Source organism: Lysinibacillus sp. GW821-FHT14F06, assembly GCF_058803665.1.
Map to the genome: position 1 here is coordinate 1 of NZ_JBXAPF010000021.1, position 90,052 is coordinate 90,052.

The 90,052-nt window shown below is 35.9% G+C and carries 78 protein-coding genes, 5 pseudogenes, 2 riboswitches and 1 other annotated feature; of the genes and pseudogenes, 47 read left to right on the forward strand and 36 right to left on the reverse strand.

Annotation, left to right across the window (positions count from 1 at the left end; all coding sequences use genetic code 11):
• Positions 1-98: 98 nt before the first annotated feature.
• The 3 genes from AC1RNS_RS17390 to AC1RNS_RS17400 form a co-directional block, all read right to left on the reverse strand.
• Complete coding sequence (locus AC1RNS_RS17390; protein WP_492994453.1) at positions 99-440, reverse strand: ATPase; 342 nt, start codon at positions 438-440, stop codon at positions 99-101.
• A 663-nt stretch (positions 441-1,103) separates the two neighbouring features.
• Positions 1,104-1,301: a hypothetical protein gene (locus AC1RNS_RS17395; RefSeq protein WP_492994454.1), complete on the reverse strand. Its 198-nt coding sequence runs from the start codon at positions 1,299-1,301 to the stop codon at positions 1,104-1,106.
• Positions 1,302-2,012: 711 nt separating this feature from the next.
• Positions 2,013-2,168, reverse strand: coding sequence for a hypothetical protein (locus tag AC1RNS_RS17400; protein ID WP_492994456.1), 156 nt, complete (start codon positions 2,166-2,168; stop codon positions 2,013-2,015).
• A 1,091-nt stretch (positions 2,169-3,259) separates the two neighbouring features.
• Between AC1RNS_RS17400 and acnA the strand changes: the two genes are divergently transcribed.
• Both acnA and AC1RNS_RS17410 read left to right on the forward strand, forming a co-directional pair.
• The gene (acnA, locus tag AC1RNS_RS17405) at positions 3,260-5,965 is read left to right on the forward strand and encodes an aconitate hydratase AcnA (protein WP_492994458.1); all 2,706 of its coding nucleotides are present in this window, start codon (positions 3,260-3,262) and stop codon (positions 5,963-5,965) included.
• A 193-nt stretch (positions 5,966-6,158) separates the two neighbouring features.
• On the forward strand, positions 6,159-7,694 hold the full coding sequence (locus AC1RNS_RS17410; RefSeq protein WP_492994460.1) for a DUF6612 family protein: 1,536 nt from the start codon (positions 6,159-6,161) through the stop codon (positions 7,692-7,694).
• A gap of 193 nt (positions 7,695-7,887) precedes the next feature.
• On the opposite strand, the gene AC1RNS_RS17415 is transcribed toward AC1RNS_RS17410, so the two are convergent.
• From AC1RNS_RS17415 to AC1RNS_RS17425, 3 genes are all read right to left on the reverse strand, one after another.
• On the reverse strand, positions 7,888-8,796 hold the full coding sequence (locus AC1RNS_RS17415; RefSeq protein WP_492994462.1) for a TIGR03943 family putative permease subunit: 909 nt from the start codon (positions 8,794-8,796) through the stop codon (positions 7,888-7,890).
• A 10-nt stretch (positions 8,797-8,806) separates the two neighbouring features.
• Positions 8,807-9,808, reverse strand: coding sequence for a permease (locus AC1RNS_RS17420; protein WP_492994464.1), 1,002 nt, complete (start codon positions 9,806-9,808; stop codon positions 8,807-8,809).
• A 159-nt stretch (positions 9,809-9,967) separates the two neighbouring features.
• Positions 9,968-10,552 carry a DJ-1/PfpI family protein gene (locus tag AC1RNS_RS17425; RefSeq protein WP_492994466.1) on the reverse strand — a complete coding sequence of 195 codons (585 nt, stop codon included), beginning with the start codon at positions 10,550-10,552 and terminating at the stop codon, positions 9,968-9,970.
• Positions 10,553-10,693: 141 nt separating this feature from the next.
• On the opposite strand from AC1RNS_RS17425, the gene AC1RNS_RS17430 reads away from it, so the two are divergent.
• From AC1RNS_RS17430 to ileS, 7 genes are all read left to right on the forward strand, one after another.
• Positions 10,694-11,140, forward strand: coding sequence for an Lrp/AsnC family transcriptional regulator (locus AC1RNS_RS17430; RefSeq protein WP_492994468.1), 447 nt, complete (start codon positions 10,694-10,696; stop codon positions 11,138-11,140).
• A 355-nt stretch (positions 11,141-11,495) separates the two neighbouring features.
• Positions 11,496-11,984 carry a sigma-70 family RNA polymerase sigma factor gene (locus AC1RNS_RS17435; protein ID WP_492994573.1) on the forward strand — a complete coding sequence of 163 codons (489 nt, stop codon included), beginning with the start codon at positions 11,496-11,498 and terminating at the stop codon, positions 11,982-11,984.
• On the forward strand, positions 11,977-12,936 hold the full coding sequence (locus AC1RNS_RS17440; protein ID WP_492994470.1) for a DUF3221 domain-containing protein: 960 nt from the start codon (positions 11,977-11,979) through the stop codon (positions 12,934-12,936). The genes AC1RNS_RS17435 and AC1RNS_RS17440 overlap by 8 nt, the downstream gene beginning before the upstream one ends.
• 231 nt (positions 12,937-13,167) lie before the next feature.
• Positions 13,168-13,752, forward strand: a complete 585-nt coding sequence (locus tag AC1RNS_RS17445) for a hypothetical protein (RefSeq protein WP_492994472.1) — start codon at positions 13,168-13,170, stop codon at positions 13,750-13,752.
• Positions 13,745-14,146 carry a hypothetical protein gene (locus AC1RNS_RS17450; protein ID WP_492994474.1) on the forward strand — a complete coding sequence of 134 codons (402 nt, stop codon included), beginning with the start codon at positions 13,745-13,747 and terminating at the stop codon, positions 14,144-14,146. The genes AC1RNS_RS17445 and AC1RNS_RS17450 overlap by 8 nt, the downstream gene beginning before the upstream one ends.
• A 9-nt stretch (positions 14,147-14,155) precedes the next feature.
• The gene (locus AC1RNS_RS17455) at positions 14,156-14,989 is read left to right on the forward strand and encodes a DUF2785 domain-containing protein (RefSeq protein WP_492994476.1); all 834 of its coding nucleotides are present in this window, start codon (positions 14,156-14,158) and stop codon (positions 14,987-14,989) included.
• A 61-nt stretch (positions 14,990-15,050) separates the two neighbouring features.
• Positions 15,051-15,291: a binding site (T-box leader), on the forward strand.
• A gap of 58 nt (positions 15,292-15,349) precedes the next feature.
• Positions 15,350-18,442 carry an isoleucine--tRNA ligase gene (gene ileS / locus AC1RNS_RS17460; RefSeq protein ID WP_492994478.1) on the forward strand — a complete coding sequence of 1,031 codons (3,093 nt, stop codon included), beginning with the start codon at positions 15,350-15,352 and terminating at the stop codon, positions 18,440-18,442.
• A gap of 246 nt (positions 18,443-18,688) precedes the next feature.
• Here the strand turns inward: ileS and AC1RNS_RS17465 are convergent, their stop codons facing one another.
• Positions 18,689-19,291: a LysE/ArgO family amino acid transporter gene (locus tag AC1RNS_RS17465; protein WP_492994480.1), complete on the reverse strand. Its 603-nt coding sequence runs from the start codon at positions 19,289-19,291 to the stop codon at positions 18,689-18,691.
• Between the two features lie 108 nt (positions 19,292-19,399).
• On the opposite strand from AC1RNS_RS17465, the gene AC1RNS_RS17470 reads away from it, so the two are divergent.
• The 4 genes and pseudogenes from AC1RNS_RS17470 (at position 19,400) to AC1RNS_RS17485 (ending at position 23,591) form a co-directional block, all read left to right on the forward strand.
• Entirely contained in the window at positions 19,400-20,827 is a 1,428-nt protein-coding gene (locus AC1RNS_RS17470) for an aminotransferase-like domain-containing protein (RefSeq protein ID WP_492994482.1), read from the forward strand.
• 287 nt (positions 20,828-21,114) lie between these two features.
• Positions 21,115-21,656, forward strand: a pseudogene (locus AC1RNS_RS17475) (NADPH-dependent FMN reductase).
• A gap of 40 nt (positions 21,657-21,696) precedes the next feature.
• On the forward strand, positions 21,697-22,746 hold the full coding sequence (locus AC1RNS_RS17480) for a 2,3-butanediol dehydrogenase (protein WP_492994484.1): 1,050 nt from the start codon (positions 21,697-21,699) through the stop codon (positions 22,744-22,746).
• Positions 22,747-22,850: 104 nt separating this feature from the next.
• Positions 22,851-23,591, forward strand: coding sequence for an alpha/beta hydrolase (locus AC1RNS_RS17485; protein WP_492994575.1), 741 nt, complete (start codon positions 22,851-22,853; stop codon positions 23,589-23,591).
• A gap of 390 nt (positions 23,592-23,981) precedes the next feature.
• On the opposite strand, the pseudogene AC1RNS_RS17490 reads toward AC1RNS_RS17485, so the two are convergent.
• A pseudogene (locus tag AC1RNS_RS17490) lies at positions 23,982-24,092 on the reverse strand (ring-cleaving dioxygenase); the annotation flags it as partial.
• Between the two features lie 184 nt (positions 24,093-24,276).
• Between AC1RNS_RS17490 and AC1RNS_RS17495 the strand changes: the two are divergent.
• Positions 24,277-24,483 (forward strand): (4Fe-4S)-binding protein, encoded by a 207-nt coding sequence (locus AC1RNS_RS17495; protein ID WP_492994486.1) that lies wholly within the window; start codon positions 24,277-24,279, stop codon positions 24,481-24,483.
• Between the two features lie 16 nt (positions 24,484-24,499).
• Positions 24,500-24,769 (forward strand): GNAT family N-acetyltransferase, encoded by a 270-nt coding sequence (locus AC1RNS_RS17500; RefSeq protein WP_492994487.1) that lies wholly within the window; start codon positions 24,500-24,502, stop codon positions 24,767-24,769.
• 134 nt (positions 24,770-24,903) lie between these two features.
• On the opposite strand, the gene AC1RNS_RS17505 is transcribed toward AC1RNS_RS17500, so the two are convergent.
• Complete coding sequence (locus AC1RNS_RS17505; protein WP_492994489.1) at positions 24,904-25,473, reverse strand: GNAT family N-acetyltransferase; 570 nt, start codon at positions 25,471-25,473, stop codon at positions 24,904-24,906.
• A 198-nt stretch (positions 25,474-25,671) separates the two neighbouring features.
• Between AC1RNS_RS17505 and AC1RNS_RS17510 the strand changes: the two are divergent.
• A pseudogene (locus tag AC1RNS_RS17510) lies at positions 25,672-26,845 on the forward strand (oxalate decarboxylase family bicupin).
• Between the two features lie 51 nt (positions 26,846-26,896).
• Here the strand turns inward: AC1RNS_RS17510 and AC1RNS_RS17515 are convergent.
• On the reverse strand, positions 26,897-28,048 hold the full coding sequence (locus AC1RNS_RS17515) for an MFS transporter (RefSeq protein WP_492994491.1): 1,152 nt from the start codon (positions 28,046-28,048) through the stop codon (positions 26,897-26,899).
• Between the two features lie 96 nt (positions 28,049-28,144).
• Between AC1RNS_RS17515 and yeiL the strand changes: the two genes are divergently transcribed.
• Together yeiL and AC1RNS_RS17525 are read left to right on the forward strand one after the other, a co-directional pair.
• Complete coding sequence (gene yeiL / locus AC1RNS_RS17520; RefSeq protein ID WP_492994493.1) at positions 28,145-28,807, forward strand: transcriptional regulator YeiL; 663 nt, start codon at positions 28,145-28,147, stop codon at positions 28,805-28,807.
• 124 nt (positions 28,808-28,931) lie between these two features.
• Positions 28,932-29,105 (forward strand): hypothetical protein, encoded by a 174-nt coding sequence (locus AC1RNS_RS17525; protein ID WP_492994495.1) that lies wholly within the window; start codon positions 28,932-28,934, stop codon positions 29,103-29,105.
• A 78-nt stretch (positions 29,106-29,183) separates the two neighbouring features.
• Here the strand turns inward: AC1RNS_RS17525 and AC1RNS_RS17530 are convergent, their stop codons facing one another.
• A complete protein-coding gene (locus tag AC1RNS_RS17530; RefSeq protein ID WP_492994497.1) occupies positions 29,184-29,501 on the reverse strand; it encodes a hypothetical protein in 318 nt (105 codons plus the stop codon).
• A 284-nt stretch (positions 29,502-29,785) separates the two neighbouring features.
• On the opposite strand from AC1RNS_RS17530, the gene AC1RNS_RS17535 reads away from it, so the two are divergent.
• Both AC1RNS_RS17535 and AC1RNS_RS17540 read left to right on the forward strand, forming a co-directional pair.
• Positions 29,786-30,766, forward strand: a complete 981-nt coding sequence (locus AC1RNS_RS17535; RefSeq protein WP_492994499.1) for a diaminopimelate dehydrogenase — start codon at positions 29,786-29,788, stop codon at positions 30,764-30,766.
• Between the two features lie 228 nt (positions 30,767-30,994).
• Positions 30,995-31,813: an alpha/beta fold hydrolase gene (locus AC1RNS_RS17540; protein WP_492994501.1), complete on the forward strand. Its 819-nt coding sequence runs from the start codon at positions 30,995-30,997 to the stop codon at positions 31,811-31,813.
• 68 nt (positions 31,814-31,881) lie between these two features.
• Here AC1RNS_RS17540 and AC1RNS_RS17545 read toward each other — a convergent pair whose 3' ends face one another.
• The gene (locus AC1RNS_RS17545) at positions 31,882-32,457 is read right to left on the reverse strand and encodes a hypothetical protein (RefSeq protein ID WP_492994503.1); all 576 of its coding nucleotides are present in this window, start codon (positions 32,455-32,457) and stop codon (positions 31,882-31,884) included.
• Positions 32,454-33,005: a sigma-70 family RNA polymerase sigma factor gene (locus AC1RNS_RS17550; RefSeq protein WP_492994505.1), complete on the reverse strand. Its 552-nt coding sequence runs from the start codon at positions 33,003-33,005 to the stop codon at positions 32,454-32,456. The genes AC1RNS_RS17545 and AC1RNS_RS17550 overlap by 4 nt, the downstream gene beginning before the upstream one ends.
• Positions 33,006-33,712: 707 nt before the next feature.
• Here AC1RNS_RS17550 and AC1RNS_RS17555 point away from each other — a divergent pair.
• From AC1RNS_RS17555 to panF, 5 genes are all read left to right on the forward strand, one after another.
• Positions 33,713-35,407 carry a methyl-accepting chemotaxis protein gene (locus AC1RNS_RS17555; protein ID WP_492994507.1) on the forward strand — a complete coding sequence of 565 codons (1,695 nt, stop codon included), beginning with the start codon at positions 33,713-33,715 and terminating at the stop codon, positions 35,405-35,407.
• 361 nt (positions 35,408-35,768) lie between these two features.
• Positions 35,769-35,948: a transcriptional regulator gene (locus AC1RNS_RS17560; RefSeq protein WP_492445493.1), complete on the forward strand. Its 180-nt coding sequence runs from the start codon at positions 35,769-35,771 to the stop codon at positions 35,946-35,948.
• 137 nt (positions 35,949-36,085) lie between these two features.
• Complete coding sequence (locus AC1RNS_RS17565; protein WP_492994577.1) at positions 36,086-36,718, forward strand: type 1 glutamine amidotransferase family protein; 633 nt, start codon at positions 36,086-36,088, stop codon at positions 36,716-36,718.
• Positions 36,719-36,845: 127 nt separating this feature from the next.
• The gene (locus AC1RNS_RS17570) at positions 36,846-37,109 is read left to right on the forward strand and encodes a YhdT family protein (protein WP_492994509.1); all 264 of its coding nucleotides are present in this window, start codon (positions 36,846-36,848) and stop codon (positions 37,107-37,109) included.
• Complete coding sequence (panF, locus tag AC1RNS_RS17575; protein WP_492994511.1) at positions 37,109-38,554, forward strand: sodium/pantothenate symporter; 1,446 nt, start codon at positions 37,109-37,111, stop codon at positions 38,552-38,554. Before AC1RNS_RS17570 ends, panF begins: the two co-directional genes overlap by 1 nt.
• Before the next feature lie 46 nt (positions 38,555-38,600).
• Here panF and AC1RNS_RS17580 read toward each other — a convergent pair whose 3' ends face one another.
• A complete protein-coding gene (locus tag AC1RNS_RS17580) occupies positions 38,601-39,371 on the reverse strand; it encodes a TSUP family transporter (RefSeq protein WP_492994513.1) in 771 nt (256 codons plus the stop codon).
• A gap of 125 nt (positions 39,372-39,496) precedes the next feature.
• On the opposite strand from AC1RNS_RS17580, the gene AC1RNS_RS17585 reads away from it, so the two are divergent.
• Positions 39,497-40,279 (forward strand): TrmB family transcriptional regulator, encoded by a 783-nt coding sequence (locus AC1RNS_RS17585; RefSeq protein ID WP_492994515.1) that lies wholly within the window; start codon positions 39,497-39,499, stop codon positions 40,277-40,279.
• Between the two features lie 54 nt (positions 40,280-40,333).
• Here AC1RNS_RS17585 and AC1RNS_RS17590 read toward each other — a convergent pair whose 3' ends face one another.
• Positions 40,334-40,705 (reverse strand): nucleotide excision repair endonuclease, encoded by a 372-nt coding sequence (locus AC1RNS_RS17590; protein WP_492994517.1) that lies wholly within the window; start codon positions 40,703-40,705, stop codon positions 40,334-40,336.
• 193 nt (positions 40,706-40,898) lie between these two features.
• Positions 40,899-41,009, forward strand: a riboswitch (SAM riboswitch).
• A 116-nt stretch (positions 41,010-41,125) separates the two neighbouring features.
• On the opposite strand from AC1RNS_RS17590, the gene metA reads away from it, so the two are divergent.
• The 3 genes from metA to AC1RNS_RS17605 all read left to right on the forward strand — a co-directional run bounded on the left by metA (position 41,126) and on the right by AC1RNS_RS17605 (position 46,342).
• Positions 41,126-42,061: a homoserine O-acetyltransferase MetA gene (metA, locus tag AC1RNS_RS17595; protein ID WP_492994519.1), complete on the forward strand. Its 936-nt coding sequence runs from the start codon at positions 41,126-41,128 to the stop codon at positions 42,059-42,061.
• Positions 42,062-42,460: 399 nt separating this feature from the next.
• On the forward strand, positions 42,461-45,631 hold the full coding sequence (locus AC1RNS_RS17600) for a bifunctional cytochrome P450/NADPH--P450 reductase (protein WP_492994579.1): 3,171 nt from the start codon (positions 42,461-42,463) through the stop codon (positions 45,629-45,631).
• Between the two features lie 156 nt (positions 45,632-45,787).
• The gene (locus AC1RNS_RS17605; protein WP_492994520.1) at positions 45,788-46,342 is read left to right on the forward strand and encodes a TetR/AcrR family transcriptional regulator; all 555 of its coding nucleotides are present in this window, start codon (positions 45,788-45,790) and stop codon (positions 46,340-46,342) included.
• 42 nt (positions 46,343-46,384) lie between these two features.
• Here AC1RNS_RS17605 and AC1RNS_RS17610 read toward each other — a convergent pair whose 3' ends face one another.
• From AC1RNS_RS17610 to plsY, 6 genes are all read right to left on the reverse strand, one after another.
• Positions 46,385-47,701 (reverse strand): GerAB/ArcD/ProY family transporter, encoded by a 1,317-nt coding sequence (locus tag AC1RNS_RS17610; protein WP_492994522.1) that lies wholly within the window; start codon positions 47,699-47,701, stop codon positions 46,385-46,387.
• Positions 47,702-47,718: 17 nt separating this feature from the next.
• Complete coding sequence (locus AC1RNS_RS17615) at positions 47,719-47,952, reverse strand: hypothetical protein (protein ID WP_492994524.1); 234 nt, start codon at positions 47,950-47,952, stop codon at positions 47,719-47,721.
• Positions 47,953-47,956: 4 nt separating this feature from the next.
• Positions 47,957-49,159 carry a Ger(x)C family spore germination protein gene (locus tag AC1RNS_RS17620; RefSeq protein WP_492994526.1) on the reverse strand — a complete coding sequence of 401 codons (1,203 nt, stop codon included), beginning with the start codon at positions 49,157-49,159 and terminating at the stop codon, positions 47,957-47,959.
• 21 nt (positions 49,160-49,180) lie between these two features.
• Complete coding sequence (locus AC1RNS_RS17625; RefSeq protein WP_492994527.1) at positions 49,181-50,737, reverse strand: spore germination protein; 1,557 nt, start codon at positions 50,735-50,737, stop codon at positions 49,181-49,183.
• 146 nt (positions 50,738-50,883) lie between these two features.
• A complete protein-coding gene (locus AC1RNS_RS17630; protein ID WP_492994529.1) occupies positions 50,884-51,174 on the reverse strand; it encodes a HesB/YadR/YfhF family protein in 291 nt (96 codons plus the stop codon).
• Between the two features lie 19 nt (positions 51,175-51,193).
• Positions 51,194-51,796 carry a glycerol-3-phosphate 1-O-acyltransferase PlsY gene (plsY, locus tag AC1RNS_RS17635; protein WP_492994531.1) on the reverse strand — a complete coding sequence of 201 codons (603 nt, stop codon included), beginning with the start codon at positions 51,794-51,796 and terminating at the stop codon, positions 51,194-51,196.
• Between the two features lie 886 nt (positions 51,797-52,682).
• Between plsY and parE the strand changes: the two genes are divergently transcribed.
• The 9 genes from parE (at position 52,683) to AC1RNS_RS17680 (ending at position 62,899) form a co-directional block, all read left to right on the forward strand.
• Entirely contained in the window at positions 52,683-54,659 is a 1,977-nt protein-coding gene (parE, locus tag AC1RNS_RS17640; RefSeq protein ID WP_492994533.1) for a DNA topoisomerase IV subunit B, read from the forward strand.
• Positions 54,656-57,094 (forward strand): DNA topoisomerase IV subunit A, encoded by a 2,439-nt coding sequence (gene parC / locus AC1RNS_RS17645; RefSeq protein ID WP_492994535.1) that lies wholly within the window; start codon positions 54,656-54,658, stop codon positions 57,092-57,094. The genes parE and parC overlap by 4 nt, the downstream gene beginning before the upstream one ends.
• Before the next feature lie 235 nt (positions 57,095-57,329).
• Positions 57,330-57,863 carry a sigma-70 family RNA polymerase sigma factor gene (locus tag AC1RNS_RS17650; RefSeq protein ID WP_492994536.1) on the forward strand — a complete coding sequence of 178 codons (534 nt, stop codon included), beginning with the start codon at positions 57,330-57,332 and terminating at the stop codon, positions 57,861-57,863.
• Positions 57,844-59,040, forward strand: a complete 1,197-nt coding sequence (locus tag AC1RNS_RS17655; RefSeq protein WP_492994538.1) for a hypothetical protein — start codon at positions 57,844-57,846, stop codon at positions 59,038-59,040. The genes AC1RNS_RS17650 and AC1RNS_RS17655 overlap by 20 nt, the downstream gene beginning before the upstream one ends.
• A gap of 59 nt (positions 59,041-59,099) precedes the next feature.
• A riboswitch (TPP riboswitch) is annotated at positions 59,100-59,210 on the forward strand.
• A 159-nt stretch (positions 59,211-59,369) separates the two neighbouring features.
• A complete protein-coding gene (locus AC1RNS_RS17660; protein ID WP_492994540.1) occupies positions 59,370-60,368 on the forward strand; it encodes an ABC transporter substrate-binding protein in 999 nt (332 codons plus the stop codon).
• Between the two features lies 1 nt (position 60,369).
• Positions 60,370-60,660, forward strand: coding sequence for a thiamine-binding protein (locus AC1RNS_RS17665; RefSeq protein WP_492994541.1), 291 nt, complete (start codon positions 60,370-60,372; stop codon positions 60,658-60,660).
• Complete coding sequence (locus AC1RNS_RS17670; protein ID WP_492994581.1) at positions 60,660-61,430, forward strand: ABC transporter permease; 771 nt, start codon at positions 60,660-60,662, stop codon at positions 61,428-61,430. The genes AC1RNS_RS17665 and AC1RNS_RS17670 overlap by 1 nt, the downstream gene beginning before the upstream one ends.
• Positions 61,408-62,157 carry an ABC transporter ATP-binding protein gene (locus AC1RNS_RS17675; protein WP_492994542.1) on the forward strand — a complete coding sequence of 250 codons (750 nt, stop codon included), beginning with the start codon at positions 61,408-61,410 and terminating at the stop codon, positions 62,155-62,157. The genes AC1RNS_RS17670 and AC1RNS_RS17675 overlap by 23 nt, the downstream gene beginning before the upstream one ends.
• A complete protein-coding gene (locus AC1RNS_RS17680) occupies positions 62,147-62,899 on the forward strand; it encodes a TatD family hydrolase (protein WP_492994582.1) in 753 nt (250 codons plus the stop codon). The genes AC1RNS_RS17675 and AC1RNS_RS17680 overlap by 11 nt, the downstream gene beginning before the upstream one ends.
• Positions 62,900-62,921: 22 nt before the next feature.
• Here AC1RNS_RS17680 and brfA read toward each other — a convergent pair whose 3' ends face one another.
• The 5 genes from brfA to AC1RNS_RS17705 all read right to left on the reverse strand — a co-directional run bounded on the left by brfA (position 62,922) and on the right by AC1RNS_RS17705 (position 67,445).
• Entirely contained in the window at positions 62,922-63,098 is a 177-nt protein-coding gene (gene brfA / locus AC1RNS_RS17685; protein ID WP_492994544.1) for a ribosome rescue factor BrfA, read from the reverse strand.
• A 97-nt stretch (positions 63,099-63,195) separates the two neighbouring features.
• Positions 63,196-64,740: a solute symporter family protein gene (locus tag AC1RNS_RS17690; RefSeq protein ID WP_492994546.1), complete on the reverse strand. Its 1,545-nt coding sequence runs from the start codon at positions 64,738-64,740 to the stop codon at positions 63,196-63,198.
• On the reverse strand, positions 64,737-65,075 hold the full coding sequence (locus AC1RNS_RS17695; RefSeq protein WP_492994547.1) for a DUF485 domain-containing protein: 339 nt from the start codon (positions 65,073-65,075) through the stop codon (positions 64,737-64,739). The genes AC1RNS_RS17690 and AC1RNS_RS17695 overlap by 4 nt, the downstream gene beginning before the upstream one ends.
• Before the next feature lie 480 nt (positions 65,076-65,555).
• A complete protein-coding gene (locus AC1RNS_RS17700) occupies positions 65,556-67,109 on the reverse strand; it encodes a solute symporter family protein (protein WP_492994548.1) in 1,554 nt (517 codons plus the stop codon).
• On the reverse strand, positions 67,110-67,445 hold the full coding sequence (locus AC1RNS_RS17705) for a DUF485 domain-containing protein (protein ID WP_492994549.1): 336 nt from the start codon (positions 67,443-67,445) through the stop codon (positions 67,110-67,112).
• 589 nt (positions 67,446-68,034) lie between these two features.
• Here AC1RNS_RS17705 and AC1RNS_RS17710 point away from each other — a divergent pair.
• The 7 genes from AC1RNS_RS17710 to AC1RNS_RS17740 all read left to right on the forward strand — a co-directional run bounded on the left by AC1RNS_RS17710 (position 68,035) and on the right by AC1RNS_RS17740 (position 79,816).
• Positions 68,035-68,622 carry an SCO family protein gene (locus tag AC1RNS_RS17710; RefSeq protein ID WP_492994550.1) on the forward strand — a complete coding sequence of 196 codons (588 nt, stop codon included), beginning with the start codon at positions 68,035-68,037 and terminating at the stop codon, positions 68,620-68,622.
• A gap of 558 nt (positions 68,623-69,180) precedes the next feature.
• Complete coding sequence (locus AC1RNS_RS17715) at positions 69,181-70,311, forward strand: hypothetical protein (RefSeq protein ID WP_492994552.1); 1,131 nt, start codon at positions 69,181-69,183, stop codon at positions 70,309-70,311.
• A 1-nt stretch (position 70,312) separates the two neighbouring features.
• A complete protein-coding gene (locus tag AC1RNS_RS17720) occupies positions 70,313-73,363 on the forward strand; it encodes an AAA domain-containing protein (protein WP_492994554.1) in 3,051 nt (1,016 codons plus the stop codon).
• On the forward strand, positions 73,350-74,858 hold the full coding sequence (locus tag AC1RNS_RS17725) for a hypothetical protein (protein ID WP_492994555.1): 1,509 nt from the start codon (positions 73,350-73,352) through the stop codon (positions 74,856-74,858). The genes AC1RNS_RS17720 and AC1RNS_RS17725 overlap by 14 nt, the downstream gene beginning before the upstream one ends.
• Positions 74,859-76,859, forward strand: a complete 2,001-nt coding sequence (locus AC1RNS_RS17730; protein WP_492994556.1) for an McrB family protein — start codon at positions 74,859-74,861, stop codon at positions 76,857-76,859.
• Positions 76,849-78,942, forward strand: a complete 2,094-nt coding sequence (locus AC1RNS_RS17735; RefSeq protein ID WP_492994558.1) for a DUF2357 domain-containing protein — start codon at positions 76,849-76,851, stop codon at positions 78,940-78,942. Before AC1RNS_RS17730 ends, AC1RNS_RS17735 begins: the two co-directional genes overlap by 11 nt.
• Before the next feature lie 121 nt (positions 78,943-79,063).
• Positions 79,064-79,816 (forward strand): DUF6688 domain-containing protein, encoded by a 753-nt coding sequence (locus AC1RNS_RS17740; protein WP_492994560.1) that lies wholly within the window; start codon positions 79,064-79,066, stop codon positions 79,814-79,816.
• A 259-nt stretch (positions 79,817-80,075) separates the two neighbouring features.
• Here AC1RNS_RS17740 and AC1RNS_RS17745 read toward each other — a convergent pair whose 3' ends face one another.
• Positions 80,076-80,549 carry a DUF2975 domain-containing protein gene (locus AC1RNS_RS17745; protein ID WP_492994562.1) on the reverse strand — a complete coding sequence of 158 codons (474 nt, stop codon included), beginning with the start codon at positions 80,547-80,549 and terminating at the stop codon, positions 80,076-80,078.
• A 313-nt stretch (positions 80,550-80,862) separates the two neighbouring features.
• Between AC1RNS_RS17745 and AC1RNS_RS17750 the strand changes: the two genes are divergently transcribed.
• Positions 80,863-81,024, forward strand: coding sequence for a hypothetical protein (locus AC1RNS_RS17750; protein ID WP_492994563.1), 162 nt, complete (start codon positions 80,863-80,865; stop codon positions 81,022-81,024).
• A 444-nt stretch (positions 81,025-81,468) separates the two neighbouring features.
• On the opposite strand, the gene AC1RNS_RS17755 is transcribed toward AC1RNS_RS17750, so the two are convergent.
• The 5 genes from AC1RNS_RS17755 to AC1RNS_RS17775 all read right to left on the reverse strand — a co-directional run bounded on the left by AC1RNS_RS17755 (position 81,469) and on the right by AC1RNS_RS17775 (position 84,778).
• On the reverse strand, positions 81,469-81,729 hold the full coding sequence (locus AC1RNS_RS17755) for a hypothetical protein (RefSeq protein ID WP_492994564.1): 261 nt from the start codon (positions 81,727-81,729) through the stop codon (positions 81,469-81,471).
• Between the two features lie 10 nt (positions 81,730-81,739).
• Positions 81,740-82,129, reverse strand: a complete 390-nt coding sequence (locus AC1RNS_RS17760; RefSeq protein WP_492994565.1) for an SHOCT-like domain-containing protein — start codon at positions 82,127-82,129, stop codon at positions 81,740-81,742.
• 13 nt (positions 82,130-82,142) lie between these two features.
• The gene (locus AC1RNS_RS17765) at positions 82,143-82,508 is read right to left on the reverse strand and encodes a DUF2089 domain-containing protein (protein ID WP_492994566.1); all 366 of its coding nucleotides are present in this window, start codon (positions 82,506-82,508) and stop codon (positions 82,143-82,145) included.
• Between the two features lie 405 nt (positions 82,509-82,913).
• On the reverse strand, positions 82,914-83,876 hold the full coding sequence (locus tag AC1RNS_RS17770) for an arsenic resistance protein (RefSeq protein ID WP_492994567.1): 963 nt from the start codon (positions 83,874-83,876) through the stop codon (positions 82,914-82,916).
• A 284-nt stretch (positions 83,877-84,160) separates the two neighbouring features.
• Positions 84,161-84,778, reverse strand: a complete 618-nt coding sequence (locus AC1RNS_RS17775; RefSeq protein ID WP_492994569.1) for a class I SAM-dependent methyltransferase — start codon at positions 84,776-84,778, stop codon at positions 84,161-84,163.
• Between the two features lie 500 nt (positions 84,779-85,278).
• On the opposite strand from AC1RNS_RS17775, the gene AC1RNS_RS17780 reads away from it, so the two are divergent.
• Positions 85,279-85,566, forward strand: coding sequence for an ArsR/SmtB family transcription factor (locus tag AC1RNS_RS17780; RefSeq protein WP_492994584.1), 288 nt, complete (start codon positions 85,279-85,281; stop codon positions 85,564-85,566).
• A 382-nt stretch (positions 85,567-85,948) separates the two neighbouring features.
• Here AC1RNS_RS17780 and AC1RNS_RS17785 read toward each other — a convergent pair whose 3' ends face one another.
• The 4 genes and pseudogenes from AC1RNS_RS17785 to AC1RNS_RS17800 all read right to left on the reverse strand — a co-directional run bounded on the left by AC1RNS_RS17785 (position 85,949) and on the right by AC1RNS_RS17800 (position 89,628).
• Positions 85,949-86,437: a PaaI family thioesterase gene (locus tag AC1RNS_RS17785; RefSeq protein WP_492994571.1), complete on the reverse strand. Its 489-nt coding sequence runs from the start codon at positions 86,435-86,437 to the stop codon at positions 85,949-85,951.
• Positions 86,438-87,284: 847 nt separating this feature from the next.
• A pseudogene (locus AC1RNS_RS17790) lies at positions 87,285-88,243 on the reverse strand (acetyl-CoA carboxylase carboxyltransferase subunit alpha).
• Positions 88,236-89,084: an acetyl-CoA carboxylase, carboxyltransferase subunit beta gene (gene accD, locus AC1RNS_RS17795; RefSeq protein WP_492994572.1), complete on the reverse strand. Its 849-nt coding sequence runs from the start codon at positions 89,082-89,084 to the stop codon at positions 88,236-88,238. The pseudogene AC1RNS_RS17790 and the gene accD overlap by 8 nt, the downstream one beginning before the upstream one ends.
• 35 nt (positions 89,085-89,119) lie before the next feature.
• Positions 89,120-89,628 (reverse strand): annotated as a pseudogene (locus AC1RNS_RS17800) (FadR/GntR family transcriptional regulator).
• Positions 89,629-90,052 lie beyond the last annotated feature (424 nt).

Genomic DNA, 90,052 nt, shown 5'->3' on the forward strand with positions numbered 1-90,052 from the left:
CGAGAAATCCGACTTTGAATGAATTCAAAGTCGGATTTCTCACGAATTGAAGCTAGTTATGTCCCAGCCTCTTTTCTGATTTAACAATCTGCTTAACATTAAAGAATAGGTGTTAACTCAGAGTTCACAAATCGTTGGGCATCGATAATAACACCTGAAGCTGTACGCCCGTAAACGCTGTATAATCCGCCCGTTTGATTTGGAGCTATTTCAACTTCATATTGGAACGATCCTGCTACACTTGGAGTTACAAAAGTAGAAGCATTAGCAGCAGCGGCAAAAGGAGTTGTTGATAGTAATTGTCTTGTACCGTTAAGTCTGAAAACTCGGACTACTCCTGTTAGTAAACCTCCAGTGAGATTAAGAACTTTGATACGAACGTTAGCAGCATTAGCTGGTAGATTACCTGAATTTTCAATTGGACCAGTAGTTAAAGGCATGTAATTTTCACCTCCTCAAGACTAAAGATTTATAATCTGCAGATTACATTTATATAGTATGTAGTACTCTGTTCCATTCTCTAGACTTATTAATCATATTTCTGAAAATAAAAGAAATATGAGATTTGATTAGTAGAAAATTATTTAAAAAAAATCTGTAAACAAAGGTAAGCTTATATACCAAGATGTATTACCGTAGTAGAAACACCTATATGGCAAGAAAGGTCTTCTATATGGATGGTATTTTTACAAAGTCTGAGAAAATCAAATGATTTGGATATATATAGTATTAGAATTATTTTAGAAAGATGAATGTGATGGACAGTGGATAATCTGAATGAGGCATCTATTTATAAATGAAAAGGGTGCGCAAAGCGAGGATTAGAAAGATAGTGGACAGCAGGGGATGACAAGACTGGACTACAAAGATAACCTAACACTTTAAGCTGATAGTACTCCTATTTGATCATCTGAAAAAAGTGAATGCAAACAATAATAATAGAAACGTAACTGATAGTGATACAAGAATTGAAATATATTTCTATTGATAGATAATTACAGCAAAAATATTTTCTATCACAGTGTCTATTATATGTCTTTTGTATAAAGAAACTATTAAAGGGTCACTCTGCTGAAAGTGGCCCTAATATAAACGTTATGGGACTATTTGAACTTGTGAAGTTTCTTAACTTTCATTGAAGCTACTTCTCCACAATTTGTACAAATAGACAATATAAGTGGGGAGCTCGAAAAAATTGAAATTGAGTCTAACGGTCTTACATTTGCATAAGCTCCACCTAATTCACCTTGTGTAAAGGTATCACTACCACATAATTTACAAACTAATTTATCATTTTCCATGAAATCACCTCGTTGTGTAATTATGTAAATTGTATCATAAAAAGGGCAGTAGAGTTGTCACGCGTTACAGCTCATCTAGTCAGCTAAGATACTCAAACACATAAGAGGGCAAAACTATGTGAAAATGGCAAACAGTAGTAGTGCTAGATTATATTTTTTATGATTGGAATGAAGAGAGTAGAAGTTCTGTGGAATATTTTTAAAATTAATTACAAGCAAATAAAGCTTGCCCTTTCTTAAACGCTCAGTTTGGGTACTTCAAATAAGTACATATCCAAGATGTTTATCCTCAAAAAGGTTGTATCCAAATGAATGAATAGAACCAATCTTTATCAAAAAAGGTACGACTTAACTCTATTCACAATTGCTCAGGAATACATTCTTTTTTCACTAAATAACTTTATCGTAAAGTATAGTTCTTTTTTGTTGGGTATTCTCCTACTTAAGAGTGGGACTTCATGATTATAAGACCGTCTAGAGCGTTCTTTGATGGTCGATTTAGTTATTGAACAATCTGAGAATAGGTACTATTAAAAGGGTCACTTTTAAGTGACCCTTTAAAGGAGTGGACCTTTATAATTTAGTCAGCTTCTATACGGATAGCTTGAATATCTTGACAGTCCACGATAATTGTTGAACCAGGTTCTGTTGTGGGATCATTAAAGAATGCACAACAATCTTTCGGGTCAAAGGTAATAAAAATAACATCTTCTATAATCTGACCTCCAAGTAAGAAGAGATCAACTTCAGTTTGAGTTTGTAAACGTCTTGATTGGTTACAAACACAACCTTTACAGCGATTGCTGGATTGTTTTCATGTTTACCACAGGAATCAGAACCAGTACTAATATTGATAATATCACCCATTATCAATACCTCCAATTCTATTTTATTAAGGTAACCATATCCTTACTTTATTAATTTATGATTAGACAAAGAAATTTGAATGGTAATTTGTCTATTAAGTAATGGATTTAGTTTGAAAAATAGAACATGGTTAATAGACCATTGAAAGATTTCATTAATGTGTACGTCAGAAAGGTAATGCGAAATAAGGGAGATATGCAATGGAGTTTTGGTGAAATAGTTGAAGCTAATAAAAATTTTTTCTTTATGGCAATTGTTTTTCTAAGGGTTTTAAATTCGTGAACCACAACATGTAGGACATTATTCTGAACAATGGGTAACTAAGGTTTAATGTGTGATTTGTAAACAATAATTGCACACTGAGGGATTTGAGTGAGGTTTCGATAATGAAGATTGGTGTAAAGGCTGTTTTGATCAGTAAAAAAAGATGGGATTTCCCATCTCTATGTATCCTATTTATCTAGCTTGTTGGAAATAAATCTTAGAATTTCGTTTTGTTCTTCCTGCAAGCTGTTTTGTTTCTCCTGTAAGTTAATGAATTTAATCAAAAACCAAATTATAAATATAAAAAATAATATTACAAGCATTATTCTAATAAAACCCCTTTTTGTGTGATTATACCATAAATATGGAATGATTAAGAAAGAAGGGGAATGACAATCTTGTCAGAAAAATATTGTGGGTACAGTAAGGGGACATGTAATATTTGAAAAAATTATAAAAATACTAGTTGATGTAAATAATTTTTGATAAGATTTTTAATATGATACGTACCTGTCCATAATAATGATAATTAAATACTTTTTACTGGGGCACTATTTCTGAAAAAAACTACAAGTGCCCCAGAAAGTACCTCAGTTAAATACATTTAGTTAGAAAGGTATAATAAATGTCCTTCCTGCAAATCCTTCATCTTATGCATATCTCTATAATTAGAAACATCAGGTTAGAAAGCAAGGTCATAAGGATTACTTATCAAAAAAGATAATATTAATGTAATTTACTTATGAATATAAATACGTTATCATGGGTATTGGAGAAAAGTTGCTTTACATAGGCCTTTTCAAAAAGATATTTAGGGGGATCCGCATATGGCACAAGGTAATTTACACAACAGCCGCGCATCATTCGAAGTAAATGGTAAAACTTACAATTACTATGACTTAGCTGCGATTGAAAAAGCTGGCGTTGCAAAAGTTTCAAACCTTCCTTACTCAATCAAAGTATTATTAGAATCTGTTTTACGTCAATATGATGCGTATGTAATCAAAGAAGAACACGTAAACGAATTAGCAAAATGGGGTAATGGTGCTGATCCAGAAGCTGAAGTACCATTCAAACCTTCTCGCGTTGTATTACAAGACTTTACTGGTGTACCAGTAGTAGTTGACCTTGCATCTCTTCGTTCTGCAATGAAAGAAATGGGCGGCGACCCAAGCAAAATCAACCCTGCTATTCCAGTTGACCTTGTAATTGACCACTCAGTACAAGTTGACAAATATGGTAATGCAAGTGCACTACAAGCAAACATGGACCTTGAATTTGAACGTAATGCTGAGCGTTATAACTTCTTAAAATGGGCTCAAACTGCTTACAATAACTTCCGTGCTGTACCACCAGCAACTGGTATCGTTCACCAAGTAAACTTAGAGTACTTAGCTCCAGTTGTACACGTAAACGAAAATGCTGACGGTACATTCGAAACATTCCCAGATTCAGTAGTTGGTACTGACTCACATACAACAATGATCAACGGTATCGGCGTTCTTGGATGGGGTGTTGGTGGTATTGAAGCTGAAGCAGGTATGCTTGGTCAACCTTCATACTTCCCAATCCCAGAAGTTATCGGTGTTAAATTAGTTGGCGATCTTCCAAACGGAACTACTGCTACTGACTTAGCATTAAAAGTAACGCAAGTATTACGTCAACGTGGCGTAGTTGGTAAATTCGTTGAGTTCTTCGGACCTGGCGTATCTAAATTACCACTAGCTGACCGTGCAACAATTTCTAACATGGCTCCTGAATATGGTGCTACATGTGGTTACTTCGCAATTGATGAAGAATCATTGAACTACATGCGTTTAACTGGTCGTGACGAAGAGCACATCGCGGTTGTAGAAGCTTACTTAAAAGCGAACCACATGTTCTTCGATCCAACATTAGAGCCAGTTTACACTGATGTATTAGAAGTAAACTTAGCTGAAATCGAACCAAACCTTTCTGGTCCAAAACGTCCACAAGACTTAATTCCACTATCTCAAATGCGTTCTCGTTACAAAGAAGCAGTAGTGGCACCTCAAGGTACACAAGGTTTCGGTTTAACTGAAGATGAATTCGCAAAAACTTCTGTAGCTAAATTCGCTGAAGGTGATGTAGAAATTCCAACAGGTGCTGTAGCAATCGCTGCAATCACTTCTTGTACAAATACATCTAACCCTTACGTATTAATTGCTGCGGGCTTAGTGGCGAAAAAAGCTGTAGAAAAAGGTCTAACAGTGCCTAAATGGGTAAAAACTTCTTTAGCACCAGGTTCTAAAGTAGTAACTGGTTACCTAGAAGATTCAGGTTTACAATCTTACCTTGACCAAATCGGGTTCAACACTGTAGGTTACGGTTGTACAACATGTATTGGTAACTCAGGTCCGTTACTTCCTGAAATCGAAGATGCAATCAAAGCTAATGACTTATTTGTAACATCTGTTCTTTCTGGTAACCGTAACTTCGAAGGCCGTGTACACCCACTTGTAAAAGCTAACTACTTAGCTTCACCACCACTTGTTGTTGCTTATGCACTTGCTGGTACTGTGGATGTCGACTTACAAAAAGATTCATTCGGTAAAGACAAAGATGGCAACGAAGTATTCTTCGCTGATATCTGGCCTACAACTGAAGAAGTTAACGCAGTATTAGGTACTGTAGTTAACCGTGAATTATTCCAAAAAGAATACGAAACTGTATTCACAGCAAACGAAGCTTGGAATGCAATTGAAACATCAACTGAGTCTCTTTACACATTTGATGAAAAATCAACTTATATCCAAAACCCACCATTCTTCCAAGGTCTTGCGAAAGAGCCAGAAGCTATTAAAGGCTTAGACGGCTTACGCATTATGGCGAAGTTCGGTGACTCAATTACAACTGACCATATTTCTCCAGCTGGTGCAATCGGTAAAGATACACCTGCAGGTAAATATTTAATCGAAAACGGTGTTGCAATCCGTGACTTCAACTCTTATGGTTCTCGTCGTGGTAACCACGAAGTAATGATGCGTGGTACATTTGCAAACATCCGTATCCGTAACCAAGTTGCTCCTGGTACAGAAGGTGGATTCACTACTTACTGGCCAACAGGCGAAGTAGAATACATCTATGACGCATGTATGAAATACCAAGAGCAAGGTACTGGCTTAGTAGTACTTGCTGGTAACGACTACGGTATGGGTTCTTCTCGTGACTGGGCGGCGAAAGGTACATTCCTACTTGGCGTGAAAACTGTTATCGCACAATCTTACGAGCGTATCCACCGTTCTAACTTAGTAATGATGGGTGTTCTTCCTTTACAATACTTAAATGGTGAATCTGCTGATTCTCTAGGTTTAACGGGTAAAGAAGAAATCTCTGTAAACATTACTGACGATGTGAAACCACGCGACATCTTAACAGTAACTGCGAAATCTGAAGACGGCACAGTTAAAACTTTCCAAGCTTTAGCTCGTTTTGACTCAGAGGTAGAAGTAGACTACTACCGTCACGGTGGTATCCTACAAATGGTTCTACGCGCAAAAGCTGCTGAGTAAACATTTTAAATAAACCGATCTCCCTTGGAGGTCGGTTTTTTTGTATTTCTAAAGGCTCAAAAGTTTACAAATTTTCTACAACTATATATTTATTTATTCAATTTGACCCAACATATAGCAATCTATCATAAATTTGTTTATAATTAATAATGTTATACATACCCTAATGGGATTAGTAGAGGAGAGCAAAATGATGAAAAATAAGAAAAGAAAACTTTATACAACAACTGCAGTTGCATTAGCAGTAACGGCGGTAGCAGCGGTACCAGCATCAGCGGCAAGTCCTTTTTCTGATGTAAGTGAAGACCACCCACATTTTGAAGGAATATCTTCACTTTATACGTCAGGTGTTTTACATGGTTATAGTGATGGCACATTTAAACCATCTCAAGCAGTAACACGTGGTCAAGTTGCGAAAATACTTGTCAATGCATTTGGACTTGCGACAGCGGATACAGCTTCTGTAGAAAAACAAAACTTTAAAGATCTTAACAAATCAAACGAATATTACGATGCTATTAAAAAATTAACAGCACTTGGTGTGGTGAAGGGCTATGATGATCATACATTCCGTTCGTCTGAAACTGTGACACGAGGACAAATAGCTGTGATGATTGCACGAGCATTAGACTTAGATGCAAAAGGTAAAAGCCCGTTTGTGGATGTTCCAGAGAATAGTTCCTATGCTAACGCTGTGACAGCACTATATGAGGCAGGAATTTCAACAGGAGTTTCTGCTACAGAATATGGTGTCAATGATAAAGTAACTCGCGGCCAATTAGCTACTTTAATTGTCAATACATTGACAGCAACATCAACACCATCAACACCAACACAGCCTAGCTCCTTAACATTAGAAGAAGTATTTAATAAATCTCTAGCTAAACAACAAGATGTGAAGAGCATGAAAGCTAGTTTGACGATGACACAGGCAATAGAAGTAAATGATGGAAAAGAAACATTCAAAACAAACACAAATAGCAAAATGTCAATGGATGTAGTGGTCGATCCAATGCAATTTTTCGTTGAGGGAACAATTGCTATGACAGAGCCTGAAAGTGGCGAAAAAATGGAGATGCCATTAAAAATGTACATGACAGCTAAAGATGGAATGTATATGTATGAGGCAACTCAAGGCGCTTGGCTTAAGTTCCCAACTGATATGTATGATGCTATGCTTGAACAAGCAGGCGTACAAGCAAGCGCAGCTGACCAGCTTGAAATGCTAAAAGAATTTGCAAAAGACTTTACATTAAAAGAAACAGATAATGCCTATGTTTTAACATTAAATGCAGATGGTGAGAAATTTACAAAACTGGTTAAAGACCAAATTTCAACTTTAATACCAATGTTGGAAACAGGAGCTGCAACAGCAACAAAAGATTCAGCAGAGGTACAAGTAGGTACAACAACAAAAGATTCAGCTGAAGTAGAGGTAGGAGCAGATGACATTTTAGCCTCATTGAATAATATGTCATTTGACAATATAAAATATCAATTAACGATTGATAAAAAGACATTCGATATAAAAAATATTGAAATTGATATGACTTTAGCAATGAATATGGCAGATGTAAAAATGAAAATTAACCAAAAATCAGCCATCACATACGATGCATTTAATACGCTTTCTACGATTACTATCCCACAAGACGTGTTAAAAAATGCAAAGGATTTATCAGAATTAACAGCGAAGGAAATGGAGTTAGTTTCTTCAATTAATAAATAAAACTGAATGCATTTATGCTGTTAATATAATGGTTGTGGATTATTCCTCGTAGCATAAAACAGTAAAAATAGACTAAGTAATAGCCATCTAGTATCGATACTTAATCGATGCTAGGTGGCTATGTTGTTTAGAAGGGTGATTTGCATTAGATGTGTAAAATGCATGAAAATAAAAGTGGTAGAAGACATTTGATTTACTTACTAATAAGAATATCTATAGGATATAAATAAGGTTCATCAGGTATTTCTATTTCTTTCCATTTATGAATTTTAAGCAATGGTAGTTCAACACCATTATAGTACCCAATATCAATAATTCCTTCTGCTTCAATCCATGTATCTTCTTCTAAATTGCTTGCTTCTAGTATCTCTGACAAAAAACCGATGATGCTTGCGTCAGCTACACAATGTGTAATTAAGAATCTAGAAATCACTAACTGATTTTGCTCAAAATCATCTTCTTTTAATACAAATCCATTTATATGAATGCTTTTACCTTGATAGTTTAATAGATTATTATTAATGTCCTCATAATAAACGGAATATACATAATCCGTCATTTCAATAATTGGATTGCTGGCGAGCTGTTGTTTCAACAAATCATATTCTTTTTTGGGCATCTCCTGTTTTTTTTCTAATAAGTTTGGATCAACAGGGTGTCCTTCAGTGGAATCATTCAGCATTGCTATGTCATCATCACCAGTAAGGGCTTGAGATTGATTAGTCATCATAATCGTGGCTCCTTTTTTTTCTGCAATCGAAGCATCTAAAACCTTGGTCGGTATGATTAATCCAGTGACTATGGGAACGATAAGGATAAAATAAGACAAACCCTTTTTTATAGAAAGTGATGTATTTTCCTGATGATGTGAACAACATCCACATGTAGCACGATAAGAATTACTTTGTTTTGAAAAAGTAAAACCTCTTTTTAGCTGTACAACGAATAAAAATAAAAAAATAATCGCTACTATTTTACTCAACATATCATATTTTGGGTTTATTAATTTTGTTATATTTCCCGTTATATGAAAACTGTAAATCATCGCAGAGAAAGCAAATAAAATGGCTGCTTTGACTGCTTGTTGGAAGTGAAATCGCATAAATTTCCCCCTAAATATATGGTGCTGCCAGCCATAACAGAATAAAAACAACAGCAAAGACTATGACTAATAACCATAATACAAATTTAATCCTAAATACGCCCAGCATCATAATGGTATTTTTAAAATCAATCATCGGTCCAAAAATTAAGAAGGCAAGAATAGCAGGTGAAGGGAAAATAGAACTAAATGAAGCTCCAATAAATGCATCAGCTTCAGAGCAAAGTGAGAGTATATAAGCTAGAGCCATCATAACAAATAGTGAAGATGATAGATCATTTCCAATGTTAACTAGTGTCTTAGTTGATAGAAATGTTTGAACAAACGCAGCTAGAAAGGCACCAATGATTAAATATTTTCCCATATCAAAGAATTCGTCGATGGAATGTGTTAACATAAGGGAGCATTTTTTATTAAACGGTAATTTTTCTGTATGGGCATATGATTTGTTAATGTGAATACCTTGTTTAAATTGTGTTCCTTTAAAGGTAAAACTTATTATAAGAGCTATTATAATGGCAAAAAGAAATCCTAAAATCATTCGTAAACCTGCTATTTTCGCATCATTCCCAAATGCCATATAGGTAGAGACGATGACAATAGGGTTAATAAGTGGTCCAGTTAGCATAAAGCCCATTGCTGCATGAATAGGTACTCCTTTTGAGATTAGCCTTCTTACAATGGGAACAATACCACATTCACATGCAGGAAATAATGCACCAACAATACAGCTCATAATAACAGCCATTAATTTATTTTTAGGAATCCATTTCTGTATATGATCCTCTGTGATAAATATTTGAATAAAGCCTGCGATAAGAACCCCAATTAACACAAAAGGTAGTGCTTCTATCAAAATACTTAAAAAGATTGTATTAAGATTTAAAAGGGAAGGACCGATAGCAAATATCAAAGGGATATTAGAATAGAAGGAAGGTGTTAGAAAAAGAGCTAAGATGAGCAAAAATAAAAACCAAAAATTCAAAAAGTATTTTATGACATAACGATTCACATGTACCTCCTAAGTATATGTCTTCTAAAGATTAACTACTTTTTGTGAACAGTAATGATTACGTTTTAAGGTATGTACTATTCTTTTATATTATTACTAAAGCTACAAAAAAGAGAATCACCGTAATTTTCCCAACGGTGATTCTTAGGGGTCTTACTATTATTTGAAGCCCATTAAATCCTGTACTTTTTTGGTATTATCAATTGATGTTAGCATTTCAAGTAAGGAAAAAGCCACGTCGAAGGCAGTACCTGGATTGGATGATGTAATGATATGTTCGTTTAGGACAATTCGCTCGTTGACAATGTCTGCACCGTAGGATTGGAGCTGTGCTAAACGTTTGCTTGTTGAATGATTATAGGTGGTAGCTTTTCGATTTTGTAGAATGCCACTATGACCTAAAATAAGAGAAGCTACACAAACCGTGGCAATTGGTTTTTTATGTTCATCAAAGTGACGGACAACTTCTTGGAATTCTTCACTGAAGGCATCAGTATAAAAGCCCGCTTCCTCAAATCCACCAGGGATAGCGAGAGCATCAAAATCCACTAATGAAACTTCATGAAGTAATTTTTCTGGGGCTACGTTAAAATTCCATGTACATTGCAGTTGTGGATGTAAACCGACAGTCACTACTTCTGTTGACCCATCACCCTCCCATTTATTCCAACCAAGTACATCTGTAAAGACACTCGCTTCAACAGCCTCAAACCCATTTGCTAATAATAATAAAATTTTTTTCATGCTGATATTGCCTCCTTTTATATGTTTATTGTAGAGGACAAGGTTTCACAATAACAGAAGTTGTATAATGTAATTATAAGAATAAAGTTAATAATATAAGGAATTTTTTAAAATCTAATTAATATAAAAAGGTGGAAAACGATGGATAAAATAGATACTGATATTTTATTGCAATTACAGCAAAATGCAAAAATTTCAATGAAGGAATTAGCGGCATCCGTTCATTTATCCTCGCCAGCTGTTATTGAGCGTGTTAAAAAGCTTGAAGAGCAAGGAATGATTGAAGGGTATAGTACAAAAGTAAATTTAAAAAAGTTGCAGCGTACGATTCAAGCTATTATTTTGTTTAAATCGATAGATTGTAAAAGTCTTTCAGATTTTTGCAATGCCCATCCAGATGTTTTGGAGTGTTATCGGGTAGCTGGGGAGATTAGTTATATTGTAAAGCTTGCTACATATTCAGTGGAAACATTGGAGAGGTTTATTGATGAGGCAATGCCCTATGGAACGCCTTCAACTAATATTGTGCTATCTTCAACGGAGAAGAAAGTCATAGCTCCATTTTTTAATGGAAATTTAGACAAATAAGAATATAATATGGTCGAAACTGCACAGGTGAAGAGAAAATCGCTCCAGTAGCCCAGGAAATTGCTCAGAAAAGAGAAAACTTGCTCGGGTAGCCCAAGAACCTGCTCAGGTAAGGGGAAAACCTGCTCGAGTAGCCAAGGAAATTGCTCAGGAAAAGGGAAACCTGCTCGGGTGACTAAGGAAATTGCTCAGGTAACCGAGAAGACTGCGTAGGAACCAGTTGAAGTTGTGAATCATTCTGCCAGCTTTGTAGAGAAAAAATTTCAAAAAATGCAAACCTCTAGCTTGTGAGCACCGTTTAAAAGGGCAGAGAGGGGGAGAGAAGTTGCTTGAGATTTATGAACTCGAAAAAATAATGGAAAAGCATACAGAAAGACTGATTCGACTGGCTTTTTATTATGTAAGAGATTTACAATGTGCAGAAGATATCGTTCAGGATGTATTTATTAAATTTTATGAACATCAAGAAAACTACGAAGAACGTGGAGAATTGCGGGCATATTTATCAAAACTTGTCACCAATAAAAGTAAAGATTATTTACGTAGCTGGACATACCGTAAAATTCAGGTTCAACAGAAAATTTTTGCGAAGCAATCTGTGATAAGGAGGGACATACTTGTTCAACAAGATGAACAAACGTTAATTGAAAATGCTATTTTAGCTCTACCATTAAAACAGCGTGAGGTTCTAATTTATTTTTATTTTGAAGAATTACCTGTTATGGAAATTGCCGAGCTATTAAGTATTCCGGAGAGCACAGTCAAAACAAGGCTTCGTCGTGGGAGAGAGCTATTAAAGCCAAAGCTACAGCATATTGAGTGGGAGGTGCTACTGCATGAGTAAATTGAATGTGACAGTAATAAGGGATTTATCGGAAAGTAAAAAGAGGGTTATGGCAAATGTTGTGCAGCATATAGAACAGCGTGACAATAAAAAAAGAGCTTGGCGATGGCAATATAGTTTAATAACCATTATTTTTACAGCATGTATAGGGTTGTTTTTCTATTCACAATTACAATTTGATAATAAGCTGCATTTATCTTCAAATGAGCTGCCAATTCTAGATGAAGAAGAAATATCCTTAAATTTGAATGTATATAATCCTCAAAGTGAACAATCTCGTAATGCTTTTTTTCAAACAACGATAGAAATGGATGCTTATCACGCATATGCTTTAAGCAAGGGAATTGAAATAAATGAAGAACTAATAGACAAGAATAGAAGAATAAGTAAAAGAGATTTCGAGAATCAATTAGAAGATGAACATTTTAATAATAGTCTTGCAAGTTTAGAGCTTACATTTGATGAGTATTTTGAAAAATATATCGAGCCTTTAAATATTAAGGGAATCGCGCAAAACGAATTACTCAAAGATTATCAAAAGAGATATGAAAATTCCTTTCCACTACATGCTTATCTTGGTGTTAAAAAAGAGGCAATGGATTATCTTACTGCAAAATATGTAGATAAAATTGACTATTTAAAGAAAAAATTTCAATTTTCAATGAATCCAAAAGATGCGTACGTATCTGACACAAAGTATAAAACAGGCTATGTTGTAGCAATTGAAGAAGATCGTTTCTTGGTTGTTTCTGGGGAAGTAAAAGATTTAATTGGACATTTAACAAATGAAGAAATGATTAATCAAAAAGAAAATGGCATTTGGTACCCTCTACATGAAGTAAAAGATAAACTTGCTGTAGGAAACATGGTAAGTGTTACCTATAGTATGCAAGAGCGTCTTGGCAAATATGGCTTTGTAGCTAATTTGGATGAAATTGAAATTGTGAAATAATAGAAAAGCAGCTTATCCTAAATGATATGCCCCAATTCACAATGAGGGTCATTTTCATTTAGGATAAGCTGTTTTTGGTTTTAAATTAAGATACAATTATTGCAAGTAATTACAGCATTATTACATAAAAAAAGAAAGAAGGGAGTGAAGGCTTTGTTTATGCTTATGGATTTTGCAACCGCGTTTCTGTTAACTATTCCTCTATTTTTTTTACATTTTAAGAGTAACTATATGAAGCATTGTAAATGGCAGTTTTTTTCTTCAATAGGGTTATTAAATTTTTTAACTATTTATTATGTGATATCCTTCGGTGACATCTTTTGGGTTGTGCTTATTTGGCAGTTGGTTTTTATTTGGTCAATCAGTATCGTTTATTATTGGTATTTGTCTAAACAGGATTATCACTCAGATTATTATTGGGGTTTAAGAAAAAAACATTTCCTTTGGATGGGAACACTCACAATCATTAGTATCTTTATGGTGTTTATAGGTATGTATGGAGCCAATACAAAAGTTATTGCCTTTCATCAGCAAGTAATGCAGGATTTTGAAAACAGCCCTAATCGCCAGCTGTATTTAATCGAACATACAATTAATCCAGCTACATTGCTAGATTTATCAGATCAAATAGAGAAGGTGAGAGGTGGACAAGTACGTGCATTAACCTTTCCTTGGCGAAGCAAGGTAATTGTGACGATAGGCAATAGGGAACAAAAGGAATTCACTTATGTAAGGTTATATGATGGATGGAAGCTAGACGGCATTTATCGAGAAAGTTATACTATGGATGTTGACAGGAGTACAAAGAATGATTGATTATTTTGAACGGATCGTGCGCTTGACTGATTTGGAAGTCTGGTCAATCCGTATCGAGCAAATACGTTACTGCTTAGTCATTGAGGATGAAAGAAGAAAGGCGTCAATTGAGGAATTGGATTTGCTAGATGCTATTGATGAAGATGCTCAAAGGACAAATTATATATCAGTTAGCATTTTTTCTGAAATCCATGTAAAAGAGGAACATATAGAAGTTTTAGATGATTATTCAAAGCGCTTCACAGATCATTTAGCACTTGCTCATTGTAATGTAGTTGTGAAATTTTATTTGGAGCGACCAGAAATTGCAATAGATCGATTGTTGTTTCAAAAATATGGTTATAAATTAGCAGATATACCATTAGAAAAATTATGGCATTTGAATCAAGAATAAGGAGAAAACATGATACTTTATGAAAATGAATTAAAAGGAATACTTAAGGACATAAAAAATGGCAGGAAAATAGAGCATCAAGAGGAGCAAGCCCAACTTATAAAATCCATGATAATACATATTGGCTCATTAGATAGTGAGCTGAGGGATGAATTAATTTATGGAACATTTTATGAATGGATACTCGAAAAAAATCTTATAAATCATACACTGTTAAAGGAGCTTTTGAATGAATGTATAAATCATTTATTATATAAGGGTATTGAAGAAAATGAATCAGATTTAGTGTTTACAAGATCATTTACATCTCTCTTAATTGCACTTATTTTGAATAGGGATAATCAAGATGATTTTTTATCTGCTGAAATAATAGCTGAAGTAAAAGAGAAATTAGTAGCCTATTTATCAGAGGAAAGAGATGTCAGAGGATATGTACCGGTCAAAGGGTGGGCCCACAGTGTGGCACATATGGCTGATACAATAGATGAATTGGTGAAAAATCCAAAATTAAATAGAATATTTTTTATCCAAATTGTCAATGCATTGTGGAGCACCATTATTTTTCAAGCAAACCATGCCTTTATTCACGATGAGGATGAAAGACTATTAGCTCCTATTTTTGCCATGCTTGAGTTGGGTTTACAAGAACGAGAAATTGTAAAATTATTACGACAATTACCAAATGATTTAACGGAAAGGCAGTCACAGCTTGATGAGCAGCATTACAGAATATTATTGTTTAATTGTAAAACATTTTTAAAAAGCTTTTATATCCAAACATGTAGTAAGCCTCAGCATACAGTACTTCATAAAAGCATTGAGGCACGTCTAGAAGTATTATAAGGATTTTGAAAATGTTGACAGACAAAAATTACTTTGTTAAGATGAATGACAATAAAAGCATACAAATTCGTTGATGAGAAAGAGTAGTGTTTCATTTTGTTCTACAGAGAGCCGACATTTGTGGTGAAAGTCGGTGTGCAAGTGTTACATGAAAATCCTCTCTGAGAAGATTAGCCGAATATAGTAGGTTAATCCGGGTGTCTACCGTTAAAAAGAACACGTATGATTGTACGTTGCTAAGTGCTATTGAACGATGTGTCAATAGAATTAGGGTGGTATTCGCGGTTAACCCCGTCCCTTACTTGGGACGGGGTTTTTTGTATGCCTTTTATACAAATGGATTGTATAGGAGGAAATCACATGCAAGTGAAAAAGAAAATAGAAACAACTGTAGAAAGAGAATTACGAATTCGCACATTATGGGAGCAAGAAGGATCGTTCCAGGCAACTGTTGCAAATCGTTCTGGCCATAAGCCTTTTGTATTTTACGAAGGACCACCAACAGCGAATGGATTACCCCATGTGGGTCACGCATTTGGTAGAACGATTAAAGATGTCGTTGCTCGCTATAAAACCATGCAAGGCTATTTCGTAGAACGTAAAGCGGGATGGGATACACATGGTTTACCTGTAGAATTAGGGGTAGAAAAAAAGCTAGGTATCTCTGGGAAACACGAAATCGAGAAATATGGTGTTGAACAATTTATCAAGGAATGTAAAGGAAGTGTCTTTACCTATGAAAAGAAATGGCGCTCCTTTACTGAACAACTAGGCTATTGGATTGATATGGATGATCCCTATTTAACACTTAGTAATGAGTATATCGAATCCGTATGGCATATTTTAAGCCATGTGCACAAGGAAAAGCTTTTATATAAAGGGCATCGTGTGTCACCATATTGCCCTAGCTGTCAAACATCATTAAGCTCTCATGAAGTGGCACAAGGCTATAAGGATGTTAAGGATTTATCTGTAACAGCGATGTTTAAGCTTAAGGAGAAGGACGAATATTTTCTTGGCTGGACAACAACGCCATGGACTTTGCCTGCTAATGTTGCGTTGGCAATGAACCCAGAGCTTACGTATGTGCGTGTGAAGCAAGGCGAAAAAGTGTATATTCTAGCAAAACCACTTATCAACAAAGTTTTTACTGAACCTGTGAAAGTGTTAAGTGAGCATTATGGTCGTGAATTTGAAGGCATATCCTACACTCCACCTTTTTCATACGTTACAGTTGAGAAAGGGCATATTGTTCTACTAGCAGATTATGTGACAGAGCATAGTGGAACGGGCATCGTGCATATTGCACCTGCCTATGGAGAGGACGACTATAAAGCAGTTCAGCAAAATGGTCTGTCATTTGTCAACGTTGTGGATGGAAAAGGTTGTTATACAGAAGAGGTGCCAGAGCTAGTCGGTCAATTTGTCAAAGAATGTGATGTCGACATTATTAAAATGCTTGCTAAAAAGGAGCTTTTATTTGATAAGGAAAAGTATGAGCATAGCTATCCTCATTGCTGGCGCTGTGATTCACCATTACTTTATTATGCAACAGATAGCTGGTTTATCAAAATGTCAGCATTAAAAGAAAAGCTTTTAGAAAATAATGAGCAGGTCACATGGTATCCAGAGCATATTAAACATGGCAGATTCGGAAATTTCTTAGAAAACTTAGTGGACTGGAATATTAGCCGTAATCGCTATTGGGGCACACCTCTTAATGTATGGATTTGTCAGGATTGTGGTCATGAAGAAGCACCAAATAGTATTCCTGCTTTAAAGAAATTAGCGAAGGGTGCTTTACAGGATGTCGAGCTTCATAAGCCATATATCGACGAGATTATTTGTAGTTGTCCAAAATGTAAAGGTGAGATGGAACGTACACCAGAAGTAATTGATGTATGGTTTGATAGTGGTTCCATGCCATTTGCGCAGCAACATTATCCTTTTGGAGACCTTGCTACTTTTAACAATCAATTTCCTGCTGATGTGGTCATCGAAGGCATTGACCAAACACGAGGCTTTTTCTATAGTTTATTAGCGGTTTCGACTTTATTTACAGGAAAGGCACCATATAAAAAAGTACTTTCCTTAGGGCATGTTCTAGATGAACACGGACAGAAAATGTCGAAAAGTAAAGGAAATGCATTAGAGCCAGTTGAATTAATTGAGCAATATGGAGCGGATGCTTTGCGATGGTCATTTTTAGTTGACAGTTCACCCTGGAATCCGAAACGTTTTTCAAAGAAAATTGTTATGGACGCGAAATCAAAGCTTGTCGATACATTGGATAATACATTTAAATTTTATCAGTTGTACGCAGAGATCGATGGCTTTGAGTACAATGCAAATAATACTGGCACACGTACAAATTTAGATCATTGGATATTGTCTCGTTTACATCATACAATTCAGCTTGTGACAAAATATATGGACGATTTTCAATTTACACAGGCAACACGAGAAATCGGAAGGCTTGTGGAAGAGCTAAGTAATTGGTATATCCGACGCTCACGTGCAAGATTTTGGGCCAATGGGCTGTCAGAGGACAAACGGGGAGCATTTAGTACACTATATGAGTTACTAACAACAATTTGTCAATTGTTAGCACCATTCACACCATTTATTGCGGAAGATTTGTATGGACAATTATATGGGGAAAGCGTGCATTTACAAGACTACCCAAAATATAATGAAGCACTTGTTAATGCGAGCCTCGAAAAAGAAATGCAATCTATTTTAACAATCGTAGAATTAGGGCGTAGCATTCGTAATAGTCAAGGGATCAAGGTCAAGCAACCATTAAGCGAAATCATTGTCTCTGTTGATGGAGTATTAACAGATTTTCAACCGTATAGTGAGCTTGTGAAAGACGAATTAAATATAAAAGAATGTTTATGGACAAATGATTTTTCAGCATACGAAACGGTTCATTATAAACTGAACTTTAAAATAGCAGGGGCCATATTTGGAGCAAAAGTGAATAAAGTAAAAAATTACGTTATGAATTTAAATGATCAAGAAAAACGTGAATTACAGCAAACAGATGAGGTAACATTTACGATTGAAGGGGAACAGCTAACCTTGTTAAAGGAACATGTTTTAATGGAATCGATGGTAAAGGATCAATATATTTTAGCCGAAGATGCCTCATGTCGAATCCTTATAAATGTTCACCTTACAGCAAGCTTACTAGAGGAAGGGCAAATAAGAGAATTAATTCGCACAATCCAAGATACACGTAAAAAATGGCAACTACCAGTAGAGCAGTATGTTTCAATTTCAATAGCTGGAAATACTAAAGCAATGTCTATTATCCAGCAGCACGAAGCGTTATTAAAAGCAAATGTGTTGTTACATGATATTGATTATGTGAGTGATGGTCATAGTGAACGCTATATTGAAACAGATATGTTTAATGAAAAGATCACCATTTATTTTAACAATCTTTAATTCACAAGAAATTTAGCAACCCCCAAGTCCGCTCAGGTTGCTAGGAAAAGTGCTCTGATAACTCCGAAATCTGCTCAGGTAGCTAGGAGAAATGCTCAGGTAAGCTCAGAAACTGCTCAGGTCGCAAGAAAAAGTGCTCGGGTAACCTCAGAATCCGCTCAGGTCTCGAGAAAATATGCTCGGGTAACCCAAAAAAACGCTCAGGTAACCAAAATAGGAAATATCCTGAGCGTTTTTATGCCAAAATTACAATAAACCATTCAGCAGATATAAAGCTGTAGCCCAGATAAAGACAGCAGAACATTTATTAAAAATACTCATTATTTTCCCTGAGCTATCGATTTTTTTGAAAAAGGCTCCAGCAATGGTAAGACCAAAAAACCATATCCAAGAAATCAATACACATGCAGCAGTGAACAATATTTGCTCCGTGTCACTATATTTTAAAGCACTTGTCCCAATTACACCAATTGTATCTAGAATGGCATGTGGATTTAAAAGTGAGACAGAGAGCGCAAATAAAATTTGTTTTTTCCTAGGAAGTGCTTCGCTATTATCAGCTGTGGTTGGGGTGGAGCGCCATATTGTATAGCCCATATAAAGTAAGAAAAGGATACCAACCGTCATTAAGGCAACTCGAAGCCACGCAAATTGCAATACGATAATAGACAAACCGAATACTGCAAGCAGAATCAGAAGCGTATCACAAATTGCGGCTGTGATGCTCGCAGGAAAGGCTCGAACTAGATGTGGCTGTGTTGCACCCTGTGAAAAGACAAAGACATTTTGTACGCCTAATGGCAAAATAAGTCCAAATGCTAAAATCATTCCATGAAAAAATGCTTCCAATAAAATTCCCTCCTTTCACTAAACATTCTAGTTATGATATAACTAAAAGAAAACGACCAATTGGATGGTTTTTTTACCACCCAATTTTAACTGTTTGAGGTGATATAAATGAGCTGGCAGCCAATTAAACAAGGCGAAATGACGTTACAGCAGCAAATTATCCAATGGATTACAGGACATATTGAGCGAGGTGATTGGGTAGCAGGAACAAAGCTACCAACACAAAGGCAGCTTGCCATGCAATTTGGAGTCAATCGCAGTACCGTACAGCAGGCATTAGAGGAATTGAAGGCAACTGGCATACTAAAAGCCAAGGTTGGCTCAGGTATTTATGTAGCTGATAATTCCTGGCATTCTTTAATTACACAAACACAACCTAATTGGCAAAATTTTATAGACACTAGTCTTCATAAGCCCAATTACCATACCATTCAATTAATCAATGAATATGAGCAGCGCGATGATGTCATTCGTTTGGGAACTGGAGAGCTTGCACCAGGTCTACTGCCAACAGCTGATATAGAAGCATCACTGAAGGAGCTTTCTTTGCAGCCGAAAGCGTTAGGCTATTCATCACCTCAAGGAAATGACAGGCTACGAGTTGCAATTTGTGAATATGTGAAAAAAAGAGGCATCCATGTGCAGCCTCAAAATATTTGTATTGTTTCAGGTGCACTTCAGGCATTGCAGCTGATTGCTGTTGGATTGCTTGAGCAGGGCGCTATTGTGTTCCAGGACCAAACTTCTTATTTAAATTCAGTGCATCCCTTTCAGTCGGTGGGTATGCAAATGATGGCTATCCATAGAGGTGAACAGCTTGCCCAAACATTGGCTCAACAAAAAAGAAAAAGACAGGCTGTGTTTTATGCTGTTCCTACGTTAAACAATCCAACTGGTGAGGTATGGACAATGCAAGAAAAAAGGCAACTTTACGAAGCGTGTAAAGCGTCTCGCATTCCTATTATTGAAGATGACGTTTATCATGAATTGCTCTTTGAAGCGACAACACCTCCAATTAAATCAATGGATGATAGTGGGCAAGTCCTTTATATTGGAAGCGTCTCGAAAACCTTAAGCCCTGGACTTCGTATAGGCTGGCTAATTGGTCCAACGACAGTGATTGAACGATTAGCAGATATAAAGATGCAAACAGATTACGGTTCAAGTGCCATCTCGCAGGAAATTGTCTTACATTGGCTGCAATCTGGTAAATATGAAAGACATATTGAAGACTTACGCCAAAAATTACAGCGAAGGGCACATTATGTAGAGACTATTTTAAAAGAAAAATTCAATGATTTGGCTGACTGGAGCAAGCCAAAGGGAGGCTTTTATATTTGGCTAAAGTTTTATAAGCCCATCGTTGATAAAGCGTTATTTACCAAGCTATTATACCGACAAGTTCTTATCAATCCTGGCTATATTTATGATCTACAGGATGCCCATCATATCAGATTGTCCTATGCCTATGCTACCTATGAAGAATTACAGAGTGGCCTGGAAATATTACATGAATGTGTCAGTAGCAGTGGTTGAAAAACGGAATGAAAAAACTCCATTTTGAAAAAAGATTTACGTTTAGTATTCAATTTAAAAGGAAATTGTTGAAGGCAGAGATATTGCAATAAATAACGTCTCTGCTTTTTTATTATTGTAAAATCATTTTTCCGGTATAGAAAAGTTGCGAAACAAGAAATAGAGTGTTACTATTATCTCGAACTCAAGATAAAAGAATTCAAACCTTTTGCGCCATTTGGAAGGTGGGATATAGAAATGAGTTTTTAAATAGGTTCCTTACTTCAAATAAAAAGAAGGAAGAAGCAATGGCAGAATTAAATATTGGCATCATTATTGGATCAACTCGTGAAGGGCGTGTAAGTCCATAGGTAGCACAATGGGTAAAGGAAATAGCAGATTAACGAGGAGATGCGAAATATACAGTAATTGATATTGCAGATTACAAATTACCTCTACTAGGTGAAGCGGAGCAAGATGCTTCAGGTGCACAAGCTTGGTCAGAAGCTATTGCCAAACGGATGGATTTGTGTTCATCGTACAAGAATACAATCATTCCATTACAGGCGCTTTAAAAAATGCATTAGATTATTTACGTGAAGAGTGGAATAACAAAGCTGCAGGGATTGTATCCTTTGGCTCTGTAGGTGGTGTTCGTGCTGCAGAACATTTACGTGGCATTCTAGGAGAGCTTTTAATCGCAGATGTACGCGTTCACCCTGCATTATCACTATTCACAGATTATGAAAATGGTACAGACTTTAAACCAAAAGCTGTACAAACTGATTCAGTCAATCAAATGTTAGACCAACTAATTCCGTGGTCTAAAGCGTTATATACAATTCGTTAAACATCATGAGAAATGACAACAAAATTTGGAGGAATGAAAAATGAAAGCAGCAGTATGGTATGGTCAAAAAGATATTCGAGTAGAAGAAAGAGAATTAAAACCATTAAAAGACAATGAAGTAACTGTTCGTGTAGCATGGGCAGGTATTTGTGGTTCAGATTTACATGAATATCAAGAAGGGCCTGTTTTTGTACCAGTAGACGCACCAGATGCATTAACTGGCGAAATTGCTCCGATTACAATGGGTCATGAATTTGCAGGAGTCGTAGAAAAAGTAGGTCCTGCTGTTACAAAATACAAAGTAGGAGACCGTGTAGTCATTAACCCTACAATTACTCATGGAAACAAACCAGAAGACATTGACAGCTATGATGGTTTTAGCTTTATCGGCTTACATGGTGATGGTGGTTTTACTAAATTTGCAAATGCGCCAGAGCATAATATTTATAAATTACCAGATACATTAACGCTACAGGATGGTGCTTTAGTAGAGCCTACTGCTGTGGCTGTACAAGCAATTAAAGAAAGTGGTATGCAATTTGGTGACACAGTGGCCATCTTTGGTGCTGGTCCAATCGGCTTATTAACAACAATTGCAGCAAAAGCAGCTGGCGCAAGCAAAATATTTGTCTTTGACTTATCAGAAACACGTCTTGAAAAAGCGAAAGAGCTTGGGGCTACAGAAGTATTTAACTCTGGAAAAATCAATCCAGTGGACGCGGTAAAACAACATGCTCCAGATGGAGTCGATGTTACGTTTGAAGTTGCAGGTGTTGCACCAACGTTTAAATCATCCATTGATGTAACTCGTGCTCGTGGTACAGTTGTTATCGTATCCATTTTTGCTCATTCGATTGAGTGGAACCCAATGCAACTAACAAACACAGGTGTTAAAGTAACTTCAACTATTGCTTATACACCAACTTCATTCCAGCAAACAGTTGATTTAATGGGTACTGGACAATTAAAACCACAAGGGATCATTACTTCTCAAATTGAACTAGATGATATCGTAGAAAAAGGATTTGAAGCATTAACAAATGACAAATCTCAAGCGAAAATTTTAGTTAAATTAAGTGGAGAAATGTAATTCATTTAATTTTGGTTTATGATATAAGCACAGCAAGAAGGTAGCCGTAAATAGGCTACCTTCTATTATTATCGACAACTATGAAGAAGGGTTCTGATAAAGTGATGAAAATACTCCCAGCCAAAGAAATTTACCTCAAAGGACATGAGCATGCCATTTTACTTTTGCACTCATTTACAAGTCATACAAGAGATATGAAGAAAGTTGCAACCGTGCTCCATGAAAAAGGTTACACATGCTATGTACCGCTCTATCGTGGACATGGTTATATTCCAGAGCAACTATTACAGTATAATGTAGACGACTGGTGGGACGATGTGGTGAACGCTCACCAATTTTTGATGAATGAAGGGTACCAAAGAATCTCTGTAATCGGATTATCAATTGGTGGTATTTTCACATTGAAACTTGCTCAATTAGAAAAATTAGAGCAAATCATTGTATTATCGGTACCAGTAGATAAGGGGCCAGAACAATTAAAGCAAAGAATCATCGACTATGCTTACAATTATAAAAAAGTAGAGGGGAAACCAGAGCTCCAAATTTCTAATGAACTCGAAATTTTTAACGACATGCCGCTAGATTCTTTTATAGAATTTCAAAAATTTATTAAAGCAACTATGCAGCATCTGGATAAAATCTCAATACCTATCGCTATCTTCTATGGGGAACGAGATGATGATTTGTACGCGCAAAGTGCCGAAATTCTATGCAATAACGTCAATTCTGATGTAAAACGGATGAGAGGCTTTGAAAAGTCTAAACATTTAATAACATTAGGAAAAGAACAAGATGAAATAAATAAGGAAATAATGAATTTTCTAACGACGACTAATTTGTACTAATCCTAAATAGGGGGTTTTCTAAGTTCAATTAGATTAAACCCCGTTATACTTCCATACACCATTGTTAATTGTGGCTTTACAACGGTAACTGTGGGATCGGTTGTCATTGTCAGTATTTTAATCAAAATATTGTAGGGAAAGTTATTGACTATCAATAAAAATCATGATAATATTATCTCGAATTAAAGATATTTTAATTCGAGATAATATTTTTATACATATATTTTTGATGATTATCTCGGATTCGAAATATGAAATCTAAAAAGTCGAAGAATGGCTTCTGAGTTTTGAGAAATCCTATAGGCTATGACTTATAAATAATATAATTTTAAGGCAAATCGATCTCAAAATTTACTCAGCATTTATGGATAGGAAAGATTTTATATGTTAAAAATCATGATACATACTTGGATCATCTTGATTGACGGTTTTTTTCACCCGACGAAGTTCTAAAATATCGTGATAAAATTTATGATTTTCGTGTGCATTTTTCGTAATCATTGAAATATGAGGGTGTTCAGGTGCTTCAATTTTTCCTAAAGACGGAGATAATGTAAAAGTTTTAGTGGGGAAAGCAGATCAAGCTTTGTATGAAGCAAAGGAAAAGAGAGATAGTTTTGAGCTATTTACTGGATTATAACCTACTAATTTAGGGTAATTAGAAGAAAAAGTGAGGGGAATGCTTATGAGTTTTAAAGAGTACAAAGGAGAAAAAATTACAGTTTATTTTGATGGGGAAATTTGTCAGCATGCAGGTGAATGTGTAAAAGGATTACCTGAGGTTTTCAATGTAAAAGCAAGACCTTGGATTTCTCCTGATCAAGCAGATGTAAATGATGTAGTAGATGTAATCAAAAGATGTCCAAGTGGTGCATTAAAATATAAACGTTAAAAGGAGAACTATTTCAATGGATATTAAACAGGGTACTCAGTCATTTTATATTGGGAACGAGGAAAATAGTGAAGCTGAGGTTCATTTTGTTCTTGTAGGAGAAACTCGAATCATTTTAGATCATACACATGTTGCAGAACATTTAAGAGGTCAAAATGTAGGTCAGCAATTAGTAAAAGCAGCTGTGGAATATGCCAAAAAAGAAAAGTTATTAGTCATCCCATTATGTCCTTTTGCAAAAGCTGAGTTTGAAAAACATCCTGAATATCAAGAATTATTAGGATAGCCATCCATAACTTCGGAAAAGCGCAAACAATGGACAAGCATTTGACCATCTGAAGAACTACGAAAAATTGAGTTCCTTGATAATAATAAAATATCGCACCTCTATTCAGGGGTGGGATATTTTTTAGGAAATCTCTATTTAGAGATTGTATAATAATCCATTCCTTTAAAATCTAGATGTTCTTTAGGTGGGCTTGTTATGGAATATTGCTTAGTCATCCCAATTTTCTCTAAAATCCTTACCGAAGGAATATTTTGGGGAAATACCGTCGTCACTATTTCATCCAATCTTAAGGTAGAAAAACCATAATCTAATAAGGCTTTTGCCGCTTCAGTAGTAAGCCCTCTTCCTCTAAAATCTTTCTTGAGACCATAATAGATTTCAATTTTTGTAGAATCTAAATCATAGGGTCCAAGTCCACAAAAACCAATAAAGCAATTTGATTCTTTCAAAATAATACCAAGATTTAATTTATAAATTTTCTCCAGGGTATTTTTATTATTGCAATCCATAGACCATTGTATTATTTCCCCGACTTCTTTTAGGGAAGGTGGGGCTTCAGGAATATAGTCGTAAAAATTTGGCTCTGATATTATAATAAACAAATCTTTAGTGTCTTCCAATCGATAAGGTCTAATAATGAGTCTTTCGGTTTCGATTAATAAATTCTTGAAAATAGTCTGATTTTTAATTTCGCTATTCATCTCAGTTCTCCTTTGTACAATTTCACACAGAAATAGATGCATACTTAAAATAACTATGTTTGTTAATATTGTCAAATTGTCGCCTTTAGAATTGATATTTCCTGTGCGTTTGATGCCCATAAAAAGAATAATCTAGATAAAGAACCCATACATTTTTAAATAACGATTTCTTTATGAAGAGGTGAATAATTGGAGAATATGCCAGAGGGCTATTTTTATGTTCCACAGCCTATTCGAGATGATGCGGGAGGGGTGGATAAAGGGCCAAGAGATATTATGAGAGATTTAGAAAACCCTAATATGCTAGTCCCTCCAAAAACAGATGCTGGACTTATACCAAATCTAAAATTCTCTTTTTCTGATACGCATATGACCTTAAATAAGGGGGGCTGGTCACGAGAAATTACGGTGCGTGATTTGCCAATCGCCAGGACATTGGCAGGGGGTTAATATGAGTTTGACACCTGGTGGCGTGCGTGAGCTGCATTGGCATCAACAAGCGGAATGGTCCTATATGCTTCTAGGTCATGCCCGTATTACAGCAGTGGATCAAGATGGCAGAAATTTTATAGCGGATGTTGGACCCGGGGATTTATGGTATTTCCCACCTGGAATTCCTCATTCGATACAGGGTCTTGAGGACGGCTGTGAATTTCTACTAGTGTTTGATGATGGGAATTTCTCAGATCTAAATACATTTTCAATATCTGATTGGTTTGCGCATACGCCTAAAGAGGTGCTGTCAGCTAATTTCGGAGTACCTATTAGCGCTTTTAACCATATTCCATCTGAACAAGTCTATATTTATCAAGATAAAGTGCCGGGTCCTATCGAAACACAAAAGGTTCAATCTCCATATGGTAAAGTTCCTCAAAGTTTCAAACATCGATTACTTTCACAAACCCCCATTAAAACACCAGGTGGCAGTGTTAGAATTGTAGATTCCTCAAACTTTCCTATTTCCCAAAATATAGCGGCAGCGCTTGTAGAAATTGAACCAGGAGCAATGCGAGAATTACATTGGCACCCGAATAATGATGAATGGCAGTATTACCTACAAGGGAAGGGACGTATGACTGTATTTGCCGCTAATGGTACGGCTAGAACATTCGATTATCGTGCAGGAGATGTCGGTTATGTGCCATTTGCCAACGGTCATTATATTGAGAATACAGGAACAGAAACATTATGGTTCCTCGAAATGTTTAAAAGCAATCGTTTCCAGGATGTGTCGTTAAATCAATGGATGGCGTTGACTCCATCTGAGCTGGTGCAAAGCAATTTACATGTTGGTCAGGAGCTCCTCAAGGTCTTGAGAAAGGAAAAATGGCCTGTTGTAAAATATCCTGGATTTTCTTATTATCCAAGGTAAATCTATAGAAAAGCAGGTGAAGAAAGAAAATTCTTTCATACCTGCTTGTTTTTAGTATTGATATTTATTTCTAGTCACAAGCAAAATAGCGATAGCTGGAACCGTACAAATCAGCATCGCTCCAAAGGATAGACCAGGAGAAATTTCGTATAAATAACCGCCTAAAAAAGTAAGGATAGCTGTACTTAATCCCATTGCTAAGGCAGAATAAAGTCCTTGTGCATTTGGGATCTGTTCCTTCGGTAATGCTTTAGTCAAATAACCAATAAAGGCAAAATGTGCAAGGGCAAACGATAATGCGTGTAAGGTTTGTGATGCGATAAATACCCAAACATTAGGAAAAAGATAAATAAGTAACCAACGTAAGGAAGAGCCACTTGCTGCTAAAAGCAATAAAGAGGATGAGCGCCATTTTGTAAATAACGTATCTGCCTTCATAAAGTATAAAATTTCACAAATAACCGCTATGTTTATAATCATCCCCATATAGAACGAATCGACATGTAAATCACCTAAATAAATATAACCGTAGCTGTAGTATGAAGCATGTGCACCTTGTAATAGGATGACGATGAATAAAACAATAGGGAATCCTTTAATTGTCCAAAGTGTTTTCATCGACAGCGATTTTGCTCGTTGTTCTTTTGTCGGTATCACAAGTAATTCTTTTGGTGTCGCTAGTTGCTGCATCAACAGCATACCGATAAGTCCAAGAACCATACTCCAAAAGATAATATCTTTGCCAAATACACCTGTTAGCATACTAATAATTAACACCGCAATTACAAAGCCGAAAGATCCATATGAACGACTTTTACCATAGTGAACATTTCCATGCTGGACTAATGTAGCGGCACTACTTTCAACGGCAGGTAGAAGAGCAGGGTAAAAAATGCTAAATAAAATAGTAACAATTAAAAGCATGCTAAAGCTTGTACTCGGTAAGTAAAGGAATGTTGTTATAAGTGCGCCTGTCGCAAGAATTGTAATAAGTCGTTTATTGTGTACATACTTAGCAAGAGTTGGGAAGAAAAACAGATTTGAAGTAGCTCGAGCTAAAAGACCACAGCCCATCACAACACTTGCCTGTGAGACAGTTAGATGCTTGACATCTACGAGCCAGCCTGTCCAATAAGGCAAGAAAATACCCCAAGTAATAAAAAATGCAAAGAAATTCTGAGAAAGCCATCGTTGATTATTCATTAATTTACCGTACCTCCATTAACTATGTTGAATAATAGCACGTTCATCGGTACAATAATGTGAGATATCTCATATTTTATAGGAGAGAGTAAAAAAATGCATATACTGACAACTAATGAGCGCATACATTATCTAGAAAAATACCCGATTCATGATTTCTTTTCATTTGATATTTATCCTTATCTTGAAGTATGTCAATTTGACAAAGGAGAATGGATTTTTAAAGAAGGATCTTTTCCAGATACGCTTTATTACATGGTGGAGGGGAAAGCAAAGCTATATATGACCCATAAAAATGGGAAGGTTTCTCTTATTGAATATTTAGAGGCACCACGTTTTATGGGGGAAATTGAACTGCTAAATGAAGCAAGATATACTAAAGGAATTCAAACGGTAACAAAAACAATTTGCTTCTCTATTACACAGGCATGTAAAGAAAAACTTCTGGCTGATGCTCTCTTTTTACGAAGACTCTGCGTGTTTTTAGGTGAGAAGGCGACAAATATGACAGCTAAATATACACAAAATCTGGCATATCCATTTGAAAATCGCTTAGCTGCCTTTATTCAGCTATCCGCAGATCAAGGTATCTATAAAGAAAGGCATACAGAAATCAGTGAATATTTGGGGGTTTCCTATCGGCATCTATTATATGTTCTAGCACAATTTTGTGATGAAAAGATTCTAGAAAAGAAAAAGAATGGTTATCACATTATTGATGGAGAGCGTCTTCACCAATTGACCCAGGAAATTCAGTAATTCTATATTTAAAGAGCTATTACCACCAATTGAGAAATTTTTAAAAAAATAAAAAGGCAACAGTTAATACTCTTTAATTTTGCAATCTTTTTCTATATTTCCTTACAGCAGGTATATATCTAAATTGTTAGAGGTTCGTAAAATAAAGATTACAGCACATAATGAGGCCATTGAAATGTTAACTATTATGAAGGATAGTGAAAATGTTAGCAAAGTGATTGAGGAAATAGCAGCGGTAACTGAGCAAGTGGCGGCTTCAGCGGTGCATCTTCAGACAGTGACGAAGAGTATGCATTAGCTTGCAGTAACCGCTGATAAATTTGAGGAAATTAATTAGATTTTATCAGCTAAGATCTGAAAATGAATTTAACAGACTTCAAATAAAGAGGTCAAGCTTATTATATTCACTTTTTTTAACCAGCCAGCGAGCAATTTCCTTGCCGCTGCAATAAAAGCTAACTTCATTGATTCTTTGTTTTTGTGGGGTAATGTTAAAGGTTTTTTCCATAACGTCAAAAGGAATAATGCCTGTACAATAATGCGTGTAGGGTGAAAACGGCTTATGCTTTATCTCAGCGGAAGTTAAAATTGTAGTATCATATTCTTTTCCAGATTTCTGTGCATTTTGGAATGGACAAGCAAGTAATGCTCCTTGTTCCCATGGTGTACTTGGTGAGTAACAATTACTTTTCATTCATCATGCCCCCTTTTGTCGTTAGTTTTATTGTACAAGATACCTGTCTTAAAAAGTCTTTATTTACAAGGCTTTAACGAAAACTTAAAGCTTAGTAACATGAAGTAGTAATTTGTAACCGTATTCATGCCGTTGACCGATAAAAATCATAGAAAACTGATATAATTTATCAAGCAAAAACAGATACTCAAACTATTGTGAATTTTTCTAACACAAAGTATTATTGTAAGTAGATTTAACGTGAAGTTTTTCACATAGTCACGTAATCGTGAGGAGGAATTTTGATGAGTGCAATTCGAGTAGGTATTGTAGGATATGGAAATTTAGGACGCGGTGTGGAATACGCTATTTCACAAAATCCAGATATGGAATTAGTAGCGGTATTCACTCGTCGTGACCCTTCAACAGTAAACGTTGCAAGTAATGCAAAAGTGTATGTAGTGGATGATGCTGAAAAATTCCAAAATGACATTGATGTAATGATTTTATGTGGAGGCTCTGCAACAGATTTACCTGAGCAAGGTCCACACTTTGCACAATGGTTTAATACAATTGATAGCTTTGATACACATGCGAAAATTCCTGAATTTTTTGAAGCAGTAGATGCGGCAGCACAACAATCTGGTAAAGTTTCAGTCATTTCAGTTGGTTGGGATCCGGGTTTATTCTCATTAAATCGTGTACTTGGTGAGGCTGTACTTCCAGTAGGTACAACATATACATTCTGGGGAGATGGCTTAAGCCAAGGACATTCAGATGCTGTACGTCGTATCGAAGGTGTAAAAAATGCTGTACAATACACATTACCAATTAAAGATGCTGTAGAGCGCGTTCGTAATGGTGAAAATCCTGAGCTGACAACACGTGAAAAACATGCCCGTGAATGCTGGGTTGTACTTGAGGAAGGTGCGGATGCAGCAAAAATTGAACAAGAAATTGTGACTATGCCAAACTATTTCGATGAATATAATACAACTGTTAATTTCATTTCTGAAGAAGAATTTAAAGCAAACCATACTGGTATGCCACACGGTGGTTTTGTGATCCGCAGCGGTGAAAGTGGAGCAAATGATAAACAAATTCTTGAATTCTCATTAAAACTTGAAAGTAATCCAAACTTCACGTCTAGTGTACTAGTAGCCTACGCGCGTGCAGCATATCGTTTAAGCCAAGCTGGCGACAAAGGTGCGAAAACTGTATTCGATATTCCATTCGGTCTGTTATCACCTAAAACAGCTGCTGAATTACGTAAAGAGCTTTTATAATTTTTGTTTATAACCTCGATTATCGGTAGTGAGATAATCGAGGTTTATTTTACTGTAAAATGAAAGTGGTGGATAGAATCAATGAACTGATGGATAGAAAAGCTAAAGAGATGGATAGAAATATTAAACTGATGGATAGAATCTCTCCTTCGTTTAGTCTAACGATTTTTTGAAAAATTGGGTATAGATGATATATTTGTGGAAACAACATTTTTTGGAGGAACAACTATGCCATTTTGCCAGGTAAGTAAGGCTAATATTTACTATGAAATGATTGGAGAGGGAAAGCCAATCGTTATGCTTCATGGATTTTCTCCAGATCATGGATTAATGGAGGGGTGCATGGAGCCCGTTTTTGTCAAAAGAGCAGGCTGGAAACGAATCTATATTGACCTTCCAGGAATGGGGGAGACGACAGACTATGAAGAAATTAATAACTCTGATGAGATGTTAAAGGCTGTAGTTGAGGTAATCCATTCCTTAATTCCAAATGAACCCTATCTTTTAGTAGGGGAATCCTATGGTGGTTATTTAGTTCGAGGCATTATGAGGGATTATCAAGAAGAAATATTAGGGGCTGCATTTATTTGTCCGTTGATTATTCCAGAAAAACAAAGAAGAACAGTGCCAGAACAAAGTATTATTCTGTCCGATAAAGAATTTATTTCAACATTGACGAAGCAGGAGCTAGAAGATTATAGCTCCTATCTAGTTGTTTTAGATGAACACCATTGTACCCGATACATGAATGAAGTAGTAGCAGGACAAGAAAAAGCTGACGTCAATTTTTTGGAAAAGATTCAGCAAAACTATAGCTTTTCCTTTCCTGTTGATGAAACGCTATTTGAAAAACCTTGCTTATTTTTGCTGGGTAAACAGGATTCTATGGTTGGATATAAGGATGCATTTGCTATTATTGAAAAGTTCCCAAGAGCAAGCTTCACGATTTTAGATAAGGCTGGTCATAACTTGCAAATCGAACAAGCGAATTTGTTTAATAGCCTTATGGGTGAATGGTTAGATAGAGTAGAGGAATTTACCGATTAACAATGGATTCCTTTGAATTTATTGACGAATTACGCACGCAATAAATTCAAAGGATTCGTTCCTATATCTCACTTCTCATTAGAGTCTATCTCAATTTTTATTGTCTCCAGTCTTTCTTTCGTAATATTTCCTTCTTTATCCATTGTATGAACGATTGGTGTGATGTAAATTGAGGATGCATTAGCCTGAAAATTATTTAATATAACTTTACCATTTGAGTAATGATCAGTTATTTTATTTGTCGTTGTTTCGGATGTGTCATAATAATGATTGTCAAAATTATCAACAATGTCTAAAGTTATGAATTCAGTAGCAAAATCTAAATCACAGCTAAAGTAAATAGATGCTGTATTTTCTGAAATTGAAATACGATTAAAAATAAATTCATGCTGTTTTGAAAAGAGTTTTTCAGATAAAGTTACATCCTTAATTGGTAATATAGAGGCCATTGATGAAAAATTCACTAAGCTAGCTGAACAAATTCCAATGGCAAGAATGGAGGCAATGGTCCATTTACGGATTTTCTTTCGCCTGAATTGCTTCTGTAAAACGGTGTTTAAAACCTTTTGCTTCTCATTTTTTGAAACCGCTACTGGCGTTATATCATCTATATCCAACTGTAAAAAGATTTTTTCTTTATTCATGTCCAACACTCCTGTAATTTAGGATTTTTAGCAAGCTTTTTCTTTCCTCGATATAAGCGATTCTCCACTGCAGATTTTGAAATATGTAGAATTTCTGCTATCTCGTTATTTGTATATTCAAGGTAATACCTCATTAAAAATAGTTCTCTATCTAAATCAGGTAGATGCATAATTTCAAGAAGTAATTGCTCTTTCGCATACATTTTATCAAACTGTTGTTCAATATTATCTGGTGCGATAAGAGGAGGAATATTTTCCATAGGTAATGCCGCTAGTTGCTTTTGCTGTTTTCTGTAAAGATCAATCGCTTTATATTTAGTAATCATTCCTATCCATCTTTTAAATTCCGCTTCCTCCCCAATAAAATAATTACTTTTTTGCCAAATAAGTAGGAATACGTCATTTACACATTCCTCAACTAACATATAATCTGATGGTTTTTCTAAAATTTTTAGAGTAATTGCCTTTACAAATCCTAAATAGTGATCAACAACATATTTCAATGCTTTTTCATCATGTCGTTGAAGACGTTGGATAAAATCATTCATTTTTTCACTCCTTATGATCGTTATACATACTATAACGAAAATTTTGTGGAACACTCGCGCAAAAATGGAAAATTTTCTTTGTATATATCTAGTTTTTTGTCAATCTTAAGCTAAATAAAAATGTCAAAGCGTTGATTTGAACAACATTTTGGCATTTTATGTGTTTTATAGGAACAGCCCAAACATCTTGAAATCGGAATTTTCCGTTATTTTGGTATTAATGGGCTAACAGTGACTTAACGTGGATTTTTTGCTTATTGTTTACTAATGGAGATTTACTTATATAGATGAGGGACTATTTTTTATCTTCAACAAATCAAACTTCTAATATAGTTCTGTTATTCATATCTTTATGTTATGAGTTTCTTTTCTTACTATATTATCTAAAAACAACTCTTCCAAATAAATACCCTATTCCAACTCCTAAACTAGCAGTAAATACTTGAAAGCCTGGTTTAAAAAGCATGCCAAAAATTACACCTATAGCACAACCAAAAATCATCCCTAATGATATTAAACTATCTATTAAATTATTAGTATCACTAGATTTGCCACAACTTCCTTCAATAAAAAACCGTTCATATTTGTAAAATATATTAATTTATTGATAATGTATTGAAACTATTATTAGAATCATGTTTAATTAACGTGATTTACATTTTATACATATTATTCCTACAAGCTATTTAAGAAAGGAGAGAGAGATTTTGCGCACATTTAAAATTAGTACAAAATTTAATTTGCTTTTAGTGGTGGTCATTATATGTTTAAGCATTATGATTGGCGTTGTTTCCTATGTACAAGTGAAGGATATTATGCGTAATAATTTCGAGCAAAGTATAACGCATATTTCAAAGGTTGGTTATTTGCTGCTTGAAGAACGATTTAAAGGAGATTGGGCAATAAAAGATGGAGAGCTTTATAAAGGCAATGCGAAAATAGTTGACCAAGTGGACTTTGTAGATGAGGTGGGAGAAAGCATCGAAGGCGGTGTGACGATTTTTCAAGGAACCAAAGGGCTGATTACTAATTTACAGCTTAATGGTGATCGCTTAGTTGGCAAGGATGCTGACCCGAAAGTTATTGAAGAGGTAATGAAGAAAGGCAATACATTTATAGGTGAAGCTGATGTTGTTGGGACAAAATATTTAACACTCTATGCACCCATAAAAGATGCTAATGGAGACATTATTGGGATGTGGTTTGTTGGTGAGACGATAGATGAGGTTCAACAAATTATTTTTGCATTTATCGGCAAGCTGTTTATTGTCATGTTAATAGGAGCCGCCATTGCGACTTTGGGTAGTTTCCTTTTCACAAGAGCATTTGTAAGACCACTTCAGGAAATGAACCGTCAACTTCGAGATATTGCAGAAGGGGAAGGGGATTTAACAAAACAGCTACAAATTAGTTCAAAGGATGAAGCAGGTGAGCTTGCACAATCCTTTAATAAAATGCTGGCAAGTTTAAAGAGCCTAATGCAACAGATTGCCCACACATCTCATCAGGTTGATTTATCCTCTGATAATTTAACGTCTCAATCAGATCAATCAGCAGAAATGACGAGAGCATTAGCCTCAACCCTACAAGATTTAGCACAAGGCTCTAGAACGACATTACATACCACAGCGGAGAGCTTAACGGCCATGCAGGAAATGGCGATTGGTATTCAGCAAGTGGCTGAAACCGCTTCAACAGTGTCAGATGCTGCTGATGTAATGGGGCAAGAGGCATCGCAAGGAAATGATTCCTTGAATCGTGTGATGTCGCAAATGACAATTATAAATGATTCATCTGATCATGTAGAGAAACAGGTGCGAATATTAGGTGAACAGTCACAACAAATAGGCAATATTGTAGATGTGATAACTAGTATTGCAGATCAAACGAACTTACTTGCTTTAAATGCTGCGATTGAAGCAGCACGGGCAGGGGAACAAGGAAAGGGCTTTGCCGTAGTAGCAGACGAGGTACGAAAATTAGCAGAGCAATCGAAGCAATCAGCAGACCAAATTGCGGCCCTTATACAATCGATTCAACACGACACTACCAATGTGATTACAGCTATTTCGAGTAATACGAAGGAAACTGCTGCAGGTATGGAAGTTGTTGATGAAACAAAAGAGGCCTTCCAAAAAATTATGCAGTCCATAGAAGGAGTAAGTTCGCAGCTTCATGACATTTCTGCGGTGACAGAGCAGATGTCAGCAAGCATTGAAGAAGTGACCGCTTCCACAGAGGAAATGGCTCGTATTGCTAGTAGTGCAACAGATAGTTCTGAACATGTAACAGTCACTGCTAAGGAGCAATTAGCCTCGATAGAACATATGGCTTCTACAGCTAAGGAAATGGCTCAGCAGGCAGATGAGCTTCAGGGCTTATTAAAGAAATTTCATTACTAAGGCTAAGCAACAGATGTAAGGTTAAGAAAAAGCACCTGACACCTCTAAATTTTATAGAGGGTTAGGTGCTTTTTCTTTGTATTGAAATACGCTCTAAAATATTATCAAGTACAATTAAGCAATGGACAGCCTATTACTTAAAAAAAAGTACAGTTTAATGCAGGTGAAATTCCAGCAGCATTACACAATCTGTAAACCAACTTTATGAATACTTGTGAAGCTATATATCAACATTAGTGTTTTGCTTATAACGGCTGTACAAACAGAAACGCTAGCATAGTCGTAGCGTTATTTTTATTGTCTAAATCAGCAGGGAAATCCTTCCTTTAGTCGAATTGGGTAGATGAAAGGAGTGAATTTTATGGCAAAGCCAAAGTGTCCTGAATGTAAAATCGAGGGATTAGAACACATAGTATCTGAAGATAGTACTGAAGAATCAGAAGATGGACAACCATGGTTTAATATTGCTTTTTGTAATAACTGTGGGCATGTATATGGTATTTTTAACAAATATTCGCTTAATCCTTTTGATTTTGACTAATTTAAAGTGAAAAAATGCTTAATTTCTCAAATTTCTATATGAACAAATAAATTATTATCAAACGAAAAACTTTACTGACAGTGGATGTCAGTGAAGTTTTTTTATAATAGGATTTATTAATTAGAAAGGAAGTGTCTATTATGAATGCAAAGGTGTATCTTTATGTATTTGATACAATGTCAGACTGGGAGATAGGCTATTTAATTGCTGAACTTAACTCAGGAAGGTATTTTAAAAAGGAACTAGCACCTTTAGAGGTGGTTACAGTAGGTATTCATAAAAATGCTGTTACAACAATGGGAGGATTAAAAATAATACCTAGTGTTTCTATTGATGAGTGTATTTTAACAAGTTCGGATGTTTTTGTACTTCCTGGAGGAAATACTTGGATGGATTCAATTCATGATCCTATTTTGAAAAAGGTATCTAAATATTTAAGGGAAGAAAAAATTATTGTTGCTGCAATTTGTGGTGCAACAGTGAGACTGGCAAACGAGGGGTTACTAGATTCTAAAAGACACACAAGTAATCATCTAGAATATTTGAAAATGGTTTGTCCTAATTATAGTGGAGAAAAATATTATGAAATGGAACCGGCTGTAACTGATGGTAATTTAATTACTGCATCAGGAATAGCTCCTTTGGAATTTACAATGCATGTATTGAAATTGCTTGGTGTATTTGCACCTGAAACATTACATGCATGGTTCAAGCTGTATCAGACGCAAGAACCAAAATACTTTTTTGATTTAATGAATTCTATTGAATAGAAAATGGGAGGAATATTATTAAAAGAATAAAAGCGATAATCTTCATCTTGCTAGCATTTATTTTTTCACAAAGGTTCCCATAATGGATACATATCAGTAAAATAGAGTAGGTTAGGGGGACTTTATTTTGAAAGATCAACGATTTAAAGTTGCGCATCGAGAGGCGCTTATTGGTGTCGTGCTTGTCATCGTCAATTTTGCGATTTGGTTTGGCTTTGCCTATGGACTAGGTTCTGGGGATCCGACAAGCTATACCTATGTTTTCGGTTTCCCTGCATGGTTTTTCTATAGCTGTATCGCAGGGACAGGCTTTATGATACTTCTCATTTGGCTTGTCATGAAACTTTTCTTCAAAGAGGTACCGTTTGAGGATGAGGAGGTGGATCGATAATGCATTGGCAAGTTATTTTTCCACTGTTATTATTTTTAGTCATTATCTTTGGTATTGGTGTCTGGGCTAATAAGCATATACGTTCCTCCAATTCATTTTTACAGGAGTACTTTCTTGGTGGTCGTGAAATGGGAGGCTTCCTCTTAGCTATGACCATGATAGCTACGTATGGTAGTGCAAGTAGTTTTATTGGTGGTCCAGGTGTTGCTTACACGAAAGGTCTAGGTTGGGTGTTATTAGCAATGGCACAGCTTCCGGCAGGCTATTTTGTGCTTATGATATTAGGGAAGAAATTTGCCATTCTTGCAAGACGTTATCATGCCATTACTTTAATTGATTTTTTACGAGAGCGCTATAAAAGTCATGTGATTGTCATCTTATCCGCAATTAGTATTATTGTCTTTTTATTTTCTGCCATGATGGCCCAATGGGTAGGTGGCGCACGTCTTATTGAATCATTAACAGGCTTAAACTACACAGCAGCACTCTTTATTTTTGCTATTTCTGTATTAGTGTATGTCATTATCGGTGGTTTTCGTGCTGTTGCATTAACAGATACTGTGCAGGGCTCTATTATGGTCATTGGAACGATAATATTATTAATTGGGACAATTATCGCAGGTGGAGGCATCGATCAAATTATGGCATCCCTTGTCGCGGAAAACCCGAATTTTGTCTCTCCATTTGGAGCAGAGGGAGAGTTAACACCATTATATGTTTCTACATTTTGGATTTTGATTGGGGTTGGCGTTGTGGGGCTTCCACAAATCGCAGTTCGTGCTATGAGCTATAAGGATTCTAAGAGCATGCATTTAGCGATTATCATTGGTACTATTGCCATAGGAACAATCATGTTTGGGATGCATTTAATTGGTGTCTTAGCTCGTCCAGTTTTACCAGGAATTGAGATTGGGGATAAGGTAATGCCGCTACTGACATTAAAGGTTTTACCGCCATTTTTAGCAGGTGTAGTCTTAGCCGCACCAATGGCCGCCACAATGTCAACAGTCAACGCATTATTGATGCTTGTAAGCTCTACTGTAGTGAAGGATATTTATCTAAATTATATAAAACCAACAGCTAATGATACAGAAATTAAGCGGGCTAGCTTTATTGTCACGACTGTTATAGGTTTAGCCGTTATCGTTTTTGCTGTGAATCCACCAGATTTATTAGTGTGGCTGAATTTATTTGCCTTTGGTGGACTTGAGGCAGTCTTTATTTGGACCGTTGTATTAGGGCTATATTGGAAGAAGGCTAATAAGTACGGTGCTATTGCGTCAATGTTTTCAGGCATGATCTTGTATATTGTTATTGATCGTTTTTACCCGTCCATCTTCGGAATGCATACCGTGACTATCCCGATTGTCGCTTCTTTATTTATCTTTGTAATTGTAAGTTTATTAACAAGCCATAAATTTAAGGAAGATAAGTTATTTATTTAACTAGAAAAATGCCGTGAAATTTCGTTCACGGCATTTTTCATGTCTATTAATGAGCAAAGTAATCATATGCATTTTTTGTTAATAATGTTATGGTCACAATAATAAACAAAACACGCACAAAACCGCTACCTTTTTTAATGGCTACACGTGAACCTACCATTGCACCAGCAATTTGAGCGATGCCCATTATGAAACCATAGGCAAAATGAACATGTCCTAAGTAGACGAACATTAAAAGACCCGCAAAATTACTTGCTAAATTTAAAAACTTTGCATTTCCTGCAGCCTTTAAAAAATCAAAGCCAACAAGTAAAAAGCTAAAGATTAAGAATGATCCAGTACCTGGACCAAGAAACCCATCATAAAACCCAATACTAAATAGCAAAAACATAAATAAAGCCAAGTGTAAAGGAGATAATGTTTTAACAGCAGATACAGAGCCCCAATCCTTTTTAAAAATCGTATAAACTGCTACTCCTGCTAGCATTATGAGCATGATTGGTTTGAGTAGCGAGGGATTGATTAAATGTACAGTCCATGCGCCAAATAACGATCCAACAAAGGCTAGTGGAAAGTATTTTATGACAGAACGAATGTCTAACTGTCCTGAACGATAAAAGGAAATCGTAGAGGTTAAAGAACCCATAGTACCCGCTAACTTATTGGTTGCAACGGCTGCTGCAGGATTTAAACCCGCAAACAAAAGAGCAGGTAATGAGATTAAGCCACCACCACCAACCACAGAGTCTACAAAGGCTGCGAGAAACCCAAACGCAATCAATAAAATTACTACATTTACATCTACTTCAAAAAGCATGTTGACACCTCATTAGATAGTTACTACTGAAATAGTAACTAATTTTTATTTCGCTGTAAAGACTATTTTTTTCATTAGCTTCTATTCATCAAATTATTCTATAATAAAGGAAATGGAGGGATTGGATGGATGAATTACTCGCCCAATTAAAAGAGCTAGGATTTACAGAATATGAAGCAAAGGCCTATACGGCACTTGTCCAAAAGAGCCATATTAGTGCTTATCAGGTCAGCAAAAACTCTGGTATTCCTCGAGCAAGAGTTTATGACATACTGGATGTGCTCGTTGAAAAAGGATTAGTGCTGAAAGAGGAGGCTGCTGATCAAACAACTTATTCTTCCATTCCTGTTGCTATGTTTTTACAGCAAATTCAACAGCGCTGGCAATCGAATTTTACGTCAATTAGTGACCAATTAGAAAAATTAGAAACTAAGGAGCAGGAAGCGGAGCCTAAAGTGTTAATGTTAAAAGGGAAGGAGACAATTATTAATTACTGTCAGTCATTATTAAAGAAAGCGGAGAAAAAGGTACTTCTTTCTATGTGGGAAGAGATGTATGAAGCATTGAGAGAGGATATTTTATTGGTGGCTGAACAAGTTCCTGTTCACGGTATTACACTATATGTGCATGAACCTGTGTCATCCATCGATATGCATCGAATGACATATTATACGAAAAAATCTTCTACACCGCACTGGTTTATCTTGTCTATAGATGGTCAAGAGATGATTTATGGACATTCTCCTTCAAATCTTGAAACCGCTTTTATTACGAATGATCCGGTTCACATTTGTTTATTAGAAGATTATATATGGCATGATGTCCTTATTAATCGTCTATTAAGACGAGATGATCATGAGCTTGAGGAATGGATTACTAAAGAACGTAAAGCATTTTTTGTAGAGTAGAAAATAAAGAATCTGCTTGCCTTTGTAATACTTAAGAGGCAAGCAGATTCTTTTTTAATAAAATACTTTATCAACATTATATTTAGAGCGGAAAACATTAATGGCATACGTTTCGTAAATTTCACGTTCCATTGGATCCTCTATTTCATAAACTTCAATTTTGAAAATTTCTTGACGATGATTTTTCATAGGCGATACATTGTCTTCAAAATGCTTTTTTATACGCTGACGAATTTTACGCGCTTTACCGACAAATAAAAGCTCATTTTTCTCATTGTAAAATAAGAAAATGCCACCTTTGTCTCGTGTGATTTTATGGAAGTCAATAAAACCATGGTATGGTGTAATTGGTACATCACCAGGCTTTAAATCTTGCTCACGCTGGCGAATCACTAAATCTGGTTTAGGAAATTCAATTTTAATCAAGCTATTCACGTTCCTCTCTGTTACTAAAGGTATATGGTAACATAATTACAGCATGTTTACCATAAAATTTCATATGTTATTATGATGATTAGTGTTCATCAAAATTTAGCTAAACATGCATAGTAATGACAAAATATTCTATGTTTTATTGATATTCTTAATAGTTCATGTTACAATTCATTTTAATTAAATAATCTTATCAAGAGAAGCTGAGGGATTTGGCCCGATGACGCTTCAGCAACCTCTAACAAATGTTAGAAAGGTGCTAATTCCAGCAAAGGTTTGTTCCTTTGAGAGATAAGAGTGAACGTGGTAAATCCCTTCTCATTCTATCTCGCATGGAATGAGGGGGATTTTTTAATTTCATAAAAAGTGTCATTGTAAACATTAAGAGTGAATTAAAAGAGAGGGGAATGCAAGATGCCAATTAATATTCCAAAAAACTTACCAGCTGGAGAACATTTACGAGAGGAAAAAATCTTCGTGATGGAAGAGGATCGTGCGAAAACACAACAAATTCGTCCATTAAATATATTGATTTTCAACTTAATGCCTGAAAAAGAGAAAACAGAGCTTCAGTTACTGCGCTTACTAGGGAATACGCCACTGCAAGTCAATATTACATTTTTAAATACAGCAACACATGAATCAAAAAATGTTAGTAAATCACATTTACAGTTATTTTACACGACATTCCAACAAATTCGTCATCGCCGCTTTGATGGAATGATTATTACAGGTGCTCCTGTTGAGAAAATGGCTTTTGAAGAAGTGAATTACTGGCAGGAAATCTCACAAATTATGGATTGGTCTAAGAAAAATGTGACATCGATTCTACATATATGTTGGGGGGCACAGGCTGCCTTATATCATCATTATGGGATCGGGAAGGTTGAACTTCCAGCAAAATGCTCTGGTGTTTACTCGCATGTTATTACAGATTTAACAGTGGACTTAGTGCGAGGTTTTAGTGATTTATTTACTGCACCACATTCTCGTTATACATCTGTTTCTATAGATGAAGTACGCAATCATCCTGATTTACGTTTACTATCCTATTCAGAGGATGCAGGTGTATTTATTGTGCAGTCCAAGGATAATAAAAACATTATGATTACAGGTCATCTTGAATATGATGCGACAACTTTAGCAGATGAATATAGCCGAGATGTTTCAAAAGGGTTAGACATTGCTGTGCCAGTGAACTATTTCCCAAATGACGACCCAGCACAAGAGCCGATTAATACATGGCGTGCCCATACCCATTTGTTATTCTCAAACTGGCTGAATTACTATGTTTATCAAGAAACACCATATGAATGGGATTTCGTTGATGAAATTGAATATCATATTTAAATCAATTATGCCTCGACATAATTGAGTCCGGAATCGGCTTTGTGCTTACACAAAGAACTCCTTTCCGATTCCGTGACATCCGCCGGAGGCTTTAACTTCTTTTAGCGGTTGTTTGGACACCCGTTGAAAAGTAGCTTAAATTCGCATTCATCTCACCACCTTTAGAGGCGGGAGACTTCTGCTGAAAGAAGTTAAATTTAAACCCGCAAAAAGCCCAATGTCTCCACTTATTAGTGAGAGAGGTTGGGCTTTTAGCTATTTCACTTATTGTTCACAAATACTGCCATTCTTCCCTTTGATAATTTCTAAAAAGTTGAATCTACTTCATATGTGGTATATTATTTTATCAAATGATAGATTTAACTATCATTTTAAATTTACTGAAAGAAGGGATTCATGATGATAAGTGTAGAGGATGTTCCAAAACCAAAAACATTTGGTCCACTTGGCCATTTGCCTTTAATCGATAAAGAGCAGCCAACATTATCACTTTGTAAGCTTGCAGAAGAGTATGGGCCGATATATCGATTAGAAATACCAGGTTATACTAGCCTGGTAATATCTGGTCATGATTTGGTAGCTGATGTTTGTGATGTTTCTCGTTTTGATAAGCAGATATATAGTGAGTTAGAAAATGTTCGTGCTTTTGGTGGTGATGGCCTGTTTACAAGCAGAACAACTGAGCCGAACTGGCAAAAGGCACATAATATCCTACTTCCCACGTTTAGTAAACAGGCTATGAAGGATTATCATTCTATGATGACGGATATTGCTACACAGCTGATACAAAAATGGGAACGCTTAAATCCGATGGAGGAAATTGAAGTCCCGGAAGATATGACACGATTAACACTAGACACAATTGGTTTATGTGGCTTTAATTATCGCTTTAATAGCTTTTATAGAGAAACACATAGCCCCTTTATTATGAGTATGGTTCGTGCTTTAAATGAAGCTATGCTAAAAAGTTCCCGATTAAAGATACAAAATCTGATGATGGTTGGCACTAGGCGTCAATTTAACGAAGATATCGAAATAATGTTTACATTAGTAGATAAAATTATTGAGGAGCGAAAGGCAAGAGGTGCACAGGAGGAAATTGATTTATTAGGCCGCATGTTAAATGTAAAAGATCCAGACACAGGAGAAACACTAAGCGATGAAAATATTCGCTATCAAATCATTACATTTTTGATAGCTGGGCATGAAACAACAAGCGGATTGCTATCCTTTGCCCTCTATTTTTTAATCAAACATCCTGAAGTATTAGAGAAGGCTTATGCAGAAGTTGATCAGATCTTGACTGAAGAAACACCAACATATGAACAAATAGGACAGCTAAAGTACATTCGTCTAATTTTAAATGAATCATTACGATTATGGCCGACAGCACCTGGCTTTGAGCTTTATGCAAAAAAGGATACTGTCATTGGCGACAAGTACTTGATTAAAAAAGGTGACAATATAAGTGTCCTTCTGCCACAGCTTCATCGTGATAAAAATGCATGGGGTGAAAATGCGGAACAATTTTATCCAGAGCGCTTTGAAGATCCTCAGAATGTTCCTACACATGCCTTTAAACCGTTTGGAAATGGTCAGCGTGCCTGTATCGGCATGCAATTTGCCCTTCATGAAGCAACATTGGTATTAGGAATGATTCTACAGCGTTTTGAATTAATCGATTATGACAATTATCAATTAAAAATACAACAAACTCTAACGATAAAGCCAGGTGATTTTAAAATTCGAGTAAAGCAGCGTAATCGAGTAATTAACCAAAAAACAACAGTAGCACCTCAGCAACAAGAAAAAATGCATACTTTACCAAAACCAAATGTAGAGAATGCAAAAATGTCTTTGCTAGTCCTTTATGGTTCTGATTTGGGGTCGGCAGAAAGAATTGCCAAACAATTAGCAGACGAGTCTATTTTGTATGGTATTCGTTGTGAGGTAGCTGCACTAGATGAGTATGCTGGAAAATTACCTAAAGAGGGCGCAGTATTTATTGTTTGCTCTTCTTATAATGGTCATCCCCCAAGAAATGCTCGAAAGTTTCTCTCATGGCTAGAGAATAGTAATGCGAATAGCTTACAAGGAGTTAACTATGCTGTATTCGGCTGCGGAGATCGAAATTGGCATTATACGTATCAAAAAGTACCTCGAACAATAGATGAACAGCTTGCCATAAAAGGAGCTACAAGAATTTTACTACATGGGGAAGCTGACGCAAGTGCAGATTTTGAAAAGCAATTTGAGCATTGGCGAGAGCAGCTGTGGCAGACTATGAAAGAGACATTTGATTTAACTATAGATGACGATATTTTGCAGGAACAAACTAAATTGTCTATTCAAGTCGTAAAAGGCTTAGCAACGGTACCACTTGCTTTAAAACATGGTGCTAGTTATGCCTCAATTATAAAAAATGAAGAGCTCCACTTAGCCAATAGTGAACGGAGTACACGTCATATTGAAATTGCATTGCCAAAGGGGCTTAGCTATCAAGAGGGCGATCATCTTGGCGTGATACCAAAGAATAGCAGCAAGCTCATCCATCGAGTTCTTCGTCGATTTAAATTGAATGCCAATGATCAGCTACTCATTTCGTCTAATGGAAATGGGTCGCATCTTTCTACAGATTATCCGGTTAGCTTATACGAGGTACTTGCTACTAGTGTTGAATTACAGGAGACAGCTAGTCGTTTACAAATACGAGAGCTAGCTGCATATACAGAGTGTCCACCGCATAAACGTGAATTAGAGCAATTATTACAGGAAGATATTTATAGGGAGCAGGTATTAAAAAAACGATTATCTATGCTAGAGCTCCTTGAAATATATGAAGCTAGTGAATTACCGTTTGAAAAATTTATTGCTTTACTACCGGCATTAAAGGCTAGATATTACTCCATATCCAGTTCACCAATGGTAAATCCTGAACGCTTAAGCATTACAGTAGGTGTCTTGCAGGAACCAGCCTGGAGTGGGCGAGGGGACTATCATGGGGTGGCGTCAAATTATTTGGCACAGTGTCAACCAGGTGAATCGCTAGGTATGTTTTTACGTTCAGCTGATTCAAGATTCCAGCTACCAGAGGATGCAGCTACATCGATCATAATGGTTGGACCAGGAACCGGTATAGCACCATTTAGAGGCTTTTTACAGGCTCGTGCTGCGATGAAACAGCAAGGAATTGTACTTGGGCAAGCACATCTTTTCTTCGGCTGTAGAAATGATGCTGATTTTATTTATCGTGAGGAGCTTGAGCAGTTTGAAAAGGATGGGATTGTGACACTTCATAAGGCATTTTCCCGTAAAGATGGAATACAGAAAGCTTATGTGCAGCAAATAATGGAGCCTTATTCCTCAAATATTATCGAAATGTTAAATAATAATGGACGATTATATGTTTGTGGAGATGGTAATCACATGGCACCGGCTGTAGAAGCTATGCTGCAGCAAGCCTATCAATTTGAAAAAAGGGTAGAGGAGATTGAGGCAAAAAACTGGTTAGAGCAGCATCAGTATAGAGGAAACTATGTGAAGGATGTCTGGGTGCAGAATGGGCAATGACTTTCTTTGTAGTGCAAAATGTTATATTTCTTTGTAAGAAAAGCCTTCCTGATAGGCAAGTAGGTTGAATTCCAGTGTTCTGTATTCTACAATTGTATCAATTGGTAGTAAACACTATCTAGTATTCACCTTATTTTTGGAAAGAAGTGAAGCATGATGAAAAATGCAAAAGAGGCTAGGCTTCTTGCTATATTAGATGCAGCTACAGAGCTCCTCGTCGAAAAACCGACAGCCTCCTTAACTGACATCGCTAACTATGCTGGTATTGGTATCGCAACTTTACATCGTTATATTGAAAGCAGGGAACAATTGATGTTGCAATTAGGCTTTAGAGCTGTTCAGGTTGTCAATGATACCATGAACGAAATACCAGTGGATGAAGAAAAGCTGGAATCCTATATCCCAAAGCTTATTGAGGCTTTAATTCCGTTAGGAGATAAAATTTATTTTCTCGCACATGAATGCTCAGTAAATTACAGTTCAGAATTATTGGCTGCTGAAGATCAGCTGAAGGAGCCTATTAGACAGACGATTATCCAATTACAGAACCAAGGTTATTTACGTCAGGATATGAGTAGTGAATGGATGCTTAATGTCTTATATTCACTCCTATTTACTATGTGGCAGCAAGTACAGGAGGGAAATATTGCCAAAAACTCAGCTGCATTGTTAATTGTTGAAACGTTATTCAACGGCATAAAAGCGAAATAAATGATAAAATGATGACCTAACAGTTAATAAGGTCATCATTTTTTAATTTTCATTTTTATCTTGATCAGATTTTACATCATCTTCATTTTTAGTCTGTGACTTACTATCATTTTGGCTTTCTAGTTCAAGTTTATTTTCATTTTGTTCCTCATTTTTAGAATCGCTTTGGTTATCACTCTCTGAAGCATTATTACTTTTATTCTCACTATCGTTCTGTGCGTGATTCTTGCTCGTTGTTTGAACTTCATTGCTATTTTCACCTTGTGAATGCCCATCTATTTTGCGGAACATCGCAACGATTAGTAAGGTTAACGGCAAAATAACTGTGAATATAGCCGAGAATATGGGCCAAATTTCATTGTTGTAGACATTAGAATGAACGATATTAGGATGAACAATTTGAGAAAGACCAATCATTAATAAACCAAGTGGAAAAATAAGTGGACGATGATCCTGTATCTTACATATCTGTGCTATACCAATGACTGCAGCGTAAAAATACATAAATGTTCGAATATAAATAGATATTATCCACATGCCTGCCATAATAATTTCAATACGCTGTAAAAAATTACCGATAGAAATTCTTTGTGCCAATGCGTAGCTAGGGAAGGTACGAGAGGCGGTATTAGAGGGACCTAGCACAAGGACACATAAGGTAATTATGATAATTAAGACAATACCACCAATAATTGTTCCAATGTAAAATCCCTTTTGTGCTGACTTTTGGACATTAACAGCAGATGGGAAAAGCATTAACAGTACAACTAGTGGGAAAGAAAAAATACTCATAAATCGAATAATACTATATACAAAGGATTTTTTGGATGTTTCCAAGATTGGCTGTACATTATCAAAGCTAATCTGAGGTGCTATACAAATTGCAAAGACGATAAAAATCAAGATAAAAAAAGGGAAAAGAATCTCTGCAGAACGAGCAAATACCTCAATGCCGAGAAAAGCAGCATACACAATGATGATACTAAACAGCAATGCAAATGCCATAGTTGGGGTTTCTGGCATCACTTCTGTTTTCATGAAAATACCAATAAAATATAATAGTTCACCTGAGGAAAGAAAGGTAAGAATTATAAAGCCGACCGCTGTAAATTTCCCAAAAATGCGCCCTAGTATTTTTTCATTTGCCTCAATGAATGTAAGGTTAGGTGTACGTTTTCCTAAAGAAATATATAGCTTTACTAAGAGAAAGCTTATTGCGACTCCGATGATTGCTGCAATCCAAGCATCTTGCTTTGCGGCACTTGCAATAGTGGCTGGAATAATTAATATGGCTGTTCCAATGGAAAAAAGAAGGGTGATGATCATAAATTGTCTTGAACTAATAATTTCTTTTTCCATTATGAGCAACCCCTTTTTTATTTTGTAAGTGAAACAATTAGATCTCTAATAGGTGAAAAAATAAAAGTGATCAAGTCAAGTGGACTTGGAATCTGAAGCTTTAAAACGACACCAATATTTAATGCAGTAGCAAGTAATAAAATAATTGAAAAAATAACAATCGTCTTCGTTTCTTTTTGTTTTTTTAATTTTGGGATAAAAGCAAAGGCAATTATGGACGAAATAACAAGGATAAATAGCGTCATCACCATGGTCTCACTCCTCCTTTTTGGATTTGTGCAATAATGAATTTTGCATCGTTCCTAATCCCTGTGTATTAACATGTACTTCAACGTTAATAGGAAGCTCAGGGAAAATTGTCTCCCAGTCATTTTTTATTTTTTTCCACTGTTTAGCATCTGATCGATGGAGTACTTCGCTAAAACCGAAAACATCTACTTGATAATTTTGCTGAACGGTTCTGATTGTATTTTCAACATGTTGTTTAATCATTTTCTCCGTTTTTTTATTTATATATTTAATGGATTTATTGTTAGAAAGCTTCATATCACACTCAACTTCTCCAACATTTTGCTCTACGTCAATATGCACATTTATATGAGGGGAGCCCTTTTTAAAATTACCTTTTATTTTGGTGGTTGATTTGGTAATTTCGGTGGATAGAGTACCTCCATTTGTGCAAGCAATAATTTCAATGGTGCTATCTATTTTGTCATTAATATAGCTAAGTCCTCTACTTTCATTTTCTGTTAAAAGTCCGATATATTTATCTTTTTTAAAGACGGCTAATCCAGCATATTTTAAAAGTACAGGGGTTTTCACTTTTGTTACATTTGTTTGATCCATACCTAATTTTGGATCACCATGTATTTCAATAGCTGACAGGATTGCACTTTTTTCATTGTTGTTTAAAGTATTGACTAAATCATCGATATTGATGGAAATGGTAGAGCCCCAAACTTTTTCTGATACTCTCAAAGAATTTAGCATTTTGTTGGCTGGTACTTTTTCAATCGGCGTTAACACACTTAAAACGTCCTTAGCAGTTGCCTCATGGGACATGATGACATCAAAATCATTTCGGAATTCATGATCTCTGGAAATTAAATCTAATGCTTCGTTTATTCCCTCTTTCGCTAATTCCTCACCGATAACAACTATCCGAAGATGAGAAAAATAGGGTTTCCTAGCTGCTAAAGTTGTCATTTTTCGAACAGCTTCAAAAATGGTTTCTCCTGTTGCATGATAGGTAATAACAGGGGTACGTCCAGTAGATGGCTGTCTAGTAGAAATTTCACTAGGATCTACTACTTGAATCGATAATTCATATTGATCATCAACCTTATCTACCCCTAATGCAACGACAATTGCTAACTCGTTCAATTCACGCTTACTCCAGCAACCACTTAGTAGCAAAGGGAGGATCAGTAGGAAACAAATTAGGCTGAATTTTGACATGTGCCATTCCTCGTTTACACATTAGTTTGTATTTCTTTTTTTCATATCCAAATATTTATGGCCTCTAACGTTATTTTTTTGACTAACTAAACGTGGTCTGGTCAATAAATCTCTGCGTGGTAGTAAGATTAAAGCATCTTTCTGATCCTTTATAATTAATGGAGCAAATGGACTGAAATAGGGTACACCAAAAGATCGAATGCTACATAGGTGTAGAATAATTATCATTATTCCAAACATAACACCAAATAAACCTAACATGGCTGCAACAATCATTAATGGAAAGCGTAGAACTCGAATAGTATTCGATAAGCCATAGGCAGGGAATAGAAAGCTACAAATCGCTGTTAATGCTACAATTATAACCATTACAGCTGATACAATACCTGCTTCAACGGCGGCCTGGCCAATGACTAAGGTTCCTACAATGGATACAGCAGGTCCAATAGTTCTTGGCATGCGAAGACCCGCTTCCCGTAGCACCTCAAAGGCAATCTCCATAATGAGTGCTTCAACTACTGCGGGAAAGGGAACACCTTCTCGCTGTGAAGCAATACTAATAAGCATAGCAGTTGGAAGCATTTCCTGATGAAAGGTAGTGATGGCAACATAGAGTGACGGTGCCACCAACGCAAGACTTATTCCTAAAAATCTTAATAAACGAATTAGGGAACTGATGATCCAATTTTGATAGTAATCCTCAGCAGATTGTAAAAAGGATGTAAATAAAGCTGGTACTACCAATACAAAGGGTGTACCATCCACTAAAATAGCAATTTTCCCATCTAACAATTCTCCAGCAATAACATCAGGTCGTTCAGAATTATAGATTGTTGGAAACATTGTGAATTTAGAATCTTGAATAAAATCTTCGATATAGCCACTTTCTAATATGGCATCAGTATTAATACGATCAATACGTGCTAAAACCTCTGCCACTATTTTGTCATTCGCAATGCCATTTAAATACATAACGGCTACATCTGTTTGCGTTACCTCTCCAACCACACGAGATTTTATCCAAAGATTAGGACTTTTAATTTTTCGTCGGATAAGGGCTGTGTTTGTGCGTAATGTTTCCGTAAAGGATTCCCTTGGTCCTCTAATCACAGATTCTGTTGACGGCTCTGTAACCTCTCGATCTTTAGCACCCTTTGTACTTGTCACGATCCCAGTGGTACATCCATTTAATAAAATGACCGTATTGCCATTTAAAATAGCCGTATACAGTGCGGTGAAATGAGAAAGATTATTGGTATCACCAACTGTCAAACAAGATTCTCTTATAAATTGATGAATAGTTTCTATATCTGTATCTGAGCCATTTTCTTCAACCTTATCGAGCATAAGCTTATCAATAACCGTATCCGAAATGGTTGTTCTATCAGATAAGCCATCCATATAAATAATTGCGATTGAGTGCTTGTCAGCTTTTCCAATGGTAATTTCTCGTATAACCAGGTCATTACTATTTCCAAGTGTGTTTCTAATCACTTTCATATTGTTCGAAAGTGATTGATTTAGGAGTTCGTTGTTGGAATTTGGTTGGGAGGCATCTGAACTTTTTGAAACGGACATTTTCTTTCCTCCTCCAAGTATGCATTCAATACCTATAGAATGGACAAATTTCAGGAAAGATAAACAAAGATAGGAATTTATTCTATTTAGTTTCTGGCAAATGAAAAAGCCATGTTCCCTTCGTAAAAACGAAAGGAAACACGGCTTTATTTACGATAGTCATATTTTAATTCATCGTTTGTAGCATCAATATCTACATGTAGATTGTGGCTATTAAAAAACCATAAATCTTTTTCATCAATATAGTAGGTAACCCCATCAATCTCTGTTTTGACACCAATCTCGATTGGTTCCTCACGAGTCATACCAAGAGAAAAGCCTTCATGAAATGGACTGGAACCTCCGTATCTTGCATAAAAACGAATGGTATCGCCTGTTTCTACTTCCATTTCTCGTTTAAACCAATGCAGGGCTTCCTCTGTTAGTGCAATATTCATTAGAATGCTCCTCTCTTTGCTACAGCCATTTCACCTTTGGCTCAGTCCCATTTTTAATGCGGCCAATGTTTGCCCGGTGACGATAAATAATAAAGGTGAATAAACATGCGACTAAAATGCTTAACGCAAAATCACCTGTAACAAAATAATAAACGATAGAATAAATAAGTGCTACTAAAGCGGCAATCATGGAAGTTAAACTTACAATCTTTGTGACTTTTAACGTTACAATAAACGTAATAAAAAGTAAGACAAATAAAGGCCATGTATATCCTAAGAGGACGCCAGCTGATGTTGCTACAGCTTTTCCTCCACGGAAGTTTGCAAAGATAGGGAACATATGACCAATAACCGCTATAAGTCCAAGAATTAATGAGTGTATGGAGACTTCAGAAAATATCGGCAGCGCTACTAGCAATACGGCCGCTGTCCCTTTTAGGACATCCATAATGGTTACGACAATTCCTGCTTTTTTTCCTAAGATACGGAAGGTATTCGTGGCACCCAAATTACCACTACCATGTTCACGAATATCTGTTTTATAAAAAATTTTGCCTATCCATAATCCAGAAGGTATAGAGCCAATTAGATAAGCACATAAAATAATAAGTCCATTTAACATAGTTGGACTCCTTTCATTGGTAATTCATCACTTGGTACTAATAGTTTGTAACAAGTATTTTACACTTTTTCTTGATAATCTACAATGTCATGAAGGAGATTTCATGACGTTCCTTGAATTCAATACAAAAGAGAACTATTTTTTCAAGGGTTTCTATATGTATATTGTGCTAAGGTTAGGCTATTTGACACGAGCATCCCATTATCAAGACAATCCTTTTCTAAAAATATAGGTAAAATGGCAATTTTGTCAATCATCCTTTCCTTTGGTAGAATAGAAGTCTATCTTAAATTTCATGGAAATGCTAGTATGAATCTTCAGTCAGGCAGAAGATCCCATTTTGTTGTTAATCTACATATCCGCCATTATTAGAGCGGTTATTGAATGCTTCTGCATGAAGAATTGAATACCTTCACGAGTTATCTTTGTTTTAGCTGAAAGTTTATAATCGGTTATTAGTCATTAGGTGTTTTATCTTGATTTAGCAAATCTTTACTGTGCGACAGCAACAGATCCTTATTGTGCGAAAGCAAAGCGACAGCAACAGATCTTTATTGTGCGAAAACGGTAGCGGCAGCACCAATATTGTGTACCGAAAGCGAAGCGTTAGGTACACAATACTTCCACCTCTAAAGGTGACGAGATGAATGTGTTTTCCTAACGCAATTACGCTAGGGAGTAATTGATTTATGCAACAAAAGCTCACGTCCTTGCGTCAAGGGAATATGACAGCTTATGACAATGCAGATGATTACTTTTAAAAATAAGGAAGCTGTGGAGAATTAAAAATTTATTGGGCCTGTCGCTAGCTATTGACAGGAAATGCTATTATTATTAGGAAGAGAAGATAAATAGAACATGCGTTTGTTTTTTGGAGGGGAATTTTTTGACGAATAAGCAGTCACCAAGCGTCTATAATGATGACGCTATACAAGTATTAGAAGGATTAGAAGCGGTACGAAAGAGACCCGGCATGTATATCGGTTCTACAGATGGCCGTGGACTTCATCACCTCGTGTATGAAATCGTGGATAATGCGGTGGATGAAGCATTGGCTGGCTTTGGTTCACATATTATTGTCAAGATTCATAAAGATCAAAGTATTAGCGTGCGAGATTTTGGTCGAGGAATGCCAACTGGTATGCATAAGATGGGGAAGCCAACACCTGAAATTATTTTTACAGTTTTACATGCTGGCGGTAAATTTGGACAAGGCGGCTATAAAACAAGTGGTGGTTTACATGGCGTAGGTTCTTCTGTCGTTAATGCGTTATCAACTTTTTTAGAAGTTACAATACACCGCGACGGTAAGAAATACTGCCAACGCTTTGAAAATGGTGGTCATCCAGCCACAACGCTTGAAGAAATCGGCAGTACGAAACAAACAGGTACGCTAGTCCATTTTCTACCTGATGACAAGATTTTTTCTGTTACAAAATTCAATTATGATACACTTGCAGAACGTTTACGCGAGTCGGCATTTTTATTGAAGGGCTTAAAAATTGAGTTAATCGATGAACGCGAGGAAGGCAAAGGTGATGTGTTCTTTTATGAGAACGGCATTGAAGCTTTCGTTGCGTATTTGAATGAGGAGAAAGACGTTCTTCATCCCGTCAAATATGTAGAAGGGATTCAGGATGATATTGAAGTAGAATTTGCGTTCCAGTATAACGATGGCTATTCAGAAACAATTCTGTCCTTTGTTAACAATGTTCGTACACGTGATGGCGGCACACATGAAACAGGTGCAAAAGCAGCATTAACACGTGTGTTTAATGAATACGCAAGAAAAATTGGTCTGTTAAAAGATAAAGATAAAAACCTTGAAGGAACAGATATTCGAGAGGGACTGGCAGCAATTGTGTCTGTACGTATTCCTGAGCATTTACTACAATTTGAGGGGCAGACAAAAGGCAAGCTAGGGACGAGTGAGGCTCGTTCTGCCGTAGATAGTGTGGTTTCTGAGCAAATTTTATATGTACTTGAGGAAAATGCCGAGCTATCTGCATCACTTGTGCGTAAAGCTATTCGAGCACAGCAAGTTCGTGAAGCGGCTCGTAAAGCACGTGAAGATGCACGTAATGGTAAGAAAAATAAGAAGGCCAGTACCATTCTTTCTGGTAAATTAACGCCCGCACAATCTCGCAATGCTGCGAAAAACGAGCTGTATTTAGTCGAAGGTGATTCTGCTGGGGGCTCCGCAAAGCAAGGGCGAGATCGCACATTCCAAGCCATATTACCATTGCGAGGTAAAGTCATTAATACAGAAAAGGCTAAGCTACAGGACATCATGAAAAATGAGGAAATTTCAACAATTATTCATGCTATTGGTGCAGGGGTGGGCACAGATTTTTCTGTTGAGGATTCAGCCTACGATAAAGTCGTTATTATGACCGATGCCGATACAGATGGTGCACATATTCAAGTTTTGCTATTAACATTTTTCTATCGTTATATGCGTCCATTAATTGAAGCAGGCAAGGTCTTTATTGCCTTACCACCCTTGTATAAAATTTCAAGGGGTACTGGTAAAAAAGAAGTGATTGAATATGCTTGGACTGAAAATGATTTGCAAAAGGCCATCAAAAAAGTTGGAAAGGGTTACATATTGCAGCGCTATAAAGGTCTTGGTGAGATGAATGCAGACCAGCTGTGGGATACGACGATGAACCCTGAAACACGTACGTTAATTCGTGTAACGATAGAGGATGGTGCACGAGCTGAAAGACGTGTCACAACATTAATGGGCGATAAAGTTGAACCACGTCGTAAATGGATCGAAGCCAATGTAAACTTCGGTATGGAGGATGATTCAAATATTTTAGACAATGAATTCATCCAACAAGAGGAGGACCAAGCATGAGTAGTACGGAAAAGTTTCAAGATTTACCTTTAGAAGAAGTGATGGGTGACCGTTTTGGTCGCTATAGTAAATATATTATTCAAGACCGCGCGTTGCCTGATGCACGTGACGGTCTTAAGCCTGTGCAGCGTCGTATTTTATATGCGATGTTTTCTGAGGGGAATACAAATGATAAACCATTCCGTAAATCCGCTAAAACGGTCGGAAATGTAATTGGTAACTATCATCCTCATGGTGATAGCTCAGTTTATGAAGCGATGGTGCGTATGAGTCAAGATTGGAAAGCGCGTCATATGCTGATTGAAATGCATGGAAATAACGGCTCTGTTGATGGAGATCCACCAGCAGCGATGCGTTATACAGAAGCAAGGCTATCAGCTATTGCTGCAGAGATGCTACGTGATATTGGCAAAAAAACGGTTGAATTCGTGCCAAACTTTGATGATCAGGATATGGAGCCAACCGTGTTACCAGCACGCTTCCCAAATTTACTGGTGAATGGCTCAACAGGTATTTCAGCTGGCTATGCAACAGATATTCCTCCTCATGCTCTTGATGAAGTACTGGACGGTGTTCTAATGCGCTTAGAAAAGCCTCATTCAACAGTTGATGAGTTGATGACAGTTATTAAAGGTCCAGATTTCCCAACAGGTGGCATTATTCAAGGTGTTGACGGCATTAAAAAAGCTTATGAAACTGGCCGTGGTAAAATCATTGTTCGTGCACAAGCTACTGTGGAACCGATTAAAGGTGGTAAAGAGCAAATTGTCATTACGGAATTGCCATATGATGTTAATAAAGCAAATCTTGTGAAAAAAATAGATGAACAACGCGTCGATAAGCGTCTAGAAGGTATTTCGGAAATTCGCGATGAATCGGACCGTACAGGCTTACGTGTGGTCATTGAGCTAAAAAAAGATGTACCAGGGCAAGGGATTTTAAATTATTTATTTAAAACAACGGATTTACAAGTAGCTTATAATTTTAATATGATTGCCATTCATAATCGTCGTCCAACGATGATGACCTTGCCTTTATTACTTGATGCGTATATTGCCCATCAAAAAGAAGTCGTTACAAACCGTTCGATCTATGATTTACAAAAGGCTAAGGATCGTTCGCATATCGTTGACGGCTTAATTAAGGCATTGTCCATTTTAGATGAAGTGATTGCCACGATTCGTTCTTCTAATGATAAAAAAGATGCGAAACTAAATTTACAAACAAAGTTTGACTTTACAGAGGTGCAATCAGAGGCAATCGTTAGCTTGCAATTATACCGTTTAACAAACACAGACATTACAGAGCTTCGCCAAGAACAGGATGAATTAAATAAATTGATTGCCAAGCTAGAAGGCATTCTTAATAGTGAGGCAAAGCTTATTCGCGTCATAAAACAGGAGTTACTTGATATTAAAAAACGTTTTACAGAGCCACGTCGTTCGAAAATTGAACAAGAAATTGAAGAAATTAAAATTACATTAGATGTTCTTGTACCAAGTGAAGAGGTTGTTGTGACTGTAACAAAGGATGGTTATATTAAACGTACTTCTACACGTTCCCATGCAGCCTCAAATGGTCAGGATATTGCAATGAAGGATTCAGATTATTTATTATATGAAGAAACCTTAAATACACAACATCATCTCCTGCTGTTCACAAATCGAGGCAATTATATTTATCAGCCTGTACATGAGCTGCCAGATATTCGCTGGAAGGATCTCGGCCAGCATATATCGAGTATTGTGCCGACAGGAGAGGATGAATCCATTATTGCGGTCTATGGCTTCGACACATTTGAACAAGCGAATATCTATATTTTAACGGCTACGAAAGATGGACAAATTAAACGCTCTTCTTTGACAGATTATGCTGTTACTCGTTATTCAAAGCCGATAAAAACGATGAATGTTAAAGCTGGCGATGAAATGATATTTACAGATTTCGTTACGGATGACACTGAATTATTATTAACAACGGATACAGCCTATGCTATCCGTTTCCCAATCGAGGAGTTACCAGTAACAGGCGTGAAAACAGGCGGTGTTAAAGGGATTACCTTAAAAGATGGGGAAGCACTTGTTGGTGTCAATGTTTTACAGCCAAATGACACAGAATATGTTGTTATTGTAACGCAGCGAGGTGCTGTGAAGAAAATGAATGTAGCTGAAGTTGAGATGGCGAGTCGTGCGAAACGGGGCTTAAAGGTTTTAACTGAATTAAAGGCAAACCCTCATCGTATCGTTGCAGTAGTCAAGGCGACAGATGAGGAGCATGTTATCATTGAAACTGAAAAAGGTGTGCAAGAGGTCGTAGATGTTCATGCACTAACCCGTTCAGATCGCCATTCAAATGGCTCGTTCAAGGTAGATATTGCAACTGACGGACAAATTTCACATGTATTAATCGCAAAAAAAGAACAAAACCCAAGCTAGATTAAAGCCTGTTCTCTTTATGAGAAAGACACTAAAAAAGTCGATTTGCCACAAAACTGTGATGCAAATTGACTTTTTTTAGTTTTTAAAGTGCCATTCATTATGAGTGCTGCGTTTTTTATTATTATTCAGCACCAACTAAATAATGCTATTAATACAAAATTAATGAAAAGATGAAACCAACAAGCATTATGCCTTGTCTAACTTATACAAATTGATGAAGGGAGGGAATTGCTTGGAGAAACAACAAAGAGATATATATTTACGGGAGGTTATGGATTTATACGGTCATTACTTACTTCGACTAGCTTATACATATGTAAAAAGTAAAGAAAGGGCAGAGGACATTGTACAGGAAGTATTCATCCGCTATTACATTCAGATGGAGCAATTTGAAGGACGTTCTAGTGTCAAAACTTACTTATATCGTATGGTCGTCAACGAGTGTCACAATTACTTTAAGAGCTGGGCATATCGGAAAACAGAGTTAACTAGTCTTTTTAAAAAGCAGGAAGCCTCTATTTCAGTGGAATCTCAAATTTTAAAGCAAGAAGAAATGGATGTTATTGCTCACAGTATTACTACATTAGAAACGAAATATCGAGAGGTCCTTTGGCTTTATTACTATGATGAACTATCTATCACCGATATCGCATCCATTTTACAATGTTCAATCAATACAGTGAAAACAAGGCTAGCAAGAGGGAGAAAACGAGTAGGCATCCAATTAGAAAAGGAGGGAATTTATAATGGAAATGAATTTACGTAAGCGATTAAAGACTACTATACCAGATCAATTAGCATTAACTCCTCAAAAAAAAGAAGAGATTTTAGAGGCTGCTCATGTTAGATTTGAGCAACAGCAAACTCCTGTAAAAAAACATGTGTGGAAGCCCGTAGCAGTAGGATTTTCAGCTTTAGCACTTACGGCATTACTAAGTTATCCATTTATAGATGAAATAAAGGAACAATTGACGATTTCGCAAATAAGTGAACAATCCTATGAAGAAATTAGTATTCCTGGTCGAACTGCTAATACATTATCTACAGCTATCTTTGATGATGCAACGAACTCCTTTTATTATTACGAGGGTAATACCATTTATTCCTATTCACTCGATACACATATTGAAAAAGCGGAAGTAACAAGTACAAGTGAATTTCCTATTTCAAAAATGTTAGTAAATGAAGATTGGCTTGCTTGGATGGCTGATGATAGGAATTCTGTGTTTGTAAAAAATAGAGAAACATTAGAGGTCAAAGGCTTTTCTACGGATACTTTTATGGATTTAGAAGATGATACACTACTGACAGAAATGTCTGATACCAGAACAGGTCATACCATTTATAGCTTAACAAATCTGCGTACAAATGAGGTAAAACAATTTAAACAGTCCTTTGATAATAGTGCAGTAAGTCAGCCAATTTATCAGGACAATCAGTTGCTCCTACCAAGAGCCTTTAAAAAAGATGGAGTAGAAACGGTAAGCTTTACGCTCTATGATGTTGGAACGGAAAAAGAAAAACAATATGATTTACCTTTTAAAGGCATACATGACGTGGCACTTACTGACCATAAAATCTATGCCTCCTTTAGAACTGAAGAAAGCTTAGAGACAGGATATGTTGATTTAGTAGACGGCTCCTATCATAAACTTGATGGTAAAAAAGCCCTTTTTTTAAAAGCCTATCAAAATAGTCTTGCTCTTCATGAATGGATACCAAAGGAGGAGAAATACCGCTTTAGATTCTATCAAGTGGAAGAAGATGGTTCATTAACACCAATTTACGCCTTTAAAGATGTTTCATTAGCTCTCTTAGCGCAAGGTTATACTAAAGAAGGGACATTACAGGTATTTGGGATAAATGAAAAGTATCTCACGGAGGATGGAATTCATGAAGCAAAAGATGATGCAATTAAATTATTTTTACAGCGTTTTCATTAAATAGAGCCTTGTTATTTACAGTGAGATATGGGTATAATAATCAACGAAAAGTTCATATGGAAAGAATGTAGGGGAGCTGGTAGTTGCCAGCTGAGATTGTGTCCGTTAGACGCTGACCCTTTGAACCTGATTTGGCTCGTACCAGCGTAGGGAACATCTATTCAAAAAAAGTAAGTTTTTGATATTGATTGCACAACGTCTGGGAGGAATCCTAGGCGTTTTTTTGTTTTATATACACATCTTGGGTGTAGATAGACTGTGAATACGCTTTCTTCTGGTAGAACATTCCTTTATGAACACTTTCACACTACTTACTGGGAGGATTCAGCATGAAAAAATGGTTATTGGTTCTTATGGCTGCCCTTTTAACATTAGCGGGCTGTAGCGAAAAAAAGGATACCAACAAGGATGAGCATGCATTAAAAAAGGTGTCCGTTGTACTCGATTGGACGCCAAATACAAATCATACAGGGCTATATGTTGCTAAGAAATTAGGTTATTTTGAAGAGCAGGGCTTGGATGTTGATATTTTACAACCTGGTGACGCAGGAGCGGATCAGCTCGTGGCATCTGGCAAGGCACAGTTTGGTGTAAGCTATCAGGAGGGAATTACACAGGCTCGTGTACAGGGGGTACCTCTAGTATCGATTGCGGCGATTATTCAGCATAATACTTCTGGCTTTGCCTCAATTGCCTCTAAAGGCATTACATCACCGAAGAAATTTGAAGGGAAAACATATGGTGGCTGGGGAGCTCCACTTGAGCAGGCTGTTCTACAGTCATTAATGCAAACTGAAAATGCAGATATTAATAAATTAGATATTATTAATGCCGGTGATATAGATTTCTTTACAATGATGAAAAAAGATATTGATTTTGCATGGATTTACTATGCTTGGACTGGAATTGAAGCTGAGCTTCGTGGTGAAAAGCTCAACATGCTGTATTTAACAGATTATAGTGACCAACTGGATTATTATACACCCGTTCTTGCTACGAATGAAAAAATGATTCAGGATGATCCAAAGACAGTTGAAGCATTTGTCGCTGCCGTGGCAAAGGGCTATGAATATGCGATCAGTAATCCAAGTGAGGCAGCAGATGTTTTACTTGAGGCAGTACCTGATTTAGATAAAGAGCTTGTGCATAAAAGTCAGGAGTGGCTAGCAGATAAGTATCAGGATGACGCTGCTCAATGGGGCGAGCAAAAGCTAACTGTCTGGGAAAACTATGCGAAGTGGATGACTAGCAACAACGTTTTAGAGGGCGAATTTAAGGCAGAACAAGCATTTACGAACGACTTTTTACCAAAAAAGGAGACGAAGTAACATGGCAAACTCATTAATCAGTGTACAAATTATCCCGAAAACAGAAAAATATGAAGATGTTATTCCATTTGTTGATGCGGCCATTGCTATTATTGATGCGTCAGGCGTGAAATATGAGGTGCACCCTTTAGAAACGACAATGGAGGGCGAGCTGACAACGTTGTTAGAAATCATTGAACGGATGAATGAAAAGATGATAGAGCTTGGGGCCATCAATGTTATTACACAAGTGAAAATTTTATATCAGCCATCTGGTATTACAATGGGAACGTTAACGGAGAAATACAAGTGATGAAGCAGGCAATACAAAAGGGAAGGACGATAATTTTTATCGCCTTCCTCTTATTCATATGGGAGCTAATTGTGCGTTTGGCAGATATCCCACATTGGTTATTGCCAGCACCAATTGCTATTTTGGCAGAAGGTTTACGATCGTATGAAACATTTATGCCTCATGCCTTCGCAACAGTGAAGTTAGCTTTACTGGGACTTACTATTGGCATATGTTGTGGACTAGCGGTTGCTGTGCTCCTGCATCGTTTTTCATTTATTCGAGAACTATTTTATCCCATTCTTATTATGTCACAAAACATTCCTATACTTGTTCTAGCACCGTTATTAATTATTTGGTTTGGCTTTGGTTTATTACCTAAACTTATCATTATTTGTCTTGTATGCTTTTTTCCCATTGTTATTGCTGCAATGGATGGTTTCCGTCAAACCTCATCGGAATTGAAGCATTATTTTGAGATGATTGGGGCAACAAAGGCACAAACCTTTTGGAAGCTTGAATGGCCATATGCATACCCGTCTATTTTTTCAGGCATTAAAATTGCCGCTACCTACAGCGTTATGGGGGCTGTTATTGCTGAGTGGTTAGGTGCCAAAAAGGGGATAGGGGTATATATGACATTGGCACAATCATCATTTCGTACAGATCGTGTGTTTGTGGCCATTTTGGCTATTGTCTGTTTAAGTTTAGTATTATTTAGCGCTATTCAACTGCTAGAAAAGCTTATTGTGAAGGGGAGAGGATTCCATGCTAAGCGTTCAAAATATTGATAAATCCTTTGATACTCTTCAGGTCATTCGAGATTTATCCTTTGAGGTGAAGGACGGTGAATTTGTGGCAATTATTGGTCCGTCTGGTAGCGGGAAAAGTACGCTCTTTCAATTAATTGGAGGTGTTTCTTCGATTGATAAGGGAGCCATTTTATTAAACGGTGCAGATATACAGCAAAAAAGAGGAACGATTGGCTATATGCCTCAGCAGCCATGCTTACTACCATGGAGAACTATTTTAGAAAATGTCACAATTGTAGAGGAGCTTCAGCAAAAGCCGAATATAGAACTTGCAAAGGAGTGGTTAGCGAAAGTGGGTCTCGCTTCATTTGTTAATGCCTATCCAAGTGAGCTATCTGGTGGTATGCAGCAGCGAGTGTCCTTTATTCGTGCAATTGTTAGTAACAAGCCTATATTATGCTTAGATGAGCCATTTTCTGCGTTAGATGAGTTTACAAGATTAGAAATGCAAGCTTGGCTATTATCCATTTGGGAAAAATATCGAAAATCTATTTTATTTGTAACTCATAGTATTGAGGAAGCGCTATTTTTGGCAGATCGGATTATTGTACTATCGAAACGACCAGCAACAATTAAACAAGAAATAATTGTTCCTTTTGTACGGCCACGACAAGAGGAGATTCGTCATTCTGAGACATTTACAGCATTAAAGCAACAATTATTTACGTTTTTAAAAGAAGAAAAGGATGATGTCTATGTTGATTGATGCCCATATTCATTTGGATCAGTATCAGGAAAACGAGATACCTGCTTTACTTGAGAAAGCTGAATATGTTATTGCTGTCAGTATGAATCTTGCATCATGTGAAAAAACGTGGATGCTGTCGAAAACTTATAAAAATGTCAAGGCTGCATTTGGCTTTCATCCTGAGCAAGCCTTACCTAGTAAAATGGAAATGGATGCTTTGTTTGATTGGATACGCCAACATGCACATGAAATGATAGCAATAGGTGAAGTAGGTTTGCCATATTATTTAAAACAAGAAAAGAATATTGATTATCGACCTTATACAGCATTGTTGGAAAGTTTTATTTTGCTGGCAAAGGAAATAGATAAACCAATTGTTTTACATGCGGTTTATGAGGATGCAGCTCTTGCTTGTGATTTGCTTGAAAGACATCAAGTAACGAAAGTACATTTCCATTGGTTCAAGGGAGATGAGATAGTGGTCGAACGCATGATTCAGAATGGCTATTTTATTTCTGTTACGCCTGATTGTACGTATGAAGAGGAGATTCAACAGCTCATTACAAAATATCCAATCGAACTAATCATGGTGGAAACGGATGGGCCTTGGCCATTTGAAGGTCCCTTTGACAATAAACGTACATCTCCCTGGATGATGAATCATTCTGTACAGGTCATTGCATCAATAAAGGGGTTATCAACACAGGAAGCGGCAAAAATAATTACACAAAATACAAAATCATTTTACAATCTAAAATAAATAAAAAAGCAGTGTATAGTATCTATTCATCTATACGCTGCTTTTTGTATTTTGTAAAGTTTCTTTCTATTGTTTCTTGCTTTGACTTTGTGACACGTTCATGCGTACTAAAAGGGGAGGCTTGACGATCGATTTCAACATCTTTTCCTTTTGTACGCTTTAGATGCATACGTTTCTTTTTGGCTTTTGATTGTGACATAGTATTACCTCCAATACTTATTATCAATATAATACTGAATAGAACAGAAAATGTAAAACCTCGTAAGTAATTTACTTACGAGGCAATTATCATATTATTAGTGAGATACGTCTTGAACTGAAATACCTGTGTTTGCTTTAACATCCACTTCGCGATATTTCTTTTCATCATTTTCTTTAGAAAGTAATGTTCCAATGAAACCACCAAGGAAACCAAGTGGTACCGAAATTAATGCTGGATTTGTTAACATAATTAACGGCTCACCTACGAAAATCGCTTTTCCTTCAACTGGATTCCAGATGTTTGGTGATACCGCAACAAGTGCTAATGCAGAGATTAAACCTGTTAACATTGCCGTTACAGCACCAGCTGTATTAAAGCGTTTCCAATAGATTGTATAAATGATTACTGGTAGGTTAGCAGAACCAGCAATACAAAATGCAAGTGATACTAAGAACGCTACGTTTAATGTTTGTGCACCAAGTGCTAAAAGGATAGAAACAACAGAAATTGTAATAGAACCGATACGAGCTGCAAGTACTTGCTCTTTTTCTGTAATTTGACCTTTTTTAATGATTTGTCCATAAATATCGTGAGAAAGGGCAGACGCACCAGAAAGTACAAGACCCGCTACTACGGCTAAGATTGTTGCGAAAGCTACCGCACAAACGAATGAGAATAGAATGTCGCCACCAAGTGCTTCTGCCAGAAGTGGGGCAGCCATGTTACCAGCAGCATTTGCTGCAATAATTTTTTCAGAACCTACGAATGCCGCAGCACCGAAACCTAAGAAAATTGTAAGAACGTAGAAGAGACCTACAATCCAAGTAGCCCAAATTACTGAAGAACGAGCTGTTTTCGCATCTTTTACTGTGAAGAAACGCATTAAGATATGTGGAAGACCAGCAGTACCTAATACTAATGCGATAAGCATAGAGATTGTATCAATACCATTTGTATACTTAAGACCTGGATTTAAGTATGCTGCACCATGCTCAGTTTCTGTTGCCATTTGCGAGAACATTGTTGAAATACTGAAACCAAATTCTTTTAATACTAAGAAAGAAATAATGATAGTTCCTAACATTAATAGGCAAGCTTTAATGATTTGTACCCAAGATGTAGCTGTCATACCACCAAATAGTACGTAAGTTGTCATCATGATACCTACAAGTAGTACCGCCATCCAGTAATCAATTCCTAGAAGTAATTGAATAAGTGCACCTGCACCAACTAACTGTGCAATCATATAGAACAATACAATTGTAATTGTACTTAATGCTGCTGTACCACGAACTTTTGAACTGTTAAAACGTGCTGTAATCATGTCTGCTAAAGTAAATTTACCAAGGTTACGTAGTGGTTCAGCTACGATGTAAAGTACCACTAAGTAGGCTACTAAGTATCCAATAGAGAAGAAGAATCCATCAAACCCAAATAGTGCAACGGCACCAGCGATACCTAGGAACGATGCTGCTGATAAGTAGTCACCAGCGATAGCTAGTCCATTTTGCCAACCAGTTAAACCACCGCCTGCTGTGTAGAAATCACTTGCAGAAGAAGTACGTTTAGATGCCCACCATGTAATAACTAATGTAAGACCTACAATTGCTACGAAGAAAAATATTGCAGTAAAGCTCATCGGCGGCCACCTCCGTTTTCATATTCTGTGATAATTGCTTTTGCTTCTCTATCATAGCTGTTTGCTTTAGCTACATATAAATGACATAAGCTCCATGTCATAATGAATAATCCTGCTGCATAAACCCACACCCAAGTGATTTCCCCAAATGCCTTTTGGTGTAGAATTGTCGTGTACGAAGTAAGAATAGGTAGCAACATATATGCTGCTAAAAAGACTACAGTCATAGTCCAAAGAAATGAATTCTTTCTTCGTACAAGTGATTTAAACGATTCTTGATTTGCAATTGCATCATAGTCAATCACGACGCCTTTGTTTGCTTGATTGTTCGCCATTAACATTCCCCATTTTGTGTTTATTTTTACTGCTTCAAGACTTGATTTTGCTAGTTAAGTGAATTCACATCTTCATTTTATGAGACAGTTCACTAAATTGCAATACATTTCAGAAAAATTATGTAAAAAAAATTTTTAGAAAAATAGTCTTGGAAGAGAAAATATATGACAAAGCCTAGAAATATAGGGGTTTTGGAAAATTCAGATAAATATACAAAACGAGGACAAATCTAGATTTCGGGGCATAAAATAAGGTTAAAAATTGAAAATAAAATTATTTTTTCCATAAAAAATAAACACTATTTACCTAGTGAAAATTGGGTTTTTTCTGTTTTTTGGAAATAGAATAGTATTGTTCAATAAGTAAATTGGTAAAATTTTTATAATAAAAAAGTAAAAAACTCGACTAAAAAATCGAGTTTTTTACTTAAATTGTTAGTGTTGTAGAACAGAAAATTTGAGTTTGTAAAGCGCTAAAGATTAATGTGAAATATCAGAAACCGATACACCTGTATTTGCTTTAACACGAATTTCTTTGTAAATACGATCTGCTTCTGCCTGTGGTACTTTGCTAGAGGATAGAATAGATCCTAAATAACCAGCGATAAAGCCAAGTGGGATTGTAATAATTGCTGGCACTGCTAGAGGCACAATAGGGTTACCAACAAAGATTGCTGCTCCTTCAACAGGACTCCATACATTAGGCCCCATTGCACCTAACACTAAACATGATACTAAACCAGTTACCATTGCTGAAACGGCACCTGTTGAATTGAATTTTTTCCAATAAATTGTGTAAAGAATAACAGGTAGATTTGCTGAAGCACCAATACAAAATGCAAAGGAAACTAAGAACGATACGTTCAGGTTTTGTGCAAATAGAGCAAGAATAATCGACACAATAGCAATTGAAATAGAGCCAGTACGAGCTGCAAGTACCTGTTGCTTTTCTGTTAATTTACCACCTTTAATAATTTCGCCATAAATATCATGAGAAATCGCAGAAGCTCCTGTTAAAACTAAGCCTGAAACAACGGCTAAAATAGTGGCAAATGCTACTGCACCGATAAATGCCATCAGCACATCACCGCCCAAGTAGTGAGCAAGTAGTGGGGCAGCCGTGTTACCTGCTTTACTTTCAGCAAGAATATTATCTAAACCTACAAAATTTAATGCACCAAAGCCTAAGAAAATAGTTAATGAGAAGAAAATAGCTGTAATCCAAGTAGTCCATGAAATAGAAGAACGGGCAGTTTTAGCATCTTTAACAGTAAAGAAGCGCATTAAGATATGTGGTAAACCAGATGTACCTAAAACAAGTGCCATCATCATAGAAACAGAATCAACCGTACTTGTATATTTAATCCCTGGTACAAGGAATTTTTCTCCGTGATTAACAGCGATTGTATCAAACATCTTCATAAGAGAGAAATCAAATTTAGCTAATACTAGAGTAGCTAATAAACCTGTCCCAAATAATAGAAGACTTGCTTTAATGATTTGAACCCAAGATGTAGCAGTCATACCGCCAAACAATACGTAAGTTGTCATCATTACACCTACGATTAACACAGCAATCCAATATTCAATTCCGAATAATAGTTTAATAAGAGCACCTGCACCTACTAATTGAGCGATCATATAAAGAATAACGATAATAATTGTTCCTGAAGCAGCAACTCCACGGATACGTTTTTCATTAAAACGTGCAGTCAGCATATCAGCTAATGTATAACGACCTAAATTACGCATTGGTTCTGCAATTACATATAAAAGAACTAAGTTAGCTACTACATAACCAACAGAGAAGAAAAAGCCATCAAAACCTGTTAAAGCGATTGCACCAGATACACCTAGGAATGCGGCTGCAGATAAATAGTCACCTGCGATTGCAAAGCCATTTTGCCAGCCTTTAAGACCTCCCCCAGCTGTATAAAAATCCGCTGCAGAAGACGTGCGCTTTGCTGCGATATAGGTAACAACAAGTGTCAAACCAACGATTGCTAAAAAGAAACCAACAGATACCAAGTTCATTTATTTTCCACCTTTCGCATGATATTCTGCTAGCACAGCTGCTGCAGCTTTATCGAATGAAGAAGCTTTTTTTACATATACTGTACAAAGTACGATTGTCATAATGAATAATCCTGCTGAATAAACCCATACACCTGTAATATTTCCGATGAATTTTTGTTGTAGTACAGGCTGGAAAGCAAGGATTGGCAGCAAGATATAAAGAATTAAAAATACTGCTGTAATCGAGAAAAGGAAGGTATTTTTCTTTTTCACGAAGTTGTTGAACGATTCCATAGCTTCAATTGCACTATAATCAACTGATTCTACATTTTTGTTACCAGAAATGTTTGCCATTATTATTCCCCCTAAAGTGTTATATTTCTGTTTTAAACGACATATTTCTTTTTCAATCGCCGTTATATTCACTTATTTTATGAGGTATATTCCTATAATGCAATACTAAATTTTGAGTTTTTATAATTTTTAGTCTCTTTGTGTTTGTGGAAATAACATAGAAATAATAAGGATTTAATAGAATTATTCCGTATGAAAGAGAACCGAATTACCTATTAGAATAATATTATTGAAATAGTTTGGTGATAATAATTCTGAATGTAGGAGAATATTTAAACACAAAAGAGAATTTTAATGAATTTATTATTGTGCTATCAAATAATGGAAGATTTAAAAAAGCATAAAAACTTTGTTATATAACAATTATCTGATGTCTTGGGAAATAACCAAAATAGTAAAAAACAGCTTTAAAAAAAATTTGAAAAAGCGAGAATTATTTGGAATATACAGGATATTTGTATGGCAAAATCATACAATATACAAAGATTAGACATATAAAATAGTAAGGTTAAGACCATAATCTTGTATTTCAAGGTTAGAATTTATACAATAAAAAATAGTGGTAAATTGAAGGGAAGTGGGCAAATTAATGAAAAAGAAAAGTACAATGCTTGTATTGATACTAGCATTAAGTAGCATTTTAGCTGCTTGCGGTAGCTATAAATTTGAGCCAGAAATGAATATAGAGGTACAGGATTTTTCGGTAACAAATCAACACAATGAAAAGGTTAATCTAGAGAATTTTAAAGACAAGCCATGGCTGGCGATGTTTATTTTTACAAACTGTAATACCGTATGTCCACCAATGACGTTTAATATGACAGAGGTCCAAAAAGCGCTAAAGGATAAAGGCTTGGAAGACTATCAAATTGTAGCTTTTAGCGTTGATCCAGAAGTTGATAAACCAGACGTTTTAACGAATTATTTAAAAACGTATTCAGTCCCGGATGAAAGCAAATGGCAGCTATTAACTGGCTATGATCAAAAGTTTATTGAACAGTTTGCAATGAAATCGTTTAATTCACACGTAAAAAATGATCCAAATTCTGACCAAGTTATACATATGGGAAGATACTACTTAGTCAATGCTGATGGTACAGTTGTTAAAGATTATGATGGCACAACAGATGTACCAGTTGATACAATTGTGGCGGACATAAAGGCTTTAACAAAATAAGCAATCAATAACAACTTAGACGTATAGAAGACTTCTGATTAAAAAAGACAAGAATTTCTTGTCTTTTTTTAATTAGAAAGGATACTGTATGTAAAGAAACTATAATTTTTTAATAAACTATTTAAGCAAATCTACAAAATTTATGGCAAAGGAGTTGTCCTAAGAATTTCTGGACAACTCCTTTTTTACTCATCCAGCCAATTATTAACTTCTTCCTTGCTAACAATGCTTTACCTTCTTTACTAATTAAATCAATAGGAAGAAACATCATTTTAAATAAGTTGGTGTTTCAAAAACTGACATAGGTTTTACATGAAGTCTCTTAACTGTATTTTGTCACTATAGTTCTTACTAGATTGGAAAATATCTGATGCATCTTAAGTTCATATTGAATTATTTGATCCTTATCGAAGCTTGTCGTTATATTGAATAATTAATCAAATTTTTAATAGCTTATTGCATGTATATTTTCGTACAATATAAATACTAATAGCCTTTTTTGCAATATATATACTATACGGCCTAATTATTGAAATTAATTAGGTGAGGAGGATATACGTGAGTGACCAATATTTAGAAGAAATTGAACTACATTTTTCAAAGAAACATTTTCCAGAGGTGTTTCAAGCATTTGCGGGCACAATGTTTGAGGCGTTGCACCATTATTTAATTGACGAATGGAAGGACGAAACGTTTTTAGACGCATACCAATTAGCTCAGACAAGCTTAGTAAAACAAGTGGCCGTAATTTTAGAGGAGTATGAGCCTTCTATGCCCTGTTTTCAGCTTTCTAATACTGAGCAACTTGATCTAGCGATAGATGCATTCATTGATTTAGGGGGGATATGTGCACAATTTCAAAAAGATGTTGCACAGCTTTTAAGTGAGCATTTTCCTAAAAAATATCCAATGTTTTTTTATGATATAACAAGTCAATTACAGCCGCTTCAACAGGAAATTGAAGCGTTCAAAGCTGAAATAGAGTTGTTGAAGGGAAAGCTTGAGAAGAAGGAAGAACATTTAGAGCACTATCGTCTTACAACACAGGAGTTAAAAGTTGAAAAGAAACTGCTTATAGATCAGCAAGTGGAAACACAACACAATCTAAAAAAAGAGACTGAACGCTATCAACGCTTAAAAAAATCACATGATACGTTGGAACATACTATAAAAATATCGAATGAGAAAATAGAAGAAGAGCAAACAAAGCGGGAAAAAATTCAAACAGATTATATTGAGTTTCAAAAAAAGGCTCGAAATACGATTAGATTTTTACAAAGTAATCAAACAGAGACAACGACTGAGGCAAAGCATATAGGGTCTCAACAACTGATAGAGCAAGTTAATGAATTAAGGAAGCAAAATACTGCGCTGCATCAGCAAAATGAAGCAATACGACGAGCAAGCATTACGGATGCTAAAAGAATGTCTAGTTATAGTCAAACAATTCGGGACTTAAATGAGCAACAAAAAAAGCTATTGACGGAAATTGAAGTGTTAAAGAATCAGTTACAGTCAAAAAATGAAGCAATTAGTCAACTTGTGCAAAAAACAACAAACATGTCGCCACAAAAAAGTAGTGGTGCGAGCGAGCGAAAAGAAGATGATACGAAAAAACTACGGGAATTACTGAAAAAATATCGAAATGAAAATGCCGTGCTAAAGCGTAAGTTGAAGGGAGATTCATAGTATGTATCGTGTGAAGGGCAATGGCTTAGATGTTCAATTATCTATCTATACAGAAAGTGAACAGAAGGAACATATTATTCAGAAGCAAGTGTTATTTCGAAAGGAACAGAGTCAAATTGTTGTCTATTGCAATGGGGAGAGAATTGGTGATGTTCGTATTCGAAAAGAAATCGCAACAATCCAGCATATCCTTGAACACCATCTACCATATTATGCATGGGTGCAATCAATTAATAGGAAAATCGTGCAAATTTCTGTTGTAAGACCCACGGAAATTGTCACAGGAGTCGAAAAAATCGCTATTAATTTATCGAAATTAGATGGTTCATTAAATCGAGAATTGTATATATCAATGCCTCATAGCCCGTTTCCACATCAAATCGGTTTAGTTTATATTGCATATGATGAACAAAATAAGCGATATTACCTCTTCAGTAATGAACCAAAAAAAGGCTCAGCTAAAGTATTAGTACTCATATGGGAGCAGGATCAATTATTTGCGGTTGCAGAAGAGCCCATTACGTATAAGCCAGAGGAGAAAAAACGTTTATTAAAAAAAGCAAAGTTGTTTGATACGATGCTTATCTTGCGTGATACGATACAGGGTGAGCAGCTTGAAACGGAACTAAATTTCCATGAGCATTTTAGCTCTGTAGATAAATATTTAGATGCATGGAAGCAATATATGAACTATGAGCGTGATTTACTTACGCAAAAGCAACAACAATGTAAATTACTTCAATATAATGATTATGATTATGTATATGGTAAGCTAACGTTTTACTTAGAGGGAAAAAATGATATATCTGGCTGGCTCGATCAGGTAGAACAAGTATCTGTTGAAATTCCGAGCAGTGAAGAGGCGTTACAGGTGGGAGTATTAAAATATATTAATGGATATAAATTAGAAGTCGATTTCATGTTAGATGACACAGCAGATCGTCTTCGATTTCCGAAAAAAGGTAATTTGCAAGTGAGTACATTAATGAACGAAGTGGCACAACGTCGGCGTGATATAGCATTGCAAAAAACGATGGCAAGCTTATCGGTTATTTCTAATTTAGGTACATATTTAAGCGAGCCTGAAAAAGTACCACCAATGGGGGCTATTCATTACCGTTTCCCATCTGCTGATGTGCCGACCCTTGTAAATGGTCGTGATGCCGATATCCAGCAGCGACTAGCAATTGAAGCAGCATTGAATACAAATGATCTAGTGCTAATTCAAGGGCCACCAGGAACCGGCAAAACATCAGTAATTCAAACGATTATGAAAAGTTTAATTGCTTTAGGAATGAATGATATTTTACTAACATCATACCAGCATTTAGCGGTTGATAATGCAATGGAGGGGCTAATTGAGCATGGAATGTCTGCACATCGTTTTGGTGGCGAGAAATATGTTGAAAGCGAGCTGAAAACATATCGTCGACTTGTGAATGAAATGGCAAGTCGTGTAACATTTGATGATGTCGACATTCAACAAAACATGCCGTATTATGAGAAACTTTTGCAAGATGTTCGTGATTTTTTAGCACAAGCTCCGTTTACACCAGCGACTTTGACGACACTACGTCAGTATATGGAAGGGCTTGAGGGAGATGAGGAGCTGCCAATTTCACTTATCTTAACCTTAGATGAACTATTAGCCTTATTGAAGGAAGAACAATATGCGGATGTCCATGTAACTGTAGACATTGACCCAATACTTCAATCGCAGTTTGACAAGTTGCCTAAAGCAGTAGCTGGAATTAGGAGTACAAAGGATGTAGAGCAATGGCAAGTATTTTTAAAGAACATTGCTCTCCTACAATCAAAGGAGCGACATAAGCAATGTGACATCTTAATAACAGACATTAAAAAGACACGCCAACAGCTCGTTATTCGTAAAGATAGTAAAGCGTTACAAGAAAACCTTCAGCAGAAATTAGATGAACTTGTGGTGCTCGTATCATACTTATTTACACAACAAGCCCCTACATCGTTTTCAAGCGATGAGCTAGTGGGGCAACTACAGAGGATTATTGTTGAGGTTGAGATGCTTATAGAGGAATCACAACAAGTCGTTGTACTGGCTGAGCAAGCAGTTATTTCAGAGTTTATGCGTCAAATTAAGGCGGATCCATTAGAACTTGCTAAATGTATTCGTCTATATGCACAAGTAAAGGGAACCACTTGTCAGCAAACAGTCGCACAACGTCATAGGCTGTATGATGTCATTTTCGATGCGGTTATTATCGATGAGGCTGCACGTGCCAATCCATTAGACGTTTTAATTCCGATGACTCTCGGTAAAAAAGTCATTTTAGTCGGAGATCATAAGCAGCTACCTCATATTTTAGAGCCAGCCTTTGAAAAGGAAGTCGATTTACCTCCAGATGAATTTGACAAAATGTATGCCCAAAGTCTATTTGAACGGTTGTATCAAAACTTAGCAGTTGGTAAAAAGGTGATGCTTAATAAGCAATTCCGTATGCACGAAGACATTGGTGAGCTTGTGAGCCAGCTTTTTTATCCAGAGGGGCTTTACCATGGGCAGCCAGCTGGTGCATTACAAAATGATACTTCCTTATACAATGGCAAGCATTTAGCATGGATAGATGTATCATTAAGGGGACAGGGTGAGCAAGGACGTTATGTCAATGAACATGAAGTGGATGTATTGATTGAACAGGTGAAAAAGTTATTAAAAAGTAGTCCGCAATATAACGGTCATATTGGCATTATTTCATTTTACAATGAACAGCTTGTGTTGCTAAATAAAAAGCTGAAAAATGCGGGGCTTGAACAGGCTGTCCAAAGTGGAACGGTCGATGCATTTCAGGGGAAGGAGTTTGACATTGTATTCTTAACAACCGTGCGAAGTAATCGTTATCAAGGCGAGGCACGTGCACTTGGTTTCTTACGCTCACCAAATCGATTTAACGTTGCTTTATCTCGAGCACGTAAGTTGATTGTTATCGTTGGGGATGCAAAAACGCTTTGCCATTCAAATATGTTCCAGCATGCTTATGATTATGTGAAGGAGAGAGGATATATTGAGCATTATTGATTTAACACGTACTCAGCGCACAATGCGTCAGCAAGATCAGCCCAATAGTTTGTTCGTTTATTATCCAGTTGCAGTTGTGCCAGTGGAATATTGGAGTGTACAAAAAATTGACCATAGCATAATTGCTCAAACACTCTTAAAGCTTGGGGATATCGCTCCTTTCCGACTAGATGAAGTATGTGAAAAGCTTGGTTTCCCAGTGGAATTTCATTTCATCGTTGATCAAGAAATTCAGCAATTATTAAAGGAGCAACAGCTTCAAGAGGTAATGACAGGGAAATATAAAACAGTAAAAAAACAGGTAGCTGTTAGCTATGAATATAAAAAAGGTTACATGATGTATGATGAAATTCGAGGACAATTTTTTACCTATATTCATGAAAAGGAACTGTTAATGAGTCATGATACTTACAATATGGAAATGCTAACCAGCAACATTCCACTTACACTTGAGTTGTATCAACAAACGTCGTTTGAGACACTTCTGAAGCTTGCGGTCAATCAATTTAATCTATATCAAGAAAAGCGTTTTACAGAAGGAGTAGCCGATACAGACATTGTATTGTCTAGCCATCTTGAGGATGAAGCTAATGAAGAGATTAACACCATGATTCGTGTTGAAAAGCAGCCATACCCTTTTGTAAAACGTGGTTATATTGCTGTGCAGCTTACAGGGATGATTATGCAATCGCAAAGTGGTGAGCTGTATACGAAAGTGAGTGCCATTTCCCCCTTTACAGATGATCACTCTGTGCAGTTATATGAGCTGATTAAAGGCCAAGACGTTGGCGAGGAGGCAATTCGTTTAGTAGAGCTAATGGCAAAAGAAGCGGAATTGCAGAGTTTTGGCTCCTCTCCAAATGAGCAGCAAGATACACTTGCAAATATTGAAACGATGTTACAGGGAGCGCAAGTATCAGATGCCTTATATGAGTATTTACAAACGTGTGAACGCGATTATCTACGCTATAAAAATGGCAATGGTGAAAAAGGAGATCGTGCAAGTAGCTTAAATACATTTGGTTTAATGGCGGAAGCACTATTACAGGAACATTTAGAGCCGTACATTCAAATCGAGCCGATTCTAGTAAAGAAAAGCTGGTTATTAAATGGCCATGTGAATCGTAAGGCGCTAAAGGCAGACTTTTATACAATTAGTGACCATATTCCACAAGCAATCTGGTGTAATCTTGAAAAACTTGCTGAAAAAATGAATCGATACGGTTCTATTCAAAATGTCCATTATTATGGAAGCCGTGACTACGTTGCCGCATTGTTAATAAGTGATTATTTAGGAGAAAAGAGTTTTTATGAAAAAGTCCTCCAGCACCCACAAGGATTAACATATGTCGAAGATATTGTCGCAATTCGAAATAAGCTAGCAGGACATCATAGTGGCTGGTTAATGGAAATGCAAAATAAAAAATTCATAGAATTGTTTACAGAGCTACGTGAAAGCATGTATGCGTTTATTCGATTTATGGAGGAGAAGTAATTGGAAACAGAAATCATTTCACTACAAGAGCAGTTAGAGATGCTGCAGGCAGATTATGAATCTATGCTGAAGCTGTACGAAACCAGCAAAGCGACAGTCCATACACAACGTAAGCAAATTGCTATTTTAATGGAAGAAGCAGATGAGAGAGAAACGGAGGTAACAAACAAATATAAAGATGAGCTCAAGTTTTTAAAAGGTAAGATGGAGGAGCTAAAGGAACAGCTCGAAGAACAACAGACAGATTATGAAAAGCAAACAAAGGCTTTGAAACATGAACAGAAAAAACAGCTGGATTCGTTAGCAGAACAGCATGCTGAAGAGATGCGAGTATTGGAGGATACTGTAGTATCTCAGCAGGAAGCATTAACGGAAGTAAGTGATGAGCTGGATGCAGAACGAGAGGCATTCGAGCAAGAAAAGGCAATATTTAATATTGAGGATGCTCATCAAACAAAAATGGAACTTGAACGTATACAGGAGCGTTATGCACAGCTTCGTCCATATGTTGACGAATTAGAGCGTACCAACAAACAGTTAAAAAATAACCTAGATGATGTAGCTTATATATCAGAAAACGTAACATTTTTACAGCAACAGCTACAACAAAAGCAGGAGCTGATACAACAATATAAAGAGGCAGCATTTCAATGGGAGCATTTACAGTCACTCCGTGATGAATATGATGAAATTTCAATACAAAATAAAGCAATCAAAGCTGAAAATTTGAAGCTGCGTGATTCGTTACAACAGCTTCGTATAGAGCTTGAGGAAAAACAGGAAAAGGCAGAAATCCTAGAGCATGCCGAACGACAGCGTGCATTTTACTTATATCGTACACGCAATTTAGAACGAGAAATTCAGCGTTATCAAAAGCGTGAACAAGAGGCAGTATCAGATGAAAATCGTGTATTTGAGAGCTTCCAGATGTTAATAGAAACTAGTCAAAAAACGCCTAACCAGGTAGATAATTATCCAGGAGATCAAGTAATTAAGCAACGAATTATTGAGACAAGCGAAGCAGGAAACTATGAGTTTTCATTGGATATGGTAGAAGGATTTTTAGCAGCCATGAGGAGTTCACGTTTTATTATTTTAAAGGGTTTATCTGGTACAGGAAAAACAAGCCTTCCCAAAATTGTTGCACACGCATTAGGCGGTGTATGTGAAACAATTGCTGTACAGCCCAATTGGAAAAGCAAAACGGATTTAATTGGATTTTATAATCATTTCAATGAGCGCTTTATGCCAACACCTTTTACAGAGGAATTATTTAAAGCACGCTTACCTGAGAATCGTGATAAGTTTTACTTTATTGTGCTTGATGAAATGAACTTAGCACGTGTGGAATATTACTTCTCAGACTTTAACTCAAAGTTAGAGTTGGAGGAATCGAAGCAAGTAATTGAATTGTTTGATACAATGGGGCGCACATCAGGCACATTATCAGAATATATTGATGGAGGCAATAAGCTGAAAATTCCTTCTAACGTATTCTTTATCGGGACAATAAATGAAGATGACTCTACATATACACTGAGTGACAAAATATATGATCGTGCACAGGTATTAGATTTCCAAGCAGTATTAAGCGATAAAATTGGTAATATGGAAAAGGTGAAAGAGCATGCTAAAATGCCAGCAGTTAGCTTTGTGGGCTTTAAAAAGCAGCGTGAAGTAATTGAGGAACAAAATGTGGATCGTGAAATGCAGCGCATTGAAAAGGTATTGAGTATTTTAAGTGAAAACTTAGATCTTCAAATTGGAAATCGTCCACGCCGTCATATCCGTGCTTTCTTGCAGGCATATGCAGCAAACAATTGGAATAAGGATGTTGCAATTGATTTACAAATTGTTTCTAAAATCGTACCAAAAATTATGCCAAGCTATGACGATGCCTTTGTTGAAACAATGGATAAATTAGAGGGTGTAGTAGATACAATTCGCAAACAGTCGTTAGCGAAAAAAGCATTCCAAAAGGTGAAGCGAAATGCAAGATAGTGTTCAGCTACTGTATAAAAATCGTTGGTTACAAGAGGCCTACTTGTCATATAAAGGTGAGCATCTGGATCATCCATATCAATACGATTTTAGGTTAACATGGGGCGCGCAGTGTATCCCACAAAAAGTCCGCATTAACAATCAAATATTGCATACATTTTTTGATGATCGTCATATCTATGAATTTACTTTGCCGTTTATGCAGCCAATCGTTACGGTCGAACTACAGTATATTTTGGATAAAGAGATTTTATACGAATCATTTAACATTATCGGTACTAAAACGTTTAAAGTTGTTCCTGAAATGCTACACGATGTGCAAACTTTATATAGGGACTGGAAAGATAATTTTAAAACAGCGTATGAAATCTATGAGGAGAAATATATAGAGTTTGCCGACTTTTATACAAAAAAAGAAAAGCAAGATTTATGGAGCCAGCTAAAGAAAGAACTTGAGGAGTGTGGAGAACATTCACCTTATTGGTTTTATCATTATCGTCAGGACATTTTAAAACACTTGCAATTCATTACTCGAAAACCGAAGCTAAAGCTAGAGAGTGAGCATTATTTAGTGAATGCGGAGGAATTAGACGTTGTGACACCACAAACTGTTCAGTATTTTATGAAAGATACAACGACATGGCGCCGTACTACTTTAAATCGACCAGTGCCTCAACAATTATTAAAGGAGTCGTATATTGAATCCCTTGATGTACACGAAAACCGTTTTGTCTTTACATTTGCCTATATGCTAGAAAAAAATGTACGTCAATTTTTAAAGCTGTTACGTGAGCACATTCAAAACATTCAACGTGAAATGAACAATACAAACAGTCTAATTGAACTCAATATTTTACGGGAAGAGGCAGAGTGGAAAAAGCTAGATGTCGAACAATACCTTGAATTTTTTAACTGTGTCTATAGGCAAATGAAGCCACTTCATGCATTATTGCGTGAGGCACTGCGTTTATTCCGGGGACTTCAAAAACTACATGGCTACATTCAACCAAATCAGGTGCTATTATATAACCGAGATTACAAGACACTATACAAGCTATACAATGAGTTTCTTAATAAAGGGGAACCAAAAGAGCAAAAATGGCATGATCATATTGATTATCAGACGTATTATGTAGATAGTGTATTTATTGATATTCTTCAAATGATTGTGGAAACGAAGCTATTTACAGTTGCAAGTGAGCCGTTGAAACTTCCGATTGGTGATTATTTGGATGATTATATTTTTCCACGTAAGGATATTGTCGTAGAATTTACACACTCAGATGTTTCGCTTCATGTAACACGTGTTCAAAATGAAAATTTTGAAGCGGAACGGTCTGTTATTTTACTCGAAATGATTAGACATGATATTAATAAAGTAATTACGTATCGCCTAGTTCCAACTTTTGTACAGTTTCATGAGGGGTTAAGTAAGGCTGAACTCGAGGGTCTGTATAAATATCCAAAAAATGGTATTTCAACATTTATTATTCATCCATCCAAGGAAGAGGATTATAGTAAGCAATTAACATATAATGAACTACATCGCTTATTTAATCTAGGAATGAATTTTTTAGAGGATGAACATTATGAACAATTTGGAAATATGAAATACGGTGCATTTTCATCCGCTGTAAATATGGCTGAAAATATTAAACGGTTATTACGTCTACAACTCTTTACGTTAGGTGTTCGTCATGTGTGCTTTATTTGTGGAAACCACGGTAATGCAATAAAGCAACAAAAGGGAGAAGAAGAGTATGTCTGTTCAAATGTGAGATGTAAAGTTGAATGGGGAGTACGTCGCTGTAGTAAATGTGGAACTGAGATATACAAAATGCAGAAAAAAATAGAAGCAACCTTTTTAACCGAAGAGCAAATTGAAGAAATAACAGCAAAAAGAGATATTGCCTGGTTATTAGACGCAGAAAAGCGTAATGGTGATTTTGCCTTAGCTAATTTTTGTGAAAATGCACATCTAGGTAATAATTTCTTTGCGATTTGCCCAAACTGCGGCGATTGCCAGCAAAAAACAAAAAAAAATCGTCTTTGTCGACGCTGTGATGTAAAGTCTATGTTGTAAAGAAGTGATTAACAACAAATTGTAGATTTGAAATAAAGTCACGACGTTTATAAAAAGATTTGATTAAAAATCCTGTGTTGATATACAGGATTTTTTCTTGTTCCACAAACGGGCCATATTCTTGAGGAACGTTTTCGTTCACTTTAAGGAAACATTTACCGATGGGTCACTTTCCTCGGTTGTGTATGTGATATGTAGTACATTAATGATATCTAATATCATATTTGCAATTGTCTATCTTACTCATACAGGTTTTTCACATGATGGTGAAGAACTTACGGTCCTCCTACTGCAAATTAGCTTTTTATCATTATTATTTTTATATATCGCAAGGTTGAAAGATTCCCTGAATCATTTTCTTGATAGCCAGAATGAAAAAGAGGCAGAGGACAATAATAAATTCATTTTATTTCTCTACAGAATATCTAATAACTATCAAAGGATGTCAAAAATATGGGCAATATGTTTATTTCCAATTTTGGTCATCATCCAGTTGATTTTGGTCCTGTTTGGACAACGACCAGATAGCTTTATCCGGGTGTTCCTTGAGACAAGCTCTTTCAACTATTCAAATATCCCTGCGCCAAAACCAGTGATAGTAGAGGGTGACGGGCATTATTTGTGTATGGTCTCTGCTAAAGGGCATAAAAACTTGGTCAAACCGATCAGAGCTGGCATTAGAAGAGGAAAAAGAATTCCCGTGAACCGCCAGCTGCTGTTTGCTAACGCATTTGAGAACATTCTAGAACAATATATGCCAACCTTCCATAAAGTCATCCGTAACTTTTACGATCGATATGGCTATCCAATAAGTAGGCATATCAATTCAAAATGGTCCGCAGATATGTATCTCTTAATGAAACCTTTAGAGTGATTCTTTCTTGTTGTGCTATATACAGTTGACAAAAAACCAGAAGACAGAATTCATATACAATATAGTGAGTTGAGAAAGTGAAAAAAATAAAATGGTTCACATTGAGGTATTTGATTTTCAGATAATCTCAATATCGAATCTTCAAGAAAAGGGCGCAATTCTTGAAAAAGAATAGGCGCCAATTTTTCATTTAAGAGCCATTTAATTTAATTTAATAGGGAAAGAAGATATTATACCTGCAAAATAAACATCTACATTTTTATTTCTTTTTTTCTAGGATATTTTTTAATGGCTTTTGAAGTACGTCCATAATGGCAGCGATGATAGTTGTTGCTAATATCCCTATTAGTCCAAGTGCTATTGGACCTGCTGGATCATCACCCGTGAACATGGCATACACCCTTAAGTAAACTATTACTAATAAAATTAAGAAAATAATTGTAAAAGCGCATTTTTTTATAACCTTCAAGGATTTAAGGGATAACTCGGAAAAAGCGTTGTTACTATCGATATAACTCAATAGTTTATATGCTTGATACAAAGCTACAGAAAACGTAATGCATACTCCATAAGCACATATTAACAACGGATATATCGAGTAATCCCCTGGATGCACAATAGCATCTTTTCTGGCTGCTTCAGGCAACAAAAATATACACACGGCAAGTATCGCAATTCCAATAAGAAAAGCAACAACCTTTAAGAAAAAAGTTGAACCTAGTTTACTATTCATTTAACGCACCTCACTGATTTAATGATTATATGATTTTAATACAATATTTATCGATTATCAATAAATTTATTTTGTTTTTTATTATATTGTTATTGTTTTAAATATTGATTTGATTATTATGTGGGAATCGTACTTGAATTATTGTAAATTTTATTATGAAGTAACCTAACAATCGTGCGCATTTCTGCAGCAAGAATTGTGCTTTTTCTATTTGAAAAGGTTAGATTGGAAATGAAAAAGGTTTCTGATAAATTTCTGATAAATAGAAGGAGAAATACACATGTATGGCTAGCAACACAAAGATAAATGCCTTATGAAATTAGCGAGGCAAAATGAAGCCGAAGAATGTTTTTTAGAAGCATTGAAGTTAAGAAAAATAAAAGAAGATTTCTCATTGATTGACTCAACTCAAAAAGCATTGAATCTGTTAAATGAATTGGAGTGGAAAGCCTCTAGTGAAAATCCTGATGTATAAGAATAAAAGAAGAGTATAGGTTTATTCAACAATCGTGCGCAATTGTGGAAGAACAGAGGTAGAAAATGATCAAACTTAAATCTGCTGAATAAGAATCCCTTTTGATCAATCTTTTTTCAAAAGGGATTTTTTAATTTATCGTAAAATAGGGGTTTGTGAGGTGTTTTTAATCAAACTTTATTCCAGGGCTACACAAATTAATCATAGAACGTCCATGTTATTCAACAATATGGCGCAATTTAATTAGAACTTAAACGATTTTATTGTTATTGTTATATTTTTTTTGTATAGTGATGTACCTATATCATAAATTATACAACTATATTTTAAACCCCGCTAATTTTAGAGCGGGGTTTAAGTATGTGAGTTTTTATATTACAATTATTTCGATATTATAGGCGAGAAATTAGGCTTTTTCTTCGAAATGTCAGTAGAAGGCATATTCTATAGTCTAACCTTAACCTCAGTACCGTCCTTAGCTTTGACATCTACAAGCACGATCCCTTTATAATTTTTCAATTCCTTGACAATAGGCATTAGCATTTTTTTGTCTAAATAAGGCAAGCTAAGGTCCAGTTTTTTTCTTTCGAAGTAATCTTTGGTCCATCTATTTACATATTTCTGAAAAAAGTTCGAAGACAAAATAGCATATGGAACTGGAATAGTAAACCGAACATCCTTTGCTTTTACTTTTACATATATCATAAGCAAATCACTACTCAATGAAGACCGAAACGGTATCCCCATTTGCGGATTTAATATCAACAATTTGACCATCTAATTCATTTTCGATTGCCTCTATAATAAGGTTTATGTCTATATCCTTCACGTATTTTTCTGACTGTGGAATACTCGCTGCGATGCTATGTCCAGCCATTAATACTACCTTAACAAGCTTGATAGGCAAATTGACTGTGACGTTATCATTTTCGGCTGAGACCACACGAACTTTTAATGTTTTATCTAAATAGGCAGTTTTTTTCTCAAAAGACTTATTACCTGTTTTTTCTTTCTCTTGTAATGCATGAATCAGTTCGGATCCTTTATCTGCATCAATTTTCCCTTCCTGAATCATCGTTAATACTCTTGTAATTTCCTCTTTCATGATAAGCTCCTCCTTATTCTTCTTTTAAAAGCTTAATGGCTTCTTCGGGGGTAATTTCGCCATTCTCCAACATGGTTACAACCTTTTTCTCATCTACTTCATTTTTCTTCTTTTGTACATATCCAAGGGAAGAAATGATGTCTGTTAGCTTACCTCGAACTGTTGGATACGAAATCCCCAGCTCTTTTTCAACATCTTTAATATTCCCTCTGCATGTTAAAAATACTTCCACAAAATGAAGCTGATCCTTTGATAAGGTTGCCAGCTTACTTAATTCAAACTCATTTTCAATCGTAGTATGACAATGGGAGCACTGTAACTTTGTAATTTTCAATGTTTGACTACAGACAGGGCAATTGGTGATTACTTTATAAGCCATAATGAAATTCCTTTCTTTTGGTTGATTTGATTATACATTAAAAAATAGAAAATTCAAATGATAATATTTAATTTTTCAAAAACGAAAAATTGATAATGTTAATAATTAAATTAAAATTATTGATTTTTATTACTTGTATTGAAATAATCATTCCTTTTAATGAAAATATCAAAATACGTACGATTCTTAGATTTTCGTTACTGATTACGCAGCAATTAGCATTGATGTATTAGTGAATGGTTTAGAATTAAAAAATAAAGAGGGGGAATTTGCATAAAAGTATAGGATTGTTATCATAATTCGTGTAATAGATGCTACTAAAGAGTTTGTCTGGTGAAATAAAAAGAAAGAACATATTTGAAATAAGCTTTTTCAAACACGTTCTTTTTAAGAATAATATTATTTCTATTTGCGTAAAATTAGATTCGGAACTACACGAATATAAATTATTTCCCCAATAATTTCAACAATGGTTTGTGTGACAATAATGGCGGCTACTAGTGTACTTAAGTGATCTGGCAAAGATAAAGCTAGTGGAAGCACAACAAGTGAATTACGTGTAGAACCGCTAAAAATTAATGCTCTACCAGACTCAATATCAAGTTTGAACCATTTTCCAATTAATCTAGAGATAAAAGGCATAATAATCATAAAGGCAATATAAATGGGGATGACCCTTATAATCCAATCAATGGATGTAGATAATTTTCCTATTTGAGAGGATACAACAACAAAAAGAGTTAACGCCATAAATGGAACAGGAAGCCACGCAGAAAGATTAATTAATTTATTTCCAGCAGATGATTTCTTTTCAAATAATTGCAGGGCAATAGCTAGTAGTAGTGGTATAACGATAAGTTCCAAAAATGCCTCTAAGAACGGCTGTGGATCAACAATATTTGCTGCTTCATCACCAATGAAGAACCATAAATATAAAGGTAGTAATAGCATTTGACTGATGAAGAGAATGGGTGTGGAAATAAGCATAGCTTTTTCATTACCACGCCCGAGTGCCGTAAATACTATCACATAGTCAATACATGGTGTAAGTAAAACTAAATAGACACCGAGTAATAAAGGTGGATGATCTGGTAATAGCATTGTTAACAGCCATACAATAATAGGCACAACAATATAGTTGACAGTTAGTAGAGCCCAAATAAAACGTCGGTTAGAAAATGATTCTTTTAAAGATGTAAATGGGATTTGTGAAAACATGCTATACATTAATATAGCAATTACAAATGAAATCGTAACGTCTAACTGCTTTCCGATAGTGGGGGCAAATAATCCTACTGCTGTGGCTAGCAACAAAACAATTACATACAGGAAAATTTGGTTATTTTCTAATTTTTCTCTAGAAATCATTATTAGATAACTCCCTCTATAATTGTTGGTTTATCAACAATTTGACCCGGTTTTTAAAGGGATCAAATACTTTTTCATCGTATAAACACATTGTCAGTTGGTTGTGACGCTTCGCCAAGCTAATTAACTTTTAATCCACTATGAATCAGCAAAATTCCTATACAAGAGTACCATATCTTGTTAGTTTAAACTAGTTTGGAAATACAAGAGAAAAAAGAAGTACAGCCTAAAATTTAATAGGCATAGTGCTAATTATAACAACCATGCCTATTTATGAATTAAATCTATAGTTTAATTACTTCTATATATCTATACATTCCGTTTAACATTACATTCTCATCTTTTTCAATTTTTATTCTTTGTTTATTTTGATTAATCAGCTCCTCAAAACTTCGACCAATATCGGTTCCTATCATGCTAATAAATGGTCTAAACAGTTTCTTTAGCAATGTGCTTTTTTGATTTTTAAGAGCAAATTTATCAAAGATTAGAATTTTACCATCTTTTTTTAGAACACGTATCATCTCTTGAAAACATTTATTTTCATCCGGGACGACTGATAGTATTAAGCTAGCTACAATATAATCAAAAGTATCATCTTCAAATATTAATTTTTGAGCATCCATCTCCAAAAAATTTATTGCAGAGTGCTTGAATTTACTTTTAGCTATAGCAAGCATATCAGGTGAAAAATCAATTGCTGTTATATCATAATCAGCAAAATCGATTAATTCTAAATCTGCGCCAGTACCAATACCTACATATAAAATTTTTTGTTCGTTTTTAAAAGGAATCTCTTGAAAAACCTTCTTTCTAGCCTTCAAAAAAATACCTGTGTTAAAAAATTTATCATAGAAGGAAGAGCCGATTTTATATATAATCTTGTTCCATGTATTATTCAAAATTTACAACCTCTTAACTTTAAATTAATTTCCAGAACTTTTGAATTGCTTAAAAGTACTTAAATCCTGTGAACCCACCAAAAATAGGAGTGAATAAAAAAATTGGAAATGAAATATGTAACAATTCAAGCCTTAATAAATTGTAAAAATCTAATTTTCGTTGGGAACTAAAATAGTTTGCAAAACTGGGAAAACTAGTAGATCGTAATACTTGTTGTTGCGTAAGCATTATTAATAGAAACATCAAAAATGTTAATCTAAGACCTAAAAGTGGTTACGAAAAAAATGATAGTAAGCGTTATTACATCCATGCAAACATGATTCTTACCTCCAATGAACTTATTTTTTGAAAATTTTGACACATATAATTAGATAGTGTTAATATGTGTGACACACATATTAGTAATATCGAATATGATAATAACAAAACATATTAGTAAAGTCTAATGTGAATTGGAGGAGATTTTGTGACAGATAATTTGTTTGATTTAAAAATTAAAATGATACATGGATTTTCAAATAAGGTAAGACTTCAGATTTTGGAGTGTATTAAAGAGAAGGAAAAGACTGTATCTCAAATTGTTGAGGAACTAGAAGGAAATCAGTCTAACATCTCACAACATTTATCCTGTTTAAAAGGTTGTGGCATTATAGTTGGTCGAAATGAAGGGAAATACTGCTACTATAGTTTGAGGAATGAACGTATTCATGAGCTTCTAGATATGTTTGATAACGTTTTAGAAGATGTTCAAACTGATGTTGCAAAATGTGCAAATCATATAGATTAGAGAGATTGAGATGGCAAAATAATAACCAAAGGTTGTAGTGATTCAGATAATCAAGATGAAAAAAATCAATGGGGAGGCAAGATGTACTGTGGACAGTTAGGGAAGACTTTGGGATTCACTGTAAAACCAAAAGTCTTATAAATGCTTGATTTATAAGAATTGTTAAATTTTAGTGCCCAAAACTATTTGACCATTTTTAAGACAAATAGTTTTGGTTTTTGGTGGAGATAGAAGAATTATTCTTAAACTTACAAGCAGAAGAATTAAACTTAGAAATTGATTTGTCTCCCAAATGATTTGTTAGTACAGGAATAAAGATAATAATAAGCTTTAAAAAACAAGTTAACCTTCGTTGGCTAACTTGTTTGATGAAAGGGAAGTGCTAATCATTTTTTTGAAAAGTACTAGGCATTACAACAAGAACTACTGTACCTCGAGCACATAGAGTATCTTGTGCGTAAACTTCGGTTTCAACCTTCCATCTTTTCGGATGAATTTCTTCAACAGTCCCAATAGCTTTTAATGGGACATGTTGTGGTGTTGGTTTTAGGAAATCTACATTAAGGTTAGCAGTTACAAATCGAGGTGGCACTGCACCATCACCAATTTCGTGTCCATTTTTACGATGCAGAGCAAGGGCTGCAGATCCTGATCCATGACAATCAATCAATGATGCGATTAAACCACCATAAATAAATCCAGGAATACCCATGTATTTTGATTCAGGTGTATAGATTGTAATAGTATTTTCTCCTTGCCATCCAGTTCGAAGGTGATGACCATCATTATTCAGTCGGCCACACCCATAACACCAAGCGAAATCATCTGGATAAATATCTTGAATTGCTTTTTCTACTATTAATTCTTCCATTCTTTCCTCTCCTCAGTACTATAGTATTTAAATGTTTTCTAAGCGATTGTTAATGATATAAGTGTTTTAAGTATAAGTAATTATTTTCAATTCATCAATAAAAATCTAAATATTCTTTCTATTTACGAGAGATTTATTTAAACGGTGGTTATGACTTGGGAAGTATGCTAATAGTTCATGTGGATAGAGTAAAGGGAGCTTTAGTTAAAACCTAAAATCCTATTATGTTAAGTTATTTTCTTGGTGAAACATATTTGCATACAGTACCTAAAAATCAAGAAGAAGGGAAACCAGCACAGCTTATTTATTTTTTTATAATTTGGTTACTCGGATCATTTTTAATGTTCGTTCTTGTGGAAGCAGTGAATATGCAGCTGTTGTTTATTAAGAGTGTCAGTTAGATACAAAATTCTTAAGGTTTAAACCGATTAATACAAATAATACCACAGTGCATTTTAAAATTTAAATCGTATTTCATCACAAGTGCTTTCGTCTCAATATTAATAGTATACTTTTAATTGATACATAACTTCCTATAATTTATATTATGTAAACTAAAATTATTTGGCATGGAGGAGGGCTTGGATACGTTATGTATATGGTGTATATGGACAAAAATCTACAGACATCTTGGACAAGAATGTCCAGACAACGCACATTTTTCTGGCTGTCTTAATATTTCTTCTCCATGTTCTGGTACTGTTCCACAGCTATGCACATTAGTGTTGGTTTGGAATAAAGTTTGATTAAAAGTTTGCTGCGAACGTTGATTTTATAATAGAAGAAACCCACGCATTTTGAAAAAGGTTTGATCAAAATGCGTGGGTTTAAAAACCTAAAAATGAATTTAAGCTTCTCTATATTGTCCAATCTTTCTGAATTTCTCATAACGATCCTCAATTAATTGTTCGCCATTTAAAGAATTCAATGTTTTTAGTGTGACGCTTATACATTCTTTTATATAAATTGCTTGCTTCGCAACATTACGGTGTGCTCCACCAGTTATTTCAGGGATTATTCCATCAATAACGTCAAGCTCTTTTAAGTCAGGTGCTGTTATACGCATTGCTTCTGCTGCTTGCTTCCCTAGACTACCATCTCGCCATAAAATCGATGCAGCACCTTCAGGCGAGATAACCGAATATGTTGAGTTCTCTAACATAAAGACGCGATTAGCTACTCCTAATGCAATTGCACCACCACTTCCGCCTTCTCCAATAACAATACTAATAACTGGTACTGTTAGAATCGTCATTTCAGCAAGAGTTCTGGCAATGGCTTCACTTGGGCCGCGTTCCTCGGCTGCCTTACCTGGATACGCACCTTTCGTATCAATAAAACAAATAATTGGGCGCTTAAATTTCTCAGCCTGCTTCATTAAGCGTAATGCCTTACGATATCCTTCTGGGTGTGGCATACCAAAATTTCGTCGAATATTTTCTTTAGTTGATTTTCCGCGTTGGTGTCCAACAATTGTTATGGGCTGTCCTTCAAAGAGAGCGATTCCTCCAAGAATAGCCGCATCATCACCAAACGAACGGTCTCCATGTAACTCTATAAAATTTTCGCACATAGCTTCTATATATTGTAATGTTGTTGGACGTTCAGGATGTCTAGCAACCTGTACACGATCCCATGGTCTCATATTGGTATAAATGGATTGTTCTAGCTGAGTAAGGCGTGTTTCAAGCTTTTCGATTTCGCCTGACATATCTACTTTCGCTTCGGCAGCAATTGTTTTTAACTCATCAATTTTTTCACGTAATTGTAAACTACTGGTTCTTCAAAAGCTAAATTTTTAGACATGTTGCATGCCTCCTTTCGTATGCATTTTTACAAGCATTGCTACTTGGTTTCGTAAATCTTTTCGATGGAAAATTGCATCAAGCTGACCATGCTCTAGTAAAAATTCTGACTTTTGGAAATCATTTGGTAGTTTTTCTCTTAATGTTTCTTCTATTACACGGCGACCAGCAAAGCCAATCAATGCTTGTGGTTCAGCAATATTAATATCTCCAATAGAAGCAAAGCTTGCCGAAACGCCACCGTATGTAGGATGCGTCATGATAGAAATAAACAATAGTCCTTCTTCACTATGATGTTTTAATGCCGCACTCGTTTTTACCATTTGCATTAATGATAGAATACCTTCTTGCATGCGCGCTCCACCACTAGTAGAAAAGATAATAACCGGTACACGTAATTTAATAGCTTTTTCAACGGCACGTGTGATTTTTTCTCCTACAACTGAGCCCATTGAGCCCATACGAAAATGAGAATCCATAATTGCTACAACAATTTCTTCTCCATCAAGAGTACCTAACCCAGTTAGTACAGCATCGCTTAATCCCGTTTGTTGTTTAGCCACTGAAATTTTTTCTACATAATCAGGGAAATTAAGTGGATTACTTGTTTGTAAATGATCATCCATTGATACAAATGAACCTTCATCTAAGAAATATGCTACGCGCTCCTGTGCAGTCATTTTGAAATGATGGTCGCATTTTGTACACACTTTATGATTTTTTTCTAATTCCTTTGTTAACTGAATGTGACGGCATTCTGGACATTTTGTCATAAGTCCTTCTGGAAATCCCTTTTCCTGTCCGTCCTCTTTCTTTTTACTAAATAAGTTACGTACTGCCATGTTTTACTCCTCCTATGTTTGTCTAAATGCCTTGTTCAGCATTTATGTAAGTAAGCTTTTAATACTTCTTTTTCATAGCCAAGCTGCATCAATTTCAACATAGTTTGAATGATTAATTTTTCTTCTTCTGTTGAGTTTCGATTTAAACTGTCACCGGCATAAACTGCTAATTGAAACCAGACTTTTAGTAAAAAACGATTTCTGACGTGATGATTATTTCTCGTAAAACATCCAGACAATTAATCGTACCTCTATCTCTAGCTTTACAAAAAAACTGTCCCTCACAGGTAGTGTTCGCAGATTCACTGTACAACTTATAACGCGAATGGCTTCCATTTCATGAATTTGTCGCGTTAATTCGACATCCTTTTTTTGATTTTTCAACTTCTAATATAAACATCGACAATATTTCTACGAGCCGATGCTTTTGTGTAGAAGCTAGAAACGTACCTCCCCCATGTCTCGTTTCAATAAGACCTAACAACTCTAAACTTCGCAATGCCTCTCTCACAGAGGATCGCCCGACACCCAGACGTTCTGAAATGACTCATTCGGAAGGTTACTTTTCACCAGCCTGTATTTTAAGTTGTCGTAATTGTTGGACGATATCTAAAAACACTTTCTTTTGTTCGGTTTTTTTATCCATACGATCAACTCCTCGGTCAATCTATTCGCCTTGGAATAATTATCGCTGTCGCTTTCCTTTCGCGCAGATAAACAATGCATCCAAAGGCTTTATCTTCATTCAGTAGGTGTTTGGATACCTACTATAAAGAAACAAAATCCACCACCTTCAGATGATGGCGTCTCTTACTGAATGAATTCAAAAGTGGTCTGGCCACTTTTGAAGTTGGCTTTATCTTACAAAATAATTATTTGAAAGTAAAGAAAAAAGAGGCTGGGACAAAACCCTTCTCTAAACTAAAAAGCCGGTGAAATTTTACGATCAGTAAAATTTCACCGGCTTT

Excerpts from the sequence above, each read along its gene's own strand:
- AC1RNS_RS17390 (WP_492994453.1), bottom strand. The coding sequence starts at position 440 with ATGCCTTTAACTACTGGTCCAATTGAAAATTCAGGTAATCTACCAGCT.
- AC1RNS_RS17395 (WP_492994454.1), bottom strand. The coding sequence starts at position 1,301 with ATGGAAAATGATAAATTAGTTTGTAAATTATGTGGTAGTGATACCTTT.
- AC1RNS_RS17400 (WP_492994456.1), bottom strand. The coding sequence starts at position 2,168 with ATGGGTGATATTATCAATATTAGTACTGGTTCTGATTCCTGTGGTAAA.
- acnA (WP_492994458.1), top strand. The coding sequence starts at position 3,260 with ATGGCACAAGGTAATTTACACAACAGCCGCGCATCATTCGAAGTAAAT.
- AC1RNS_RS17410 (WP_492994460.1), top strand. The coding sequence starts at position 6,159 with ATGAAAAATAAGAAAAGAAAACTTTATACAACAACTGCAGTTGCATTA.
- AC1RNS_RS17415 (WP_492994462.1), bottom strand. The coding sequence starts at position 8,796 with ATGCGATTTCACTTCCAACAAGCAGTCAAAGCAGCCATTTTATTTGCT.
- AC1RNS_RS17425 (WP_492994466.1), bottom strand. The coding sequence starts at position 10,552 with ATGAAAAAAATTTTATTATTATTAGCAAATGGGTTTGAGGCTGTTGAA.
- AC1RNS_RS17430 (WP_492994468.1), top strand. The coding sequence starts at position 10,694 with ATGGATAAAATAGATACTGATATTTTATTGCAATTACAGCAAAATGCA.
- AC1RNS_RS17435 (WP_492994573.1), top strand. The coding sequence starts at position 11,496 with ATGGAAAAGCATACAGAAAGACTGATTCGACTGGCTTTTTATTATGTA.
- AC1RNS_RS17440 (WP_492994470.1), top strand. The coding sequence starts at position 11,977 with ATGAGTAAATTGAATGTGACAGTAATAAGGGATTTATCGGAAAGTAAA.
- AC1RNS_RS17445 (WP_492994472.1), top strand. The coding sequence starts at position 13,168 with ATGAAGCATTGTAAATGGCAGTTTTTTTCTTCAATAGGGTTATTAAAT.
- AC1RNS_RS17450 (WP_492994474.1), top strand. The coding sequence starts at position 13,745 with ATGATTGATTATTTTGAACGGATCGTGCGCTTGACTGATTTGGAAGTC.
- AC1RNS_RS17455 (WP_492994476.1), top strand. The coding sequence starts at position 14,156 with ATGATACTTTATGAAAATGAATTAAAAGGAATACTTAAGGACATAAAA.
- ileS (WP_492994478.1), top strand. The coding sequence starts at position 15,350 with ATGCAAGTGAAAAAGAAAATAGAAACAACTGTAGAAAGAGAATTACGA.
- AC1RNS_RS17470 (WP_492994482.1), top strand. The coding sequence starts at position 19,400 with ATGAGCTGGCAGCCAATTAAACAAGGCGAAATGACGTTACAGCAGCAA.
- AC1RNS_RS17480 (WP_492994484.1), top strand. The coding sequence starts at position 21,697 with ATGAAAGCAGCAGTATGGTATGGTCAAAAAGATATTCGAGTAGAAGAA.
- AC1RNS_RS17485 (WP_492994575.1), top strand. The coding sequence starts at position 22,851 with ATGAAAATACTCCCAGCCAAAGAAATTTACCTCAAAGGACATGAGCAT.
- AC1RNS_RS17495 (WP_492994486.1), top strand. The coding sequence starts at position 24,277 with ATGAGTTTTAAAGAGTACAAAGGAGAAAAAATTACAGTTTATTTTGAT.
- AC1RNS_RS17500 (WP_492994487.1), top strand. The coding sequence starts at position 24,500 with ATGGATATTAAACAGGGTACTCAGTCATTTTATATTGGGAACGAGGAA.
- AC1RNS_RS17505 (WP_492994489.1), bottom strand. The coding sequence starts at position 25,473 with ATGAATAGCGAAATTAAAAATCAGACTATTTTCAAGAATTTATTAATC.
- AC1RNS_RS17515 (WP_492994491.1), bottom strand. The coding sequence starts at position 28,048 with ATGAATAATCAACGATGGCTTTCTCAGAATTTCTTTGCATTTTTTATT.
- yeiL (WP_492994493.1), top strand. The coding sequence starts at position 28,145 with ATGCATATACTGACAACTAATGAGCGCATACATTATCTAGAAAAATAC.
- AC1RNS_RS17530 (WP_492994497.1), bottom strand. The coding sequence starts at position 29,501 with ATGAAAAGTAATTGTTACTCACCAAGTACACCATGGGAACAAGGAGCA.
- AC1RNS_RS17535 (WP_492994499.1), top strand. The coding sequence starts at position 29,786 with ATGAGTGCAATTCGAGTAGGTATTGTAGGATATGGAAATTTAGGACGC.
- AC1RNS_RS17540 (WP_492994501.1), top strand. The coding sequence starts at position 30,995 with ATGCCATTTTGCCAGGTAAGTAAGGCTAATATTTACTATGAAATGATT.
- AC1RNS_RS17545 (WP_492994503.1), bottom strand. The coding sequence starts at position 32,457 with ATGAATAAAGAAAAAATCTTTTTACAGTTGGATATAGATGATATAACG.
- AC1RNS_RS17550 (WP_492994505.1), bottom strand. The coding sequence starts at position 33,005 with ATGAATGATTTTATCCAACGTCTTCAACGACATGATGAAAAAGCATTG.
- AC1RNS_RS17560 (WP_492445493.1), top strand. The coding sequence starts at position 35,769 with ATGGCAAAGCCAAAGTGTCCTGAATGTAAAATCGAGGGATTAGAACAC.
- panF (WP_492994511.1), top strand. The coding sequence starts at position 37,109 with ATGCATTGGCAAGTTATTTTTCCACTGTTATTATTTTTAGTCATTATC.
- AC1RNS_RS17580 (WP_492994513.1), bottom strand. The coding sequence starts at position 39,371 with ATGCTTTTTGAAGTAGATGTAAATGTAGTAATTTTATTGATTGCGTTT.
- AC1RNS_RS17585 (WP_492994515.1), top strand. The coding sequence starts at position 39,497 with ATGGATGAATTACTCGCCCAATTAAAAGAGCTAGGATTTACAGAATAT.
- metA (WP_492994519.1), top strand. The coding sequence starts at position 41,126 with ATGCCAATTAATATTCCAAAAAACTTACCAGCTGGAGAACATTTACGA.
- AC1RNS_RS17600 (WP_492994579.1), top strand. The coding sequence starts at position 42,461 with ATGATAAGTGTAGAGGATGTTCCAAAACCAAAAACATTTGGTCCACTT.
- AC1RNS_RS17605 (WP_492994520.1), top strand. The coding sequence starts at position 45,788 with ATGAAAAATGCAAAAGAGGCTAGGCTTCTTGCTATATTAGATGCAGCT.
- AC1RNS_RS17610 (WP_492994522.1), bottom strand. The coding sequence starts at position 47,701 with ATGGAAAAAGAAATTATTAGTTCAAGACAATTTATGATCATCACCCTT.
- AC1RNS_RS17615 (WP_492994524.1), bottom strand. The coding sequence starts at position 47,952 with ATGGTGATGACGCTATTTATCCTTGTTATTTCGTCCATAATTGCCTTT.
- AC1RNS_RS17620 (WP_492994526.1), bottom strand. The coding sequence starts at position 49,159 with ATGTCAAAATTCAGCCTAATTTGTTTCCTACTGATCCTCCCTTTGCTA.
- AC1RNS_RS17625 (WP_492994527.1), bottom strand. The coding sequence starts at position 50,737 with ATGTCCGTTTCAAAAAGTTCAGATGCCTCCCAACCAAATTCCAACAAC.
- AC1RNS_RS17630 (WP_492994529.1), bottom strand. The coding sequence starts at position 51,174 with ATGAATATTGCACTAACAGAGGAAGCCCTGCATTGGTTTAAACGAGAA.
- plsY (WP_492994531.1), bottom strand. The coding sequence starts at position 51,796 with ATGTTAAATGGACTTATTATTTTATGTGCTTATCTAATTGGCTCTATA.
- parC (WP_492994535.1), top strand. The coding sequence starts at position 54,656 with ATGAGTAGTACGGAAAAGTTTCAAGATTTACCTTTAGAAGAAGTGATG.
- AC1RNS_RS17655 (WP_492994538.1), top strand. The coding sequence starts at position 57,844 with ATGGAAATGAATTTACGTAAGCGATTAAAGACTACTATACCAGATCAA.
- AC1RNS_RS17660 (WP_492994540.1), top strand. The coding sequence starts at position 59,370 with ATGAAAAAATGGTTATTGGTTCTTATGGCTGCCCTTTTAACATTAGCG.
- AC1RNS_RS17665 (WP_492994541.1), top strand. The coding sequence starts at position 60,370 with ATGGCAAACTCATTAATCAGTGTACAAATTATCCCGAAAACAGAAAAA.
- AC1RNS_RS17670 (WP_492994581.1), top strand. The coding sequence starts at position 60,660 with ATGAAGCAGGCAATACAAAAGGGAAGGACGATAATTTTTATCGCCTTC.
- AC1RNS_RS17675 (WP_492994542.1), top strand. The coding sequence starts at position 61,408 with ATGCTAAGCGTTCAAAATATTGATAAATCCTTTGATACTCTTCAGGTC.
- AC1RNS_RS17680 (WP_492994582.1), top strand. The coding sequence starts at position 62,147 with ATGTTGATTGATGCCCATATTCATTTGGATCAGTATCAGGAAAACGAG.
- brfA (WP_492994544.1), bottom strand. The coding sequence starts at position 63,098 with ATGTCACAATCAAAAGCCAAAAAGAAACGTATGCATCTAAAGCGTACA.
- AC1RNS_RS17690 (WP_492994546.1), bottom strand. The coding sequence starts at position 64,740 with ATGAGCTTTACTGCAATATTTTTCTTCGTAGCAATTGTAGGTCTTACA.
- AC1RNS_RS17695 (WP_492994547.1), bottom strand. The coding sequence starts at position 65,075 with ATGGCGAACAATCAAGCAAACAAAGGCGTCGTGATTGACTATGATGCA.
- AC1RNS_RS17700 (WP_492994548.1), bottom strand. The coding sequence starts at position 67,109 with ATGAACTTGGTATCTGTTGGTTTCTTTTTAGCAATCGTTGGTTTGACA.
- AC1RNS_RS17705 (WP_492994549.1), bottom strand. The coding sequence starts at position 67,445 with ATGGCAAACATTTCTGGTAACAAAAATGTAGAATCAGTTGATTATAGT.
- AC1RNS_RS17710 (WP_492994550.1), top strand. The coding sequence starts at position 68,035 with ATGAAAAAGAAAAGTACAATGCTTGTATTGATACTAGCATTAAGTAGC.
- AC1RNS_RS17720 (WP_492994554.1), top strand. The coding sequence starts at position 70,313 with ATGTATCGTGTGAAGGGCAATGGCTTAGATGTTCAATTATCTATCTAT.
- AC1RNS_RS17735 (WP_492994558.1), top strand. The coding sequence starts at position 76,849 with ATGCAAGATAGTGTTCAGCTACTGTATAAAAATCGTTGGTTACAAGAG.
- AC1RNS_RS17745 (WP_492994562.1), bottom strand. The coding sequence starts at position 80,549 with ATGAATAGTAAACTAGGTTCAACTTTTTTCTTAAAGGTTGTTGCTTTT.
- AC1RNS_RS17750 (WP_492994563.1), top strand. The coding sequence starts at position 80,863 with ATGAAATTAGCGAGGCAAAATGAAGCCGAAGAATGTTTTTTAGAAGCA.
- AC1RNS_RS17755 (WP_492994564.1), bottom strand. The coding sequence starts at position 81,729 with ATGATATATGTAAAAGTAAAAGCAAAGGATGTTCGGTTTACTATTCCA.
- AC1RNS_RS17760 (WP_492994565.1), bottom strand. The coding sequence starts at position 82,129 with ATGAAAGAGGAAATTACAAGAGTATTAACGATGATTCAGGAAGGGAAA.
- AC1RNS_RS17765 (WP_492994566.1), bottom strand. The coding sequence starts at position 82,508 with ATGGCTTATAAAGTAATCACCAATTGCCCTGTCTGTAGTCAAACATTG.
- AC1RNS_RS17770 (WP_492994567.1), bottom strand. The coding sequence starts at position 83,876 with ATGATTTCTAGAGAAAAATTAGAAAATAACCAAATTTTCCTGTATGTA.
- AC1RNS_RS17780 (WP_492994584.1), top strand. The coding sequence starts at position 85,279 with ATGATACATGGATTTTCAAATAAGGTAAGACTTCAGATTTTGGAGTGT.
- AC1RNS_RS17785 (WP_492994571.1), bottom strand. The coding sequence starts at position 86,437 with ATGGAAGAATTAATAGTAGAAAAAGCAATTCAAGATATTTATCCAGAT.
- accD (WP_492994572.1), bottom strand. The coding sequence starts at position 89,084 with ATGGCAGTACGTAACTTATTTAGTAAAAAGAAAGAGGACGGACAGGAA.